The sequence below is a fragment of the Flaviflexus huanghaiensis genome, from assembly GCF_014118685.1.
Lineage (GTDB): Bacteria > Actinomycetota > Actinomycetes > Actinomycetales > Actinomycetaceae > Flaviflexus > Flaviflexus huanghaiensis.
The window spans coordinates 1-115,343 of sequence record NZ_JACFAK010000008.1 but is presented as its reverse complement, the minus strand read 5'-3'; the positions used below and the strand labels follow the sequence as shown (position 1 = coordinate 115,343).

The window sequence follows — 115,343 nt, the reverse complement described above, 5'->3', positions numbered from 1 at the left end:
CTGGCATGTCGCCGGCCTCGGTAGCGTGCTCGCTTCATGCACTTCACACCGGCCCTCGTCCCAGAGCGCCTCTGAAACGACGCGGTCCTCAACAGTTTCAGCCACGACGCTGCCTCACAAGTAGGAACACAAAGACGACGGCGCCGAGGACGCCAAGGATGAGGGAGACGGGAACTTCAAATGGCATGATAATCGTCCGCCCGATGATGTCTGAGATCGTCACGACCCAAATACCGACGAGCGCAACCCACGGAAGGTTGGTCCGCAGGTTATCTCCTCTGGAGAGCGAGACGACATTCGGCACAATGAGGCCGAGGAACGGGAGGGCGCCGATGACGACCGTGACGACTCCCGTCACGGCTGCGACGATACTGATGCCGGTGAAGATGATGGCGTCGTAGTTGAGTCCGACATTCGTGGCCACGTCCTTACCGAGTCCAGCCACGGTGAACCGGTCAGCGATGAGGAAAACGATGACGAGCAGGACAATGACGACCCATAGAAGTTCGTAACGGCCACGTACGACCGTCGTGAAAGAACCCGCGAACCAGATACCGAGGTTCTGGAGCATGTCCGTCTGGAGCGCGAGGAACGTGGAGAACGCGCCAACGACAGCCCCGAGCATAATCCCGACGATCGGGACGATAAGGGAGGACTTGAACGTCACCCTGCGCAGAAACATGAAGAACACGATCGTGCCAACGAAGGCAAAGACAATCGCGCCAATCATTCTCACGATGATGGGAGATCCTGGAAAGAGGATCATTGTTGTCAGGAGGCCCAGTCCCGCCCATTCCGTCGTCCCCGTCGTCGACGGCTCGACAAACCTGTTTTGGGTCATGAGTTGCATGACCAAGCCCGCAATCGACATTGCGGCACCCGCGAGGACAAGGGCAATCGTGCGTGGCACGCGGGTGATGAAGAACATCTCCGCCCCGCCCTCGCCCGAGATGTCGAAGACTCCGACGAAGAGAGACGCCGTGACGAGTCCGATCGTCAGAACGCTGCCGATGGCGAGCGACCGCTTCGACGCGGTTGCGCGGCCCCGCACGTCATTTTGGATCTTCACATCAGTCATCGTGGTGTCACTCTCTCAGCGACGGGCTGGGCGGCACCGGCCGCCCAGCCAACGCATCATTTCGCCTGGAAGGCGTCCGCCATCTGGTTGAACAGCCCCGTGTAGTGCTGAATATCTTCTGCGACGTAGAAGTTCGGGTCGAGGTAGATGATGTTGCCCTCCTTGACCGCAGTCACACCGGCAAGCGCCTCCGACTCGGCGATGATTTCTTTCGCGCTCGCGGCACCCTCCGTTCCTGCGCCTGCATCGCGGTCAAGAACGACGATCCAGTCCGGATTCGCATCGGCGATGGCCTCAACTGAGATGTCATCGCCCTGATGGTTGGATGAGCCAGCGCGGTCCAGTGCTGGGGTGAGTCCCAGGACATCGAAGACGGGGCCGATGGTCCGACCTGTCGACGGCGCCACGTAGTTGATCGAGCCGCCCGTCGTCATAAGGCCGACGACCGTCTGGTCGGAGTCATAGGACTCTGCGGCACGTTCAATCGATTCATCGAAGTCGGAAATCAGTTGCTCCGCGTCGGCCTGCCTGCCAAAGATGTCGCCGAGAAGGGAGGTGAGCTCACGCAGACCATCGTCGATCGGCACGTTCTCGACGTCGACGTCAGTGCTGACGAACGCGGCATCTCCAACGAGGTCGCGAATATCCTGCTCGTATTGAGCGAAGCGCTGTCCATTGAGGATGAGATCGGGCTGAACGGTAATGAACGCTTCCATATTCGGTTCGCGATGGTTGCCGAGATTCTCGAGCTCGTCACTTTCGGTGTAGACAGAGAGCGACTCATCCGCGACGGGCATGATGTCGATCGGCGCGGCCGAGAGCTCAATGCCCCAATCTGCGAGTGTGCCGAAGATCCGATTGTCCGTCGCGATGATCGACTGAGGATCGGCTGGCAACTCAACCGTATTGCCCGCCATGTCCGTCACCGTCGAGGCTGCGCTATCCGCCGGGTCTGTCGTCTCTTCAGACGTACTCGCCCCGCGCGTTGCTTCTGCCTCCGCGTCGGCTGTGTCCTCACCGCAAGCGCTGAGTGTCAGCGCCGCTGCTGCCGCGACAGCGACGAGGCTGAGGGATCGGGAGTGAATGCTCATCCATACTTCTTTCTGACAAATCGTCGAACGGTCCCTCCGTTCAGAGGTAAGGCTAACCTAAATTATTTACGAAACAACAATCGTTCGTAATTGATTCCTCAATGTGGTCAAGCACCGCCTGGGAACCCCCAGGGATATCCTGCAAAAACAGCGTGAGCGGTGCTCAACCCTTCCTCTGACGATGATGGAGATCACGCGATCTCGGGGCTCGACGCGCCTCATATCAGCCGCGCGTGACCGCCTCTTCGGTCCGCACTTTCTGCTCGGATACGCCCCTCGTGGTCGGCGAGATGGTCGCGGGTTTGCAGCGACCGTCAACCCCTCTGCGAGCCTGCGCCAAAACACGTGAAGATTCGTCCAATCCATCTTGGCCACCGCTCCGAACCATAGGCACCGGCAGCCGAGATCTGGCTACCGATGAAGCACCGAAAACTCTAGGAGAGACCATGACCCGCTCAATTCGCACACGAACCTCCGCAGCCCTCAGCGCCGCTGTGCTGACAGTGCTCACGCTGGCCGCCTGCTCCGACGACACGACAGAAGATGCCGAGCCGACAATGGAGGAGACGACCGCCCAAGAAGAGACGACCATGGCCGAAGAGGAGATGGACGAGGAAACCGAGTCCGAGTCGCCGGACGAGATGGAAACCGTTGATGGTCCGTTCGGTCCGGGTTGCGCCGCCTATGTTGAAGCCAACCCGAGTGGCCCTGCGTCGGTTGGGGGCATGGCTGAAGGTAACGTCGTCGACGCCGTCATCGCCAACCCCGAACTGCAGACCCTTAAAGCGGCTGTCGCCGGAGAGCTCAACCCTGACGTCAACCTGGTCGACACCCTCGCGGGTGGAGAGTTCACGGTGCTAGCACCGATCAACGACGCCTTCGCTGCCCTCCCTGAGGAGGACCTCAACGCTGTCGTTTCCGACGCTGACACGCTGACAAGTGTGCTGACCTACCATGTGATTCCTGGACGTCTTGGCCCCGATGAGATCGTCGGAGAGCATGAGACAGTCAACGGTGCCACTGTCACCATCGAAGGGTCGGGAGATGACCTCCAGTTCGATGGAGCGGGACTTGTCTGCGGCAACGTCGATACGACGAACGCGACGGTCTACATGATCGACTCGGTGCTTCTGCCCTCGGCGACGAGGCCGGGCTTCTTATCAAGAAGATCGCCGACAGGGACCGGGACGCATTCGCGAGCCTGTATGAATTGTCAGGCGGGATGCTCCTCGCTACGATCGTTCGCGTTGTCCGAGACCGGGACCTTGCCGAAGAGGTGCTCCACGAGTGCTTCACCTACATCTGGACTTCTGCGCAGAGCTTTAACCCCGCACGCGGTTCAGGAACCGGCTGGCTGGTCACGCTGGCCCGGAGTCGAGCGATCGACTGCGTAAGGTCCACTGCGTCACAGAGGAAGCGCGACACTGTCCAAGGAATTCGTGAGATCAACGTGACCTCCAGGAGTGTCGCAGACGAGGTTGAGACCCGGATCGAATCGGCGCGCGCTGCCACAGCTCTGCGTTTGCTACCTCCGGAGCAGGGGCGAATGATCGCCCTCGTCTATTACGAAGGGCTCACGCATCAGCAGGTCGCGGATCGCACTGGCGTTCCGCTCGGGACTGTTAAGACACGTGTGAGGGACGGATTGAAAAAGCTACGAGACGAGATGGAAAGAGTCCGATGATCGACAGGGAGTATTTGGCCGCCGGGCTCATATTCGGCGGACTATCTCGCGATGACGAAGAGCTCGCTCTCAGCCTCGAGCAGGACGATCCCGACTTCGCTCACCTCGTCGCCGATTTCGCTGAAGCCGAATCGGCACTCGCACTGAGCGACTCGTCAGAACAGCCCTCAGCCGAGATAACAGCCCGTATCCTCGCGATACCGCAAGGTACGGCATCGCCCGCGCACGTTGGCGACAATGACTCTTCCCCGAACGGCGTTGTCTCGCTCGATACTTTCCGCCGCGAATCGCGCTGGAAGCGGACCTCGCTTGCCCTCGCCGGAGTTGGCGCAGCCGCCTCGCTGGCATTCGGCGTTGTCGTCTTCAACCTCGCGAGTGAGCTGGGTGAGTTGCGGGAGGAGATGGAGGCCGTACAGTCTGAGCGCGGCGACTTGGAGCGGCTCATGCAGGCAGATGATCTCTCGATCGCCGACGCATCCTTGCCCGGTGATGAGTCTGCCAAGATCACTGTCATGGCCTCCGTCAACGAAGGCCTCGTGCGAGTCCAGACTGCGAACATCACAATCCCTGAGGGACAGGACATGCAGATGTGGCTCATCAGTAGCGACGGTGCCACTCCCATGGGGCTTATCGACACGTCACATCCTGGCGTCGAGTCCCTTCCGATCCCCTCTAACGCAGAACTCGGCTTCACCATGGAGCCGGCGGGCGGCACCGACACTCTCGACGGCCCGCCCGTTGTGTCCATCAAGCTTTAGGACGTCATGACAGAATCACCGTGGATTGAACGATCAAGGACAGCCGTCCGGCTGGCACTGGGTGCTGGCATGACATTTGCCGGGCTCGCCCATCTCACCGTCGCTCGGCAAGAGTTCCAGGCGCAGGTGCCGAGCTGGGTCCCTGTCGATGAGGACCTTGTCGTCATCGGATCCGGCGCAGTCGAGATCGGCCTCGGCCTTGCGCTCCTTCTCCTGCCGAACCATAGGCGATGGACGGGCATCGCCCTCGCGCTCTTTTACATCGCGATCTTCCCTGGCAACATCGGCCAATATGTTGAAGGTATCGACGGCTTCGGTCTCGACACTGACACCAAGAGGTTCGCGCGACTCTTCTTCCAGCCGGTGCTCGTCCTGCTCGCTCTGTGGGCCGCAGGCTTTCCACGGCTCAAAGAGCGCAACCATTCGTCGTCTACCTGAGCGCACCAGAAGAGGGAAACAACAGAGGCCCGGTTCCGAAGAACCGGGCCTCTGCCAATGGTGGCGGGGGCAGTGTCCTGGTGCAGGACATAGGAATAGGGTGTCGCGGGACATCGGAATAGCATGTCGCACGTCATCGGAATGCTGCACGGGTCAGGCTCTGACCATGAGCAGACAACGACTCGTGATCACCGCTGTGCTGTCGGGCATGTCCCAGTCCGAGGCCGCCCGGCGCTACGGCGTCTCGCAGGGCTGGGTCTCCAAACTCATGGCCCGCTATCACGGCGAAGGTCAGGCCGCGTTCGAGCCGCGATCAAGACGACCCCACACCTCCCCTGCGGCCACTCCCGCTCATGTCACCGACCTGATCCTGCAGCTACGTCACAGCCTGTCCCAGGCCGGCCACGACGCGGGAGCCGACACCATCTGCTGGCACCTGCACCACGACCACCACATCACGATCCACCGCACCACCGTCCATCGCATCCTCACCCCTCACGGCTTGGTCACCGCACAACCGGTAAAGCGACCCAAATCCTCCTACATCCGCTTCGAAGCTGACCAGCCCAACGAATGCTGGCAATCCGACTTCACCCACTACCGTCTGACCAACCCCGACGACACACCCGGTGCCGACTGCGAGATCATCACCTGGCTCGATGACCACTCACGCACAGCCCTGCACGTCAGCGCTCACTCTCGCATCACGGCCGCCATCGTCACCGCCACCTTCCGCACCACCGCAGACCTGCACGGATATCCCGCCTCCACCCTGACCGACAACGGTATGGTCTACACCGTCCGCCTGGCCGGCACCGGCCGACGCGGCGGACGCACCTCCTTCGAAGCCGTCCTCCACCAGCACGGCATCATCCAGAAGAACGGCACCCCCAACCATCCCCAGACCCAAGGCAAAGTCGAACGTTTCCAACAGACCATGAAGCACTGGCTGACCGCACAGCCGAACCAACCCACCAGCCTGACCGACCTGCAGGCCCTGCTCGACACCTTCGTCGGCTACTACAACACCCAGCGCCCCCACCGGTCCCTTCCCCACCACGCAACCCCTGCAGCGGCCTACCAGTCCCGGATCAAAGCCACCCCCAGCGGACCCGACCCCGCACACGCACACGACCGCGTCCGCCACGACATCATCGACACCACCGGCGCCGTCTCCCTGCGCGTCCACGGCAAACTCCACCACATCGGCATCGGACGAACCCACGCCCGAACCCACGTCACCATGCTCATCCACGACCTCGACGTCACCATCATCAACACCGCCACCGGAGAAATCCTGCGCGAGCTCACCATCGACCCCACACGCAACTACCAACCCCGCACCAAACAGAAATAGGGTGAACCCACGAATCGTGGGTTCACCCTATTCCGATGTCTCGCGACATCACATGGTGGCGGGGGCAGGATTTGAACCTACGACCTCCGGGTTATGAGCCCGGCGAGCTACCGAACTGCTCCACCCCGCGGCGACATGTCTACTCTAGTGGCTTCTCACGCTGAAACTCAAGGTGGGCCATAGTTAGGACTCTCACATGGTGATGGCACCGAGGTGCCATCACCATGTTGACCTTAGTTACCGGCGGTGTCGAGCTCTACCTGTGCGGCAATGGCGTCCTCGATGGCGTCGGTCAGCTCGTCCTGGGCCCGGCCGTAGGCCGCCCAGGCGCCGTCCTCGAGTGCCGTCGACGACGCCTCCATGGCCTGCTGTGCCCTGTTGAGCGCGTTATCGAGACGGTCCCTCGGGGATCCAATGACTGGCTCCGAGGTGGCGTCATCGGTCGGCTCCTGAGTGGGCTCCGCCGTCGCGTCGTCGGTCGGTTCTTCCGTTGCGCCTTCACGCGCCTCTTCTGCGCGCGCCTCCCGTTCCTCAGCGTCGATATCTGAGTCACCCGCTTCAACGCCCGAGTCACCGTCGAAGACCTGATCAAGGGCCTCATCCAGTGTTGGCGCGAAACCGATCTGGTCACCGAACGCGACAAGGACGTACTGCAGCAACGGGTACGAGGTGCCCTGTGACGCCTGAACGTAGACGGGCTGCACGTAGAGCAGGCCGCCACCAACGGGCAGGGTCAGGAGGTTACCGGATAGGACAGTCGAGCCGCCCTGGCGGAGCAGGTTGAGCTCTGTCGAGACCTCGGCGTTGGAGTTGAATCGGTTTTGAACTTGGCCGGGGCCGGGGACCGTGAGGTCGCGCGGGAGCTCAAGCAATCGGAGTTGGCCGTAGTCATCCGCTGGCTCCCCAGGCTCACCCCCCGCATCCGCGTTCACCGCGAGGAAGCCCGTGAGGACGTTCCTGTCGGTGTTGCCGCCAGGGATGAAGGATGTCGACAGCGAGAAGCTCGCGCCCTCGGTTCCCGGCATCTTCAGCGTCTGGTAGTACGGGGGCTGCGCCGTGGCCGGGCCACCATCGCCTACCGTCGGGTCCGGCGGGACGTTCCAGAAGTCGCCGCCAGAGTAGAACGAGGCCGCATCGGTCACGTGATAGCGGGTGAGCAGCTGCCGCTGGACCTTGAAGAGGTCCTCCGGGTAGCGCACGTGGCTCATGAGATCGCCCGACATTTCCGATCGTGGCGTGAGCTGACCGGGGAAGATACTGCTCCAGGCGTTGAGGATCGGATCCTCATCATCCCACTGGTAGAGGGTGACCGAGCCGTCGTAGGCATTGACAACAGCCTTGACGGAGTTGCGGATGTAGTTCACCTCTTCTGGAATGTAGCCGACGATCTGGCCCGTCAGATCAGTTGTCGTCGTCGCGTCCTCAAGCGACTCGCGTGCCGAATACGGGTACTGATTCGTCGTCGTGTATCCGTCGATGATCCACACGAGATCCTTCGCGGTGTCCCCGTTTCCGTCCATGTCGACAACCGCAGGGTAGGCCTTCGAGTCGAGGGTCAGGTAGGGCGCAACTTTTTCGATGCGGGCGTGCGGGTCGCGATCGTAGAGAATCTGCGAGTTGTCGTTGACGCGGTCTGAGAAGAAGATTTCCTGGTCGCGGAACTTCGTTGCATAGAGAAGCTTGACCCAGAAGTTGTTGATCTTCGGACCACCATCACCCGTGAATGTGTTGTTCACCTGGCCGGTCGGCGCATCATCGTTCGGATAGTCGAGCTCCCACGGCTCAGCACCCTCCGGGACCCCCACGATCGAATAGGTGGGCGAGTTCTGCCCGAAGTAAATGCGCGGCTGGTATTCGCCGAGCTCGCCAGTGGACGGGATGCCCTGCTGGAAGAACGCGGGCCTGCCGTCGCTCTGGGCGGTATTGCCGTATGCCGCGACGACACCAAAGCCGTGCGTGTAGACCGTATGATCGTTCACCCACGTCCGCTGATCATCGCCGAGACCGTTGAGGTTGAGCTCTCGCATAGCGATGACGGTGTCGCGTTCCTCGTCGTCGATCGCGTACTTGTCAACAGCGAGTTGAGGGGGGAACCCGTAGTACTGGCGGTTCTGCTGCAGCTGGTTGAACGTCGGCGACACGATGTTCGGGTCGAGAAGTCGGATCTGCGCAGTCGACTGGGAGTCCTCGCGGAGCTGACCGGCGGTCGCCTCCGTCTCTGCGTTATATGTCGTCATCTCAATGTCGTCTAGACCGTAAGCAGTCAGCGTCGCATCGATGTTGCGCTGGATGTAGGGCGATTCGAGCTCGACCGCGTTCGGCTGCACCTGGAACTGCTGAATGATCGCCGGGTACGCCGTGCCGACCGTGATTTGAGCGATGAGGGCAACAGCGAGGCCGGCGATAGCGATACGCATGCGGCCCTTGAATGCGACATAGACGAAGATGCCAGCGATGATGAGGCTGACTCCGGCCATGATCTCTCGGGCAGGTAGCGACGCCTGAACATCCGTGTACGAGGCACCGGAGTAGCGGTCATTCTCGCCGATGAGCAGCTCGTAACGGGACAGCCAGAACCAGACCGCGGCAGCGAGCGCTGAGATCGCGCCGAGCACGGCGAGGTGAATGCGGGCCTTCGGGGAGAAGTACATGGGCTTCTGAGTTGGGTCGAAGCCGCCATACAGATAATGCATGACAAGTGCGACGATCCACGAGGCGACGAGAAGTCTGATGACGAAGGACAGGATCATCGACAGCATCGGGAGCGTGAAAACAAAGAAACCGATGTCGAGACCGAACTCAGGGTCGACATCGCCGAACGATCCCCGGTTGAAGAACATCATGACGGTCCGCCACTGGGCGCCAAGACCGGCACCAAAGATGAGCCCGAAAATAAGCGGTAGGCCGTAGAACGACAGCTTGCGGTACTTGCTTATGCCATCCCGATACGGGTCGAGGTTGCGATTGCGGATCGCTCCCAATTCTGGAATTCCGCCAGACGGGTAGGCCATCCGCATGTTGAGCCAGATAACGGCCGCAAGGAGGAGCACCCCAACGGCGCCAACGCCGATCTGCGCTCCCCACTGGGTCCAGAAGACGCGAACGGCGCCGAGCTGGTCATACCAGAGCACCTCGGTCCACACATTCGCGGTCATGACGAAGAGGAAGAGAAGAGCTCCGAGCACGATGACGGTCGGGATAAAGGCGCCGCCGCCGCCCGGCCTCGTCGTCGTTCCAGAACCACCGCCCGGATTCCACGGGCGGTTCGGGAAAGAGGAAGTGGTCACAGGATTCTCCATAATGAGGACGGTGTACCCGTCTACCGTATCGCACGCGGGATAGGCGCTCCCAGCCCATGACCAAACTTCGGATGTGGCACCATGTGCCCATGAACATTGACCCGAAGCTAGCGGCACTCAAAGACGCTGTGACTGAGATTGAAAAGTTCGTGGCAGGTGATGGCTGGGATGCTCCGATCCGAGTGTTCGCCATCGTCCGTGCCGTGCCAGCCCTTGAGTCCACGCCGGAGTTGGCCGCGGAGCTTCCGGCGGACGTCGCGGTCGACGCGATCACCGACCCGAACACACTCTTCTCAGTCGAGCAGGAGGGCCTGCCACGCGCGAACACGCTCGAAGAGCTACTCGCCCAACTGGCCTGGCCAGACGAGGTCGACGGCGCCGCGATCGTCGCGGAACGCATCATCGTCCCACCGTCCGCCGAGAAGGACCTTCCGAAGGATCCCCAGCGCGCTCTCATCGCACTGTCCGAACATCCGCAACGCGAGGATGTCCGCATGGCGGTCGGTTACATGCGGGACGGACAGAGCTGGTGCTGTGTCCGGACGCGCTCCAACGACTCTGATGACATGGTCGCAAGCAGTCCCGACGCCGTTCCCGGCCTCGTTGCCGCCCTCAAAGCCACGTTCGAGTAAATCGCGGCCCCCGCGTTCTCAAGCCGTTTGACGCTCAGTCACAAGAGGGAAGTCCGTCAGTCTCCCCATCTTTGATGCTCTCGAGTGCTGCCACCGAGTCGTCGAGCGATCCAACGGCGATGACCTGCAATCCTGCAACGCCATTGCCGACAACGTCAGTGCAATTGCTGACCGGTGCGAGGAAGTACTCCGCGCCAGCTCGCCGCGCACCGACAAGCTTGTGCTCGATACCGCCGATTGGACCGACCGTCCCATCGGCAGCCACCGTGCCCGTGCCAGCGACGACAGCGTCGCCGCCAATCGAATCCTCCGTCAGGAGATCGTAGATTCGCAGAGCGAAGATGTGACCTGCACTCGGCCCGCCGACGTTTTCCAGGCTGACGTTGGCACCGGGGGCTCCGGGGGCCGGTCGGGACATGACGGTAATCCCGAGTAGCGATCCCTCCCCCTCGGGCGACGGCAGAGTTGCGAACGTCGTCTCGCGCTCTTGTCCGCCTCTCATCACCGTGACCGTGAGCTCAGTGCCCGGCTCAATTTCGGCGAGGTAGTCCCGAAGCTCCCGGAAGGTCGCTGGTTCGCTACGATCGGCGCCGGATCTGCTGAGGGCCACGAGTTCGTCGCCCGGTTCGAGCCTGCCGATCGCGTAGGAGTCCTCGGCGAAGCCCGCGACAGTCAACGTCACCGGGATTTCGATACCAGCCTGCCCATAGCCGGCAAGGACGGCATCGATCTGCGACGCCTCCATCATCGCCGCGCTCGACGTGCGGACCTCATCGTTCGTCACATCCGGCCCATAGACGGCTCTGACCGGAAGGAGGTTCTTGTCGTTATCGAGGAGAGCCTGGACGGCCGCAGCACCGATGACCGACTCGTCCGGGTTGCCGAACGTCGACACGGTCGTCATGAGAAGACTCGTCTCACTCGGATACGTCTCGCCGTCGAAGTTCGTGAGCTCAACGACCGGCTCGCCATTCAACTCGACGACGGACAGGGCGGGCCCGGGAGACTGGTAGAGGTAGGTCGTTGGCATGAACGTCTGCCACAGGAGCAGCGCGCCGAACGCGACAGCTACGACACCGCCGAGAAGTACTCTTGGGGGCGTGGGGGCGACGTGGTCGAGGAACCTGCTCACGCCACCATCATGCACCCATGCCCCCATCGCGCGGCAGCGGGAAACGATTTTTCGCCATCAGCTGGCATGCTGGCTTCCGCACTGCGCCCTCCACTAGCCTGAAGTTTAGGACAACCGAGGAGGACGACGTGAGTGAACCGAATCCGCGCGACGATCAGTGGAAAGATATGTTGCGCGCCGTCCTCGGCGACCAGGCAGCCGATGAGGTCATCGCTTCGATGGAGGCGCAGGGCTTCGACCCCGCAGCACTCTCACGCATGAACCTGTCCGGCCCCGACTTCTCTGCTCTCATGGGCCAGCTTCGCTCGATGCTGGCCGGCGCCCCCGGCGGGCCGGTCAACTGGCAGATTGCTGAACAGGTCGCCCGCCAATCTTTGACGAGGGACGGGGTTGCCACACTGACGAACAGCGATGTCGCAAGCGCACAATCCCACCTCGAACTGGCCAACATGTGGCTCAATGAGGTGACCGCTTTCGACCCGACGTACGGCCCGGCGCAAGCATGGACACGGCTCGATTGGATCGCGCACGCCCAGTCGACGTTCCGTCGCATGACTGAGCCGGTGGCGAAGAACCTGACCGCCGCGTTCACGCGGGCGATGCCGGAGCAGATGCCGGAAGAGATGAAGGGCATGCTCGGCGATCAGGCCGGGGTCTTCATGGAGCAGATGATGGCAACGATGACCGGCATGCAGTTCGGTGCGGCACTCGCGGAGCTTGCCCGGCAGTCTTTCGGATCGACCGACACCGGCCTGCCGTTTGTCGAGGGCCACACGACCGCACTCGTGCCCGCCAACATCGCCGCCTTCGCCGAAGACCTCGAGGCTCCTCTCGATGAGGTCGTTCTCTACGTCGCCGTGCGCGAACAGGCGCATGCGCGGCTCTTCGCCTCGTCGGCCTGGTTACGCGCTTATTTGCTCGACACGATCGAGGCGTGGGCACGCGATATCAACATCGACATGGCGGCGGTCGAGGAGCAGCTTCGTAGCGTCGACATGTCGAACCCGCAGGACATGCCGGAGATCGACCTCACGGACGTGTTCAATCCGGCTCCGACCGAATCCCAAGAGGCGACTCTCACGCAGCTTGAAACGATCCTCGCCCTTATCGAGGGGTGGGTTTCCGAGGTCACCTCACTCGCAACCGTCGGCCACCTCCCCCATGCGGCCGCTCTTCAGGAGATGTTCACTCGCCGCCGTGCCACGGGCGGACCTGCCGAGGTCACATTCGGCAACCTCGTCGGCCTCGAGATGCGACCGAAAAAGGTGCGCGAGGCCGCGGAGTTCTGGAAGATGGCGCTGGAGAAGGGCAACCAGGACTCGCGCGAGTACCTGTGGTCACATCCGGATCTGTTGCCGGATTCTGACGACCTAGACAAGCCGGAACGGTTCCTCGGCGATGACACATCCGACCTCGGTGCGGAAATCGATGATCTCCTGGCCGATATCTTTGCGGACGACGAGGCAGGCGAGGATCCGGCCGGCCCAGAGGAGCCTCTCCCTCCCACCCAGTGACCTGTGGATAACAGGAGCTACGGTATGTGCCGGGCTCTAGTGTGGTCCCATGCACATTCCCGAGGGCCTCGGACTCTACTGGCGCACCAATGACACGGTCCAGCTCGGCCTGTCCCCGGAGCGCAACTCTGTCTTCGAAGGCCTTTACCCCCGCGAGATCCCCATGCTCAGCCTCCTGCGCAACCCGTGCACGCTCGAGGACATTGACCAGTGGGCGCGCTCGAATCAGGTCGACGCAGATCGGGCACGGAAGCTCTGGACAGAAGTGAGCGAATCGGGTCTTGCCCAGGAGCGCCCCGACGACGGTACTTTGGCCCCGACCGAGCAGGCCGCTGCAGCACGGGCTGGAATTGAAGAACTGGACAAGCTCAGCTCAGTCGCCGTCGAGATCCATGGCGCAGGGCTTATCGGCGCTCGGCTCGCTCTCACGGCAGATCTGTACGGTTTCTCCTCCATCCGCGTCGCGGACCCGAATCCGGTGTCCGAACCCGTCGCCCGCGTGCTCGGCCTGTCCGCCCTGGGCAAGCCGCTCGAGAGCGTCATACGCCCGATGTTGAGCCCCGCGAAGGGCCGTGCCGAGCGGACGTTCGTCGTCTCCGTCAGTTCCCGGGTTTACCCTCTTCACATTGCTCGCACATGCCTGGCAGAAGACATTCCCTACCTCCCCGTCGTCATCGCAGAGACAGACATTCAGGTCGGCCCGTTCGTCGCCGGGTCCCCCTGCATCGAATGCGTGGAATCGGCGCGCACCGACAGGGACGAGGCATGGCCGCTCCTGTCCGCACAGGCCGGCCGTCTGCCCATGCTCGAAGCGGATGCCGCGAGCGCCCTCCAAGTGTGCTCACTTGTTGTCAATGAACTCATCGAGCATGCGATCAACGGTGATATGGAGCCGAGGCTGTCGTCATCAATTCTTCACATCCCACCGCCGCCGTTGTGGCCCTTCATCGACCAAATCGGACAGCACGCGAGCTGCGGGTGCGGAGCCGACGCCGTCCGACCATGATTCGAGCCTGCTAGGCATGCCTGTCGACGACGGCAAGGATTGCGGCCCCGTAGCGGTCAAGCTTCGTCATCCCGATTCCTTTGACCCTGCCCAATTCGCTGACGGTGACGGGTTTGGCCGCGGCAATCGACATGAGGACTGAGTCGACAAGGATCATGTAGGCGGGTCTGCGTTCGTCCTCAGCCTGGATCCTTCGCCACGCCTTGAGGTCATCCAACAGTGCAACGTCCTGGGGGTGGTTGAGCTCAAAGTCGAGGGCGGCCTCCTTTGAACGCCGACGGTTCTTCGTCGCGCGGGAGACCTTCTCTTCCTCGGGCCAGATACCGTCAAGGAACCGAGTGCGGCGGCGATTGCCGCGACCGGCCGCGCTTCTGGCGCGAGCGTAGGAGATGTGGAGGTGTTCTCGTGCGCGGGTTATTCCGACGTAGAGCAACCTCCGCTCTTCATCGACCGCTGCAGGTGTCTCGGCGAGGGAGATGGGCATGAGACCCTCGCTCATCCCGATGAGGAACACCGCATCCCATTCCAGGCCCTTCGCGGCGTGCAGGGTCGAGATCGTCACGCCCTCAACGGTGGGAGCGTTCTGTGTGGAGGCCCGCTCTTCCAGCTCGGAGACAAAGCCGGCGAGGTCCGCGCCCCGAGCCTTATCGACATCGTCGGCGAGGGTGACGAGGGCGTTGAGTGCCTCCCACCGCTCGCGCTGAGCACCGGCTGCCTTTGGCGCCTCCGCGGACCATCCGAGCCTGCTCACGACTTCCCTAACCGCGTCGGACATGCCGGCGTCGACTCCGCTGCGGGCGAGCGTTTTCATCATGACCATCGCCTCACGCACGTCCTTGCGCGAGAAGTAGCGCTCCCCTCCCCGGATCGTAAATCCGATGCCAGCGGCCGAGAGGGCAGATTCGACAGCCTGACTCTGTGCGTTGGTGCGGATAAGGATCGCGGTTTCTGACAGGAGGACGTCCCGCTCCCTCAGTGCTACGATCCGTGCGGCAACATCCTTCGCCTCAGCGTCATCATCGTCGTAGTCGCGGAACGTCACTGCCGGTCCGGAGGGACGCTGGGCGACGAGCGTGACCGATCCTGCGAGACGCCCAGGGGTGATGACCCTGTTGGCTATGTCGACAATCTGAGGGGTCGACCTATAGTCGCGGACGAGCTCGATTTCGGCCGCGTCCTTGAAGCGTCGACGGAAGTCGCGCAAGTAGCTTGGCGTCGCGCCGGTGAAGGAGTAGATGGTCTGGGACACGTCACCAACGACGCACAGGTCGTGTCGATCGCCGAGCCAGTGGTCAAGAAGCCGTTGCTGGAGCGGTGACACGTCCTGATATTCGTCAACAACGAAATGCCGGTACTGGTGGCGGATTTGGCGGGCGATATCGTCGCGCTCGGCCATGATGCCGATGAGGATGAGGATAATGTCTTCGAAATCAATGACGCCGCGGGCGGCTTTCACCTCTTCATAGGCGAGGATGAGTCGCCCGATCGCCTCGTGGCTCATCCCCGCCACGGGCTCTCGCGCTGCACTCTGAGCTCGCTCGACGTAGTGTTCGGGGCCAGCAAGAGTCACCTTGGACCATTCGATCTCGGACGCGAGGTCCCGCACGGTCGTCCTGTCCACGCTCATCCCGAGCTGGCCTGCGGCTTGCGCGACGAGTCCGGCTTTGTGCTCCTGCAATTGCGGCACGGGGCCCCCGACAGCGTGCGGCCAGAAGTACGATAACTGCCGTAATGCGGCCGCGTGGAATGTCTGCGCCTGGACGCCGCGAGCGCCGAGGTCTCGCAACCTGCTTCTCATCTCCCCCGCCGCGCGTGCCGTGAACGTCACGGCAAGAACATTGGTCGGCTCGTACGCTCCAACAAGGACCCCGTGAGCAATCCGGTACGTGATGGCGCGGGTCTTGCCCGTTCCGGCACCAGCCCTCACAACGAGTGGCCCCTTGAGGTGTTCGGCCACCGTCCTCTGGTCCGGGTCAAGTGCAGACAAGAGTTGTTCAACGTCCATGTATCCTCCTCGGTCAGTGTGCCACGACCGGCTGACATTCCCGGGCGCCCGTGGGTAGCAGGGCAGGTTTCAAGGTTCGGTACGCGCCCGTGTCGTTCCGGCAGCGAGGCGCCAACGGGCGTCGCACATGTGCGTCAACTGACGAGGACTATCCCTATCCGTCTGTCCCGCACGCGGGCGTGCGAGCACTCGACGAGGCGACCCTCGTTCATGAAGCGACGGTCTGTCCCGCACGCGGGCGTGCGAGCAGGCGCCCCGATCCGACGCGGCTCAGTCGCCGCCGGGCGGCACGGGTAGCGGGCCCCCGTACCAGTCTTCGATGAGATAGCGAGCGACGGATGAGGCCATTGGAACCGTGAGACGGTTCGACTCGATCTCGTCTCTCAGATCGTCTCGGGTGAAAAAGCGGGCGTTCGTAATTTCTTCGCCGTCGACCTCGACGAGCTCGCTGTCCGTCCAGGCTCTGAAGGCGGCCATGAGGGAACGCGGGAAGGGCCACGGCTGGGATCCGAAGTATTCGACTCTCGTGATCTCAACGCCGGCCTCTTCGAACGATTCGCGGACAACCGCGTGCTCGAGAGATTCGCCGGCCTCAACGAAGCCCGCGAGACACGAGTAGCGGGTTGGTTCCCAGTTCGAGGCGTGGCCAAGGAGCAACCGGTCCCGGCTGTCGCGGATCGCCATGATGACGCTCGGATCGGTGCGCGGATAGAGGACGAGGTCGCAGTCGCGGCACTCGCCCTCCCATCCCGCGGCACGCGGGCTCAGCACACCGCCGCAGCTGGGGCAGTGCGTGCGATAGTCCCGCCATGCGCCGAGCGCGGTTGCCGCCGTCGCCAAACCCGCCTCGAGACCCGACAGCTCGTGGCCGATCTTGCGAAGCGACACGAACTCTCGATAGTGGAGGGCGGTAACCCGCCGGTCGCCGTACGGCATCCCTTCGGGGTCGAGTTTGAACTCGGTTGCATCGAGGTGGAGCGCTGCCCAATGCTCGCCGTCGTTGCGACCCAGGTATGACAGATGGTCCCAGGACAAAAGCTCGCCTGGCACGTCACGGGGCGTGACAGACACAAGCGCACCTGATTCGATCGCGACCTGGCCGTCGCGGACGAGGATGAATCTGCTGAGCCGGCCCAGCAGTTCTGGATCATGGCGCGACAGGGCGTCGGTGTCGTGTTCAATCCGCGCCAGCGGCATCTGACTCATGCTGTTTCCTCTACCGTGGCCTGGCCGAGCACCCGGCTACCCGAATAAACGACGGCCGACTGGCCTGCGGCGAGGCCGCGTAACGGCTCGTCGAGGTCGATGATGAGGCGATCGTCGTCGCGTCGAACGGTCGCCGGAATCTCCCGACCGTGGGCGCGCACCTGGACACCGGCTCGCAGGGGCGTCGCGGGGTCGATGTCGGGGGCGAGCCACACGGTGTCGCCACCGATAATCCGGCCGACGTCGAGAGCCTCGGCGGGACCGACGTGCACGCGGTTTGTCTCAATATCGACTTTCGTGACGAACCTCGGCTGACCGTCCTTCGCGGGAATACCGAGGCCAAGGCCGCGGCGCTGGCCGACCGTGTACGCGAATGCGCCAAGATGTTCGCCAATAACAGCACCCGTCTCGTCGACAATCTCACCTGGGTTCTCGCCAAGCCGCTGCCGGAGAAAGCCCCTCGTATCGCCGTCGGCGATAAAGCAAATGTCGTAGGAGTCAGGTTTGAGCGAGACCCCGAGCCCGCGGGCGGCAGCCTCGATCCGCACCTGCTCCTTCGTTGGCACGTCACCGAGCGGAAAGAGAACGTTACCGAGAACCTGCTTGCCCATAACGGCGAGGACGTACGACTGGTCCTTCGGGTGATTCGCTGCCCTGTGGAGTTCGTGCCGCACCCCGGAGCCATCGTCGATGTCGCGTAGGTCCGCGTAGTGGCCTGTGCACACGGCGTCGAAGCCCATTGCCAGCCCCCGCTCGAGCAGGGCTGCGAACTTCACGTGTTCATTGCATCGAACGCACGGGTTGGGTGTGCGACCAGCAGCGTATTCGGAAAGGAAGTCGGCAACGACCGTGTCCTCAAAATCATCCGACAGGTCCCACACGTAATAGGGGATGCCGAGCTTGTCTGCCGCCCTGCGCGCATCGTAGCCATCCTCGACGGAACAGCAGCCGCGGCTGCCACTGCGGTGCTCGGCTCGAGACTTCGACAGTGCCATGTGGACTCCGACGACGTCATGGCCGGCATCGACCGCACGCGCCGCCGCCACGGCTGAATCGACGCCGCCCGACATTGCGGCCAGGACCCTCATGCCCGCACCGCCGCTTGGGCCATCTTGATCGCAGGCGCGAGTGCGCGCTCAACGGCTTCGACATCGGCCTCGGTCGTACCGTCTCCCATGGAGAAGCGGAGCGGGGTCTCAGAGTCGTCGACCCCCATCGCCGCCAACACTTTCGAGTGCCGATAGACGCCCGCCGAGCAAGCCGACCCGGTTGAACAGACGATCCCAACCATGTCCAGCCCCAACAGGAGAGCTTCCGGATCTGCGCCCGGGAAGAGCGCGTGGACGATGTGGGGAAGGCGCGGCACAGTGCCGCCGCTGAGACGGCCACCGGCACTGACGCAGGCCGCGGCGATCCGCTCGCCAAACGCCCGTAGCTTCCGCTCGCGTTCAGATCTCTCGTCCACGGCGGCTGACAGTGCGGCCGCGAGCGCGGCCGCCCCCTGGACGTTGAGCGTGCCGGAACGGACCCGACGCTCCTGCCCGCCGCCGCCCTCTAGCGGCCTCAGCGGGTAGTCGCGAGCGGCGATGAGTGCTCCGACACCGACCGGAGCACCGAGCTTGTGACCGGAGATTGACAGTGCATACGCCCTCGGGATATCGAGGCTTGCGACCGCCTGGATGGCGTCGGTGTGAATGCGGGCGCGCGGCGCCCGCGCCCGGACGAGGTCGGCGATCTGGTCGAGCGGCTGGATGATGCCGGTCTCGTTGTTGGCCGCCATGACCGACACGAGGCTGACGTCATCTGTCAGAAGAGTGTCGAGTGCCTCGAGGTCGATGACCCCGTCCTCGGTCACCGGAATGACGTCATGCTGCGGGGCATGAAGTTCGGCCGCTTCTCGGATGGCGGGGTGTTCGATTGCGGAGAAGAGTACCCTGCCCCGGGTGGCCGGTCCTGCGATCGCGAGGTTGTCGGCCTCGGTGCCTCCCGAGGTCAAGATGACTTCTGGCGGGTCGACGCCGAGGACTTCGGCGATCTTCTCCCGAGCATCTTCAAGAATCGAGCGGGCTGCCCGGCCCGCCGCGTGAGTCGCGGAGGCGTTGCCGGTCACGGCCGCAGCGTCGAGCCAGGCCTGCTGTGCTGTTTGCGACAGGGGCGCCGTCGCTGCCCAGTCCAGGTAGATCACCTAGAGCTCTGCCTCCTTGAGCGCTGCGATGGCCTGAGGCACAACGTCCTTGATGTCACCAACGATGCCGAAGTCGGCGAACTCAAAGATCGGCGCCTCGGAGTCATCACACACGGCAACGATGTGTTCAGATGCGAGCATGCCGGATGTGTGGTGGACAGCTCCGGAGACACCGAGACCAATGTAGAGGCGTGGTGCAACGGTCTCGCCGGTCTGACCAATCTGGGCCGACTGGTCGATCCATCCCTCATCGCATGCGACGCGGGTCGCGCCGACGGCGCCGCCGAGCAAGTCCGCGAGCTCACGAACGATGCCAAAGTCGCCATCAACACCCCGGCCACCGACGACGACAACCTGGGATTCGGCAAGGTTTGGACCGACATGGTCGCGCTTCTCGCGCGAGAGGAGGCGGGTACGCTTCGCACGCTCGGGAACTGTGATCTCGAGGGGGGCCACCGTCGCGTCCGTTGTGTTCCGCGGTGACGCTTCGACGGCGGTGGGGCGTAGGGCGACAACGGCGACGCCGCGAATGACCTCATCGTTTGTGGCCCACGTGCCCGAGAAGACGGCTTTCGTGATTGAGAGCTGACCATTGCGTGCTGAAATGGCGTCCGCATCGACGACGACACCGGAATCGAAATGGACTGCGGCCTGGGCGGCGATTTCCTTGCCGAGGTAGGAGGACGCCATGAGGACCGCGCGCGGATCGACCTTCTCAGCCGCAGAAAGAGCGAGCGCCGCCCAGACTGCTGGATGGTTAAGGTCGGCTCCCGTCGATGTGACAGTTTCTGGGTCGACAACAAGGATCTCGTCCGCACCGTAGCGCGCGAGTTCTTCGACGGGCGGCTGACCAAAGGTGGCGGAGACGACCCGGTCGGCGACCGAGCGAGCAGCGGTCAGAACTTCCCGCGACGAATCAGACAGGGCTGCGCCGTCATGGCGGGAGATAACGAGGACGGTATCGAGTTTCACTTCATCACTCCAAGGATGTAGTCGGCGAGCTTCCTGCCGCCGTCACCAGAATCATTGTGAACTTCGCCAGCATCCCGTGGCGGCCGCTCTGTCGCGTTCGTCACGCGGGTGCCAGCACCGGCCGCTCCGACGAGACCATCGCCAAGCCCAAGGTCGTCAAGGTCGATCTGATTGATCGGCTTCTTCTTCGCCGCCATGATTGCCTTGAAGTTCGGGTACGTGACCTCGTTCGCCTGGTCTGTGACCGAGAGGATCGCCGGCAGGTCAGCCTCGAGAACCTCGTCGTTGAATCCCATCGTTCGCGTAATCCGCAGAACGTTCCCGGAGAGCTCGACCGTCCTCGCGAGCGTGAGCGCGGGCAGATCGAGGTGGGCGGCGAGTGCGGAGGGTATGGTCGCCGTCATTCCGTCGAGGGCTGCCATGCCCGTCACAATGAGGTCGATCGGTTCCTCGTCGCCAAGCTGCGTGATCGCGGCAGCGAGAACGCGGGCCGTGCCGAGCACATCCGAACCTGCTGCTCGACTGTCACAGACGTGAACAGCCCGATCGGCACCGAGTGCTAGGGCTCTTCGTAGCCCGTCGGCGGCATCCTCCGGACCCATGGTGAGCGCAATGACCTCGCCATCGTCTCCTGCAAGAGTGACGGCCTCCTGGACCGCGTTCTCGTCAAGCTCGTTCAGCACATCGTCGTCACCGCGGACAAGGAAACCCTCTTCGCCGAGAATTCGCTCGGCCTGCACGTCGGGCACGTGTTTTACACAGACAACAATCCTCATGGCACCTAGCGTGCCACCTTCGACCGATTTCTCCCAAGAGACGTGCGCCATGGGTGGAAGCGTGCACTCCCGTAGAGCGTGTCCGAATCGTTCGGTTAAAAGTGAGAGACTTGGCGCGTGACTCGAACTTCTCTACATTCGATCCCTGCCACCCGGTATGTGGCGCGGGCACCGGAGCCGACACTGCCACGCAAGATCCGTGCGAACCGCCTCGGGGTCACAGTCCTCCCAGACGGCATCGATGTCTCTGTCGTCGCCTCCCATGCGTCACTCGTCGAGTTCTGCGCAATCGACTTCGACCGTGCGGGCACGATGCGCGAGCGCCGGTTCGCGCTCAATGGTCCTGAGATCGGCGTATGGAGCGGTTTTATCCCCGGCATCAAGCCCGGCCAACATTACGGATTCCGGGCCCACGGCAGATGGGACCCGAACGCAGGGATGCGATACAACCCAGCGAAGCTCCTCTTCGACCCGTACGGCCTTGGCGTCGCCGGAGTTTACGATCTCGGCACAGCTGTGTTCTCCCACCAGGTCGATGACGAGCTACGTCCTCTTGCTGGTCCGAGGAAGATCTCCGAACTCGACTCAGCAGCACACGTACCGCATTCGGTCGTTGTCGACGAGCGCTATGACGGAAAGGTCGAGCACCTCGATCTGCCGTGGAGTACAACGGTCATCTACGAGGCACACGTGCGCGGTCTGACGATGAACATGCCGGGAGTTCCCAAGGAGCTTCGCGGCACGTATGCCGGCGCCGCCCATCCCGCCGCGATCGCGCACTACAAGCAGCTCGGTATCACGGCTCTCCAGCTCCTGCCCATCCACGCCAAGCTGCCCGAGCCGTTCCTCGTCGAGAAGGGGCTGGCCAACTACTGGGGCTACAACACGCTCGGCTTTTTCGCGCCCGAACCGTCATATGCGACGAAGGCGGCACGGGAGGCTGGCCCCTCGGAAGTGTTGCGCGAGGTCAAAGGCATGGTCTCTCTCCTTCACGAGGCTGGCATCGAGGTTATCCTCGACGTCGTCTACAACCACACGTGTGAGGCTGGCATTGACGGACCGACACTGTCGTGGCGAGGTCTGGGCGAGTCCACTTTCTATATGCAGTCGGGAACGAACCCCGTCGATTTCTGGGACGTGACGGGCACGGGTAACTCTCTCGACTTCCGCTTGCGCAGGGTCATTCAGATGACACTCGATTCGCTGCGCTACTGGGCGGCTGATGTCGGAGTCGACGGGTTCCGCTTCGACCTCGCCGTCACGCTCGGTCGGCAAGGCAGGGAGTTCCTCTCACACCATCCCCTCTATGTTGCTCTCACAACCGATCCCATTTTGCGCTCGCGCAAGCTCATCAACGAGCCGTGGGACCTCGGGCCGAACGGCTGGCAAACCGGCCAGTTCCTCTCACCGACAGCGGACTGGAACGATCGCTTCCGCAACGCGGTCAGATCGTTTTGGCTGACAGATCAGCACGTCCAGGTCGACGGACACCGGCCCCACGATTCCCGTGAGCTCGTCACCCGCCTGTCTGGCTCAGCTGACCTCTTTTCTCGTGGCCGCACCCCGGGCGGCCGCGGCACATTTGCGTCAATCAACTTTGTGACAGCTCACGATGGCTTCACCTTGCGGGATCTCGTGACATTCGACGAGAAACACAACGAAGCGAACCTCGAGGACAATCGCGACGGTTCAAACGACAACAGGTCATGGAACCATGGCGTCGAGGGGCACGATTCGACGCTCCGCGATGCTCGGCTGAAGTCGATGAGGAACCTCATCGGCACCCTCATCTTCTCCTCCGGAACGCCGATGCTCACGGCGGGCGATGAGATTGGCCGCACGCAGGACGGCAACAACAACCCGTACTGCCAGGACAACGAGCTCGCGTGGATCGACTGGAGGACGACCCCCTGGCAGGACGATTTCCACGCCACCGTCTCCCACCTCCTCCAGCTACGCAGAGAGCACGAAGTGTTCCGACCAGCTGGATTCTTCACGGGCACTCCCCGTGCGGGCGACAGCCTCCCCGATGTCACATGGATTGACCGCGACGGCACTGAGATGCCGGCGTGGCGGTGGTTCGAGCCGTCGTCCCGCACATTCCAGATGCTGAGGTCCGGCGGCGGCAGGGACGTCGATGCTCTCCTCATCATCAACGGGCTCCTTAAGGATGCGGAATTTACCATCCCGACCGGTCGGGGGCGACCGTTCGATCTCGTATGGGATTCGGCCAAAGCCAAACCGACGGGGTTCGACGAGCTTGTGCTACCCGGCGCATCGGTCATGGTTGAAGGGCAGTCGATTCGTCTCTACCTGTCGAATCCGTTCTAGAATGTCGCCTGTCCGTGAATCGCGGGCACCGGAAAGGATGATCCATGCACAGTGACGAGATTGTCGATCTCGAATCGACGGTTGACGAGGCCTCCCTGCGTCGATCGGAGAAGCTCAGTGACGAGCTGAAGGAGAAGATCCGCGAGGACGCCTCGCCCTTCAGGATGCTGACCGGAGATCGGCCCACTGGCCGACTTCACCTCGGCCACTACTTCGGTTCCCTGAAAAACCGGGTTGAGCTTCAGAACGCGGGAGTCGACAGTTGGCTCGTCATTGCTGACTACCAGGTCATCACCGATCGCGACGCCGTCGGCGAGATCAAGGAACGGGTCTACGGGCTCGTCACGGACTACCTTGCCGTCGGTATCGACCCCGAGCGTGCCGTCATCTTCCCCCACTCGCAGATCCCCGCGATCAACGAGCTCGTCCTCCCCTTCCTCTCCCTTGTCACCGACTCAGAGTTGCGCAGGAACCCGACGGTTAAGGCCGAACTTGACGCGAGCGGTAACCGGCCCATGTCCGGGCTGCTCCTCACCTACCCGGTCCACCAGGCGGCTGACATCCTCTTCTGCAAGGCCAACGTCGTGCCGGTGGGTAAGGATCAGCTCCCCCATCTTGAGCAGGCCCGCGTCATCGCCCAGCGCTTCGATAGGCGCTATGGCCGCGCAGCCGGTGCGACACACCCAATTTTCCCCCGCCCCCAGGCACTGCTGTCGGAAGCGCCCTCGGTTCTCGGTCTCGACGGACAGAAGATGTCGAAGTCGCGTGGCAACACGATCGAGCTCGGAATGACGGCCGATGAGACGGCGAAGCTTCTCAAGAAGGCTGTCACCGACTCCGAGCGCCGGATCACCTTTGATCCGGTGGGCCGTCCCGAGGTGTCGAACCTCGTCCAGCTCACCGCGCTCGCCACCGACCGCGACCCACACGATGTCGCTCAGGAGATCGGCGATGGCGGCGCGGGCGCGTTGAAGAAGGCCGCCACGGAGGCAATCAACGACATGATGGCGCCAATCCGTGCACGTCGCGAGGAGCTCGCGAACGACCAGGGCTATGTCGAACAGGTTCTGCGCGACGGCATCGCCCGCGCGACCGCCCAAGCGGAAGAAACGCTACGCGAGGTCCACGAGGCCCTCGACATGGTCTATCTGCCGTACGCCTGACTCTCGGCCGTCCATGCACCCATGTGCCACAAGCGAACACGTCACACAAGCTCTCCAGTTTCGTGACGGGCGTCACTGCTCTACGATCGGTTGACACCCACGAAAGGAGATGCCATGAAAACGTCGATCTGGAAACGCGCGGCAATTGGAGCAGGTCTCGCTCTTACTCTCCCCTTCGGTCTCGCCGCATGCGGTGACGATTCGGATACGGACGTTGAGACGGTCGAAGAGGAGGATGCCCCGACCCGCGGTGGCGGCGACAGCGAGGACCTCGATGACACAGAGGATGACATGGAAGACGACGGCTAGAATCTGATTCCGGCATGAACCCTGGGGCCCGCGGCACGATCCGCGGGCCCCAGTCCATTGCCCGATCGACGAGCCGACGGCTCGGTGCCGCCAGATTCTTCTCCTACCGGAGAGAGCGCACGGGTGAAGACCAATTTCATGGTCGGCTCAATCGCCCCCTAATGCCCTGCTCCCCGCGGGTGATTTGGATAGGGTTGACGTGTGAGTACTTCGAGCAATTCCCGGTCGAACCGGAAGCCTGCAGCCCAGGAGCGTCGTTCTGTCCCCGCGAAAGCCGGCTCAGGGTCCGCCCGGCCGCAGAGAGCCCCGTTTGCTCTCGTCGGTCGGATCCCGATCGTCGACGTATGGCCGGTCATTGAGGAGGGCCGTTGGCCCGCCAAGGCCACCGTCGGTGAAGCATTCCCCGTGCGTGCCACGGTCTTCCGAGAGGGCCACGACGCGTGGTCGGTCGAAGCTGTCTTGACTCGCCCGGACGGCACCGAAGCCCAGCGGGTTCGGATGGTCGACACAAAGCCAGGGCTCGATCGTTACGAGGGATGGCTTGTTCCCGATACACCGGGCCGCTGGACGTTCCATATTGAATCCTGGTCCGACCCTTATCGCACGTGGGAGCACGACGCGGTCCTCAAAATTGAGGCAGATGTTGACTCCCAACTCATGATCGATGAGGGCGTCAAGGTGCTCGAACGGGCCGCGGAGGGCATGCCACAGGGTTCGGAAGACCGGGCGGCCGTCGAGCGGGCCGCTGAGGCGATGAAGCTTGAGGGTGAACCCGCACAGCTCATCAGTCATGGAATCTCCGAGCCGGTTAAGTCGGCTCTCGAGCGGCACCCGCTTCGCGACATGCTGACGTTCTCAGCTGAATACGAGGTCAAGGTCGACCGAGAGCTGGCACTGTACGGCTCGTGGTACGAGTTCTTCCCTCGCTCGACGGGCGCCTTCCAGAACCCGGACGGAACGTGGGTGTCCGGCACGCTCAAGACCGCTGCGGATGAACTTGATCGAATCAAGGCGATGGGGTTCACGGTCGCGTACCTCACCCCGGTTCATCCAATCGGCACAACAAACCGCAAGGGCCGTAACAACGCACTAACGGCAGAGCCAGATGACCCGGGTTCTCCCTACGGCATCGGTTCGCACGAAGGCGGCCACGACGCCATCCACCCGGAGCTCGGCACATTCAAGGACTTCGACGCGTTCGTCGGCAAAGCCCGCTCGCTCGGCCTCGAGGTCGCGCTCGACATCGCGCTCCAGGCGTCGCCCGATCACCCGTGGGTGCGCGAGCATCCAGAATGGTTCACAACGCGCGCCGATGGCTCGATCGCATATGCGGAGAACCCACCGAAAAAGTACCAGGACATCTACCCGCTCAACTTCGACAATGATCCCGGAGGGATCTACGTCGCGATTCGCGACCTGCTCGAGCTGTGGGTCGAGCACGGTGTCACGCTGTTCCGAATCGACAACCCGCACACGAAGCCGTTGCCCTTCTGGCATCGCCTCATGCTCGAATTCGAGGAGAAGCACCCGGACGTCATCTTCCTGTCGGAGGCGTTCACGAAGCCGCCGATGCTGCAGACGCTCGGCGCGATCGGGTTCCACCAGTCGTACAACTACTTCGCCTGGCGCAATGAGCGCGAAGAAATCGAGGAATACCTCCTCGAGCTCGCGTACGAGACCGACCATCTTGTCCGCCCGGCGTTCTGGCCGACAACACACGACATCCTCACGCCGTACATGCAACGCGGCGGGGTACCCGCTTTTTCGATCCGAGCGATTCTCGCAGCGACAGGCGCACCGACGTGGGGTATCTACTCGGGCTATGAGCTCGCTGAGAACATCGCCCGCCCGGGCGCCGAAGAGCAGATTGACAATGAGAAGTACCAGTTCAAGTCGCGTGACTACTCGCTCGGACAGTCGACGGGGATCACGCCCTTGCTCACGAGACTCAACGCGATTAGGGCCGCACATCCATCGCTCCAGAGGTTGCGCAACGTCACGATCCACCCAACGTCGTCAGACAAGATCATCTGCTTCTCGAAACGGACAAACCCGGGAGAACCCGAGGATACTGTCATCGTCGTTCTCAACCTCGATCCGTTCATCACTCACGACGCGCTCATCACCCTCGACTTCGAAGCTCTCGGCGTCCCCGAGGAAATGGCAATCGTTGTCGATGACGAGCTGTCGGAGCAGACCTTCGAATGGGGCCGTAGGCCGTTCGTCCGTCTCGACCCGCGCGGCACTGTCGCCCACATCCTGTCTGTGAGGGTGCCGTGACCTCAGTCCCATTCGGAGACCTTGGCCGGCCCGGTCTCAGCGATGATCCGAAGTGGTACGAGACAGCGGTCTTCTACGAGGCCCTTCTGCGCGCGATGGAGGACTCAAGCGGCTCCGGTATCGGCGACCTGCAGGGACTCATTAGGAGACTCGACTATCTCCAGTGGCTCGGTGTGGACTGCATCTGGATCCCCCCGTTCTATCCCTCCCCCATGAGAGACGGCGGCTACGACATCGCTGACTACACGGCGGTCAAGTCGGAGTACGGCACAATCGATGACTTCACCGAGCTCATGGATGAGGCGCATGCTCGCGGCATACGAGTCATTATCGACCTTGTCATCAACCACACGTCCGATCAGCATCCGTGGTTCCAGGCCTCACGCTCGAACCCCGACGGACCCTACGGGGACTTCTACGTGTGGTCCGATACCGATGAGCTGTATCAGGACGCCCGCATCATCTTCATCGACACCGAGACGTCGAACTGGACGTTCGATCCGGTGCGCAGACAGTACTTCTGGCATCGCTTCTTTTCCCACCAGCCCGACCTCAACTTCGAGAACCCGGCAGTCCAGGAGGCGATCTTCGACGTCGTCCGCTACTGGTGCCGGATCGGCGTCGACGGGTTCCGTCTCGACGCGATTCCCTACCTCTTCGAGGAGGAGGGGACGAACTGCGAGAACCTGCCGCAGACCCACGACTTCATCGCGAACCTGCGCACGCTTGTCGACACGGAATTCCCGGGCCGGATCCTTCTCGCTGAAGCTAACCAGTGGCCGGATGACGTCGTCGAATATTACGGGACGGAAGAAAACCCGGAATGCCACATGTGCTTCCACTTCCCCGTCATGCCCCGCATCTTCTACTCTCTACGCGAGCAGCGGGCCACCTCAATCAAGGACATCCTCGCCGCCACCCCCGACATTCCCGCCGGAGCCCAGTGGGGTACGTTCCTGCGTAACCATGACGAGCTGACACTCGAAATGGTGTCAACCGAAGAGCGTGCCGCGATGTACGGCTGGTACGCGGAGGATCCTCGAATGCGGGCAAACGTCGGCATCCGCCGGCGACTTGCGCCGCTACTCGGCAACTCCCGGCCCGAAATTGAGCTGGCAAACGCACTGCTCCTCTCCCTGCCTGGCTCTCCCTGCCTCTACTACGGGGACGAGATCGGGATGGGTGACAACATTTGGCTACCGGACAGGGACGGGGTGCGGACCCCGATGCAGTGGACTCCCGATCGGAACGCAGGCTTTTCGAACGCCGATCCGGGCAAGCTCTACCTGCCCCCCATCCAGTCGCTCGTCCACCACTACCAGGCGGTCAATGTCGAATCCCAGCTCGCGCAACCCGCTTCTCTTCTGCACTGGACCCGCGGCATGCTCGACATCCGGCGCCAGCATCCGGTGCTCGGCAAGGGAGCATTCGAGATCCTACCGACCGACAATGAAGCAGTACTTGCCTTTATCCGCTACGACGAGGACGACACCATCCTCTGCGTCATGAACATGGCGAACACGCCGCGCGCCGCAACGATCACGTTGCCGGAGCGGTACCGCGACTGGCATGTGAGCGACGTGTTCGGTGGGGCGGGCTTCCCTCCTATCGATAAGAACGGCCAGTATCTGTCGATGCTCGGTTCGCGCGACTTCTTTTGGCTCATCGTCTCGTCCCCGGACCGTGTCGTTCAGGCACCGGTCGACGGCATGCCTGCGGCGGTCGAGCCAAAGCACGAGCGCAACGAGGCAGCGGCAGTGCCCTCGCCGATCCGCCCCGACCCAAAGGAATGACCGTGCTCGAACAGGTGCTTGCAGACTGGCTTCCCACTCAGCGTTGGTTCGCCGCGTCGGACACGTCGGAACCGATTCGAATTCGGGGCCGTTGGCTACTTGCGCCCGGCGACCCGCTGGTGGAGATTGTCATCGTCCAGTCCGGGACGACGTCCTATGTCGTGCCACTCGTCTTCGCCGATACGGCGTTCAAGGCCGATGAGATTGGCATGGACCGCGGGCGACGTGTGTATGACGCGACGGATTTGGGCTACGGGCACAAGGTTCTGCTTAGCGCCGCGTCCTCGCTCCGGGCCGAAGGAAGCGGGGACTGCTCAACGTTGGCGGGCGAAGCCGAACATGAGATCGCAGGAATCACCTCGTCGAAGAAGTTCACCGGTGAACAGTCCAACACGTCGATCATGTACGAGCTGACCGACGGCTCTCAGCTCATTCTCAAGGTGTTCCGGGTTCTTGCCCCGGGCCTCAACCCCGATGTCATCCTCACGCGTGCCCTCGCCGAAGCAGCGTCACCCTATGTCGCCGCCCCAAGAGGGTCGGCGCTCGGAACGTGGCAGGAGAAGGGTCGCGAAGTGACGGGGCATGTTCTTGTCGCCCAGGATTTCCTCACCGGGTCGACAGATGCCTGGCAGGTCATGACCGACAGTGCCGCAGCCGGAGAGCTTGACACGAATTCGATCGAAGAGCTCGGCGACGCAACAAGGAGCATCCACACGACGCTCGCGTCCGTCATGCCGACTGTCGAGGCGGACGAAGATACTCGCCGCACTTTGGCAGCTGCGTGGCGGCGCAGAGCCAGTGACGCGCTGAGACGAGTTCCGCAGCTCCAGCAGCGCCAAACCGACATCGAGGCCCTCTACCGGGCGGCTGAGACGGATGCCGTGTGGCCGAATCTTCAGCGCATCCATGGCGACCTCCACTTAGGTCAAGTCCTCTACGCACCGGACCGCGGGTGGATCATCCTCGACTTCGAGGGAGAGCCGCTCCGTCCCCTCGAGGAGCGGACGACACCCGATCTGGCGTTGCGAGATGTCGCAGGTATGCTCCGTTCCTTCGATTACGTCGGAGGCCACATCATCCGCCACGGAGCCGACCCCGCCACCGCACGGGAGTGGGTGGACAATGCCCAGGAAGCATTCCTCAGAGGCTATGGGGATATCCCCGCCGGGTCCACCGATCTCCTGGCCGCCCTTGAACTCGACAAGGCACTGTATGAAGTCTCGTACGAGATCTCCCACCGTCCCGATTGGGTGGATGTTCCGCTTCGCGGCGTCGAAACTATCCTCGGCGACGATCGGACGGACGGTGGAGATGCGGTTATTGCCTCCTCCACACCAGATCATTCCCGCTCCGACGAGAGCGGCACAGTATTAGCATCGGATACAACGAGGAAAGGGGCCATCATGAAGTATGACCCGCTAGAAGTTTCAATGGACAATCTGGCCGCGGTGGCGTACGGGGATTACCACGCCCCGCACGACATTCTCGGCCCGCATCTATCCGATGACACCGTGACAATCCGCGTCGTCCGCCACCTGGCGATCGGCGTAACCATTGTGACGGCGGACGGCGAGCACGAAGCCGAGCACGAATACAACGGTGTGTGGGTCGCCGCGTTCCCGGCCGACAAGATTCCCGATTACCGAGTGCGTACGACGTACTCTGACGAACTCATCATGACAGGCGACGACCCGTACCGGTTCTTGCCCACCATTGGTGAACTTGACCTTTACCTCTTCGGCGAGGGCCGCCACGAGGAGCTCTGGCGCGTGCTCGGCTCGCACGTGAAGGAGTACGAATCTCCCCTGGGGACGACTCGTGGCACCGCGTTCGTCGTGTGGGCCCCGAATGCTCGGGCCATTCGTGTTGTCGGCGACTTTAACCATTGGAGCGGCCGCTCACACGCGATGAGAAGTCTCGGCGTCTCGGGCGTCTGGGAGCTCTTTATTCCCGAGGCTCGTGTCGGCCAGGGCTACAAGTACGAGATCCAGCACGCGGATGGCACGTGGCACCAGAAGGCCGATCCGATGGCTCGGCGCACGGAGAAACCGCCGCTCACCGCCTCCGTTATTACCGAGTCGGAGTTCGAGTGGGACGATGACGCGTGGTTGGAGAAGAGGAAGGCGACGAACCCGCTGACGGGCCCCGTCTCGGTCTACGAGGTTCACCTCGGCTCTTGGCGCCCGGATCTCAGCTTTGAAGATCTCGCCAAGCAGCTCATCGGCCACGTCAAGTACCTCGGTTTCACTCACGTCGAGCTCATGCCTGTGTCCGAGCACCCGTATGGTCCGTCGTGGGGTTATCAGGTGACGTCCTACTACGCTCCGACGGCTCGGTTCGGTACGCCCGACCAGTTCCGCCACCTCGTCAATGAGCTCCATAAGGCCGGCATCGGCGTCATCATGGACTGGGTGCCCGCTCACTTCCCGAAGGACGCATGGGCGCTCGCACGATTCGATGGGACACCGCTGTACGAGGATCCGGACCCGACCCGAGGAGAGCACCCGGACTGGGGCACGTACGTCTTCAACTATGGTCGCCACGAGGTTCGAAACTTCCTTGTCGCCAACGCCCTCTACTGGATGGACGAGTTCCACATTGACGGCATCCGAGTCGATGCTGTCGCCTCGCTGCTCTACCTGGATTATTCGCGAGAGGACGGTCAGTGGCGTCCTAACGTGTACGGCGGCCGGGAGAATCTCGAAGCGATCTCCTTCCTCCAGGAGACAAACGCGACGGCGTACCGGCATCACCCCGGCATCATGATGATTGCCGAGGAGTCGACCTCGTGGCCGGGCGTGACTGGCCTGACCGAAACCGGCGGGCTCGGATTTGGTCTCAAATGGAATATGGGGTGGATGAACGACACACTTCGCTACCTCTCGGAAGAGCCGATCAACCGCCGCTACCACCATGGCGAGATCACCTTCTCGCTCGTGTATGCGTTCTCCGAGCAGTTCCTCCTTCCGATTTCGCACGATGAAGTCGTCCATGGGAAGGGATCTCTCTACTCGAAGATGCCGGGCGATGACTGGCAGAAGCGCGCGGGTGTTCGCGCCCTCTTCGCGTATCAGTGGGCGCACCCGGGTAAGCAGCTCATTTTCATGGGCCAGGAGTTCGCCCAGATTGATGAGTGGAACGAGGGCAAGGGCCTTGACTGGTGGCTACTTGACAACAAGAACCACGACCAGGTCATGAGGCTCGTCAAAGACCTCAATGCGGTCTACCTTGATAGCCCGGCCCTCTGGTCGGATGATTTCACGAACCACGGGTTCGAGTGGATCGACGTCTCCGACGGCGACCACAACACCCTCTCGTTCGTCCGTAAGTCAGCCGATGAGAAGGACTGGCTCGTCGCCGTCGTCAACTTCGCCGGTGTTCCGCACGAGAACTACCGGGTCGGGCTGCCCTTCCCTGGCGACTGGGACGAGGTTCTCAACACCGATGATCCAAAATACGGCGGATCGGGCGTACTCAACACGTCTATCAATGTTGAGAAGGTCGGATGGAACGGCAGGACGCAGTCCGCTCTCCTCCGTATTCCTCCGCTTGGCGCCGTTTACCTGCGCCCGAGGTCGAGGAAAAGGCCGCCACTGATCTAATCAGTTGGATGGATGCATAGACTTGCTCCCCAGAGACCGGTACTGAAATCTCAGTCCAACCTCTGGGGAGCAGTCCAACTGGCGCACCCACCGTCTTTGAATGACCGGTTCCAGATGTACGGGCGGGGCCGATTTATGCAGCGACGCGAGCGATGTTGAACAGCTCCGCAGGCATCGGACGCTCCAGGTGCCACGTCACGTGCATGGGCTGAGACCCCTCATGGCGGACGTACTGTACAGGTCCGAGGAACGTGTACGGCTCTGTCGCACCCGGGATGGTTTGACTTGGTTTGCTTCGACGGACGAACAGGAGCGGCATCCGCTGCTCCCCGAGGCCCTGATACATCAGGCCAAGCGGGCTGTCGGGGGTCGTGGCATTCTGCGAGTCCCACGCGAACTCCCGCTCTGTCACCGCGTAATCCTTGTACATCGTCTGGGGCGAGTAATGCTTCTCGGTCTTTTCCAGCGTGACAAGGAGGGCGATCGCGTCGAGCACGCGCGACTCGATGACTCCTTCGACCGCGGACCCAGGAGCGCGGCCCGAGGTTTCATGAAGCGCAAGGCCGGCGAACAACTCCTCACGCGAGTACGTCCCGTGAGTGAGGAGCGGCGACCGGCCTTCCAGCTGTGGCACTGGCTTAACGACCCTCCGGTCGCGGTCTGCGACAATCTGCCACACCTGTTCCAGCTCATCAGTGATAGCCGGGTATCGCCGGAGCCTATGAAGGGCCTCATCTAACGTGAACTTCTGCGAAGCCCCGGAGAACTTCCCCGTCAACCAGACCGAGTAGGCGAGCATCCAGGCGAGGCGCCGCTCGACGTCAGTCATGTCAGCTTCTTGCGCGGTGCCCCTCAGAAGCTGGAGATAGCCGCGCTGGCGCGCACGGTCATTCACGTGGAGCAGGGCCACGATTCGATTGTTCATCTCGACAAACTGATCGTCTTGGAAGAGGTGGAGGAGATCGTTCTCGATCGTGGAGTGAGCAAGCAGGTACTTCCATGTCACGAACGCTTGTCGAGGACTCGCGCCGACGCCCCTCTGGACTCGTCTGCCGTAAATATGGCCGAAGTCGCGCCCTGTCGCGTCAAGGAATTCGACAAGCTTCGGGCGAAGCCGGCCGATAGCAAAGTCTCTCACTTCGTCAACCAGTGCGTTCGTTCTCACCTGAAGCGACTGTTTGATGCCGGCGACGATCTGCTCGCATGTGAACTGGTCGAGCTCAATGTTGCACCCAGGAGGGAGGTCCGGGAAGCCCTCCTCGACAACAGCTGTTGAGAGCCGCTCCCCACGCGCGAACGCTCCGTACTTGCGCTCAAATCGATAAAGGTCGGATTGATTTCCGACGAAGTCGAGGACGGTGAGGACACTCTTTCGGGGAGCTCGCCGAAGGCCGCGGCCGAGCTGTTGCTGGAATAACGTCGGTGACTGGGTAGGCCGAAGCATGAGAAGCGTGTCAACCTCGGGGATGTCGATGCCCTCGTTGAAGATGTCGACTGTGAAGATGACGGCGAGAGGATCATCTGGGTTGAGTAACTTGGTGACCGCCGACTCTCGGACGGGCTCAGGATCATCCCCGACCAGGCTGACTGCGCCGATTCCTGCCCGGTTGAACACCTCCGCCATGAAGCGAGCATGCTTCTTCGAAACGCAAAACCCGAGCGCCTTCATCCGCTGAGGGTCGGCGATCTTCTCATTGAGTTCTTCAAAAATGACCCGCAGGCGGGTCCGGCCCTGACCACCTTCCGAGTCGTCCATGTAGAGATCATCAAGATCGGCAGGATCGTAGGCGCCCTGACGGACTCTCACGGTCCTCAGGTCCGTTCCATCTGAGATTCCGAAGTAATGGAACGGAACGAGAAGGTCGGCATCGAGTGCGTCCCACAGCCGCAACTCGGTGGCAACCCTTCCATCGAAGAACTCCTCGGCGACATCGACTCCGTCGGCACGTTCCGGCGTGGCCGTGAGACCGACCAATTCCTTTGGCTCTAGGTAATCGAGGACAGCCCTGTAGGTTGATGCTTCTGCGTGATGGAACTCGTCAATAATGACGAAATCGAAATGATCAGGCCTGAATTCCCGCAGCCAGCCGCGGCTGAGAGACTGGACGGAGGCGAACACGTAGCGGCCGTCTTCGGGCTGCTGGCCACCGACGAGCATCTCTCCAAATTCCCGCCTCCGAAGGACGGCTCTAAAAGCGTTCCGCGCCTGATTCAAAATGCTGTGCCGATGGGCGACGAACAGGAGCGTCGGCCTGTCGAGAACCTCGGTCAGGTTGCGGTAGTCGAGCGCCGACAGGATTGCTTTGCCCGTGCCCGTGGCAGCGACGACGAGGTTGTCGTGGCGCCCGTGGCTACGTTCCGAAGCCAGATGGTCGAGCATGAGCGACTGGTGTGGCCTCGGAAACACCTCGAGGAAGGACGTGTCGACGGCCGCGAGCTGACGCCTTTCTCCCGCGCTTGACCCCGCGTGCCGAAGAGCGTTTTCCAATTCGCCGTACTGCTCTGGCGAATACGTGACAAACTCCGGATCGTTCCAATAACCGTCAAATGCCGCTCTGAATTGAGCGAGCACCCCGGGAGTTAAGACAGTAGATACCCGGACGTTCCACTCCAGCCCATCTGTCATAGCGGCGGCAGACAGGTTCGAGGATCCGACATAACCGGTACTGAATCCGGAGTCCCTCTCGAAAAGCCACGCCTTCGCGTGGAGCCGTGTCGAGGCGTTCTGGTAGCTAATCTTGACTTCCGCTCCGAGTTCATGGAGCTCATGAACGGCTTTCGCATCGGTTGCGCCCATGTAGGTTGTCGCGATTACTCGCAGTGGCACTGCCCTGCGGCGTGCATCTTCGAGCGCTTTCCGCACGACGTTGATGCCACTGAGCTTGAGGAAGGAGCACAGAAGGTCGACCCGGTCGGCGCTCGCCATCTCCTGGGAGATTTCTTTGTTGAACGACGGCTGATTCGGACCGTTCGTGAGGAGTGAGACGTCCGATAACGGCCTGACCGGCTGGGAAAGTGGGCGCGCGCCCTCCGGCCGGAGCGACGTCAGCTGACGGAACCTGCCCGTGGCCGCATCGGTCCACAGAATCTCGTCACGCGGCGTGAACTGCGACAGCAGACTGTTGATGATTGACACCCGGTCTGTCTTGTCGGCGGCTCTGAGCTGGTGTTCGAGCCTCTGCGCTACATAAGTTGAGAGGACTTTGATCCGTTCGGCCTCCTCGACGTCGTTCCATTCGGCAAGGGCATCGGGTGGGAAGTAGTCAACTGGAAGCGCCCGCGATTCAACAAGTTCGTAAAGACCGTACGGCATCGTTGCCCTATCAATGTCGTTCATAGGCGCAGCGTAACAATGAGGGCTGCAAGAAACTCGCGTATCTGCGGCTGTTTGGCATGACAAGACGCTGTCCAAAGTTAAGATAGTCGGTGCAGGGCACAAGACAGCAAGGGAGTGTCGCGGAGTTTGCGGATCACAGAGCAGTGCGGCAATGACCAAGCCCGAGGAGGGTCAAAAGCAGACCGCAGGCGCTCGTCGGGCCTACCATTTCCTTGCCTCGTGGCGATGCCGCCCGCCGTTTTGTGTAGCGGGAGGACAACTACCCTCCGGCTCTCACCTTGGCCGCCCGCCCGGGAATTCGCCGCCGTTCTCACGCCTTTTGGCCGGTATCCGCCAGTGTGGTCACGATGTGCCTGCGATGTGGGAGAGCTCGGTTTGAATCCTGCAGGTCAGGAGCATAGGCTTTCGCGTCGGGTCACACCCGCCTCCAACGTCGCGCATGCTCGTTAAGCCCGTGGGAAACCCCGCAGAAGCCCCAGACAAGCACAAAATTCTTTACCCGTAATCATTCGGGTGACGCACAAGTAAGGAGATACACGTGGATCACTGGTCGCGCTCAGCCGTTATCTATCAGGTCTACCCCCGCTCGTACAAGGCGACCTCGGGCTCGGTGGGTGATCTGCCTGGTATCACCGCCAAGCTCGACTACATCGCTCAACTCGGAGTCGACGCACTATGGCTCTCCCCCTTCTATCGCTCGCCGCAAAAGGATGCGGGATATGACGTCGCTGACTTTAGGGATGTCGACCCGCTGTTCGGGACGCTTGAGGACATGGACGCCCTTATCGCCCGCGCCGACAAGCTGGGCCTCAAGGTCATCATCGACATTGTCCCCAACCACACCTCCGATCAGCATGTGTGGTTCCAGGAGGCCCTCAACTCCGAGCCGGGTTCGCGGGCCCGCGAGCGCTACTGGTTCAGGGACGGTCGAGGCGACGGCGGTGAGTTGCCGCCCACGGACTGGGAGAGCGTGTTCGGCGGGCCTGCGTGGACAAGGGTGCCGGATGGTCAGTGGTACCTTCACCTATTCGATGCCAGCCAGCCGGACCTCAATTGGGAAAATCCCGAGGTGCGTGAGGAGTTCGAGTCGATCCTGCGATTCTGGTTGGATCGTGGCGTCTCGGGCTTCCGCGTCGACGTGGCTCACGGGCTCATGAAGGACCCTGATCTGCCGGATTGGCACCACAAGTCGTGGATGGTGTCCGGCCAGGACGAGACCGAGGCTCCGCCTGCCCCGATGTGGGATCTCGATACTGTCCACGACATCTACCGGGACTGGCGAAAGGTGCTCGACGAATACGATGCGATGATGTGCGCAGAAGCGTGGGTCATGGATGACGAGCGACGTTCTCTCTATGTCCGGGCGGACGAATTCGACCAGTGCTTCAACTTCTCGTTCCTCTCCAGCCCGTGGACGGCAAGCGACATGCAGGCAACAATCCGCTCCTCATATGAAGCGAACGCGCGTGTCTCAGCGACGACGTCATGGGTCCTGTCCAACCATGATGTTGTGCGGTTGCCATCTCGAATGGGGCTGGCAAAGACCGGCAAGGGACCGAACGGGATCTACGCACATGATCCGCAGCCGGATCACGACCTTGGTCTGCGGCGCTCCCGCGCCGCCCACCTTCTCATGCTCGCGCTCCCCGGCTCCGCTTATCTTTACAACGGCGAGGAGCTCGGCCTACCCGAGCACACAACCCTGCCGGACAAGGCCCGTCAAGACCCTACGTTCTACCGTACGAAGGGCGGCGAGGGCGGCCGCGACGGGTGCCGGATCCCACTGCCCTGGGTATCGGATAAGCCGTATGCGGGATTCTCCCCCGACGGCTCATGGTTGCCGCAACCAGATGGTTGGGCCGATTTTGCAGTCGACCGTCAGGAGAATGACCCGAATTCGTACCTCAACTTCACCCGCACCGCACTCGCCTATCGTGCGAAGTACGACCTCGGGCGACAGGAGATCCGCGATGAGTCAGGCGACGGAGTGCTCGACTATAGGGTCGGCCCGCTCCGAATGATCGTGAGCTTCGACGAGGAGACGGTCGTGCCCGAGGGCTGGCGGGTACTTCTCGCATCGTCTCCCGTTGACGACGTCATAGGAACGGATACAACCGTCTGGCTCACCGCTGAACCGCAGGCATGAGCCTTCCTCGGCAGGCAGCCTCGGCATGAGCAGACTCTGACTGAGGACGCTCGGCATGAGCAGACTCTGACTGAGAACGCTCAGAGGAGAACGCACTGTCGGCGGGCACATGCCCGCCGACAGTGTGGCTTATTGCCCGCAGTTACATGAGGGCGCTTGCGAGTTCCCTGCGTGCTTCGCTGACGACGGGGTCGTGGATGCCGACGATGGCGAAGAGGTCAATGAGCCGGAGGCGGGCGCGTTCACGCTCGTCGCCGCGGACAGTTCGAATGACATCGAGGAGACGCGCGAATGCTGACTCTGGCATGCGAGCCATGACCTCGACATCCGCAGCGAGCAAATGAGAATCGACATCTGTCAGCGGAGCGGACTTGGCTTCGCGGAGAATTTCCTGCGGATCTTTACCATTGATCCTCTGGAATAGCTCGACCTGGCTGAGCGCGAGCTTCGACTCGTTATCTCCAGGGTTCTGCTTAAGCGCCTTCGTGTAGGCAGCGTGAGCGGCCTCGAGATCTCCCCTGTCGAGGGCGTCGCGACCTTCTTTGACATGAGGCGGCAGCTCCGGCTCGGGGAGCTTACCGTTCTCGTCACCGTCTAGCCTGCCAAGCACACCGAGCTGTTGGGAGGCTTGGAGGACAGAGTCAAGGGCGCGCGAGATGTCTTCTGCTGCAGCGGTGCCCTGGAAGAGTGGGACAGGGTTGCCTCCAAGAACTGCAACGGTCGATGGGAGAGCCTGGATCTGGAAGGCCTGAGTGATCTCGGGCGCGGTGTCGGCGTCAACGATGCCAAGGCCGATCTCGCCACGCAGCTTGCGTACGAGGTCCTCGAGGGCCGTCGCCAGGTCAAGCGATCCCTGGGCACGCTCTGAGCGGAAGACAATGACGAGGGGAACGTGCAGGGAGAGCTCGAGGAACTCCTGCAGTGTCTCAACCGTGACCGTCCGAACGAACGGGCCCGGGATGATCTGGACGCCGTCCTCGTTCGTCGTCTGCTCCTTGAGTTGCTCCTGCTGCTTGGCTGGGGCGAGGGCGGACAGGTCGACTGCCCCTCGGATGTTGAGCGGTGACTGAGTCAATCTAAATCCTCTCGTTTGTGCTGCCGGGTGAGCAGCGGTCAGCTGTCGGGGTTGGTCGACCCGTCATCGGCAACGTTGATGAGCGTGGGGCTCGACGTGGCGATCACTCGAACGTTCCCTTCGCCCTTGGCCGGGATGTAAAAGGCAACCGTCACCTGGTACGTCGACGTCAGGGTCCCCTCAACATCGTAGGTCGAATCCGCCTCCCCGGTCATCCACCGAGCCAGCTCATCGCCCACCGAGACTGTTGAACCGGGCTCAGTGCGGGCGATGGAAATGTCGTACTCGAACGCTCCCATCGTCACCGCTCCCCCGTCTTCTGTTGCCATCGACAGAGGACCGTGGTTGAGAACGCGGGCGGCGACGGACACCTCGCCCGTGTCACCGAGCGACTCCGCAATCGAATCGCGCTGGCTGTACAGGGATGACGTCAGTTGGTCATCTTCATACGTCACATCGGTTTCGCTATCCGCGAGCCGCATGGCGTACTCGTCGACGCCCTGGCGTGGGCTTGTCGCAAGCGTCTCGGTTTCGTCGGCCGGGACCGCCTCAGTGTCGGTCGCGAAGGTGATATCAACTTCAGCAGGAACCAAATCCGCAAACCCCCAGAGGCGATAGTTCTCCCGACCATCCGACTGCGACAACACAAGTAGCTGGTCGTTCGATCCGGTCTCGGGGTTCTCTGTGAAGACCATCGCGACGCGGGGGAAGTCGCTCGACGAGCTCCACGTCGAAGCCGCATCGGACGTCGATACGACGGGCTCCAGCTCGTCAACGTCGAACCGCTCCGCGTTTGCAAAGATTGCTTCAAGGGTGAGCTGTGCGGGACCGCCGATGCGGTCGATGACGGGGAGTGTCGACCGCTCCTCGTACGCCTTGTCGAGCGCCCCGGCGATGCCGTCAAGCACCTGGTCGGCACGCTGGGATTGTCCAGCGCCGCTGTCGGTCTCGCCCTCCCCGGTTTCCTCCTCGGCCCCCGTCTCGCCTTCCGCGGTCGGGGTCTCGACAACGGGTGTCGGCACGTCATCGGACTCGGTTGAACATGCTGACAGGACGAGCCCTCCTGCAATGGCAAGTGCCCAGAACTTCCTGTTCGTCTTCATTCTTACTCCTTCGGGCCGAAGCCCCACAGCGACCGCCATGCAGCGGAGCTGGCTCGCTCGGCCTCAGCGGAACCGTCCTCATCATGCTCAGACGATTCTCCCACGGGCTCGCTCGTGCTCCCGTCGGCGGCTGGATGTGCGTTCAGAGAATCCTCAGCGTGGGAAGTCTCGGGTTCGGTCGATTCCGGAACCTCAGCCTCCTCACCAGAGTCGTCCTCCGGGGTGGGCTCCTCACGTGGGTCAGTCTCCGACGTGGTCTCATCGTTAGCGTCGTCGAGGTTCTGCTCACCTAGGGCTGTCGTCGCCACCGAGTCTTCCGAGCCTGCCTCATCCTGTGCAGATTCGGCCGAAACGACGTCTGTCGTCTCGTCCTCGACGGGAATTCTGGCGGGGAAGATGCCGGCCCCGTAGCTTCCTCCGGTCTCCTTGCGCACAGCATGACGCACGTCCTCCGACACAGTGTCGTTCCCGCGGGTCTTTCGGGTGCTTCGCACCGCTGACATAACCGTTGTATCCGTCGAGTCAGCGGCCTTGTGGCGGGCTGCGCGCTCACGGCTCGCCGCCCTCCGCTCGACCGACGCCCGCTGCTGATAGTCGTAGAGGAAAAGTGCGCTTCCCGCGGCGAGAACGACAACGCCGAGTATGAGGAGCGGGATGGTCCACGGGGTGGTCACCTCACGCTCCCATGCCATCGTCAGCTGAGGCGTCGTACCATCCTTCCCGACGGCAATGAGGGTCCAGTCGCCCGGGGGAACGTCAAAGTACAACTCGGCAGAGTTCGCGGCAGCGACGAGGTTTTCCGGATGGAAAAGGTCTGAGCCCTGAAGGCTGAGTTCTCCCTCGGGCGGGTCGAAGCCGGCTGGTTCCTCCGTCGACAGAGTCGTCCAGTCCGTCAAACCTGTCACCCGCACGTGCGGCTCGTTGCCGAGCCAGATCGCAGCGATGTCACTCGACGCGACAACCATTTCCACCTCGGTTCCCGGAGCACGCGCCGTCACTCGAACCGTGTCGTCGACCAGCTCAAGCACACCGGGATCGGTCGCGATGACGCCAGATTCAGACGTCACGGCGGCCGACGCCTCAACGATTGGACTTTCTTTCCACCACGTGGCCGACCCGATGCCGACAACGACCAGCGCCATCCCGGCAACGAGCATAAGTGCCGCAACGAGTCGTCTCATGTCGCTCCTCCTCTACAATCAGTGATTGAGTCTATTTGTATAACAATTCTATAAAGAAGACTTCCGCGTAGAGCGGACGAAGCCTCGCATGACTCTAGGCTAGCGCCGCTCGGGGCGGCGTAGGCTATGAGGAGTCGAGAAAGGATTGGTATGGAGGAGTCACAGCAGTTCCCGATCGTCATGCGGGGCTACGATCGCGCGCAGGTCGACCAGAAGATCCATTCTTTATCAGCGGCACTCAAGGAGACACGGAGCCAAGTCGCCCGGCTCGATGATGAGGTGCTCACCATCTCCGGTCAGCTCGCCGAGGCGCGCCGGGAACTGGCCGAACATGATCGCCCCTCGTATTCGGGACTGGGAGCCCGGGTCGAGCGCCTTCTCCGTTCCACCGAGGAACAGTCGCTCGATATCGTCACCCGCGCCAATGCCGATGCGGAGAAGACGCTCAACCGTGCCGCCGCACAAGCGGCCGCGATGACCGAGAACGCCGAGCGGCAAGCGGCTCAGCTTCTCGCTAACGCCAGGCGCGATGCCGAAGATGAGCGTAAAGCCGCAGCGGCTGCGGCCACTGCGGAGCTCGACAATGCCCGCATCACAGCCGAGGAGCTCGTCTCATCGGCTGAGCGCGAAGCGCACCGACTCAATACCGAAGCGCACAGCTACACAGCTGAGTTACGCAGCCGGGTCGAGACCGAGATGGGAACCCTGCGAGCGGAAACCGAGGACGAGCTGGCAAGAACCCGGTCGGACCAAGAACGGGCCCTTGCCGAGGAGCTTTCCGCTCACCGAGCTCGGATCGCCGAGGAGAGCTCCGCGCACGAGCGGAGAATCACGGAGGAGCGTACAGCTCACGAGAAGCTCATCGCCGACGAGCGTGCCGCTCACGATCAGCGGATCTCCGAGGAGACCGCCTCTCATCGCGAGAGTCTCGCGACGGCAGCGAAGGAATCGGCTGCGCGGCGTGCGGACGATGAAGAGAAGCAGCGGACGCTGGTGGGGAAGATGGTGTCCGAGGCTGAAGCGAAGGCGGCCGATGCGGAGAGGCGCCTGTCAGAGGCTGTCAGCCGCGCCGAGAAGCTCCGCACCACCTCCCAGTCGGATGCATCCCAGCGGGTCGCGCAGGCCACCTCTGAGGCGGAGGAGATCCTGGCCGATGCGCGCTCCCAGGCGGGTGCGATCCTGACAGAAGCTCGCGAATCGGCTCGCACGGAGCAGGAGTCGATTCAGGAGCGTGTCGAGCAACTGACTGCCCAGCGGGATTCACTCACGTCCTATCTCACCGATATGAGGGCGCTCCTCGCCTCCGATCAGCAGAAGCACCTCACGGACCTCACCGACGGGTGAACTCGACGAGGAGGCGCCCGAGTTCCTCAGGCTTTTCCAGAGCCGTGAAATGTCCCGCACCGCGGATTGTCTCTCTGCCAGCCGTGCCCGGATACCGCTGCGCAAGGTCGTCCATCATGTCCGCTGTACAGGACGCGTCGTCCTCGCCACGAATGAGCAGCAGTGGAACGTCAAGGGTATCGATGAGGTGGCGCCGGTCCGGCCGCGCCGCCATGGCGCGCTGAATCCACGCGAGTGAAGGCGGCCGGACCTCTCTCAGCCGCCTCGTGATGTCCTCATAGACCTCTGGCCTGCGTTCCTTCGTCACGGCTGACGTCATTGCGTCCGCCATCGGCAAAACAGTCGACACGTCCCCACGATCGGCCTTCTCGGCGGCGGCGAGGCGCTTCTGCCTCGCCTCCTCTGTATCCGCCCCAATATTCGTATCCATGAGGACGAGCCCTGCGACGAGCTCTGGGGCCTGCTGGTATATGGACATTGCGACCGCGCCGCCCATGGACAAGCCGCCCAGCTGACACTGCTCAACGCCAAGCGACCGGAGGTCGGCAATGACGGCACGTGCATATGTATCGAGACTGGGGATGGCAGCACCGAGGGCGTCATCGACCTCTCGCGCGGGCGGCGACTGGCCGAAGCCGGGCGCGTCGAAGGTCATGACCGAATCGATATGCTGTCGCACATTGTCGAACATGGTCGAGTCAAGCGGCATGGCGTGAAGGAGGACAAGCGGAGTCCCCTCGCCGGTCTGGCGATATGAGAGGTAGGTCATAGACCCACTCTAGCTAGAAGGAGTATCCCCTGGTATCCCATGCTCGCCAGCACGAGGTGTGCCAGTGCCTGCGGTTCTCAAGGCCAGCCTTCTCACCCCAGATTGTCTCCTCGGTCCAGGCAACGACGTGGGCGACGCCGATCTGAATGATCTGCTGACAGCCCGGACACCGGTACTCCTTTGTCGCCGAGGGGATGTGGCGGACATTGAAGACATGGCCACCGGGGCCGGTCTCTCGCCGCACTCCCCCGGTCACTCGGTCAATATTGAGCGGGACATGACCAGCGTGATAGGGCCGCTTGCGCGACTTTCTTCCCATCAGAACAACCGATCGTCCACGTTGTCGGTGCCCTTCATCGCGCCATAATCAAGGACGAGGCAGCGGATGCCACGATCCTCGGCGAGCACCCTCGCCTGCGGCTTGATCTCCTGGGCGGCGAAGACTCCGGTCACAGGAGCAAGTAGCGGGTCCCGGTTGAGGAGCTCGAGGTAGCGGGAAAGTTGCTCAACACCGTCGATTTCGCCGCGGCGCTTAACCTCAATAGCGACGTGCTGGCCATCGGCGTCCTTGACCATGAGATCAACAGGGCCAATAGCGGTGGGGAACTCGCGCCGGACGAGCCTCGAACCGGGACCCAGAAGGTTGACCTGCTCGGCGAGCAGCTCTTGCAGGTGGGCCTCGACACCGTCCTTCACAAGCCCGGGATCCTGGCCGAGCGGTTGCTCCATCTCGTCGATGATCTCGTAGATCTTAATGTTGAGGGCATCGTTTGTTTTGGCATTGGCGACAAGCCACACGGCCGTGACGCCAGCTTCTGCTTCGTCGGGCTGGACCTCTGCCTCCGTGAACGTACACGGCGCGCTCATCCAGTTGAGGGGCTTATAGGAGCCGCCGTCGGAATGAACAAGGACGGAGCCGTCCGCCTTCATCATGATGAGGCGGGGTGCCTTCGGCAGGTAGGCGTCGAGGCGACCCGAGTAATCGACGGAGCATTCGGCAAAGACAACACGCACGCCCCCAAGTCTACATACCGGTCGGTTCCTCAGAGGGGCGGGCCCCGTCCATCCACCCGACCAGCCCCGCCATTGACGACATCGACATCGCCCACAGGAGTTCCTCGCCATTGCATTCGAGGTGGACGACAATCGTCCCCTCAACCTCGTCGCGCTGATGGTAGTCAACGACGCGCAGGCGGTGCCTTGAGAAGGAGTAGGCCGGCTTACGGGACAGCGACGCTATCCGAAACCACGTGATATATTCCGCTCCGAAGATCGCGACTCCCGATCGCCATGTTTCGGAATTGGGCACGCTCACCGCGCATGGGAAGGAACCAACTCGCCGGTAGAGGGCACGGGTGCGGAGGACTGCCCAGAGGATGAAAACCCCGGCGATGAGGAGCAGGACGATGAGGACGCCGCTCACAATTGCCGGGGTGTTCATGGGTGCACCTGCCTAGTTGCCGAACTCCTCAAGGTTCAGGTAGGCGTCGGCCGAGTCATCGACGACGATCGTGACGACGTTCGAGTCGACGACTACGAATCCCTGCGGGATATCGAAAGTCTTCTCTTCTGCCCCCGATCCTACTCGAACAGTGCCCGGTCGGAGTACGGCAAGGAGCGGCTCCCGACCGTCAAGAATTCCGAGCTCGCCGTCGTAGGCCGGGATGACGACAGAGTCGGACTCCCCGTGCCATTCCTCGCCGCTGCGGGCGACGATTGCGACCTTCATCGATTCTCGTCCTCAAGCTCCTGAGCGCGACGCTCGAGGTCCTCAATGCCGCCAATGTTGAAGAACGCCTGCTCGGGGACGTGGTCGTAATCGCCTTCGGTGATTCGACGGAACGCCTCAACAGTCTCGTCAACGGGAACGGTCGAGCCTTCGACACCCGTGAACTTGAGCGCCGTGTACGTGTTCTGGGACAGGTACTGCTCGATGCGGCGGGCGCGCGCAACGGTCACCTTGTCTTCTTCGCCAAGTTCGTCGACGCCAAGGATCGCGATGATGTCCTGCAGTTCCTTATTCTTCTGCAGAATCGACTTCACACGGGTCGCGACATCGTAGTGTGCCTGACCGACGTACTGGGGGTCGAGGATGCGGGAGGTCGACGCGAGCGGATCGACGGCTGGATAGAGTCCGCGAGAGGCGATGTCACGCGAGAGCTCTGTCGTCGCGTCAAGGTGCGCGAACGTCGTTGCCGGCGCCGGGTCCGTGTAGTCATCGGCGGGCACGTAGATCGCCTGCAGGGACGTAATCGAATGTCCGCGAACGGAGGTGATGCGCTCCTGCAGCTGGCCCATCTCGTCCGCGAGGGTCGGCTGGTAACCCACGGCGGACGGCATGCGACCGAGCAGGGTCGACACCTCGGAGCCTGCCTGGGTGAAGCGGAAGATGTTGTCGATGAAGAGCAGCACCTCCTGGTTCTGGACGTCACGGAAGTACTCCGCCATCGTCAGAGCCGACAGTGCGACGCGCAGACGGGTGCCTGGAGGCTCATCCATCTGGCCGAACACGAGCGCGGTCTTATCAAAGACGCCCGCCTCTTCCATCTCAACGATGAGATCGTTGCCCTCGCGGGTGCGCTCGCCGACGCCGGCAAACACTGACACACCGCCGTGGTCCTGCGCCACACGCTGGATCATCTCCTGGATGAGGACCGTCTTACCGACACCCGCGCCGCCAAACAGGCCAATCTTGCCGCCGAGCACGTAGGGAGTGAGGAGGTCGATGACCTTGATGCCAGTCTCGAACATCTCCGTTTTCGCCTCGAGTTCGTCGAAGCGCGGGGGGTTGCGGTGAATCGGCCAGCGCTCTTTGATCTCGAGAGTCTCGCCCTCGGCCAGGTTGAGGCAGTCGCCCGTCACGTTGAACACGCGACCGAGCGTCACATCACCGACTGGCACCGAGATCGGACCACCGGTGTCGATGACCTTCGAGCCTCGGACAAGACCGTCCGTCGGCTTGAGGGCGATCGTCCGGACGATGTTGTCACCCAGGTGCTGGGCAACCTCGAGTGTCAGCGTAGTCGTCGAGCCGCCCTCGCCCTGCGCAGCGAGGTCAAGCGTCGTCGTGAGCGCATTGTTGAGGGGCGGCAGCTGGTCTGCGGAGAATTCGACGTCGACGATCGCGCCGATGACACGGACGATCCGGCCAAAGGCCTGCTCCGTCGTGGTCTCGGTAGTGGCAGTCATTCTTTCTTCCTTCACTTGGCCAGTGGCCGGGGGTTCTAACTGGCGTTCTCCAGCGCATCCGCGCCGGAGATGAGCTCAGTGATTTCTGTCGTGATCTCGGCCTGACGAGCGTTGTTGGCCAGTCTTGTGTAGTCCTCGATAAGTTCATTCGCGTTGTCTGTCGCCGCGTGCATCGCCTGCTGGCGTGCGGCAAGCTCGGACGCAGCCGCCATGAGGAGGACAGCTTGAATGCGTTGCGTGACATACATCGGCAGCATCGCGTCAAACACTTCCTCGGGCGAGGGCTCGAAATCGTAGAGTGGGACCTCTTCGGTCGGCGCACCGTTTTCCGCGTCGACGACCTCAAGCGGCAGCATGCGGCGCACCTGAACGTTCTGCTGGACCATGTTGATGAATCGGGTGAAGACAACATGGAGCTCGGCTACGCCACCATCCGCCTCCTCTGCGAGGAAGCGATTGAGCATCTCCTCTGCGATCTCCTGGGACACCTTGGGGCTCGGGTTGTCGGACGACCCGGTCCACACGCGCTCCATCGGAACCTTGCGGAACTTGAAGTACGACTCGCCGCGGCGGCCGTAGACGTACAGGAGGGGTTCCTTTCCCTCATCCTGCAACAGCTGGATCCGGGACTCAGCCGCGCGCAACACGGAAGACGAGTAGGCCCCCGCCATGCCACGATCCGATGTCACAACAAGGATCGCGACACGGTTCGTGTCAGTCCGAGGCGTGATGAGGGGGTGCTGAAGGTCGTTGACACTCCCCGCGACCGTGGCGATCGAGGAGATGAGCGCGCGAGTGTACGGATCCTGACCGAGCGCGCGATCGCGCGCCCTGCCGATCCGCGAGGAGGCGATGAGCTCCATCGCGTGGAAGACCTTCTCGAGCGTCTTTGTCGCTCGGATCTTCTGCTTATATACCCGCTGCGAACCTGCCACTGTTAGCCCCTCTTCGAGCGGACGATCCGCTCGGTCTCTTCTTCAGCTTCAGCCTCGGGGACCTCTTCCGTCTCGACGTCCTTCGCGGCGATGAACTCCTGCTGGAAGGCTTCAACGCCCCGGCGGAGCTCTTCTTCCGTGTCCTCTTCGAGCTTGCCGCTCTCCCGAATCTTCGTCAGCGCATCAGAGTTGTGCCGGAGGTAGTCGAGCAAGCCTGCCTCAAAGGCGTGAACCTGATCAACCGGGATGATGTCGAGATAACCGTTCGTGCCAGCCCACACGGACGCCACCTGGTCCTCGACCGCGAAGGGCGTGTACTGGGGCTGCTTGAGAAGCTCCATGAGCCGCTCGCCACGGGTGAGCTGACGTCTCGTCGTCGCATCGAGATCGGAAGCGAACATCGCGAACGCCTCCTGTGCCCGGTACTGCGCGAGCGTGATCTTCAGCGTGCCCGACACCTTTTTCATGGCTTTAATCTGAGCATCACCGCCGACGCGGGACACGGAAATGCCGACATCGACCGCAGGACGCTGGTTGGCGTTGAACAGGTCGGACTGGAGGAAGATCTGTCCGTCCGTGATCGAGATGACGTTGGTCGGGATGTATGCCGACACATCATTTGCCTTCGTCTCGATGATCGGCAGGCCCGTCATCGACCCTGCACCGAGCTCGTCCGAGAGCTTCGCGCAACGCTCGAGAAGCCGGGAGTGCAGATAAAACACGTCACCCGGGTAAGCTTCGCGGCCCGGTGGGCGACGTAGCAGGAGGGAAACGGAGCGGTAGGCCTCGGCCTGTTTCGACAGGTCGTCGAAGATGATGAGGACGTGCTTGCCGCCATACATCCAGTGCTGGCCGATGGCGGAGCCCGTGTAGGGGGCGAGGTACTTGAAGCCGGCCGGGTCCGAGGCGGGCGAGGCAACAATTGTCGTGTACTCGAGAGCACCTGCACGTTCGAGGGTGCCGCGCACCGATGCGATCGTCGAGCCCTTCTGTCCAACGGCGACGTAGATGCAGCGGACCTGCTTGTTCGGGTCGCCCGTATCCCAGTTCTCCTTCTGGGAGAGGATCGTGTCGATCGCGAGCGCGGTCTTGCCGGTCTGGCGGTCACCGATAATGAGCTGGCGCTGGCCGCGACCGATCGGGATCATCGCGTCGATTGCTTTGATGCCGGTCTGGAGGGGCTCGTGGACCGACTTCCTCATCATGACGCCCGGAGCCTGAAGCTCGAGTGCGCGCCGATCGTCGATGTCCGTGATCTCGCCCTTGCCGTCGATCGGCTGGCCGAGCGGGTCAACGACGCGTCCGAGGTAGCCGTCACCAACCGGAACGGAGAGCACCTCTCCCGTGCGGCGGACTTCCTGGCCTTCTTCGATACCGGCGAAGTCGCCGAGGACGACGCAACCGATCTCTCGGTCCTCAAGGTTCATGGCCAGGCCCTCGGTACCATCTTCGAAGCGGAGCAGCTCATTCGCCATCGCGCCGGGAAGGCCTTCTACGCGGGCAATCCCGTCCGCCGTCATGGTGACGTGACCGACCTCTTCCGTGAGCGCGGCTGCAGGTTCGTACGAGTTCACGAAACTGTCGAGCGCTGCCCGGATGTCCTCGGGCTGGATTGTCAGCTCAGCCATTGATATTCCTTTTCTCTGCGGGTTACCGCTGTAGTCTGTCAGTCCGCGAAAACGGACTTCACGTTGTTGATGCGGGAGGCGAGCGAACCGTCGATGACGTCCGCACCGATGACGATCCGCAGGCCGCCGACGATCTCGGGGTCAACGCCCACGTGGATTTCGACTGGCTTGTCGTAACGTCGCGTGAGGATGTCTGTCAGCCGCCGCTCCTGGTCCGCCTCGAGCGGCTGTGCCACTGTCACGATGGCAACAAGATGCTTGCTTCGATTGCCCGCGTCAGTCACCCAGCGCCTCATCTGCGGGATGAGAGCAACGTCGGATACGACGGCGTGGCCGATAAGAGCAATCGTCTCAGCTGTCCACCCACCGAACACGCGCTCAGCGAGTTCTCGACGCCTCGACGAGTCGACGCCACGGTCCTCGAGGGTGCGGCGCAGTGCGCGCTCATCACCCAGGACACGTGCGCCCCGGTAAAGCTCTTCCTCGACCTGGTCGAGCCGGCCGTGGTACTGCGCCGACATGAGAACGGTCTGGACGCCCGCGAGATCAATGGCCTCGGACAGGTCGTCCGCAACCGGAAAGCGCTCGCGCGCGAGTCCAATGACGAAGTCGAGCACCTCACCGGACACCTTGCCGTCGAAGACACTGCGCGTGATTTCGGCACGATCGTCGGCTGACCGTGCCGGGTCGGTTGCCGCCCGGATCAGGGTGGACGAACCATCGAGGACATCGGCGACAGCGAAAAGATCGTCCGCCCAGCGGATCGCCTCGGACGGGCGGTTGGCAACCACCCCTTCCCAGGACTGGAGCATCCGCTCGAGAGCCTGTTCGCTTGTCTGCCTCATCATGCCTCCGTGTTCGCGGGGGTAGTCGCTTCGAGCTCGTCGAGGAAGCGGTCGACAACCTGACGGGAGATGTCACGGTCGGCGACGTTGGCTTCGACAATGCGTCCGGCAAGGACGGTCGCGAGCGTGCCCACCTCGGTGCGCAGGGTTGCCTCCGCGGAGTCACGATCGGCTTCGATCTGGCGATGTGCCTGATCGATGATTCGCTGAGCTTCGGCGTTGGCCTTGGAGCGAGCATCCGACACAATCGCCTTCGCGCTTTCTTGCGCGTCCTCACGGATACGAGCTGCGTCCTTGCGTGCCGCAGTCATCTCTTCGGCAAGCTGTTCGCGCTCTGCCTTAATTTCTTCTCGCGCCCGTTCGGCTGCCAGCAGCCCATCTTCGATCTTCACGCGACGCTCGTCGAGCGTTGCGATGAAGGTGGGCCATGCCTTCTTGTAGATGACCCACGCGACAATGAGGAACGAGACTGTTCCCCACAGCAGGTCGTAGAAGGCCGGAACGAGCAGCGAGGGTTCCCAGTTGAACCACTCGGAGCTGATGGACATGATCAGAAAACGAACCCAGCCGCGAAGCCGATCAGGCCGAGCGCCTCGACGAACGCCATACCGAGGAACATGTTAACGCGGAGGAACGCCTTAATCTCCGGCTGCCTCGCGGACGCCTCCTGCGTCTTGGCGACGAGCATACCGATGCCGATACCGGGCCCGGTCGCGGCGAGGCCGTAACCGATGGTCGCGATATTACCGACGACAGAATCCATAGTGATGTTTCCTTTGTTGTTGGAGTGGTTGGTCGGGTCAGTGCTCTTCGATGGACAGCGCCAGGTAGACGGCTGCGAGAAGAGCAAACACGTAGGCCTGCAGCCCCGCGACGAGGATCTCGAAGACGACCACTGCCACGCCTGCGGCGAGGGTGACGGTACCGCCGAGGAGGCCGCCGAGGCCGCCCACCGAGAAGTAGAGCGCGTGCGTTGCTGCGAAGGTCAGCACGAGCAGAAGGTGGCCCACCACCATGTTGGCGAGCAGACGGATGACGAGCGTGGCCGGACGGACGATGAAGTTCGACAGGAACTCGATCGGCGTCATAAGGATGTAAATCGGCCACGGGACGCCTGCGGGCATGAGCTGGCTCTTGAAGTAGCCGCCCACGCCGTGGATGCGAATGCCGGCGGCGATGAACATGACATACGCGAACAGCGCATAGACGATCGGCATGCCAACAAGCGACGTCGAGGCGATGTGAAGCCCCGGGACGATGCCCGTGATGTTCATGAAGAAGACGCCGAGGAAGAGGGTGGCGAGCGCGGGCAAATATCGAGCGGCCTTCTCTTCACCAATGACTTCGTGGCCGATCGACTGGCGGATGAAGTCAAGAACAAACTCGAAGGCGGCCTGGGATCGGCCCGGGACGAGCTTGGCGCGCCGGGCGTAGAGGATACCGATCGTCGCGAGAACAGCGACCGCAATAAGCCGCGCCATGATGATCCGGTTGATAGCGAACGGCGTTCCCTCGAACAGGTAGGGCTCCGGGAAGAACTCGTCCAACGTGGGCGCGTGGAAGCCGGATTCCTCTGCGGCAGCGGCAAGGCGCCCGAACTGGGCGGCAAGCTCAAACGAGGCGTTTGCGAACAGAATGGCCCCCAGGAGAACGTGAGTGGTGGATGGGCGATAGCCATACTCGGCACAGAGCGGTCTCGCCCAAGCGGACGGCACTTATCGTAACTTATTTGCCCACAGAATGCTGGCAGATCCACATCGGCTACGGGACCTCAGTCCTATGCTCGCGTACGAGCGATTGTCCAGAGGTCGACGGACAGCGACACAATGATGGCAGCGACAAATCCTAGCAACACCGCGGTTCCGTCAAAGAAGTCCGATCTTCTGAGTCCGACAAAGGCGACGAATAGGATGATCATTTTGACGATATAGCTGCCGAGCAACGCCGCCATGTCGCTGACACCAGAGCGCTTCTCTGTGAACATCATCACGACCACTGTGAGACCCATGGCTGCACCCGCGATACCGACCCCGAGCAGGAAGCCCCACACGACCCCGCGACCAGCGGAAAAGGTTGCAATGGTGGCTCCGACGGCGGCGAGGATGGCGTACCCGACCAGGGTCCGTTTCGCGATGGTCGTGAACGTCTCCGCAAGGCTCGGGACGTGACCGGGCTCCCTCTCCTTCTTTTTCATCATCGAGGTACCCCCCTCATCTCATATCTCGTATAGATGAGAGCCGCGAGAGTGCCGGCCACCCCGGCAACCAGGACCGGTGCCGGTGGGAAAACGGCGAGCCCGACGGCGACAAAAGTAAAAACAGCAGACCAGGCATAAATGACCTGAACGGCGCCGCGGTGAGAGTTACCGGCACGCAGGAGTCTGTGGTGCAGATGGCCGGAGTCGGCCGCAAACGGCGATAGTCCCTTAGACATGCGACGGAGCACCGCAAACGCGAAGTCGAGCAAGGGGATGACGAGAATACCGATGGGAACAAGGATGGGCATGAACGCCGGGATCTGGCGCGATGTCGTGATGCCGGGGTCGATCTGCCCGGTCACGACGATGCCAGCCGCCGCGCAAATGAGCCCGAGCATGAGGGCACCCGAGTCACCCATGAAGATGGTTGCGGGGTTGTAGTTGTGCGGGAGGAAGCCCAGACATATGCCGACCAGCGCTGCGACGACAATAACGGCCACGGATGAGTAGTCACCGGGCGACGTCTCTCTCGTCAGCATGTACGTGTAGACAAAGAAGCCCGCACCAGCGATGCCGACGACGCCTGCCGCGAGACCGTCGAGCCCGTCGACGAAATTAATGGCGTTCGCGACGATGACGACAACAACAATGGTGAGGAATAGCGTCAGTCTGGTCGAGCCGACGGTCAGGCCCCAGATAGGGACGGACACGAATTGGACTCCCTGCCAGGCCATGACTCCGGCGGCGAGAACCTCGCCCGCCAGCTTCGCATACCAATCGAGCTCCCACACGTCGTCGATGACGCCGATGAGGCACATGAGAGACGCGCCCATGAGGATCCCCCATGCTGGCGAGCCCGCCGCAAATTCCTGTTCGAGGAAGGGGATCTGGCTTGCCACCGCGAAGGAGGAGGCGAGCCCGATGAGCATGGCAACCCCTCCCAGCCGCGGGACCGGCACCGTGTGCACGTCGCGGTCTCTCACCTGGGTAATCGCTCCTGTCGCCAATGCGACCCTTCGGACGACAGGCACCATGATGTAGGTGACGGCCGCGGCGATCAGCATGACGAGGAGATAGACCCTCACGGCTCGCCGGGATCCTCGAGATCGATGACGGCCGCAATGTCCTCCCGGGGGATGGCTCCCTGACGGACGATCCGGTACGGAGTGGCGGTAAGGTCGACGATTGTCGAGGCCACTCCACCGCCCGCCTTGCCTGCGTCGAGGTACAGCGACACCGCGTCTCCGAGCATGTCAGCCGCCTCATCGATCGTGAGCGCTGCCGGCTGTCCCGTCTTGTTCGCCGACGAGACCGCAAGTGGTCCGGTGCGCTGGAGAAGATCAAGCGCGGGCTTCGAATCAGGCATTCGCAATGCGACTGTTCCTGCCGTCTCCCCCAAGTCCCAGGAGAGTGACGGCTGCGCCATGACAATAATGGTGAGGGCGCCCGGCCAGAACGTGTCGATGAGGGTGCGTGCCGCGTCGGGGAATTCCTCCGCGAGTGCCTCTGCAGTCTCCTTCGTTCCAACGAGCACCGGCGGCGGCATCTGCCTGCCGCGGCCCTTCGCAGCGAGAAGGTTTGCCACCGCTGCGGGATTGAAGGAGTCTGCTCCGATCCCGTAGACGGTGTCGGTCGGAAGGACGATGAGTCGGCCGTTCGAGATGGCGACCGAGGCCGCATCGAGCGCCCCGCTGTCTGTTATGCAGTCTCGGATATCCACGGGTCCTAGCTTCTCACATCGCGTGCAGATACCGGGGCCTGCCACCGAGGTCAGTCCCTGTTGTCGCTGTCATACCGAGCGCCCTCGCACATGCAACGAGGGCCGGGCCCTGGGATTCGTCGTGCTCCATGATGAGCACTCCTCCCGGCTTGAGTAGATGGCGTGCGCGGGTGACGAGAGCGCCCGGCAGGTCGAGACCATCGTCTCCGCCTCCCCATAGCGCCGCGTGCGGGTCCGCCAGAACTTCTGCCGGCACGGTGGACGGCGGGACATAGGGCGGGTTGGATACGACGACGTCGACCGTTCCGAGCAGATCTTCGCATGCGGTTCGGGCGTCACCCTGCCGAACGTCGATACCGTACGGGGCCGCGTTCGTGCTCGCTGCCGCGTAAGCGTTGTCCTCCAGTTCGACGGCAACGATCCGCGCCCCTGGAACCTCATCAGCGACTGCGATCGCGATGGCGCCAGAGCCCGTGCAGAGGTCGACGACGAGCGGAGCCGGTCCTGCCGCACGCGCCGCGTCGATCGCCGCCCCGGCGACGATCTCCGTCTCGGGCCGAACGATGAAGACTCCCGGCTCGGCAGGCAATTCAATGTTGCGGAAGTGCATGACTCCGGTCAGGTGTTGAAGAGGCACTCGCTGCTTGCGCTGGTCGATGAGGCGAAGATACTCGTGAGCCTGAGCGTCCGTCGGGTCGGGTGCGAGGATCGGGTGGCTTCCGGCGACGTGCTCTGCAAGCAGTCGCGCGTCCGCCTCGGGCGAGTCGACGCCAGCGTCAGTGAGGATCCGGGCGGCTTCTCGCTGTAACTCTCGCCAGGTCACTCCCCCGCGTGCTCCATGCGCTCGCGCTCGTCCAGTTCGCGTGCGGAGTCGATGACGGGGCCGAGTTCCCCGCCGAGGACCGTGTCAAGGTTGTACGCCTTGAAACCCGTCCGATGATCGGAGACCCGGTTCTCGGGGAAGTTGTACGTGCGGATCCGCTCCGACCGGTCGACAGTGCGGACCTGGGTGCGGCGGTGCGCCGCCTCCTCGGCGGCGGCCTCCTCTTGCTTAGCAGCGAGTAGCCTGGCGCGAAGCACCCGCATGGCGGCGTCCCGGTTCTTGTGTTGGGACTTCTCGTCCTGCATGGAGACAACGATGCCGGTCGGGACGTGGGTGATGCGGACGGCAGAGTCGGTCGTGTTAACGGACTGTCCGCCGGGACCGGAGGAGCGGTAGACATCGATGCGCAGGTCGTTTGGGTCGATCTCGACCTCGCCCGGGTCGTCAACCTCGGGGAACACAAGCACACCGGCAGCCGACGTATGGATGCGGCCCTGGGACTCGGTGACGGGCACTCGCTGAACGCGATGGACGCCAGCTTCATACTTGAGGTGCGCCCACACGCCGTCCGCCGGGTCCTCGGGCGGCTGGGGACTCTTGATAGCGATCTGGACAACCTTGTAGCCGCCCAGATCAGATTCTGTCGCGGACAGGACCTGCGTCTGCCAGCCCTTGGTCTCCGCAAAGCGCATGTACATGCGTAAGAGATCGCCTGCGAACAGCGCCGATTCCTCACCGCCCTCCCCTGCCTTGACCTCGAGGATCACGTCGCGGGAATCGTCCGGGTCGCGCGGGATGAGAACGTCCTTGAGTTCCTCATCGAGTTCGTCGAACCTCTTCTCTAACCCGGGTACCTCGGCGGCGAACAGTTCACCGTCCTCCCCTCCGAGGTCAACGATCTCCTTCGCCTCCGCCAGATCGTCTCGGGCAGTCAACCATTCGCGGTAGACCCGAACAACGCGCCCGAGCTCCGCATAGCGCCTGCCGAGTGAACGAAGCTTATCTGGGCTGGACAGCACCTCGGGCGACGCCATCTGCCCTTCGATCTTCAAGAACTCAGCGAGCATCTGCTCGGGGACTGACTGGCTCATGGGGGTTCCTCACCTCGGTTTGGACGATACGGGAGGGCGCCGGCGAGATACTCGCCGGCGCCCTATCGCAAAGCTACTTCTTCCGCTTGCCGTAGCGTGCCTCGAAGCGGGCAACGCGGCCACCGGTGTCGAGAATCTTCTGCTTTCCGGTGTAGAACGGGTGGCAGGCCGAGCACACATCGGCGCGGATCTCGCCGGACTTAACGGTCGAGCGCGTCGTGAACTTGTTGCCACAGGTGCAGGTGACCTCGGTGACAAAGTATTCGGGGTGGATTCCCTGCTTCATGAGATTTCTCCTTGGATCGTTGTCGCCCCGGGTCCTGTCCAGGCGAGTGAATCGTCACGCGCCGCTGCTCAGACCGGTGAACCGGAAGCCGTCAGGTAATTATCGTGCTGTGCGGACCCGCCCCGCAAGGGGCGGGTCTGTGAGGCTACTCTCCAGCCTGCTGCATGTTCTTGGCGATCATCATAAGGAACTCGCCATTTGATTCGGTCTTGCGAAGCCTGCCGAGGAGGAAATCGGATGCCTCCTGGACCTCGAGTGTGCCGAGCGCGCGGCGAAGCTGCCAGACAATCTTGAGCTCCTCCGGGCTAAACAGCAGTTCTTCGCGGCGCGTGCCGGAGGCGTTAACGTCGACGGCAGGGAAGATCCTGCGGTCAGCGAGCTGCCTGGACAAACGCAACTCCATGTTGCCGGTGCCCTTAAATTCTTCGAAGATGACCTCATCCATTTTCGAACCCGTTTCGACAAGCGCCGATGCGAGAATCGTCAGGGATCCGCCTTCTTCAACATTGCGGGCAGCACCGAAGAACCGCTTCGGCGGGTAGAGCGCACCAGCGTCAACACCGCCGGATAGGATCCTGCCCGACGCGGGAGCCGCGAGGTTGTAGGCGCGACCGAGGCGGGTGATGGAGTCGAGGAGGACGACGACATCCTGGCCAAGCTCAACGAGCCGCTTGGCGCGTTCAATGGCGAGCTCAGCGACGACCGTATGTTCGGAGGCGGGCCGGTCGAAGGTCGAGGCGATGACCTCACCCTTGACCATGCGCTGCATGTCGGTGACCTCTTCGGGACGCTCATCGACGAGGACAACCATGAGGTGAACATCGGGGTTGTTGATTGCGATCGCGTTCGCCATCTGTTGCATGATCATCGTCTTGCCAGCCTTCGGCGGCGACACGATGAGGCCGCGCTGGCCCTTACCGATCGGGGCGACGAGGTCGATAACCCTGGGGGTGATCGCCTTCGGCGACGTCTCCATGCGGAGCATCTCGTTCGGGTAGAGCGGGGTCAGCTTCCCGAACTCGGGACGCTGTGCCAGCTGGTCAAGGTTAAGACCGTTGACTGAATCGATCTGAACAAGCGGGTTGTACTTGTGACGCTGGCGCGAACCACCGCGGCCCCCGCCACCGCCACCGCCCGAGGATTCACCCAGATCACGTACAGCCCCGACGATGGCGTCGCCGCGGCGCAACTTGTTGCGCTTAATAAGGGCTTGGGAGACGTAGGCATCGTTCGCACCCGGCAGGTAGCCGGCGGTGCGGAGGTAGGCATTGTTTCCGTCGATGTCGAGAATGCCGGCGACTTTGAGCAGGACGTCGCCGTCCTTCACCTGATCGTTGAAGTCAGATTCGCTGTCGCTCTGGCGCTGGCGGTCCTGCCGGTTATCGCTGCGATCGCCACGATTGTCGCGCTGGCGGCTGTCGCGACGACCGGTGCGCTCTCTGCGCCCGCGCCTGCGGCGGTTATCGCCTTCGTCTTCGCTAGAATCCGTGTCCTGTCGGCGAGCATCGCCGTTCTCGCTGTCGTCCGGGCGGGAACCATGATCGCCACGACGCGATTCACCCTCCCCGCGACGCCCACGTTCGCGACGATGGGATTCCTCAGCTCTGCGTGACGCTGCTTCGCCGAGCGCTTCGAGTGCTGCGAGTTTCTGCTCTGGCAGCTCGTGCTCCTCGTCGGTCTCCTCGGACGTCGCCGGCATTGGCAGATCGAGCTCGACTTTCGGGCCGCGGCCGGTTGTCTCCCGGCGGCTCCCCGAGCGGCGGTTCTCGCCATTCGCGGACCCCGCGGGCGTATCCTTCGCGCGCTCCTTCGGCTCGGCTGTGTCTTTCACGGTTTCGCGCTTGTCGGATTCGGGCTTCTCAGATTCGGCCTTCGCGGGTTCAGCCGCCTCAGATTCGGCCTTCGGAGAACCCGACGTACGGGCTTCACGGATGGCGGTGATGTAGTCATTACGGCGGGCCTTGGAATCAAGGGTGAGACCCATGTCGGAGGCGAGCTCTTGAAGCTCACCGAGACGCATTGCTGTCAAAGCTTTGCGGGGAGCGGTTGAAGTTTCGCTCACGAGGTTCCTTCCTCAGTACCCGCATAGAAGCGGGGCGGAATGTCAAATGGTTCGTCAGCGCAGAATTAGGGAGAGAAAATTTTGATCTGTCGCCCAAGCTGAAGCGCTTAGAAATCACCGCGCATGGGCAGAGCCACATGTCACTGAAAACCGGTGATGGCCTCACCCTACCAGGTAAAACCACTCACCTGCATCCTCAATCAACAATGTGTGCGCCGCGACCCAATCCGGGGGTTGTCACCGCAAATCCGCGTGACTCGAGAATCCGGCACGTGTGGGGATCAAGTTCGTCGAGCACAAGAATTGAAGGACCCGCGCCCGAGACAACCGCAGGCCATCCCGCCGCCCGCAATGCATCGAGAACCTCGGCTGTCGCAGGCATCGAAGCCGATCGATACTCCTGATGCAGGCGATCGCGAGTCGCCTCATAGAGCAGGTCGACATCCTTGGCGAGCGCGTGAACGAGGAGCGCTGTCCGAGCGGCGTTGAACGCCGCATCGACATGCGGGACGGAGACAGGGAGGGCCGCCCGGGCCGTCGCTGTCGACAGTACCTCGCGGGGCACAAGCAGTGTCGTGCGAAGCTCCGGGTGGATGTCGAGGCTCGCCGCGTGCGCACGTCCGGACTCCGACCATGCGATGACAGCACCGCCGTAGACGGCTGGCGCCGCATTGTCAGGGTGTCCTTCGAACTCAGTAGCGAGTGTGAGCACCTCGGCTTTGCCGAACGCCTCTGGGCGCCCAGCGAAGCCCGCCGCAAGCGTGAGCCCAGCGACAACCGCCGCGGCCGACGAACCGAGGCCACGCGACTGGGAGATGCTATTCCTGCACGTCATCCGCACGCCCGCATTGGGCATCCCAGCGAACTCGAATCCGCGCTGCATGGCACGGACGATGAGATGGGAATCGTCCGTCGGTAGCTCGTCCTGACCCTCGCCGAGAATCTCGACTGTCGACGTGCCCGCAATGAGCGTTGCGTCGACTTCGTCGTAGATGCCGTGCGCCATGCCGAGGCAGTCAAAGCCCGGACCGAGATTACCGGACGTCGCGGGGACGCGTACGCGCAGGGTTTCGACGACCGGCCGCATTACAGCCCCAGGATCCGAACTGCGTCATCGAGAGAGGGTGCGATGACATCCGGGTCGACATCGCGTCCAGCGAGTGCGGTCGCCGTGTCCTTGAGTCCGTTACCGGTCACCGTGCAGACGACCGTCGCCCCTTCGGGGACGCCGCCTGCCGCGGCTGTCTTCATGAGTCCGGCAACGGAGGCTGCGGAGGCCGGTTCGACGAACACGCCAACTTCGGCCGCTAGGATCGCCTGGGCTTCAAGAATCTCTTCGTCTGTCACGCGGTCGATGAGGCCGCCGGACCGGTCCCGCGCCTCTTCGGCGTACATCCACGACGCTGGGTTGCCGATGCGGATGGCGGTCGCAATAGTCTCGGGATCCTCGACCGGCTGTCCAAGTACGAGCGGGGCAGAGTTCCATGCTTGGAACCCCCACATCTGCGGAACAGATTCGGACACGGGCTCCATGTGCAACGCCGAGTCGTCAAAGCTCGCCAGCGTTGTCCTGCCCGCATACTCGCAGTAGCCCATCCAGTACGCCGTGATGTTGCCAGCGTTCCCGACTGGGAGGACATGAATGTCAGGGGCGCGACCGAGGGCGTCAACGATCTCGAATGCCGCTGTCTTTTGTCCCTGGAGACGGTAGGGATTGACGGAGTTGACGAGATCGACCGGGTAGGCCTCCGTCAACTCGCGAGTAATCCGCAGGCAATCATCGAAGTTCCCATCAACCGCGACAAGCTGGGCGCCATGAACGATCGCCTGGGCGAGCTTTCCCGCCGCGATCTTGCCCGCGGGGAGGATGACGGCGCACTGCAATCCTGCCGCGACCGCATAAGCGGCAGCGGACGCCGACGTATTACCGGTCGAGGCGCACGCGATGATTTCCGTTTCGTCCGCCTTCACCTTCGACACTGCCGACGTCATTCCGCGGTCCTTGAAGGAGCCCGTCGGGTTCATACCCTCGACCTTGACGTGAACGTCAGCGCCCACACGTTCCGACAGGCGCGGGGCTGGCACGAGCGGTGTTCCACCCTCGTAGAGCGTGACAACCGGATCCTCGTCACCGAACGGGAGTCGATCGCGGTACTCCCGGATGATGCCCTGCCATTGATGTGCCATCTAGTTGCCCTCAACCCTCATAACCTGGAGAACTTCCTTGACATAGTCACCCGACGTGATCGCCGCCAGGGCGGCCGTGACGTCAGCAGTGCGAGCCTCGTGGGTCGTGACGGTCAGGCGCGCGCCATCATCTTCCTGCGTCTGCCGGACTGCAGCGATCGACACGCCGCTGTCGGCAAATGCCCCCGACAGCTGAGTGAGGACACCCGTGCGATCCTCAACTGCAAAATCAATGCGATAGGACGAGATGGACTCCTCGGGCGCAAGGATCGGCAAGTCGGCGTACGTCAGCTCCCTGGGCGCCCTCCCGCCGTAGACGCGGTGGGCGGCACCTGCGACAACGTCGGATAGAACTGCGGATGCGGTCGGGGCCCCGCCAGCGCCGCGCCCGTAGAACATGAGGCGACCCGCGCCAGTTGCTTCGATGACGACAGAGTTAAATGAGCCGTGCACTGCGGCAAGCGGGTGGTCGTGTGGGACCAGTGTCGGCTCGACCGAAAGCTCAATGCCGGAGTCCCGGCGGCGAGCGATCGCGAGAAGCTTGATCGCATAGCCATCGCGCTTGGCGGCGGCGATGTCCTCGGAGGTAATGGCCCGGATGCCGGTGGTTGGCACGTCGTCGATGGAGACGCGGGTGTGGAAGGCGAGCGAGGCGAGAATCGCGATCTTCGCAGCCGCATCGTGTCCGTCAACGTCCGCGGTGGGGTCGGCCTCAGCAAATCCGAGATCCTGGGCTTTCTTCAGCGCGTCATCGAACGACAGCCCAGCCGTCTCCATCTCATCGAGAATGAAGTTCGTTGTCCCGTTGACGATACCGAGAACGCTTTCGACACGGTCACCCGCGAGCGATTCGCGAAGCCCGTAGACGACAGGCACCGCACCTGCGACCGATGCTTCGTAATAGACGTCAACATCGGCCTCTGCGGCCGCCTCGTAGATCTCAGGGCCATGGGCGGCGAGTAGCGCCTTATTGCCGGTGACAACCGTGGCTCCGCCTCTGATCGCGTCGAGGACGTACGTGCGGGCAGGCTCGATGCCGCCGATAAGCTCGATGACGATGTCGGCGCCTGCCATGAGTCCGTCGACGTCGTCGGTGAGGAGGGATCGGTCGATCGCCGGGTCTCGAGGCGCGTGACGATCGCGAACGGCGATCCCGATCAGCTCGAGCGTGTCACCGGCACGTTCAGCGAAGTCGCCGTTCCGCTCCTGAAGCATCTTCGCCACGGCGGTGCCCACTGTCCCGCATCCAAGCAGGGCGATCTTAACTGACATTGTTCCTCCAGCACGTTGTTCCGGATCAGCAATCCGGGAAGATTCCAAGCACATCGTCCCAGGTTTCCGGGCGCACGAGCCACGATGTCCCATCTTCGGACACAGCGAGCACCCCCGGCCTGCGGACCATGTTGTAGTTCGACGCCATCGACCTGCCATAGGCGCCGGTGGCCGCGACAAGAAGCAGGTCTCCACGCGACACGTCGGCCGCGAGCGCGACATCCCGAACGACGATGTCGCCCGATTCGCAATGCATGCCGACGACGCGCGACGGCACAAGATCCGCGTCGGATTCCCGCACGAGAAGGGCGGTGTAATCCGCCCCGTAGAGAGCCGGCCGAATATTGTCGCTCATTCCGCCGTCCACCGAGACGTACCTGCGCACGCCATCGTCCGTCATGACGTCCTTCGTTGCGCCGACTCGGTACAGGGTCATACCGGCGGGACCCGAGATGGATCTGCCGGGCTCAATCGACAGTCTCGGGACGGGGATGCCCGTGCGCTGGCAGGCGGCGTCGATGGCGGACCGGATGCCAGCAATCATGTCGATTTCTATCGCGGGCTTCGGGTCGAGTCCGGTGTACTGAATGCCGTAGCCGCCACCCAGGTCAACCTCGGGAACGTCGATTCCCATGCCGATGAGCTCAGCGGCGAAGTCCATAACGGCCGCCGCCGCGGCCGCGAAGCCCTCGGAATCGAGAATTTGGCTACCGATGTGGGAATGAAGTCCGAGGAACTCTAGGTGAGGGTTAGCGCTAATCGCGGTGACAACGCGCTGTGCGGCACCGGTGGCGAGCGACAAACCGAACTTCTGATCCTCGTGAGCGGTTGCAATGAAGTCGTGGCCACCGGCATGGACGCCGGTCGTCACCCGGACGAAGCACGGAGCAACTACTCCCATCTCCGCAGCAATGCCCGCCAGCTGGTCGACCTCGCCTGGCGAGTCAATAACGATCCGGCCCACGCCCGACTCGAGAGCCAAGCGAAGAGTCGCATCGGACTTGGAGTTGCCGTGGAGCCCGATCCGCTCCCCCGGCACTCCGCCCGCCAGAGCGGTGCGAAGTTCGCCCTCGGACGCGGTGTCAATGCACAGTCCTTCTGACATCATCCAGCGAGCGACCCCGGGGGTGAGAAAGGACTTGCCAGCGTAGTAGACGTCACCGTCACCAATGGCGTGCACCCACGCGCGCGCCCGATCCCGCATGTCATTCTCGTCCACGAGATAGAGGGGAGTTCCTTCGTCTGCGAGATCGCTGATCTTGTGGCCAGCGAGGACGAGCTCGCCGTCCACGCGTTCGAGGTTGACAGGCCAGGGTCCAAAACCGGGCTCCGGGGCAGGGACGGCGGCGAGAGGAGCGAAAGCCATCTACATCTTCTCCGGGGCGGACACACCCAGCAAGTTGAGGCCATTCGCGAGGACACGAGTCGTCGCGTCGTTGAGCCACAGGCGGGCGCGGTGACCGTCGGTTGCTTCCTCATCGGACCGTGGCGTCACACGAGTCTGGCCGTACCACGTGTGATAGGACGCCGCGAGCTCCTCAAGGTAGCGGGCCACGCGGTGCGGCTCGCGAAGGCCTGCCGCCTGTGCCACCGTGTCCGGGAACTCGGCGAGGACACCGAGGAGGGCAGAATCGGCCGGGTGATCAAGTGCCGCGGGGTTGAAATCGTCCCTCGTGACGCCGTGCTCTGCTGCATTGCGGGCGACGGAACACGTACGCGCGTGCGCATACTGGACGTAGTACACCGGGTTCTCGTTGGTCCGAGACGCGAGGAGGTCGAGATCCAACTCGAGAGTCGTGTCGACCGACGAGCGAACGAGTGCGTACCTGGCAGCGTCAACGCCAACGGCGTCCACGAGATCCTCGAGCGTAATGATGTTGCCCGCGCGCTTCGACATGCGGACGGGCTCGCCGTCCTTGACGAGGTTCACCATCTGCCCGATGAGTAGCTCCATGTTCTCGCCCGGGCCGGCGGTGTCGCCGAAAGCTCGCGCCATCGCATACATTCGGCCCATGTAGCCGTGATGGTCGGCGCCAAGCATGATGATGACGTGGTCCGCCCCGCGCTCACGCTTGTCGAGGTAGTACGCAACGTCACCGGCGAAATAGGCGGCCTCACCATCGGATTTGTAGACAACGCGGTCCTTGTCATCACCGAAATCGGACGTACGGATCCAGACCGCACCGTCCTCGTCATAGACGTGGCCGCGCTCGCGGAGAATGTCGACCGCGCGCGCGACGGCGCCGGTCTTATGGAGGGTGTCCTCGTGGTAGTAGACGTCAAATTCGACTCCGAAATCGGCAAGGGCGCTCTTGATCTCGGAAAACATGATGTCGACGCCGCGGGACCGGAAGACTTCCTGCGCCTCCGGCTCTGTCAGGGTGAGCGGGTTCGGTTCGCCCGCCGTTTCACAGTCCTTTATGACCTGCGTTGCCACGTCGGTGATGTAATCCCCGCCGTATCCATTGTCCGGCACAGGCTCGCCCTTAGCACGGGCAAGGAGAGATTCAGAGAACCGATCGATCTGTGCACCCGCATCGTTGAAGTAGTACTCCCTCGTGACGGTCGATCCAGTGGCCTCAAGCAAGCGTGCAAGCGAGTCGCCGACGGCGGCCCAGCGCACGCCGCCAAGGTGGATCGGGCCTGTCGGGTTCGCAGAGACGAACTCGAGGTTGACGGCACCGGGGTGAGTGGTGCTTCGACCGTACTCAGCTCCCTCCGTGAGAATCGTCCGGGCGAGTTCGCCCGCGGCACCTGCAGCGAGGCGGATATTGACGAAGCCCGGGCCCGCTACGGTGGCGGATTCGATGCCGTCCCTGTGGGCGAGACGATCGGCGAGGATTGTGCCGAGATCGCGCGGGTTGGTGCCCGCCTTCTTCGCCAGTTGCATGGCGACGTTCGTGGCCCAGTCGCCGTGGTCTCGGTTTCGCGGACGCTCGACCTTGACGGTGGGGAGCTCGTCCGCGGATAGTGCCACAGCACCATCCGCCGCTGCTTCCCGCAGGACGGAATCGATGAGAGCGCTGAGTTCTTCAGGAGTCATGCCATCAGTCTAGCGATCGCGACCGTACCTCACCGTTTCGCGGCGAAACTGTGGGACACTACGCCCTGCATCGAGGCTCACAGTCACTCGATTCCATGACCGGGAGCCACTCCTGCTAAAGTTACTAATCGCGCCCCGGTAGCTCAGGGGATAGAGCGTCTGCCTCCGGAGCAGAAGGTCGCAGGTTCGAATCCTGTCCGGGGCACCAGCCCCACGTAGGCCCGACTCCAGTCGGGCCTACGGCGCATCTCCGTCACACGTCCGGCCTGTCGACTTCCCCCACTCAGCGCACCACAATAGCGCTACGCTCAGGCGCGCAACGCAATGACTTCTCGTGCCAGTGACGGCCTGTCGGTCACAAGCCCGTCCACTCCGAGGTCCAACAGTCGCGCCATATCCAGCGCTTCATTCACAGTCCATACGTGAAGAGCCACTCCCATGCCGTGGATGAGGGCAACGAGCCGAGAATCAAGGATGGTAACTCCGCGATATGTCTCTGGCATCTGAACGCACTGCAGACCGGTCGCGGCGACCCTCGCTGCCAGTGCCTGGCTCGCGCGATGCGGTAAGCGAGCAGCGGCGAGAAGGGCGGCAACGGCGGACGTGCCGATGCTGGTCGCCACCCCCGGAATCGCGCGGCGAAGTACTTTCAGGCGCCTCTCCTCGAAGGAGGCGATAAGCACCCGATCGCGATACTCTCCGCTTCGCATGAGCTCGATCATTGGCTCCACCGTCGCGTCGGACTTGAGGTCGACGTTGAAGTCGAGGTCCGGGAACAAATCGAGCGCCTCGCGCAGAAGCATCGGCCGCCGTCCGGACCGGTCGGTGAGCATTTCGACCTCTGCCCACGTCTTCTCGCGGATCGGCCCGCAGCCATCCGTCGTCCGTTCAAGATTCGGGTCGTGGCTGATGACTAGCTCTCCGTCGGCGGTCGCATGCGTGTCCGTCTCGATATAGGTGAAACCGAGCTCTCTCATCTTCTCGAACGATTCGAGGGAATTCTCCGGATACTCGTCGGCTCCTCCCCTGTGGGCGAGGATGACCGGTGTGCTCGTGCGCTCCCAAGATCTCATTCGCCCATCGTCTCACCGATCGGCCTGAGGCGCTTCACCTGCGGGGACATGGGCGCATGCCAGCGCCCATCAATGCCGTTCAACCGTCACCGGTCACGAGCAGAGGTCAGATACCTCGCGTGCGCCACGATCGACGAGGAAAGTCATGGGGTCGACTGTCGTGCCGTCCTCATCCGTGTGGATTTCCAGGTGAAGGTGCGGTCCCGTGGAGCGTCCATTGTTACCCACATCGGCAACGTGCTGACCGACCTCGACCTCGTCGCCCTCTGCGACGTGAATGCCGTCGTCGTACATGTGGACGTACCAGGACCAGAAGACATCTCCGCCGATGTCGTGCCTGATGATGACAAGGTTGCTTGAGCGCCCGTCCTTGCCAGGACCGACGTACTCCACTGTCCCGTCGGCGATGGCATGGATCGGTGTGCCGAGCTCGGCCGCGAAGTCCAGTCCGAGATGGAACTGATAGCCGCCCGCGATCGGGTTCCACCGGTTGCCGTAGCCGGAGGAGATACGATAGCTTCCCTCCCGCACCGGCATCGCGACAACCGCGATTGACGACTCAGTCATTGCCGGGGTGAGGCCATTGGCTGCCTCATTAGTACAGACGGCTGGCATCGCAGGCGCTGACTCCGCGAGCTCCCTGGCGCCGCGCACCCGGTCGATGTCGGCCGCTTCCGCGTTCTTCACGAACGCAACCGGAACCGTCGCATCGACAGTCACATCTTGGCCGAGAGAGGAGACAACAGGGGAACCGGTCACGGCGGCCGCGGACTGTCCGGCACCGGCGATAACGCCAGCTGCGCCGAAACCGACGACGATCGATGTTGCAACAGCCATCGAAGCTCGCGCCTGCATCCGCACGCGAGATAGCGTCTGTGCACCGTGAATCGCACGCGGTGACATGGCCGGCAGGGCCTCGATACGCTCTGTCAGGGCATCCTGGATAGGAGCGTTGTCAGCTTCCTCCGCGGCTGTGTCAACCAGTGTCGACGTGGCGGTCGCCGGAGTCTCCGCTGTCACGGGACGGAGTGTCAACTGTGGCGGTTCGGCCGGAGCTTCGGTGACGATAAGCGACAGCCCATGACCTCCGGCAGTGAAGGTCGCATGGGAAGCCGGGACTTCAGCGGCGACAGGAGACGCTACCGGGGTCTCAACCTGCGGAGCGCGCTCTTCACCGTTCGGAGTACCCGTTGCATCGTTCGGAGTATCCATGACTGCGACGATCGGGGCAGACGTGATCGACGCGGTGACCGCCTGGGACGCGGCTGGGACATCGCGGTCCTGCACATCACCTGCGAACGACACCTGGGCCTCGAGCCGACGTGCTCGGCGTCGCCCACTTATAACCGGGCTGGCGATGACGGCCGCTTCTTCTGCGGCTTTGCGAGCTTCGCGGAGCTCGCGGCGGGACGGAAGCGAGGCAGGCGCGGCCTGCTCCGTGGCATGACGTCTTGCTGCGCGAAGCTCTCTGCGGGACGGAAGCGCGGTCGCTTGAGACACAGCTCCGCCCACGTGCTGGGCAGGCTTCAGGCCGGTATGACGTCCCACAAACTCACTTTCGTAATTGTAACGGCGGGTAACAACTCGATAACGCTACCTCACGATGATAGCGGCTCGCCGTCGGGAGCGCACCCCACTTTTCGTCGTGTGCGCAACATTTTTAATGAGTCATGCGTCACGCTGCATGGAGTCGCGCACCTCGCCGACAAGTTCCTCGAGGACATCCTCGAGAAACAGAACTCCGACGGACGCGCCGTCACTATTCCGAACCTCAACGAGATGAATGCCGTCGCGCTTCATGATGGCGAGCGCGCTCTCCACCTCGTCGTCTCCTGGCATGGACGACATCGTGCGAATTTTGAAAGCGGGTAGCGGCCGATGGCGGGCAGCGCCAACAGAGCCGATGACATCTTTTAGGTGGAGGTAGCCGATGAAGTGACCGGTCTCGTCAGCGACAACAAACCGCGAGAAGCCCGTCTTCGCTACCCGTTCCTCGAGCTCAGCAGGGGTGACATCCGGCCCGACGGTCGCGACATCATCGCGCGGAACCATGACCTCGGCAACCGTAAGATCCGAGAATTCCAACGCTCCGGCGATGAGACCAATCTCGTCCTCCAGCACACCCGCACGCTGAGACGTCTCGACGATCGACGCGACCTCGTCCGCCGTGAATCCGGATGCGACCTCGTCCTTCGGCTCGAAGCCGGCAAGGCGCACAAACTGGTTCGCGAGCTTGTTGAGTCCGACAACGATCGGCTTGAAGATCCGGGCAATGATGACGAGCGGCGGGGCGAGAATGAGGGCGGCCTTCTCGGGCGCGGTGACAGCGAGGTTCTTCGGCACCATTTCGCCGACGACAACGTGGAGGTAGACAACGACGATGAGGGCAACTGCGAAGGCGACGGCATGCGAGGCGGCCGAGGGCAGTCCGACAGCGGTAAACGGTCCCATGAGAAGCTGTGCAATCGCTGGCTCCGCGACAGCGCCAAGCGATGTCGAGCAGAGCGTGATGCCGAGTTGGCAGGCGGCCAGCATGAGGGTGACGTTCTCCAGCGCCCACAGCACGGTCTGCGCCGGCTTCGACCCGGCGTCGGCGAGCGGCTCAATGCGGGAGCGGCGGGCGGACATGATCGCAAACTCCGCCCCAACGAAAAAGGCGTTGAGAGCGAGAAGGATAGCGCCGATCGTCAGCGCAACGGCGGCGCTCACTGATCACCCTCCGGGGTCACGGCGCGGGCTCTGACCCAGGCGACCCTGCGTCCGTCGAGCCTTTCGACGGTGAGGATGACGTCCTCACCGCACACCTCGTCGCCAACCTCTGGCATCCTGCCCAACTCCGTCATGATGTATCCGGCGAGCGTCTCGTACGGTCCATCGTCAGGGACGGTCAGGCCAGCCTCGCGGGCGAGCTCGTCTGGCCTCATGTCACCAGGAATGACCCATCCATCGGCGGAGAAGCGCGCTCTCATCCGGCGGGGATCATGCTCGTCGGCCACCTCGCCGACAATCTCCTCGACGCAGTCCTCAAGAGTGACGATTCCGGACGTACCGCCGTATTCGTCGAGCACGACCGCCAGCTGGCCCGTGTCACGCAATTGAACGAGAAGGGGCGCGAGCGCGATTGTTTCGGGAACTCTCTCGATGGGTTGCAAGATAGACGATGACGTGACGGGAACGTCGGCGCGCCGCTCGTGCGGAATCTTGATAGCACTGCGGAGATTGACGAAGCCACGAATGTCGTCAAGATCATCACCCGCCACTGGAAAGCGGGAATGGCCGGTCATCCGCGCGATCTTGACGATGTCGGCGGCAGTCGCATCCTTCTCGATCCAGTTGACCCTCCCCCGGTCCGTCATAACGTCAACTGCCGTGAGTCTGCCGATGCCGATCGAACGAGTGAGCAGACGTGCGGTCGAGATGTCAAGAGTTCCCAGAGAAGCGCTTCTCCTCACAAGAGCGACGAGCTCGGTGGCTGACCGCGCGCCTGACAATTCTTCGGCCGGTTCAACGCCGAACCGCCGGATGATCCAGTTGGCGGATGAGTTGAGTCCGACAATGACCGGCTTGAGAAGAGTGGTGAAGGCGCCCTGGAGTGGGGCAACGACTCCTGCGGTCCCGAGCGGCTCCGCGAGCGCGAAATTCTTCGGTACGAGCTCGCCGAACAGCATAGAAAACAGGTTGATGATGATGAGGGACAGGGCCACGGCGACCCCGGTGGCGGCGGCCTGGGCAAGGCCCGCGGATTGAAATGGGCCTTCGAGGAGGTTCGCCACCGCCTGCTGGGTCGTGTAGCCGAGAAGGATCGTCGTCAGCGTGATCCCGACCTGAGCGGATGACAGTTCGAGCGACAGTTTTTTCAGGGCCTTAAGGGCGGCGGCGGCTCGAACATCTCCGTCTCGTGCCTTCCGTTCGATCGTCCCCGGGTCGAGGGCAACGAGGGAGAACTCTGCCGCCACGAAGATCGCGGTGCCTGCGGTGAGGAGGACGCCAAACAGGATGAGGAGGATGTCCATGATGACAGTGATGCTACCTCGGACTAAAGGATGTTTATGGCAGATGCTGGTGGCGCGGGTGACACAATCGTGACCCGCTCTTGAAACTGCCTCGTCAACTCATCGCCAGCGGCGCAAAATTGTCCGAGTTTCGAGGGCAGAGGCGGCGCTTGTCACGTGCGTCACCTAAAATGATTGTGTTCCGCAACTCACAGAAAGTAGGGCGACCGCAAGTGTCCGACACAAACACGCGTTCCGACGAGAATTTCGGCGCTAACCAGTGGTTCATCGACGAGCTGTACGCGAAATATCTCGAGGATCGTGGCGCCGTACAGCCGCAATGGCGCGAGCTGTTTATGAGGTGGGAGTCTGAGGGCCGTGAGGCGCCGGATGGTCCCGCCGAAGAGGAGAGCGCATCGTCCCGGCGAGCGCAGCATGATCCTGACAACAGGCAATCAGCGTCTGCGCAATCCCAGGTTCGCTCCGACCTGCCCCCCGCTCCTCCTGTCGTCGCCGCACCTGCGACGACGCCGTACGTCGAGAAGTTCGAGCTCGCTCCCTCGGACGATGACGGGTCCGCATCGACGACGAAACTGCGCGGCGCGGCTGCCCGCACTGTCAAGAACATGGAGTCTTCGCTCGAGATCCCGGTGGCAACGTCCGTCCGCGCGCTACCGGCGAAGGTCATGTTTGAGAACCGCATGGTCATCAACACTCACCTGCGGCGTACTCGCGGCGGCAAGGTCTCGTTCACCCACCTCATCGGCTACGCCATGGTCGAGGCGCTCGTCAAGGTGCCGGATATGAACAGGTCGTACTCGCTGACCGAGGACGGCAAGCCAGCTGTGTTCGAGCCCGCTCACGTCAACTTTGGTCTTGCTATCGACCTGCCGAAACCGGATGGCAGCCGCACGCTCGTCGTGCCCTCCGTCAAAGAGGCCGAAACAATGGACTTCGTCCAGTTCTGGCGCGCCTACGAGGACCTCGTCGAACGCGCGAGGACGAACAGCCTCACGGTGGAAGACTTCCAGGGCACGACGGCGACACTGACGAACCCGGGCGGCATCGGCACCGTCCACTCGATCCCGCGTCTCATGAACGGCCAGGGAACGATCGTCGGCGTTGGTTCCATGAACTTCCCCGCTGAATTTGCGGGTACCTCAGACCAGGCTCTGGCGCGCATGGGAGTCTCCCGCGTCCTCACGCTCACGTCGACCTATGATCACCGCATCATCCAGGGTGCTGCGTCGGGCGAGTTCCTGCGCGAGCTCGAGGAGAAGCTGACGGGCCGGGATGGTTTCTATGACCGGGTGTTCACGGCGCTCCACGTACCGTACGAACCGGTCCGCTGGCAGAAAGACATTGAGTACGACGCGAAGCGGGAGATGGGCAAACCCGCCCGCATCGCCGAACTCATCCACGCCTACCGCTCCCGCGGCCACCTCATTGCGGACACCGATCCGCTGGCCTTCCGCAACAGGCGTCATCCCGACCTCGATATCACCCGCTACGGCCTGACGCTGTGGGATCTCGACAGGTCGTTCCCAACGGGTGGTTTTGCTGGAACGTCGCATCTTCTTCTTCGGGAGATCATCGAGCAGCTTCGCGAATCGTACTGCCGCAATGTCGGCATCGAGTACATGCACATTCAGGACCCCGCCCAGCGCGAATGGTTCCAGGCCCGTCTCGAACGCCCACATATCGAGTTGACCGCCGAGGACCGTCTCCAAATTCTCCGCAAGCTTAATGAGGCCGAAGCTTTCGAGACGTTCCTGCAGACAAAGTATGTCGGTCAGAAGCGCTTCTCGCTCGAGGGCGGAGAGTCCCTTATCCCACTCCTCGACGCGATCCTCGACTCGGCGGCAGACTCCGGACTCGAAGAGGTCGGTATCGCGATGGCGCACCGCGGCCGCCTCAACGTGCTGACGAACATCGCTGGCAAGTCCTACAAGCAGGTCTTCACCGAGTTCGATGGAACCCAGGATCCCCGCTCCGTCCAAGGCACTGGCGACGTCAAATACCACCTCGGCACTGAGGGAACGTACACGGCTCGTTCCGGATCAACGGCGGATGTATACCTGGCCGCCAACCCCTCCCACCTCGAAGCCGTCAACGGTGTCCTCGAGGGTGTCGTGCGAGCGAAGCAGGACAGGATTGACCTGGGTGAAGAGGGCTTCTCCGTCCTCCCAATCCTCATCCACGGTGACGCCGCCTTCGCCGGTCAGGGAGTTGTGACGGAAGCGCTCAACTACAGCCAGTTGCGGGGCTACCGCACGGGCGGCACCATCCACGTCATCGTCAACAACCAGATTGGCTTTACGACCTCCCCCGCCTCCGGGCGGTCCTCGTTCTACCCAACAGACATCGCAAAGGGCCTTCAGCTGCCGATCTTCCATGTCAACGGAGACGACCCCGAGGCGGTGACGGAGGTTGCTCGGCTCGCCTTCGAGTATCGGGAGACATTCCATAAGGATGTCATCATCGATATGGTCTGCTACCGCAAACGCGGCCACAACGAGGGCGACGATCCGTCGATGACACAGCCTGTCATGTACGGCCTCATTGAATCGAAGCGCACGCCGCGCCAGCTCTACACCGAGTCCCTCCTCGGCCGCGGTGCCCTGACGGATGAGCAGGTTAAGGAGCTTGAGACGGAGTTCCACAATATTTTGTCGAATGCTTTCGACGAGGTGCGCGAGTCGGAAAAGGAGACCGGTTACGGCTTCCCACATGTCGACTCCGTCGCTGGCCTCGAGCTACCTCAAGCCCAGCAGGAGGACGCTGGTGTCATCGTCGGCTGGACCTCGGCGACAACTCCGGAGATCATCTCCCGCATCGGAGAAGCACACGTGCGAGCCCCGGAAGGGTTCAACGTCCACCCGAAGATCGAGCAACTGTTCGAGCGGCGCAACAAGATGGCGCGGGAGGGTGACGTCGACTGGGGCTTTGCAGAGCTCATCGCGTTCGGCTCGCTCCTCATCGAGCAGACCCCGGTCCGCATGTCGGGCCAAGATTCGAGGCGTGGCACGTTTGTCCAGCGCCACGCGACCGCTCACGATGTCGTCACGGGCGCTGAATGGACGCCATTGCGCCACCTGACGGAAGATCAGGCGAAGCTGTGGATCTATGATTCCTCCCTGTCGGAGTATGCTGTCCTCGCGTTCGAGTATGGCTATTCCGTTGAGCGTCCAGACGCGCTCGTCCTGTGGGAGGCTCAGTTCGGCGACTTCGCGAACGGTGCCCAGACAGTCATCGACGAGTTCATCTCCTCCGCGGAGCAAAAGTGGAACCAGCGCTCATCGCTCGTCATGCTCCTGCCACACGGATACGAAGGGCAAGGCCCCGATCATTCCTCCGCCCGCATCGAGCGTTTCCTCCAGCTGTGCGCGGATGACAACATGGTCGTCGCCCAACCTTCGACACCCGCGAACTACTTCCACATGTTGCGCACACAGGCGTACCGCCGGCCGCGCAAGCCACTCATTGTCGCAACTCCGAAGCAACTGCTACGTCGCAGGGCAGCCCAGTCGCCGATCGAGGACTTCACCGGTGGGGAATTCAAACCCGTCATCGGTGAGGTTAATCAGAACCTTGACCCCGCGAGCATCACCCGCGTCGTCATGTGCTCTGGTCGCATCTACTACGACGCCGTCGAAGCTCGTGAGAAGCGTGGCGACACGACAACCGCAATCATCCGTCTCGAACAGCTCTACCCGGAACCGCTCGAGCAGGTGACGGAGGCTCTCGCGGCTTACGAGAACGCCGACCTTGTCTGGCTACAGGACGAGCCGCAGAACCAGGGTGCGTGGCCGCATCTCGCACTCAACATGTTCCCCAAGATCGGCTCAGTATCCGTTGTCTCCAGGCCCGCGGCGGCCTCGCCCGCGACCGGCCTCGCGTCGCGCCACGCGGCGGAGAACAAGGAGCTCATGGACCGCATATTCGACCGCTAACAACACGCTGCGGGCGCCCACGGGCGCCCGCAGCCCTCTGTGAGAGACTAAGGCGATGAGCAGGGAAGAATTTCGCATCATGGTCGTCGGCGACGAACTCGTTGCTGGCCGGGGCGATGCACGGGCGATGGGATGGACGGGCCGAGTCATTGCCCGAACCGAATCCCCTATCTCTCTCACCGCTATGGTCCTGCCCATCCCCGGCGAGGACACGCACAGGCTCGCCGAACGCTGGGAATCAGAAGTTGTTCCACGCATGAGTTCCGAGGCGGACAATCGTCTCGTCATCGGTCTCGGCTCGCGCGACATTGACAGCAGCATCTCTCTCGTCCGCTCCCGCCTCAACCTCGCCAATATCCTCGATCAGGCCGCGCGACTGCAGATGCCCGCGTTCGTCGTCGGCCCGCCCCCACGTAGCGATGTTGCGGCCGACAAACTGAGCGACCTATCGAAAGCCTTCCACGATGTCGCGCAACGCCGCGGCGTCCCGTTCGTCGATACGTACCACCCTCTCGCGCACCACGACCAGTGGCAGACGGACATGGCGGATCCCCAGGCATACACACCCCAGCAGGCCGGCTATGGTCTGCTCGCTTGGCTCGTTCTCCACAACGGATGGCACCACTGGCTCGGCCTCGCGTCATAACGGCAGTCACGGCCTAGGAACGACACGTGGGGGACAGCAACTGTCCACCACGTTCCTGTCTGTGCCTATGCCTCGCCAGCAAGATTGAGTGATGACTGATGGCCTGTTTCAGTCGCGATGAAAACGAGGACAATTCGAGAGAGAGTCCGCCACACGTGGGACTGGGCGCGCGTCACATTTGCCGTGAACAGCTCAACGAGGTTCTTCTCCAGGCCGCCATCGAGGTGGAGGAACTCGTCCTTGCGGGCGTCCCTGCCAGCCTTGTGATCGCCAGCAGCCCACGCGCGCGACTCCAAGCGGCACAGCTCGACCATCTTCTCGATCTCGGCGCGGTGCGGTTGATCCCCGATCAGCTCCTCATGGTCGGCGAGGAAGGCCTCGCGGTCCGCTTCGAGCGTGCGCCGCCGTGAACCGCGGGAGTAGACGTCGAGGCTCATGAGAGGACCGTGCGCGAGCGACTCCTGGCCGATCTCCTGAAAGTGCTCCCTCATTTCCTCACCGAACGAGCCGTCCCGAACACCGACGATAAAGTCGTCGGAGCCGTCCCATAGGTCGAGTATGGAACCCCACGCCTTCGAACGCCGTTGGGCGATGCGGGATATCCGAGCCGCATATTCGGGAACTGACACGTCGATCTCCTTGACTTACACGTATGGCCGCACCCCTAAGGCGCGGCCATACAGCAGGCATTTCAGGCGTTGGGACGCTTACCGTGATTGGCTGGGTTCTTCTTACGCGCTTTGCGCTTACGACCACGACGCGACATGGTACCTCCTCAGATAAACAACACGTGCCATGTTAGCACGCCGAACCGGCCACCTAAGCCGCGTGCCACTCAATGCCGTGTCAGATGCGTGACAACTCGAACGCGAAGAGAATCCGGTGCTGGCTCATGGCAGGACCTGCGGATAATTTGCCGCATGTGTTGCTCAGCTTGAGTTGCTTCGGTGCACTCGGGGCACGACTCGGCATGCGCACGTAGCCTGCCCATCTCGGCGTCCTCCATCTCCCGGTCAAGTAGCTCGAACAGGTGGTTGCGGACTTCCGCGCACGTGCAGGGCGCGATTTCTGCCCCCAGTTCCCGTGCAACGTCATCGATACTCTTCATACCTTCGCCTCCGTAGCGTAGCCTCGGTCAGCAGCGTATTGAGCCAGAAGCTCCCGAAGCTGTGAGCGCCCCCGATGAAGGCGGGACATAACGGTGCCGAGCGGGATCTCGAGAATGGTGGCAATTTCCTTGTACGCAAACCCCTCGACATCGGCGAGATAGACCGCCATGCGCCGGTCCTCCGGCAGTGCCGCCATCGCCTCTCGAATTTCCGCGTCGGGAAGGGCGCTGAGCGCCTCGGTCTCCGCGCTACGCATACCCTTCGAATCGTGGGTTGAAGCTGCGTACTCTTGCCAATCCTCAAGCTCACCGGCATCGTACTTCTTCGGCTCACGCTGCTTCTTGCGGTAGGAGGAAATGAATGTGTTGTTGAGGATCCGGTACATCCACGCCTTGAGGTTCGTTCCGTCCTTGAACTGGTGGAACGAACTAAACGCCTTCGCGTACGTCTCCTGGACGAGATCCTCCGCGTCCGCAGGGTTACGCGTCAATCTCATAGCGGCACCGTAGAGCTGGTCGAGGAACGGGAGTGCTTCCCGTTCGAAGCGCTCACGGCGCTCATCGTCCGTCTCATCCGCCGGAGCCCGGCTCAGATCCTCTGTCATTGTCCCCATACTACCTTGATCGTGATATGGGGTGAACGACGGTCAGTCGCTAATCATTCCCCACGGGTGCTCCATCACGCCACACGCGGAAACCCGCCGCGTCCATGAGCACTCCGGTGAGGGGCTGGCCTATGGCGGGGCTCGGCGGCGGTTCGATGCCGATTACTGCACTGGGGGTCCGACACGCGGCTCTTGCCAGCACTGGCGCAGGCACGCCGTGTCCGAGAAGAAGAGCGACCTGGCGTGCCAGGGTAGACGTGCCGCCCGCCAGGGTATGTGTGCCTGCCAGGCGCGCCACGCTGCTGGTGATTGATACGTCGAGCCCGCCAAGCTCATACTGCCCGTCGGGCATGCCAGCACCTGCCATCGCGTCACTCACGAGCGCTACGCCAGCCACATCGTCGAGGTGGATGAGAATATCGGCAACAAGATCGGGATGGACGTGAAGACCGTCGCCAATGAGTTCAACGATCATCTCGCTCCGCCGCGCCGAGGCGAGTAGCTCCCGGACCGGTCCCGGGGCCCGATGGAGAAGGGGCGGCATCGCATTGAACAGATGGGTCGCAATCTGCGCTGGCTTTCCCTGCGACCACGCGGCGACGGCGGAGATGACCGGCCGCACCTCGTCGGCGGTGGCGTTCGTATGACCCCACGACGGTAACGCCCCGTAGTCCGCGAGGAGTTCGGCCGCGTCCATCGCCCCGTCCAACTCGGGCGCGATCGTCACCGTCTTTATCCATCCGCCGCCGGCATCCAGCCACTTCTGCAACTCCCCCAGGTCGATCGGCCGGATCGCAGCAGGGTTTTGCGCGCCCGCCCGGGCGGGGCTGATGAAAGGGCCTTCGAGATGGATGCCGGCGAGGCTGCCGCGATCACACGCGGCCGCGATTGCCTCGATAGCAGGGAGCGGTTCTAAGAGCGAGACGAGTGAACCTATGAGATGAACCGTGCCAGCGCCACGGTGAGTAGCTACCGCGCGCTCGATCGATTCCTCGTCGATGTCGTCCGAGAAGGACGCTCCTCCGCCGCCGTGGCAATGGATGTCGACGAAGCCGGGGAAGAACCATGCGGACGCGCACTCGCTCGCCGGCGGTAGGATGTCGGTGACAATGCCATCATCGAGGACGATGCCCGAGCCAATGACGTCGCCTTCTGAGCTGAGAATCTCCGCGTCAATCCGCATTCGCCGGTGTCAGCTGTGGAACTTCTTGAAGCTGTCGATGAACTCAAGCTGAGATGCGGCGCTTTCGTCGAGATAGACGGTCACATCATCGTGGAGTTGGAGGATCGAACCTGGCCAACGCTGGGACACGGCTCCTTCGACGATGTGCGCGACTGGCTCCGCCTTACGCTCACCGAAGGCGAGGAGCACCACTGACTTCGCGGTCATGATTGTCGCGAGCCCCTGCGTGACGCAATACTCGGGTACCTGTTCGATGTCACCGTCAAAGAATCGCGCGTTGTCCTGCCGTGTCGTGCCCGTCAGGAGACCGACATGCGTGCGAGAGGTAAGCGAGTCGAACGGCTCGTTAAAACCAATATGCCCGTTGCTGCCAAGGCCGAGAATCTGGATGTCGACACCCGGGCCGATGAGCTCGTCGTAGATCCTCGCCGCTTTAACAGGATCTTCCGCCTTCCCGTCCGGTGTCTTGAGGTCGTCCGCGGCAAGCCCCGTCCCGCCGTTGCCGACCAGCTCGTGAAGGAGGACATTGCGGTATCGCTCCGGATGCTCTTCGTCGATGCCAACGTACTCGTCGAGCGCCCACGCGGTACTACCGTGAAGGGTGAACTCACCACGGGCGTACGCTTCGCGCAGGTACCGGTACACCGGTAGCGGCGTCGACCCTGTCGCGACGCCGAGGCGTCCCGGAGGGGTGAAGCCGTCGATGATTTGCTGGGCGGCGAGACGAGACGCCTCGTCAGCCGTATCGCGAATGATGACTCGCATGCTGCTCCTTGCCTATGAGCGGTATCGGCGGTGGACCGACCGTAGCAATGTTCGACTACAGTCGTTATCTCTCCGGTTTATCAGAATGTCGCCACCTCCGGGACCAGATGTGGCGAGGAACGACAAGATTGTCATGGCGCCGAATAGGCTGCTCCAGCCCGGACTCTTCCCGGATAGTGTCTGAGTGCTCGCTGAAGCCGAGATTGTGCGCCATCGCCCGTCATGACGCCTGCGGACCGCCGAAATCGCGGAATGCTGAGCAATCACGCATGCTACCGCCCTGTAAACCCATGACGATCCGCCCGCTGTTCACCATCATCGGTTTCATTTCGGATGACTCTGATATTGAATGTAGACATGAGCATTATCACAGGCCTCGCACGGCCTCTCCTCGCTGTCCCATTCGTCCTCTCCGGTGTCGATGCAGTTCGGCACCCCGACAAGCACGTCGATGCCGTTGAGCGCATCAACCCAACTCTTGAACAGATGGGAGTCGGACCGCTGTCGGAGGGCACCGTCACCAAGGCCACCCGTGCCCTCGGCGGAGTCCGCATTGTCGCCGGTGTCTGCATGGCTCTTGGCAAGAAGCCCCGGCTATCGGCGCTCGTGCTCGCCAAGACAGAAATGGCTCTTGCCGCTGTCCGAAACCCCGTGTGGCTCAGTAGTGGCGAGGAGCGGAAAAAGCACATGGCCGGCCTCGCAGCGTCCGCGGGCCTCGTTGGTGGAGCGCTCGTCGCTGCCGGCGACCGCCGAGGAAAGCCGTCCCTCGGATGGCGTCTCCAGCACCATCGCTCCCACAAGGAGGACCTGAGCGTCCTCGCCGACCGCTACGAAGCCGAACTCGAGGCTCAAAAGGCTAAACTGTCGGAGAAGATCGCTAAAGCCAAAGAAAAGGCAAAGTCCTGACACATAAGTTTCCCGACCCCTGGCCGGCGCCGCATGCAAGCGCGCCGGTCGTTGGTCGTGTCAATGTTCCAAGTTCGAAATCTCTCACCGCCCGACATCTCATCATCGCTGCACTTGCCGACGAACCGTCACGGCTCGTGGGCGCACTGCGCTCACGAGACACGGACCTCATGATGTCGGCACTGCGCTCGATGGGCGTGCGCATCGACAACGATGAGGACGACCTCGTCATCACACCTGGGCGACTCAGCGCTGCACACATTGATGTCGGCCTCGCTGGCACCGTTTTCAGGTTCCTCGCCGCTATCGCTTCCCTGGCAGACGGACCTGTGAGCTTTGATGGTGACGACGCGATGTATCGGCGTCCTATCGGGCCTCTGCTTGACGCACTCGAACAACTCGGGGTCGCGATTGAAGCTGGCGATGGTCCTATGGGACGCACGCTACCGCTGACGGTGCGGGGACCTGCAACGGGCAACTCGGTCACGGTCGATGCCTCCGGCTCGTCGCAGTTTATTTCAGCGCTCCTGCTTCTCGCGCCTCATCTGCCTGAGGGGCTGACGATCACCCACGAGGGCGGCCCTGTCCCGTCCCTCCCCCATGTGACGATGACGGCCGAAGCTCTGCGGGCCGCTGGTGCCGACATTGACGAGAGCCTCGGCCATCGGCCGACGTGGCGCGTCGCTCCGCGCCCGCTGCGACCCGGCACGGTCACCGTCGAGCCCGACTTGTCGAACGCGACGGCATTCCTCGCCGCCGCTGTCGCGACCTCGGGGAAGGTGGAGATCCCTCGATGGCCGTCGACCACGACCCAGGCTGGCGCCCACATCATTCCAATTCTCGAGGCGATGGGGGCGAGGACCGAGCTTCGCGACGGCGTCCTAACGGTGACGGGCCCCGAGACGATCACGGGAATTGACATCAGTCTGCACGAGGCGGGCGAGTTGACGCCGACCGTTGCGGCACTGGCTGCGCTGGCAGATTCTCCCTCACGACTGTCGGGGATTGCCCACCTGCGAGGGCACGAAACGGACCGGCTCGCGGCGATCGCCTCGGAGATCACAAAACTAGGGGGAGCATGCGTCGAGACCCGTGACGGTCTGCTGATCGAGCCGGCACCGCTCCGTGGCGGGATCATCGACTCCTACGAAGACCACAGGATGGCGACGTTCGGGGCGATCATCGGTCTCGCAGTGCCAGGTGTTTCGGTCCTTGATATCGGATGCACGTCGAAAACGATGCCTGATTTCCCTCTCATGTGGGAAGCTCTCGTGCGATGAGGGACACGGGAACTGATGATCCTCGGGTGCGGGTCCGGCCCGGAAGGCGCGGCTCCCGCCCCCGAACGAAGATTCGTCCCGACTATGAGGATGCCCTGACCGCCCGCGTCTATCGCGTCGACAGGGGCCGCTACCATCTCGTCATGGACGACGCTGACGCAAGCGTTGTTGCCATCAAAGCCAGGGAGCTGGGTCGCGGGTCGATCGTCGTCGGTGACCACGTCAAGGTCGTCGGCGACACGTCCGGCCGCAAGGACACTCTTGCCCGTATCGTCGAGGTTCTCGAACGATCTTCAGCACTGCGGAGGACCGCCGAGGAGGGCGAGGCAGCAGGTACGGAGCGCGTCATCGTCGCCAATGCCGATCAGCTCCTCATCATCACCGCGCTCTCTCATCCCGAGCCGCGCACCGGTATGATTGACCGTTGCCTCGTCGCCGCTTATGACGCGAAAATGGAGCCGATTCTCGTCCTCACGAAGGCAGACCTGGCGGACCCTAGCCCCCTGCTCAGCCAGTACTCGGATCTTGACCTGCGCGTCATCATCACGACAATCGATGAGGAAACGGGCGATACACGAGGAGTTGACGACGTCGCACGCGACGTTGCCGGGCACATTTCCGTCCTTATCGGACATTCGGGGGTCGGCAAATCTACCCTCATAAACGCCCTCGTCCCCCACGCTGACCGCGCCACGGGAGAAGTCAATGCCGTGACCGGCCGCGGCAGACACACGTCGTCCTCCGCCATTGCCTTCGACCTACCGGGAGGCGGAATCATCATCGACACTCCTGGCGTGCGCTCGTTTGGTCTCGCTCACGTCGCGCCCGACACGCTCCTCGAGGCATTCCCCGACCTTCTCGAACTCGCTCGCGATTGTCCACGCGGATGCACGCACGCGGCCAGTGAGCCTGAGTGCGGGCTCGATCAGGCAACCGGCCCCACGGCCGCCCGAGTGGAGTCGTTTCGCCGGCTCCTCGAAGCTCGCCACAGCGCTGAACAGTTCTGAGCACCGCGCCGGGCCCGCTTCGTCGTGGCCTAAGCTTGGGGCATGCAGTCTCTTACACGCCTCGGCGACGATCTCAACTTCGCCTCCTCGATCATCGACCAGGTTGACGCGATCACGCTCCCACGCTTCCAGGCACAGGATTTGCAGGTGCGCACAAAACGGGACAACACGGAGGTTACCGACGCTGACGTCGCTGCCGAGCAACGGATCCGTTCGATGCTGTCCAGGTCCCGTTCCCGCGACGCAATCCTCGGCGAAGAGGAAGGCGAGACTGGCTCCGCCTCCCGCCGATGGATCATTGACCCGATCGATGGAACAAGAAACTTCATGCGCGGCGTGCCGGTGTGGGCAACCCTGCTCGCGCTGGAAGAGGACGGCGAGATCGTCATGGGAATCGTCTCCGCTCCTGCCCTTCACAGGCGCTGGTGGGCGGGCAAGGGCCTCGGGGCTTTCACTGGACGAAGCTGGGCCAACGCGAAGCAGATTCGTGTCTCCGACGTCGAACGCGTTTCCGATGCGTCGCTGTCGTACTCGTCGATGGATGGGTGGGCGGCGCGCGGCCAGCTACGCGGATTTCTCCGCCTCGCACAAGAAGCGTGGCGGACTCGCGCCTATGGCGACTTCTGGTCCTACATGCTACTTGCTGAAGGCGCGGTCGACATCGCCTGCGAACCCGAGCTGGAGCTGTATGACATGGCTGCTCTTGTCCCCATCGTCACCGAAGCCGGCGGCATGTTCACATCCGTCACGGGTGACCCGGGACCGTGGGACGGAAACGCCTTCGCCACGAACGGTCCGCTACACGAGGAGGCTCTCGCTATCCTCAATTCGGTCTCAGACGGGCCAGAAACTCTCTAGCAGGCCCGGCACACCATCAGAGGCGGCCGCGTAGCTCCTTGGCGAGTTGTGCTCGCTCGCTCGGGTCATACCAGAGCAAATCCCACTCAGCACATCTGTCGAATGCCTCCGCATCGCCTCGTCGCGCGGCGAGAACATCCTCGGCCGCGGACTCTTCGTCGACAAAAATCGCGGCAATATCCTCCCACGTGATGGGATGGTGTGGCCTGACGAGTGACGGGTAGGCGTCGGTACCGACGTAGGTCGCCTCCGCGTCCGCCGCAGCGACAATGCGGAACGGTTCGTGACCAATGACTGCGATGCTATCGTCGGCCGCAGCGAGCTGGGCGATCATGTCCAGCTCCTCTTCGTCTTCGTCCGGGAACGCCGCACGCAACTGATCTGTCACCGCGTGGGCGAGCGGAACATCGAGAATGTCCTCGTTCAGCCCACTATGTGACATTGTGAAGAAAATCCGCACAGCTCTCTCCATCGCCCTCATCCGCCCCATAAGGCCATCGCACCTTGGTGTACGGCGCCGAGGAGGCTTGAATCTACCTGAAAGCGGTATGCCGTACAATGTACTCCGATAGTAACAAGATGTACTGTTGGGCCTGCGACTGTCGACTGGTAAGTCGCCCGATTCACCAGCGTCGCAGACCATCATGACTCCGTACTCAGTACGGGGTCCCGAAGCGGAGATCGCATATTATGGCCACAAAATTTATGACGATTGCCGATGTCGCTGAAACCCTCAACGTTTCGACGGCTCAGGTCCGATCCCTTATCCACTCTGGCACGTTGCCCGCCATCCAGGTTGGTGGGCGCGGGCAGTGGCGCATCGAGCAGACCGTCCTAGAAAAGTATATTGAGGAAGGCTACGAGGCGACCAGGAGACGCGTGCAAGGTCAGGAGTAGTTGACAATCGACAGATGGGGTCACCGGCGGTGACCCCATCCTGTTTTCCACCATTCCGGTTATAACCGGAATGGGTCCCATGAGTGTCATGGTAGTAGTTAGGTCTCAGATCGTGCACTGACGCACGATTTCACGCGATATCGTACGCAGGAGGCGGGGCCTTGCCAGACACACTTTCAGCAACCGAAGCTCGGGCAGATTTCGTTCACGCGCCCACGCGACGCGTCAAAGTCGCACCGGGCGGTCCGCCAGACCCGACCCCGATTGTCCGCGCCATCGCCGCCGCCGCAGTCGAGGTTCTCAACGGCCACAGGTCCGTGCGACAGCTTCAGCGCTGGCTCGCCCCGCACATCTACATGGCCCTCGCGCAGCGGGCAGGCATCGCCTCCCGCTGCGGCAAGCGAATTAGCCTGCCCGCACGCGTCATTTCATCGCGCACGTGTTTTCCCACACCACTCGTGTGCGAGGCCGCGGTCGTCGTCTGGGACGTCAATCGACCGCGGGCGTGCACGGTGAGGTTGGAGATACACCGAGGGCGATGGCGGGCCAACGCCCTCGACGTCATCTAGCGCCTACGCTTCTTCGCCGCGCGGCGCTGGGCCCGGTTTCCACCCGCACCGACCGCCGTAGGCTTTGGCTCGCCGTCGCTTTCCTTATTCGTCCGCATGAGAGACTTGGGCCGTTCAAGGGATAGCACCTTGTCGGCTGCCTCCTGGCGGCGCGCCATCGCCGTCGTGTCATCCTCGGCTTCCACCGCCGTCATGACGTCCTGCTCGGCCTCCTGCTCAGATGGCATCTTGATGCCGAACAGGTAGCGGACGGTCTCTTCCTTGATCGCGACGGACATGGCCTGGAACATGTCATAGCCTTCCCGCTTGTACTCGACCAGCGGGTTCCTCTGGGCCATCGCCCGCAGGCCAATGCCCTCCTTGAGGTAGTCCATTTCGTACAGGTGCTCGCGCCACTTGCGGTCGAGGACGGACAGGAGGACGCGGCGCTCGATCTCCCGCATCTGCTCCTCACCCAACTCGGCCTCTCGTTCTTCGTACTGGGCGTGGATGTCCTCATCGAACTCGGTGACGAGGCGTTCAACCGTGAGCCGGTTCTTTGCCCCCACATCCTCCATGAGTTCTTCCGGTGTGAAGGAGGGACGGTAGATCGACTTCATGTCGGTCCACAGCGCGTGCAGGTCCCAATCGTTAGGGTCGCCGACAGCGTGACCCGCGACAACGTCGGCCACAACCTGAGTCATGTACGACTGGATCGAGTCGGCGAGGTCTTCACCCTCGAGGATTTCGCGACGCTCAGTGTAAACGGCGGAGCGCTGGTCCGACATGACATCGTCATACTTGAGGACATTCTTGCGAATGTCGGCATTGCGCGCCTCGATCGCGGTTTGAGCCGATTCGATGGACTTCGCGAGGATCTTGAACTCCAGCGGTTCATCTGCCGGGTACGACTCAGGGTTGAGCATCCGCGACGCAAGACCAGTGGAGAACAACCTCATGAGGTCATCCTCCAGCGAGAGATAGAAGCGCGATTCACCCGGGTCACCCTGACGGCCGGAGCGACCGCGTAGCTGGTTGTCGATGCGGCGAGACTCATGGCGCTCGGAGCCGAGGACGTAGAGTCCGCCAAGCTCCTTGACCTCGTCGTGTTCGCGGGCGACGGCTTCCTTCGCGGCCTCGAGAACCGCAGGCCAGGCCTCTTCGTAAGCTTCCGGGTTCTCGGCCGGGTCGAGACCCTTCTCGTGCATCTGCTCGACAGCGATGAACTCGGCGTTACCGCCAAGCATGATGTCGGTGCCTCGTCCGGCCATGTTCGTCGCAACCGTGACGGCGCCCTTACGGCCCGCCATGGCGACGACCGCGGCCTCACGCTTGTGATGCTTTGCGTTAAGCACCTCGTGCTTAACCTTGCGCTTTGTGAGCATGGTCGACAAGAGTTCGGACTTCTCCACCGATGTCGTGCCGACGAGAACTGGCTGGCCCTTCGCGTTGCGCTCCGCGATATCGTTGACGATCGCAGTGAACTTCGCCTTCTCCGTCGGGTAGACGACGTCGGTCTGGTCGATGCGAATCATCGGCATGTTCGTCGGAATGGGAACGACGCCGATATCGTACGTCGAAGCGAACTCCTCGGCTTCGGTCTCCGCCGTTCCAGTCATGCCCGAGATTTTGTCGTACAGGCGGAAGTAGTTCTGGAGGGTGATCGTGGCGAGAGTCTGGTTCTCCGCTTTGATCTTGACACCCTCCTTCGCTTCGATTGCCTGGTGCATGCCTTCGTTGTAACGCCTGCCCGGCAGGACGCGACCCGTGTGCTCGTCAACAATGAGGACCTCACCGTCGAGGACGATGTAGTCCTTGTCCTTCTTGAACAGCTCTTTGGCCTTGATCGCGTTATTGACGTACCCAATAAGAGGGGTATTGGCGGACTCGTAGAGATTCTCGATGCCGAGCTGATCCTCGATCTTGTCGATGCCGGGCTCGAGGATTCCGACGTTACGCTTCTTCTCATCGACTTCGTAGTCGATGTCTTTGCGTAGCTTCGTCATGATGCGGGCGAACTCCTCGTACCACTTGTTCGCGTCGCCTTCAGCGGGGCCAGAGATGATGAGAGGGGTGCGAGCCTCGTCGATAAGGATCGAGTCGACCTCGTCGATGATGGCGAAGCTGTGGTCACGCTGAACGAGCTCGTCAACTTTCCAGGCCATGTTGTCGCGCAGGTAGTCGAAGCCGAACTCGTTGTTCGTGCCGTACGTGATATCGGCTGCGTACTGCTCGCGCCTTTGCGCGGGCGTCATTCCCGACGTGATGCAACCCGTTGTCATACCGAGGAAGCGGAACACGCGGCCCATGAGCTCTGACTGGTAGCTGGCGAGGTAGTCGTTGACGGTGACAACATGGACGCCCTTGCCGGAAAGGGCGTTGAGATAGGCGGGCAGGGTCGCGACGAGCGTCTTACCTTCACCCGTCTTCATCTCGGCGATGTTTCCCAGGTGAAGGGCCGCACCACCCATGATCTGCACGGAGTAGTGCCGCTGGCCGAGAGTGCGGCTCGCAGCCTCACGCACAACCGAGAAGGCTTCGGGTAGGAGACCGTCAAGCGTCTCGCCATCCTCAAGCCGCTCGCGGAACTCATCGGTCATCGCCCTCAGCTCCTCATCGGAGAGGTCGACGTACGAGTCTTCGAGCGCGTCCACCTGTTTAGCGATGGTCTGAAGCTTCTTCAGGATGCGACCTTCGCCGGCGCGAAGAATCTTATTGAGGATCTTTGACACGTGCTCTCCTGGGGTCCGACAACTGTCAATTATTGTACGTGCTAGACGACGACCCGCCCGAGTCCGTGCGGAACCCGGGCGGATATTCACCGCTCAGCTGAGCGGTCAGCTGATGCGGTCAACCATGAGTCTCGCGAACGCAGTGAGACCGTTCTTGACATCTCCATCGGGAATAGGGTCGAGGACCTCAATGGCGGAGTCTGACCACTCGCGGGCGAGGTCCCGCACGTCGTCCATGACGTCATGGCCACGCAGCAGAGCAACAGATTCGTCGACTGTGTCATCTCTGATATCTCCCGCGAGAAGGTCGAGGATCTGCTGTCCGACCTCGTCGATCTCGCCAGCGGCAGCGCGCTCCCTGAGCAAGAGGATCGGCATTGTCTCGACACCCTCGCGCAAGTCCGTGCCCGGCGTCTTGCCGGTGACATCTCCGTCCGACATGATGTCGATGACATCATCGGCGAGCTGGAAAGCGACTCCGACCCGTTCTCCGAACTCTGCGACCGCATCCGCATGCTCGCGGCTCCCGTTTGAGGAGAGCACCCCGTACCGCGCCGAAGCGGCAATGAGAGAACCGGTTTTCTCCGCGAGGACGTGAATATAGTTGTCGCGCGCACTCACGTCGTGCGGCGCGCCGAGGGTTTCTCGGAGCTGGCCGAAGCACAGACGCTCGAAAGTCACCGCGTGCAACTTCACCGCCTCAGGCCCAAGTTCAGCGACGAGGGCCGACGCCTTCGCGAAGAGAACATCGCCCGCGAGGATGGCAGCCGAGTTCCCGGCGAGCTGTTGCGCCGAGACCACTCCCCTCCTCATCGGAGCATCATCCATGACGTCATCGTGGTAGAGCGTCGCCAAATGGGTCAGCTCGACCACCGTCGCGGAGATCTCCGTCGCCTCGTTCGCCGAGTCGGGGCCGAGGAATGACGTGAGGCCACACAGGGCCGGGCGCAAGCGCTTGCCACCTGCCGATGCCAGATGCTTCGTCAGCTCGTCGATATCCGGCTCGGGCGAGCGCACGACCTCCTGGAGGCGTGTTTCCACATTCTCCAGAAGCGCCGTCAGGCGGTCGTTGAGACGACCGGTCGCGCTGGCGAGTTCCGTGATCACGGGAGCAGTACCGCCGCTTCCCCGAAGAACTCCAAGACCGGCCCGGGCACGACACCGAGGGCAATCGTCGCGACCGCTGCAAGCGCAATAGCAACAAGCGTCATGCCTTCGGATGCGATGACCGTCGTTCTGTCGTCAGGCTCGGTGAAGAACATAAGAACGACGAGCCTGAAGTAGAAGTACGCGGTTGCTGCTGAGGCGAGGACAGCAATGAGGACGAGCGGCCATGCCCCGCCCTCAATACCAGCGACGAAGGCAGTGAACTTCCCGACGAAGCCGCCCGTGAGCGGTATGCCGGCGAAGGACAGGAGGAAGATGAGCATCGCGACAGCCAGGGCGGGCTTCCGTTTCGCGAGTCCCGCGTAAGACTCGAGCGACGTCGCCTCGCCCGTGATATTCCCTGCCGAGTCCTTCTCCCGCACGAGAGTGACGACGCCGAAGGCGCCGACCGTGGCCACGCCGTAGGCGAGCAGGTAGAAGAGCGTCGCGCTGAGACCGGACTCCTGGAACGAGGTGACCGCGATGAGGACAAAGCCCGCGTGCGCGATCGAGGAGTACGCAAGCATACGCTTGATGTCTTTTTGGACGATACCGAGAACCGTACCGACAATCATCGTCGCGATGATGACGGTCCATAGGAGGATCTCCAGGTCCGCCTCCATACCAGGAGCGATGACGTAGAGGAACCGGACCATCGCCCCGAAGGCTGCGACCTTGGTTCCCGCCGCCATGAAACCGGTTATCGGGGTGGGTGCGCCCTGGTAGACGTCTGGTGTCCACGAATGGAACGGCACAGCGCCCACCTTGAACAGCAGTCCGATGAGGACGAGCGCAATACCGACGATGAGCATCCAGTCCATGCCGACAGCCACGGTCGTCGCAGCTGCGACCTCGGAGTAGCGGATCGAGCCGGAGAAGCCGTAGAGCAGAGAAATGCCCATGAGGAAGAACGCTGACGAGAAGGCCCCGAGCAGGAAGTATTTGAGTGCCGCTTCCTGGGAAATGAGCCTCTTCCTGCGCGCCATGGCTGACAGAACATAGAGCGGTAGCGAGAGCACCTCGAGTGCGATGAACAGCGTCAGCAGGTCACCCGCTGCGGGGAACACCATCATGCCCGTGACGGCGAAGAGGACGAGCGGGTACACCTCGGTCTGTTCGACGCCCGCCCGAGTCAATTCACGTTCCTCGGGTGAGCCCGGACGGGCTGCGGCTGACGCCGCGAAGGCGCCCTCCCTCGTCTGGGTCCGGTCCGCGATGATGAACGCGGCGACCAAGCTCGAGATGAGGACAACACCCTGGGCTGCGAGAGTGAAGGGATCTTCGATGAGCTGCCCACCAACGACGGTCTGCGCACCACTGGCCTCAACCTCGGTCCACCGCCATACGACTGCGACAAGGGCCGCAGAAAGGGCGGCAAACGTGATCGTCACCTGGATCGGTCGGCGCGAACCGCGAGGCGCGAACGCCTCGATGATCACTCCGAGGACCGCGGCCCCCATGACGATGATGACTGGCGCGAGAGCGGCCCAGTCGATGACTGGGGTCACAAAGCTATTCACTTGAGATTCCCTTCGGTGAGCGCGGACGCGGTCGACGAGTCATCGAGGTGTGCGACCGACTGTTCGGCGACAGGCTGGACCAGGTCAATGACCGGGCCCGGCAGGAAGCCGAGCGCGAGCATACCGGCCGTGAGCACGCCAACGACCGTCTTCTCCGCCGCGCCGAGGTCCCTAGCCTCGACATCCGGGCGTGGTCCCGTGAACACGCGCTGGTAGGGCAGGAGGATGTAGAGGGCTGCGAGGATGACGCCGAGGACAGCGAGCCCGCCGATGATCTTCGAGACGGAGAACGTTCCGACAAGGACCATGAACTCGGGCACAAAACCCGACAGTCCGGGTAGCGACAGCGTCGCGAGGCCTGCGACGAGGAAGCCGCCCGCAAGAACCGGGGTGACGCGCTGCCAACCGCCGTAGTCCTCGATGCGCTGCGAACCGCCCCGCTTCGCCATGTAGCCGACGATGAGGAACAACGCCGCCGTGCCGACGCCGTGCGCGACCATATAGAGGATCGCGCCGGTCATTGCCGTCTCGGAGCCGGAGAAAATGCCCATGACCATGAAACCAAAGTGCGACACCGACGTGAACGCAATGAGGCGCATGAGGTCACGAGAGTAGATGGCGACGAAGCCGCCCCACAGGATGGAGATGAGGGCAAGGACCATGATGATCATTGCCGCATCCGAGGACGCGCCCGGGAAGAGCGGGAGGCAAAGCGCGATCATCCCATAGGTGCCGACCTTGTCGAGGACGCCAACAAGGAGTGCCGACGTGCCGGCCGGTGCCTCTTCCGTCGCGTCCGCGAGCCACGTGTGGACCGGGAACATCGGCGCCTTCACCGCGAATGCGATGAAGAAGGAGAGGAACATGAGCATCTGCGCGGTCTGAGATCCGGTGACCGCGCCCGCGAGGTTGGCGATAAGGAAACCCTCGGGGCCGCCCGGGCCCGCCACGTAAACCGCGACGACGCCGACGAGCATGATGAGACCACCCGCGAGGGAGTACAGCAGGAACTTCAGCGCTGCCGCCTTCCTCTTCGGGCCGCCATAGGAGCCGATGAGGAAGTAAACCGGGATGAGCAACGCCTCGAACAGCACGTAGAACAGGAAGACGTCCTGAGCCGCAAAGATGCCGATCATGACTGCTTCGAGGGCGAGAACCCAGGCGATGTAGCCTGCATCTCGACGCCCTGCCGCCTCCTCCGCGGGCCGCAGGAAGCGATCCGATTCGGCGGTGAGAATGACGAGTGGGACGAGGAGAACGGACAGAGCGATCATGACCGCCCCCATGCCGTTGACGCCCCACGCGATCGAGACCCCGATGGACGGCATCCACGAATATGTCTCGGCGACCTGGACTGTGCCGGCGTTACCGGTGTCGAACTCCGTGACGAAGGCAATGATGGCGCCGAGTGCGACGAGAACTGACACGACCAGCCCGTAGGCCTTGGCGTGCCGGTGCAGTGACTTCGTGAACGCAAGAACGATCGCCGCCGCCAGAGGCACGAGGATCAGGACAGTCAGCCAGGGAAAGGCTGCCGCTTGTGAGGTATTCATTTACTCTCTATTCCTCCAGTCCTGGTCAGATCCGCGCCAGCAGCGCAAGGGCGATGACGACGACAACACCGAGGGCCATGAGCCCGGCGTAGGTTCGTGCGTAACCATTTTGGATCTTTCCGACGCTACGGCCGACAGAGCCGAAGCTCCGAGCGACCGCCATGACAATGCCGTCAATGACTCCCCTATCGGCCGCACCCGTGCCGCGTGTGAGCCACTGGCCCGGGAGCATGACAAGCGATTCGTTGACGGTGTCCTGATACAGGTCGTTCCGCGCCGCGACGACGACAGCGTTCGCGGCAGGTGCCGTCACCGGAACGTCGCGACGCACGTACATGACGTAGGCGACGGCAACTCCGATGGCGACAAGGGTGAGCGTCAGACCGATGATGACCGCGATCGGGATGACAGGGTCTTGGTGATCCACGACGCCGGTGACGGGCTCGAGGAAGGTGACGAAGCGATCGCCCGCGTCGAGGAACCAGCCAAGTCCGACTGAGCCGACCGCGAGAATGATCATCGGAATCGTCATGAGGGCCGATGACTCGTGCGGATGCCGTGCATCCGGACCCTGCGACGACCAGCGGGGTTTGCCGTGGAACACCATAAAGAAGAGCCGCGACATGTAGAACGCTGTCAGCCCTGCGACGAGGAGCGTCGCCGTGCCGAACACCCAGGGGCGCCAGCCTTCGCCGACAAAGGCGGCCTCAATGATGTAATCCTTCGAGTAGAAGCCCGATAGGAACGGGAAGCCGATGATGGCAAGGTAGCCGAGCCCGAAGGTCGCCCATGTGATCTTCATGTGCTTCCACAAACCGCCGAAGCGTCTCATGTCGACGTCGTCGTCCATGGCGTGCATGACCGATCCTGCCCCGAGGAACAGGCCAGCCTTGAAGAAGCCGTGGGTCACAAGGTGGAAGATGGCGAACGCCGCACCGATCGGACCGAGGCCCGCAGCCAGCATCGTGTAACCGATCTGCGACATGGTCGAGGCCGCGAGGACCTTCTTCATGTCGTCCTTCGCGGCGCCAACAATGGCTCCGAAGATCAGCGTGATGACGCCGACAATCGCGACGAGCACCTGAGCGGTCTCAGCACCCGCGTAGATGAAGTTCGAGCGAACCATGAGGTAGACACCGGCGGTGACCATCGTCGCCGCGTGGATGAGGGCGGAGACGGGGGTTGGGCCCGCCATCGCATCCCCCAGCCAGGCTTGGAGCGGGAACTGCGCGGATTTGCCGGTTGCGCCGATGAGGAGGAAGATCCCGATCGCGGTGAGTGTCGCCTCACTTGCGCCACCCACCTCACCTGCGACGCCATCAAAGGTGACGGTGCCGAAGGACGCGAACATCGTCATCATCGCGAGCAACATACCCATGTCACCGACACGGTTCATGATGAACGCCTTCTTGCCTGCGGTCGCATATTCCGGAACCTGGTTCCAGAATCCGATGAGCAGGTAGGAGGCAAGGCCGACGCCTTCCCATCCAACGAAGAGGACGAGATAGGAGTTGCCGAGGACGAGCAGGAGCATCGCCGCGACGAACAGGTTGAGGTACGCGAAGAACCGCGTCTTGTCCCGGTCGTGCGCCATGTAGGCAACTGAATAGATGTGGATGAGGGTACCGACGAAGGTGACGAGGAGGAGGAAGGTGATCGACAGCGGATCAACCCTCATGCCTAGCTCGACGTCGAGCTCAGAGCCCGGGAGCCACTGGTAGAGCGTGACATTTTGAACTCGCTCCGATGCGTCCCGACCGAATAGTTCTAGCGCCGCCATCGTCCCGACAACAAGCGCGCCACCCGAGGCTCCAACACCGAACCAGTGACCCCAGGACCGCGCCCTGCGGCCGAGCACGAGCAGAACCCCCGCTGACACCAGCGGGATGGCCACTGCGAGCCAGATGAGCGACACGTTGCCGGTCGCCTCGATTGCGTTGACGTTCACAATCTACCCCCGTCAGTTCTTCAGCAGGTTGGGAGCGTCAAGGGACGCCGACCTGCGGGTTCGGAATATTGACACAACGATCGCGAGGCCGATAACGACCTCAGCCGCGGCGACGACCATGACGAAGAACGCCAGAGTCTGCCCCGTGATGTCGCCATGCATGCGGGCGAAGGTCACGAGCGATAGGTTCGCCGAGTTGAGCATGAGCTCAACCCCCATGAGGGCAATGATCGCGTTACGCCTCGTCAGCACCGCGGCTGCACCGATCGCAAACAGAATAAACGCCAGGATGACGTAGTTCATGAGGCTCATTGCTGGTTCTCTTCCTTCGCAGAGTCCGGCTTGATCTCTTCAGCTTCCTGATGCTCTCGAGCCGTGGGGACGTCGTCGGACTGCGCCTCATCAAAGAACGCGGGCTCGGAGCCTTCCAGCTCCGTCGACTGCGTGGGGGCGGAGACGGCACGCTCGCCGGGCATACCAGGCAAGCCGACCTGTCCGATCGCGCCAAACGTCGTCGGACCGTCCACCGAGGGGCGCGTGTCCGATGCGCGGGCGATGCGCTCGACCGTTGCCGGCGAGATCTCGCCAACTGTGCGAGCCTGGCCGCGGATCCGGAGGATTCGAGAGACCGACTCCTCGACCGGTTTACCTCCCGCTGTGAGTGCCGGGTTCGCAGACGAGTTCGACTCGGCAAAGACGCCCGCGTTGGGTAGCTGGCCCGGGTGGATGCCCTGCTCCGCGTAGACCTTCATCTTCTCGTTTGCGACATCGAGCTGCGTCTTGCGGGGAGCGAGCCTCTCGCGGTGCGTCAGCGTCATGGCGCCGAGTGCTGCAGTGATGAGAAGCGCGCCCGTCAGCTGCATCGGAACGACGTGATCGCCGAAGATGTTGACGGCAACCGCGACCGGGTTCGACTCGGCATTAGCTTCCTCAAGGCCAAAGGGTTGAGGAGTATCGGAGCTCGCAACCGCGGCGACAAGGAGGACAATGATGCCGATCGCACCAAGTCCTGCAATCCACCGCTGCCCGCGCAGAGACTCGACGATCGAGTCGGATGAATCGACGCCGATGAGCATGAGCACGAAGAGGAACAGCATCATGATCGCGCCCGTGTACACGATCACCTGGACAACGCCGAGGAACGGTGCCTCGAGCGCCGTGTAGAAGATCGCAAGAAGAACCATGACGAAAATGACCGAGACGGTCGCGTACACTGCCTTTTTCGCGAAAAGTAGCCCGAGACCAAGGAGGACCATGACGGGGGCGATGACCCAGAAGAGGATCGTCTCGCCCGTGGAGACAGCACCGGTTTGATCGATCGCGGTGCTCAGAAAAGGATTCACTTCGCTGCCTCCTCAACGGGGCGCGCTGTCTTCAGCGTCGGATCGTCGGGTCGCCTCTGCGCGACCCAATCGATCTGAGCCTGGGTCGGACCCGTGATCTCATTGCGGTAGTAATCGTCATCGTCAGTGCCCTCGACCATCGGGTGGGGAGGTGCAAGCATGCCGTCCAGCATTGGCGCAAGCAGATCCTGCTTATCGAAGATGAGCGACTCGCGGCTTTCCCCAACAAGGTCATCGAACCCGTTCGTCATCGTCAGGGCCCGGGTTGGGCACGCCTGGATGCAAAGGCCGCAGAGGATACAGCGCAGGTAATTGATCTGGTACACAATGCCGTACCGCTCCCCTGGCGAATACTGGCCGTCCGGGGTGTTGGTGCCCGCTTCGACATAGATCGCGTCCGCTGGACACGCCCACGCACACAGTTCGCAACCAATGCAGCGCTCCAAACCATCCGCATACCGGTTGAGCTGGTGGCGGCCATGGAAGCGCGGTTGCGTCGGAGTCCTCTTAAACGGGTACTCTTCCGTCACCACTGGTCGGAACATCGACGAGATCGTCACGCCGAAGCCAGCCACAGGCGCGAAGAATTTCCCAATCGGACCCTTCTTCGACGGGCTATACAGTGCCGGATCAATCGGGCGGCGCTCCGGCTTCGAGTTTTGGTCACTCATCGGAACCTGCCTCCTTTGCTGTTGACGTGTAGGCGGGTGCGCGCTTCGCTCGCGGCGACGGCGGGAGCGACTGTCCAGGCATCGGCGGTGCCGGGAATCCTCCTGCGAACGCATCGAACTCTGTCTGGTCCTCGTCCGGCTGCTGAGTCTCGTCGTCCTTCTTGCCACCATCGACGAACCACAGGACTGCGAAGAGCACGAGGAAGATCGCCGCAAGAACGATGAGGATCGTTCGCGTATCGAGGTCCGTGAACGAACCGACTCCCTGAATGATCGCAACCGCGACCAGCCAACCGAGAGCGACAGGGATGAGGACCTTCCATCCGAGCTTCATGAAGTGGTCGTAACGCATCCTCAGGAGAGTGCCGCGGATCCACACAAGGAGGAACATGAAGAACCAGATCTTGATGATGAACCACAGCATGGGCCACCAGCCCTCGTTGAACATGCCGTCGTTGATCGCTGACAGCGGCCACGGCGCGCGCCATCCGCCAAGGAAGACGACGGTCGCAACTGCGGACACGTTGATCATGTTGATGTACTCGGACAGGTAGAACCACGCGAACTTCATCGACGAATATTCCGTCGTGTGACCAGCAACTAGCTCGCCCTCGGCCTCGGGGAGGTCGAATGGCAACCGGTTGACTTCGCCCACCATGGAGATGAAATACGTGATGAAGGCCGGTAGCGCGATGAACGCGTTCCACAGGCTGACCTGGCTCTCGACCAGCGACGACGTCGACATCGTGCCGGAGATGAGGAAGACCGAGGCGAGCGAGATACCCATGCCGAGCTCGTACGAAATGACCTGGGCGGCGCTACGGACGGCGCCGAGGAGCGGGTAGGTCGAGTTCGCTGACCAGCCGCCGAGAACGAGTCCGTAGACACCGAGTGCAGCGATTGCGAGGACGTACAGCATCGCGACCGATGAGTCGGCGAGCTGTAGCGGCGTCTCAATGCCGAACATCGACACCTGTGGGCCGAATGGCATGACCGCGAAGATCGAGAACGCACACGTGGCCGCGATGATCGGAGCGAGGAAATAAATGACCCGGTCTGCGCCCTTGAGCCAGAAATCCTCCTTGATCATGAGCTTGATCGCGTCGGCGAAGGCCTGGCCGAAGCCCATGAAGCCCGTGACATTCGGGCCGAGACGTGTCTGCATGCGGCCGAGCCCGCGTCGCTCAACCCAGAGGGCGAGAATGACGGACATGATGAGGAACAGGACGATGAAGACTGCCTTAATGAGCCAAATCCACCAGGTGTCCTGGGAGAAATCGGCCACCGGCTGTGCCATTTCCGTGGGAAGCATAAACATTATTTGACCTCCGCCGTCAGAGACACGATGCCGCCCGGCTGGGCGCCCAGGTCAGCCACGTGGCAACCCGGGGACTTCTTTGGAAGCCACACAACCCTGTCTGGCATGTGCGACAGGACGACCGGTAGCGTGACGGAACCCTTCGGCCCCGTGACCGTCACACGATCGCTGATCCCAAGAGATTCGGCTGTACCCGGCGAGAGCCGAGCAACCGACCGATGAGCGGTGCCCGCGAGGTGCGGTTCGAATGCCTGCAACCTGCCATCGTCGATCATGAGGCTCCACGTCGCAAGGACAGCCTCGCCCTCAGCGGGAGCGGGGGCCGAATCAGCGCCAACACGTGGGCGCTCGATGCGCTGACCATCCCAATCGGCGAGCTCACGGTACTCGGCGTGGACATCCTTGAGGTTGAGCAGGCCGAGATCCTTATCCATTTCATGCGCGAGCTCGACAAGGACCTGGCGGTCGGTGAGTGCAGTCGACGTGAGTACCTGGCCGAAGGGCCGCTCGCGCCCCTCCCAGTTGATGAACGTTCCGCCCTTCTCGACCGGAGGTGCGACCGGGAAAACGACGTCCGCCTTCGCGGTGATCTCCGACCGGCGTACCTCGAACGAGATAACGAACGGAGCCGCGTCGAGGGACTGCGCTGCCCCTGCGGGCAGGTCGGCGAGTTCGACACCGGCAGAGATGAGGGCGAGCTTTCCGGACTTTGCCGCCTCCAGCATCCCCTCCGTGTTGAGACCAGCATCGCCCGGGACACTCGCGTCCCACGTGACGCCAGCATCGACCCGTGCCTGGCTGTCAGCGACCGGACGGCCACCGGGAAGCATGAGCGGTACGGCGCCAGCTTCGACCGCAGCGCGGTCACCCGCACGGCGCGGAACCCACTGGACTCGCGCGCCGGTGCGATCGGCGAGGTCAAGAACCGCGGACAGGGTGCCCGGGGTTTCAGCGGCGCGTTCACCGACGAGAATGACGCCGCCCTTGAGCCGACCGTGAAGCGCCTTCAGGTGCTCCTGCGATGAGTCCGCTGTCACGGCAGACATAACCGTCGGTTCGGTGCCGGGGGCGGAAGTGATGAGCGTCGCCGCCATCTTCAACGAGCTACGGGTGGCGTAGGGCGCGAGGACCGAGACCGACGTCGTGCCGGCGAGGACACCCTTGCGCAGGCGAAGGAAGATCGAGCCGCACTCCTCTTCTGGTTCAAGACCAACGAGGAAAACATGCCGGGCAGTTTCGATGTCGGCGTAGGTAACACCCAGTCCACTACCGACAACGGTTGATGCGAGGAATGCATCCTCTTCAGCGGTAGAAACCCGAGTGCGGAAATCGATGTTGTTCGTGCCAAGGACTGTGCGGGCGAACTTCGAGTACGCGTAAACATCCTCGAGCGGTAGACGGCCGCCGGTCAAAACACCGACCTGCTCCGCGTTCTCAAGCCCGCGAGCTGCGACATCCATCGCGTCAGCCCACGATGTCGGGACGAGACTGCCGTCTTCGTCGCGGACGAGCGGCACGGTGAGGCGATCCTCGCCCTGCTGCCAACGGAAGGCGAACCGGTCCTTATCGGTGATCCACTCCTCGTTAACTTCGGGATCGTTGCCAGCGAGGCGGCGGACAACCGTTCCGCGTCGGAAGTCGACGCGGATTTCGGAACCCGATGCGTCGTGCTCGGTTACCGAGGGAACAGACACGAGGTCGAAGGGGCGAGCCCGGAAGCGGTACGCCGCCGAGGTCAGGGCACCGACAGGGCAGATCTGGATTGTGTTACCCGAGAAATAGGAGGAGAAGGGCCTGCCCGACTCGTCCATCTCTCCCGGATCGATTGGCCCCGGCTTCATGCCGACCATGAGCGCGGCGTCACCCATGGGGCCAACCGTCTCGAACGTGCCTACCGGCTCTTCGACCTCGTTGCCATCGGAGAAGCCGAGAATGCCGGCATCGAAGTTGCCGATCTGAGAGCCGTGCAGTCCATGCACCTCGTAGGACGGGCTACCCCCGGAGCGTCCCTGCAGCTGAATGAACGGATCGCCAGCAATCTCCGACTGGAACCGGGTGCAACGCTGGCAAAGGATGCAACGGTCACGGTCGAGCAGGATCTGGGACGAGAGCTTGATCGGCTTCGGGAAGGTTCGCTTGACATCGGTGAAGCGGGACGTCCCACGCCCGTCCGACATTGCCTGATTCTGGAGCGGGCATTCACCGCCCTTGTCACAGACGGGGCAGTCCAGCGGATGGTTGATAAGGAGGAACTCCATGATCCCGGTCTGAGCCTTGTCGGCCACGTCGGAGGACTTCTGGGTATAGACCTCCATGCCCTGGCTGACCGCCTCCGCGCAGGATGCGACGGGCTTCGGCCCCTTCGCGAGCGTGCCATCCCGGCCCGGGCGGGCAACCTCGACGAGGCACTGTCGGCAGGCGCCTGCTGGCTTGAGGAGGGGATGATCGCAGAACCTCGGAATACGAATACCGAGCTGCTCGGCTGCGCGAATGATGAGCGTGCCCTGCGGCACGGCAACGTCCTGGCCGTCGACCTTGATGGAGACGAGGTCGGTTTCAGTCGCTGTCATGAGACACCTACTTCGGTGAAGAGTGCGGACTTTTCGTACGGGAAGAGTTCCCAGGCAGGCGTGTGGACGCCCTGCTCAAACTCCTCGCGGAAGAGAGCGATGCCCGACTGGATCGGAACTGCAGAGGCGTCGCCGAGCGCGCAGAATGAACGGCCCGCAATGTTGCCGGCGATCTCATTCAGCATGTCGATGTCGGTCGGTAGTCCCTTGCCAACCTCCAGGCGGTGCATGACCTGGCGCATCCAGAATGTGCCCTCGCGGCACGGTGTGCACTTGCCGCACGATTCGTGCTGGTAGAAGTCAGTCCAGGCGCGGACGACACGGACGACCGACGTCGTCTCGTCGAACACCTGCAGTGCGCGGGTGGCGAGCATGGAACCCGCGCCGACGACCTCCTCGTACCCGAGCGGCACGTCCAGGGCATCGGGGCCGAGAATTGCGGTCGACGATCCGCCGGGCGTCCAGAACTTGAGTTCATGGCCCTCACGGATACCGCCTGCCATCTCGAGCAGTTCGCGCATCGTAATGCCGAATGGAGCTTCGTACTGACCTGGGTTCTTGACATGGCCAGACAGGGAGAAGAAGCCGTGGCCCTTCGATCGCTCCGTGCCCATTCCGGCGAACCAGTCGGCGCCATTCTTGATGATGCCGGGGACAGACGCGATGGTCTCAACATTGTTGACGACCGTCGGGCGAGCCAGGTAGCCCTTGACCGCAGGGAACGGCGGTTTGAGGCGGGGCTGACCGCGCAGTCCCTCGAGAGAATCGAGAAGCGCGGTTTCCTCACCGCAGATGTAGGCACCCGCACCAGCGTGGACCGTGATGTCGATGTCGTAGTCACCGTTCGGACCAAGGCCCTTGCCGATGAGGCCAGCCTCGTAGGCTTCACGTACCGCAGCCATGAGCCGGCGATACACGTGAACAACCTCGCCGCGCAGGTAAACGAACCCGTGGTGACCGCCGATCGCCCTGAGACAGATGGCCATGCCCTCGATGAGGGAGTGCGGATTCGCCATGAGGACGGGAATGTCCTTGCATGTACCCGGCTCGGACTCATCGGCGTTGACAACGAGGTAGCGCGGGCCGCCGTCCGGCGGCGGGAGGAAGGACCATTTCAGGCCGGTCGGGAAGCCCGCACCGCCGCGGCCACGCAGGCCGGATTCCTTGACGATATTTGTCAGCTCGCCATCGGCATAGCCCCATGCCTTGTCGAGTGCGTCGTAACCGCCGCTCTTCCGGTAGGTCTCGAGCTTCCAGGGCTGCGGAGCATCCCACGTGTTCGAGATAACCGGGGTCAGCGCGGTCAATTCAGATGAAGCCATCTTTACTCCTCCCCAACAGCCTGAGGTGCGGTCCAGCCGCGCTCACGCGCGTACCGCAGGCCAACGAGTGAGGCTGGCCCGGCGGCAGGTCCCTCATCGACGTGGCCGTCTTCGAAGCCCGCGAGGACTCGCGAAATCTCCTTGAATGTGTGGACCTTATCGGCGCCGCGGGTCGGATGAAGATCCTCGCCCGCAGCGATCTTGTCGACGAGTTCAATCGCCGACGTCGGTGTCTGGTTATCGAAAAACTCCCAGTTGACCATGATGACTGGTGCGTAATCGCAGGCCGCGTTGCACTCGAGCTGCTCGAGGGTGATTCGACCGTCAGCCGTCGTCTGATCATGACCAATGCCGAGGTACTCGGACAGGCGGTCCCAGATGATCTCCCCACCCATGACGCCGCAGAGCGCGTTCGTGCATACGCCGACGTTGTACTCGCCATTGGGGCGGCGGCGATACTGCGAGTAGAAGGTGGCCACTGCCGAGACCTCGGCTCGGGTCAGGTTGAGTACGTCAGCGCACAGGGCGATTCCGCGGGGCGAGACGTAGCCGTCCTCCGCTTGGATGAGATGCAGGAGCGGCATGAGAGCAGATCGAGAACCGGGGTACCTCGCAATGATCTCAGCCATGTCTTCGCGGAGCCGTGCCTCGGCCTCCGCTGTGTAGTTGTCGGACATCAGCGATCAACGCCTCCCATCACGGGGTCAATAGAAGCCAGAGCGATGATGACGTCCGAGAGCATGCCGCCCTCGCTCATCATTCCGAGTGTCTGCAGGTTAGAGAAGCTCGGGTCGCGGAAGTGCGCCCGGTACGGACGAGTGCCGCCGGAGGAGACGAGGTGAATGCCGAGCGTGCCCTTTGCATGCTCAACAAGTTGGTAAACCTGCCCCGCGGGAACGGGGAAGCCCTCGGTCACGAGCTTGAAATGGTGGATGAGCGACTCCATCGAGTCGTTCATGATCGTCTTAATGTGCTCGTAAGACTGGCCCTGGCCGTCGTTGCCGATCGTCATCTTCGACGGCCACGCAATCTTCGGATCCTCGATCATGACAGGCTCACCCTCGGATGCTTCGAGGTCTTCCAGTACCTGGTAGACGATGTGCATCGACTCGTAGCACTCCTGGAAGCGAATGACCGCGCGGTTGTACGCATCCGACTTGTCCATGACAGGAACATTGAACTCGTAGTTCTCGTAACCGCAGTATGGCTTTGTCTTGCGCAGATCGAAGGGCAGACCCGCAGCTCTTAGGTTCGGGCCCGTCATTCCGAGGGCCAGCATCGCAGGCACTGTCAGCGTGGCGATGTCGACGTGGCGGGCCTTGAAGATCGGGTTCTGAACGACAACGTCCTGCATCTCCGAGATGGTCGCTCGGACATTCGGCAAAAGCTCGCGAATGTAGTCGATCGTGCCCTCGGGAAGATCGTCGGGCAGGCCACCCGGGCGCACGTACGAGTGGTTCATCCGCAAACCCGTGATCCGTTCAAAGATGCGGAGGATGTCCTCGCGCCCACGGAAAGCCAGCGTCATCATTGTTGTCGCGCCGAGCTCGTTATTGGCCGAGCCGATGGCAACGAGGTGGGATGCAATCCGGTTGAGCTCCATGAGGAGCACGCGGATCTGGCTGGCGCGACGCGGGATCTGATCGGTGATGCCGAGCAGCTTCTCAATCGCGAGCGCATATCCGACCTCTTGGAAGAACGGTGCGACGTAGTCCATGCGCGTACAGAACGCGACGCCCTGGACCCAGTTGCGGTACTCCATGTTCTTCTCAATGCCGGTGTGGAGGTAACCCGTCGAGGACCGCAGCTCCCGCACGTATTCGCCGTCGAGCTCGAGCAGCAGGCGGAAGACACCGTGCGTCGAGGGATGGACTGGACCCATGTTGACGAGGATCCGTTCCTCGCCGAGGCGCTCCGCCTCGGCGCTCAAGTCGGACCAGTCGCCGCCGGAAGCGTGATGCTGCGGAGCCGAGTTCATCTCTTCTTCGGTCGCGCCCGGGGTGGCGTAGAACCGGGAATCTGTCGTTGACATCAGTTGTAGCTCCTCCGAGTATCCGGCGGCGGAATGACCGCGCCCTTGTATTCGACAGGGATGCCGCCGAGCGGGTAGTCCTTGCGCTGGGGATGACCCACCCAGTCATCGGGCATGGCGCTACGGGTCAAACCCGGATGACCGTCGAAAACGATGCCCATGAGGTCCCATGCCTCACGTTCGTGCCAGTCGTTACCCGGGTAGACCCCGACGAGGGTCGGCATGTGCGGATCGGAGTCGGGTGCGACAACCTCCATCGCGATCTGACGGTTGTGAGTGATCGAGAAGAGCGCCGTGTACGCGTGTAGCTCACGGCCCTTGTCCGCGGGATAGTGCACGGCCGAGACACCAAGGCACAGCTCGAAGCGGAGGTCCTGATCATCGCGCAGCATCTTCGCAACCATGGGCGAATGCTCGCGAACGACGAAGATGATGAGCTCGCCGCGGTCGATGACAACCTTCTCGATGACCTCATCGGGGACAAGGCCTTCGGCGGTGATGAGCTCGATGAGAACGTCGACCGCTTCGTCGAACCAGGAGCCGTAAGGCCGCACCGCGGGCGGTGCAACGGTCACGGTCCGCCGGAATGTGTCGAAGCCGGACGTGTCGCCGGAGCCTTCAACGCCCCACATCGCATGATCTTCATTAATGATGTCGAGCTTGGGGCGGGAGCCCCGGGCGAGCTCGCTGTTGTCGGTCACGGGAGCAGTCCCTTCATCTCGTGAGTCGGAGTCGCCGCAAGCGCGGCCTGCTCGGCGCGGCGGGCGATGGCCTTCCTGTGGCCGAAGAACTTCTCGTCCTTGATGAGCTTGCGTAGCTCGAGAACGGAGTTGATGAGCATCTCGGGCCGGGGCGGGCAACCGGGGAGGTAGATATCGACGGGCACGATGTGGTCGACGCCCTGAACGATTGCGTAGTTGTTGAACATGCCACCGGAGGACGCGCACACACCCATGGAGATGACCCACTTGGGATCGGCCATCTGGTCATAGATGGTGCGGACGACCGGGGCCATGCGCTGGCTGACGCGGCCGGAGACGATCATGAGGTCAGCGTGGCGGGGCGAGGCGCGGAACACCTCGAGGCCGAAGCGGGCCATGTCGAAGCGGGGGGTGCCCGCCGCCATCATCTCGATGGCGCAGCAGGCGAGACCCATCGTGACGGGCCACTGGGAGTTCGAGCGGCCCCAGCCAGCGATCGCCTCGATGGTGGTGAGCATGATGCCCGGGGATGCATCGTCGTCATGTGCCATGGTCTATCTCCTCAGTCCCATTCCAGGCCGCCGCGCCGCCATTCGTAGACGAAGGGCACGGTGATCAGGAAAACAAATGAAAGTACGGCGATAAGCCCGAAAGCTCCGAGTCTCTCGAACGACACCGCCCAGGGGTACAGGAACACCACTTCGATGTCGAAGATGATGAACGTCATCGCGGTCAGGTAATACTTGATCGGAAAGCGACCGGCCGTGCCCGCATTCGGAGTGGCCTCGACGCCGCACTCATAGTTCTCCAGCTTGACCCGGTTGTATCTCTTTGGGCCGAGGAAGCCGGTCCCGACGAGACCGAGCACGGCCACGACGGCCGCAACCGCGATCATGAGGAGTAGCGGTGTATAGGGGTTCATTTCGCCTCCATCGAGCAGATAACCCGCAGGCATCCGCATGCAAAAGTCACAGTTCCAGCGTAGTCGTATTTTGGTACGTGCGAGGCGCACCTGAGAGTCTGAGCGGTCACGCTGACGGCACCGCCTTCGTGAGGGCAGTGATGAGCCTGTCCATCCAGTCCCCGTCTCTACGGTCGTACCCGTCCGAGAGCAACTTCATGACAAGGCGCATGAGGGTGGGGCGGGGCAGCCCGTAGTGAACGCAGAGGTGCATGATCTCCGGTTTCTCGATGAGAGAGGCGAAGATTCGGCCGAGCGTGTAGTAGCCACCGAGTTCTGCTCGCAACTCCTGCTCGTACTGCCGGAGCACGCGGTCCTGCTGGCCGAGGGTGCGACGGGCGAGAGCTTGGGCGATAAAGTCGGCGGCAAGGCGTCCGGACTGCATGGCGTAGGCGATGCCTTCACCGTTAAACGGTGAGACCATGCCGCCAGCGTCGCCGACGAGCAGGAGGCCGTTGTCGTAGTGCGGCTTTCGGTTGAATGCCATGGGAAGGGCAGCGCCCCGTACGTTCCCAACCTGGTTCTCGGGCGTGAATCCCCAGTCGTCCGGAACGTTCTTCATCCATGTATCGAAAAGCCCTCGGTAGTCGATGCCGGTCGGCTTCGCGGTGGATGACAGTGAGCCGAGGCCGACGTTGACAAGGCCGTCACCGAGGGGGAACACCCAGCCGTAACCCGGCATGAGATTCGACTTTCCGGGTTCACCATCCCAGAGCTCGAGGTGCGATTCCATGATCGCCTCGTCCGCGCGAGGAGACTTAAAGTACGTACGTGTCGCCACGCCCATGGGACGATTAAAGATCTTCTCCCGGCCGACAGCGGTTGAGAGCCTTGCAGAGACACCCCCCGCATCAACGACAACGGGAGCGCGGAAGCGCAGCAGCGGGGCCTTGCGGTCGGCACCCTTGGGGCGCGCCTCAACGCCGATGATTCTGCCCGATCGCTCGTGCAGGATCGGCCCGGTCACTGTCATGCCCTCGCGCAGTTCGGCACCCGATTCAACGGCCCTCTTAGCAAGGTCGTGATCGAACTGGCCGCGGGCACGAGCCATGCCGTAGCTCGGCATGGAACTGAGTTCTGGCCACGGCACTTCGATCCGGTGCCCGCCGCCATGGGCAACGAGAGAATAGTTGCGGATCCAGCCCTCGGTGTTGATGCCCATCCGAATAATTTCCGCCACCGCGCGGGGCGTGAGACCGTCACCGCAAATCTTGTCGCGTGGGAAGGTGCCCTTCTCAAGGACAATGACCTTGAGCCCTGTCTGGGCGAGATAGTGAGCGGTGGCTGAGCCGCCTGGACCGGCGCCTACGACGATGACATCTGCCATCTCGTCAAGCTTCATATGATCCACTCTTGTCCTTTCACCACCCGCGTCATCCTATCAGCGGAATTTTGCTGGCAAACATTGATGTGTGTGGTCCTTTACAAAAGCCGAACGTTGTTTAATTCGTGTTCTCAGACGCCTTCGGCTTGGTGGCCCGGTGGACGGCGACGATGCCGCCGCTAAGGTTCCGGTACTCGACCTGGCGCCAGCCAGCTCGCTGGATCCTCGCCCCGAATTCTGTCTGGTTCGGCCAGTCAAGGATCGACTCCATGAGATAACTGTAAGCCTCGGCGTCGGAGGAGACGACAGAGGAAACGGCGGGCATGACGGTGCCGAGATAAAAGTTGTACACCTGGCGGAACGGCTTCCAGGTCGGGGTGGAGAACTCGCAGACGACGAGGCTACCGCCCGGACGAACAACCCGAAGCATTTCCCGCAGGGCAAGGTCGGGATCGTTGACATTGCGTAGCCCGTACGAAATCGTCGCCGCATCGAACGTGTCATCCGCGAACGGCAGTGCGGTCGCGTCGCCGGCGATGAACTCCATGTTCGGCAGACGTTCTTTACCAACGCTGACCATGCCGATCGAGAAATCAAGTGCGATAACATCCGCACCTGCCTCGGCATATGAAGCGGACGACGTCCCTGTTCCGGCGGCAATGTCGAGGACCTTCATACCGGGGGTGATGCGGAGGGCCTCGCGCACGGCGGCCCTCCAAACGTAAACCTGTCCAAGGCTGAGGACGGTGTTCGTCACGTCATACCGCTTGGCGACGTCGTCAAACATACCGGCAACATCGCGCGGGTCTTTCTTTAGGGTGGCTCGACTCATGTGACCATTATGGACCTATACGCAGTAAGCTTTTTACTCGTGCCCGTCATAACCTCACTTCGCGCCGTCACGCGGCCAAGCGCCCGCCGCCCGCAACCAGGCGATGTGCCGCAGCCCCGAGGCAACGTTATCTGGGTCGGCCAGAACAGCGGCATGGCAGGCTGGGGGAAGGCGGCCGTCCACACGTTCTCCGGCCCAGATCGATTTCGTCACGCGCAGGAGTGGTTCGACTCCATCGCGAAGGCATCGACGATCGACGATACGGTACGTCGGCCGGGCACAGGCCTGACAGCCTTCGGCACGTTTTCTTTCTCCGACGAGTCAGCCGACGTCTCAACCGTCATCGTCCCCGCAGTGATCCGTGGTTGGGACGCCGACGGCGCGTGGGAGACGACGATTTCCCAGACGGCGGGAAGCGCTGCGACGAGTGAACCCGCCACCCCGATTGGTGACCTCGGGCGCGTCACATGGGGACCGGGTGAGCTGGATGAGGATCGCTTTGTCGAAGCGGTTGCCGAGACGGTCGACATTCTCGCTACGGGCGAGGTGAAGAAGGTTGTTATCGCTCGCGACATCTCCATCGTGTCGGAGAAGCCTATGGACGAGCGGCTACTGACCGCACGGCTCGCGAGAGCGTTCCCCTCGTGCTGGACGTTCTGTATTGAAGGATTGACCGGTGCGACGCCGGAGATGCTCGCGTCAGTGCGCGGCGGACATCTGAAAACCAGGGTGCTCGCTGGCTCCTGGCCCACGAGCGGCGGGCACGAAGCTGCCGAATATGCTCTTCGTTCCTCGGCGAAAGACATTGCCGAACACCGTTATGCCTCTGACTCCGTCCTCCATGCGATCGACCTGCAGGCCTCGGGTCCCGTACGCACGAACGGACCAACGATCCTTCGACTGCCTAACGTCGTCCATCTCTCGACCGACTTCGAAGCGGACCTTGCCCCCGGGTGGACCGGCCTGACGGCCGCTGGCGCCATGCATCCGACAGCAGCCGTTGGCGGCACTCCAACCGACCGTGCCCTTGAGGTCATCGCTCGGATCGAGGGGCTTGACCGGGGCCGCTACGCCGCGCCGGTCGGCTGGATGGACGCGGCGGGCAACGCCGACTGGGCGCTAGCTCTGCGATGCGCACAGCTAGATGCTGACAACCCACATCAGGCCCGCGCCTTTGCGGGCGGCGGCGTCATGGACCGTTCGGTACCGCAGCAGGAGCTTGCCGAGACGGAGGCGAAGTTCTCTGCCGTGCTGCGCGCCTTCGAGCCTCCCTCCGCTTAACGGACGAGAACGACGAAGAAGGCGGGGCTCCCATCCGGGAGCCCCGCCCTGTATCCGGATGTCGCGGCTGACGTGAGGTGACGGCACGTCAGCCGCGACATCGAGCTATTCGCGTTGCCCGAGGACGAGCTCGATCTCGGTGACATCGCCGTCGCGAGCAACTTCGAGAATGACCGTTTCGTTCGGCGCGTACTGCCGCACGTAGCCCGTGAGCGCAGTATTTGAGGCAAGGCGGTCGCCGTTGATCGAGAGGATCGCGTCCCCGGATTGGAGACCGTACTGCTCCGCGGGCGATCCCGGGGAGACCTCGACGACCCGCGCAGCGACCTGGTTACTGCCACCCGCGGACACGATCTCGGATGTTGTTGTCACGCCGATAAAGGCATGGTCGACCGAACCGTCGTCGAGAAGGTCGACCGCTACTCGGTTCGCAAGATCAATAGGGATCGCGAACCCGAGGCCGATCGAACCGGCGGTGCCGCCATCCGCACTGGACAGAGACGCGATCGAGGAATTGATGCCGATGACCTCGCCGGAAGCGTTGAAGAGCGGCCCGCCAGAGTTACCGGGGTTGATCGCTGCGTCGATCTGGATCGCGTTCGTCACGACCGCATCCGATGTCGAGTCTTCACGTGTCACGACAGGCCGGTCGAGGGCGGAAATGATTCCGGTCGTGACCGTCGAGGACAGCCCGAGGGGGTTCCCGATCGCGACGACGGGCTCGCCGACGACAAGGTTCTCCGACGTTCCCAGGGTCGCTGGCGACATGCTGTCGGGGACGCTCCGTAACTGGATGACGGCGATATCGGTCGACGCATCAGAACCGATGACGTCGGCTTCGATGATTGTCCCGTTCGAGAGGGTGACAAGAATTTGCCGGGAACCAGCGATGACGTGGTGGTTCGTGATGATGTGGCCGTCAGCGTCGATGACGACTCCGGATCCGGTCGAACCTGCTGTGTCTGTCATCGACTCGATGGCGACAACCGAGGGTCGTACTTCGTCAGCGACGACAGCCCAGTTCACCGCCCCATCCGACGCAACCGTGCGCGCCTCGATCGGCTGTTGGACACTCGTCTCATCGCCGGTCGGCTCAATGAGCCCGTACATAATGCCAGCACCGCCAGCACCGCCGATGAGTGCGGCGACGAGAGCAACTGCCGCAATGGTGCCTGCGCCGGACCTCCGCTCACGCTGAGAGTGGGCGGGAGGCGGAGCCGGGTACGAGCTGAACTGCTCGCCCGGACGAGCTGCGTACCGATAGGCCTGCTGGTGGGACAGAGGATGCCCGTCACCGGGGGCCGGGGCGGGCCTTCCAGCTGGAGGTGTCAAGCGGGGCCCTGGTGCGTCAAAGCGTGCTGTCTGTCCAGAATCTATGGCGTGCTCGCTCGTCTCATCGCCCGTTCCTTGCGGCCCAGAGCTCGGATCGTGAGGGCCACCGGGGCTCCCCGCCGTACGAGCACTCTCCCCCGGTCCACTGGCGGGCGGCGCGAAGCGATGATCCTGCGAGGCTTCGTTGGGAGCGTGGGGGGAAGACGCTGAGTCTCGCATGTCGGAGTCGCCATGGTCTTGACTCCCCTGCCCTTCGACGTTCCGCCCGCCTGGTCCGCTGTTCGTCACTCGTGGTCCTTTCGTTGATTGGTCCAGTTAACTCCGCAGGTCTGCTAAATCGCTACAGAGAATCTGGGCGAAGTCTGGAATCACCGCTGGCCGCGTCACGCACAGCGGCTGCCATAGCTCGCGCAACGTGCTTTCGGCGGCGCCGCACCTCATCGACCGGTCGCTCACACGCGACTCGAATCACGCGCCCGGCTGCCGGTTGGCCGAGGGCATTCTTCAGCTCGTTGACAGAGCCGACATTGATACCGGTCCACCCGAGAGCATCCGCAGCCGCGACGATGTCGATCTTCTTCGCCGTACGGAAGACGCGGTCGAAATACCGTTCATACCTCTTCTCGCCGTGCTCGAGAGTGGCAAAGATCCCGCCGCCGCTGTCGTCAATGACGACGATGTCGAGCGGTGGCTCGTCTTGGCCTCTCGTCAGGACAAGACCGCCGAGATCGTGAATAAATGTGAGGTCGCCGACCGCCGCCTTCATGCCGCGGATCATGTGTGCCATGCCGCGGGCAGTGGAGATCGAACCGTCGATTCCGGCGAGGCCTCTGCTGGAGTGGAACCGAGCATTCGGGTACCCGGCGAGCAGGTCGACATCGCGAATGATGTTCGATGCGCCGAGAAACCACTCCGCGCCAGCGTCAGCGATGGCGGCACCCGCCGTTAACGCATCGAGACCATCTCCAAGAGCGAGCCGGCCGGCCCTGTGAGCTGCGGCGCCCGCCCGCTGCCAACGCGCCAGCCACTCATCCTGCCCGGCGATCCTCGGCATGACATCGAGAACGCGTGCGACGCGGCCCGGGTCGGTCGGCACGGGTTCCGTGCGAACCGACAGAACCTCTATGTCGGACCTCGACATGAGGCGGGTCATCGGTCGGGAGAGAGTCGGATGGCCGACGATGATGACGCGCTCGATTTCAGGGCTGAAGTGCTCGGTGACGACTCTCGCCGCCGGGATCGCGCGAGACAAGTTCCGCTGTGGAGTGGCAGGTTCCGCAAGGATCGGCACGCCCGGGTCCCCTGACCGGCCCAGTAGTTCATCGAAAGGAGCGCCGGGCCCGGCGACGATGACGGTCGGTCTGTCGTCGAGCCATTCCGGCTCCACCTCGTCGGCTGGCACGGTGAAGATCGACGCGTCGGGTGCCGTTGTGAATGACGGACCATCCGGAGTGAGGGGATCTTCGAACGAAAGATTGATGTGGATGGGACCGCACCGGACAGCGTCGAGCACAGAGTCCAAAAGGTGGGGCCGATCGGCCACGTCCTCGGCTGAAATATCGATCTCACCGACCAGTCCTGGCCCGAGCAGGCCGACCTGATCAGTTGTCTGGTTCGCGCCGCTTCCCCTCATCCTCGCCGGCCTGTCGGCGGTCACGGCAATGAGGGGGATGCCGGAATGGTAGGCCTCCGCGAGCGCCGGATGTAGGTTGGCGACTGCTGTGCCCGAGGTCGTGACGATGACGGTCGGCTCTCCCGAGGCCTTGCTGAGCCCGAGAGCGACGAATCCTCCAGACCTTTCATCCGTCTCCACGTGAAGACTGATCGCTCCAAGTATCTCGAGCTCCCGCAGGGCGTAGGCGAGTGGGGCGGAACGGGAACCGGGGCAGAGGACGAAGCGACGCACGCCAATACCAAGAAGCGTCCGCAGTGTGGCGGCTGCCCCCGCCTGGGAACTCACAGTGCTCCCCCGGTTAGCTCGCCCACATCCCGGGTCGCACGGACGTGATCCCACATGGCGGCGAGCCTCTCCCCCCAGCGCGACTCGAGGTCCTCGTCAGCCATCGGGATAGCGTCGGGATTGACTGCCCGGACGGGAAGGTGGCCGTCGGCGGGTACAAGACTGTCACTCGTCACGTCCTGCTCGAACAGCTGAACTGTCGCAAGCCCACAGGCGTGGTCAAGGGTGGGAAGGCTGGCCGCGAGCGCAACTCCCGCGGCGATTCCGACAGACGACTCGAGTGCGGAGGAGACAACGACCGGCATCCCGATCTCACTGGCGAGCTGAAGACAGGCCCGAACACCGCCGAGTGGCTGGACTTTGCACACGATGAGATCGGCCGCGTTGAGCTCCGCGACCCTGTACGGGTCGTCCGCCCGCCGGATCGATTCGTCCGCGGCGATGGGGACATTGACGGCCGTGCGTACTTTAGCCAGGCCCTCAACGGAAGCGACGGGCTGCTCCACATATTCCAGGCCCCGGGCGGCCTTATCGAGAAGCGGGATAGCGCGGATCGCGGACTCGTCGTCCCAGCCGCCATTCGCATCGATTCTGATCTTGCCATCGAATGAGTCCCGAACGGCGGCGACGCGGTCGAGGTCATCTGCGAGGGACTGTCCCTTTTCGGCGACCTTAACCTTGGCCGTTTCGCAGCCGCCGCGCCTGGCGATGATCGTTCGCGCTCCGTCCGGGGTCGTCGCGGGAACCGTGACGTTGACGGGGATCGCATGCCGCTCCGGGGTGGGATATCCCAGGTAGGCCGCTTCGAGGGCCGCGGCGAGCCATGCCGAGGACTCGGCGATGTCATAGTCCCAAAAAGGTGAGACCTCCGCCCACCCTGCCGGGCCCTCGAGAAGGACACCGTCGCGATGATCGAGCCCGCGGAAGCGGGTGGTTAGGCGAGTTCGATAGACCCGCCATGGCAGGGGGAGGCTTGCGGCACGCATGAGCTAAGACTAGCGAAGTGGCACAATAGCGCCATGACGCTTTCTCTTCCCGTGTCCGTATCCGAGACTTTCGATTCGAGGCGGTGGCGCGAAGTGGACGGCTTCGAGCTAACCGATGTCACCTACCATCGGGGGGTGCGACGCACGTTCGACGGCGACACGATCCTGTCCGAAACCGACCTACCGGTCGTCCGGATCGCCTTCAACCGGCCCGAAGTTCGCAACGCGTTCCGGCCCGAGACGGTCGATGAGTTGTTCAGCGCGCTCGACCATGCTCGGCTGACTCCGGACGTCGGGGCAATCATCCTCACCGGCAACGGACCCTCACCGAAGGATGGCGGGTGGGCGTTCTGCTCGGGCGGGGACCAGCGGATCCGCGGCAATGACGGCTACCGCTATGACGGTGGAGATACCGCCGACGAGCACGCGAAGACACGCGATACGATCAATCCCGCGAGGGCTGGCAGGCTCCACATCCTCGAGGTTCAGCGTCTTATCCGCACGATGCCGAAGGTTGTCATTGCTGCGGTGTCGGGATGGGCCGCCGGTGGCGGCCACTCGCTCAACGTCGTGTGCGACCTGTCGATCGCGTCAATAGAACACGGCCGCTTCAAGCAGACGGATGCAAATGTCGGCTCATTCGACGGCGGCTATGGCTCGGCCCTGCTCGCACGGCAGGTTGGCGACAAGCGTGCGCGGGAGATCTTCCTCCTCGCCCGAGAATACTCAGCCGAGGATGCGGCGACCTGGGGAGTTGTCAATGAGGCAGTTCCTCACGCCGAACTCGAAGAGCGTGCCTGGGAGTATGCCGAGATCGTCACGTCGAAATCGCCGCAGGCAATCCGGATGCTGAAATTCGCGTTCAACTTGGCTGATGACGGGCTTGCCGGTCAGCAGGTGTTCGCTGGCGAAGCGACCCGGCTTGCATACATGACCGCCGAGGCGGCCGAGGGTCGGGACTCGTTCCTCGAGAAGCGGGATCCCGACTGGTCGGCATTCCCCTATTACGCATGATCCTTGAAGGGGGAACCGACCCTGACAACATTCGGACGTTGGCCGATGCCGCTGCGCGTTCGCTTGCAGACCATCGCGCAGGACTCCTTCCCGAACCGATCCTCCTCGTGCCGCCGGGGCATCGAGACACTCCGCAGGTCGAGTCCCGCCCCGGCACAGCATTCCTCCTGAGAACGTCAGGTTCGTCAACCGGTACCGGTCGCCTTGTCGAGATTGGCTGGTCCTCGATCGTCGCGTCGGCTGAGGCCACCGCGGATGAGCTCGGTGGCCCCGGCCGCTGGCTCGCTTCTCTGCCTGTTCACCACATCGCAGGCCTGCAGACCATTCTCCGCTCGGTGCTGGCGGGGCTCGACCCGCTTCCCTACAAGCTCGGCGACCGAGTGCCCGAAGGCAGGACGTACCTTTCTCTTGTCCCCACCCAGCTTCGCCGGGTACTCCAGGATCCCGCACTGTGCGAGGAGCTAGCCGGTGTCGACCGGATCCTTGTCGGCGGGCAAGCGACACCTGCAGCTCTCCTTGCTGAGGGCCGTACCCGCGGTCTCAATCTCGTGACGACGTATGGGATGACGGAGACATGCGGCGGATGCGTCTACGACGGACGACCAATCGGTGACACGGCCGTCGCCCTTGACGATGGCAGGATCATCATCGAAGGTCCTGTCGTCGCGCTGGGGTATGCGGGCCTGGACGCCTTCAATGGGCGCTTCATCACCGATGATACGGGAGAGATCACGGACCGGCTCACCGTGCTCGGCCGCATGGATGAGGCGATCACGACCGGGGGTCTGACGATCATGCCAACCCTGCTCGAGGATCTTGTCGCCGAGCTCTTCGACGTCTCATCCGTCGGTGTCGGCGCCCCCGATGACGAGTGGGGAGAAAGGCTCGTCCTCGTGACCGAGGGGAGAGTCGACGCCCGCAAGATCCGCAAGCAGGCAAAGCAGCGGCTGGGAGTGGAGTACGCACCAAAGGACGTGATCTCCGCCGCGGAGCTCGGCCTGGAGGTACTGCCGCTACGGGACTCCGGTAAAGTCGATCGGCGTCTGGTCGCACAGCTCATTCGGAAGGGACCGTAGTGGCATCGTTTAAGGATTGGCTAGAGGGTGCCCGGCTACGGACCCTGCCCGCGGCTGTCGCTCCGGTCCTCATCGGCACGGGTGCCGCATACGCAGTGGGGAGCGGCTCTGTCCCGCGGGCGCTTCTCGCCGCCGGCGTGGCACTCTCCTTCCAAATCGGGGTGAACTTCGCGAACGACTACTCGGATGGGATGCGCGGCACCGACGACGTCCGCACGGGGCCTCCGCGTCTTACGGGCGGCGGCCTTGTCAAGCCCCGCACCGTCAAGCTCATGGCGTTCGCCAGCCTCGCACTCGGTGGCCTACTCGGTCTCATCCTCATCGTCGTCTCAGGCGCGTGGTGGCTACTCGCCGCCGGCATCCTCGCCGTCATTGCCGCCTGGTATTACACGGGCGGAACTCGTCCGTATGGATACATGGGGCTGGGCGAGGTCTTTGTCTTTGTCTTCTTCGGTTTGCTCGCGACGCTCGGTACGACGTGGACGCAGGCCAGCCAGCTACCCGACTCGGCGTGGCTGGGGGCGACGGGCGTTGGTCTCATCGCCTGCGCGCTTCTTATGGTCAACAACATTCGTGACATCCCGACCGACTCTCTCGTCGGCAAGAACACGCTCGCGGTGCGCATTGGCGATCGTCGGGCACGAATCACCTATGTCGCCATGCTTGTCATCCCGATGGTGCTCGCCGTCATCATGGCCGTGCGGTCGCCGTGGACGCTCCTCGCACTTGCCCTCGTTCCCGCGGTCGCCCTCCAGTCCAGGCGAGTGCTGTCCGGTGCAAAGGGCCACGACCTCATCGTCGTACTACGAGATACCGGTCTCATCGAGCTCGGCTACGGCATTCTCCTTCTCATCGGGCTCGCCGTCTAAGCGTGCCGTTAGCTCTCGTCGTCGCCCTCGACGATCGTGTCTTCAACATCCTCGTCAGCTTCCCTGGTCGCCATGGGTCTGCTCTTCGTTGCAAGCCGCTCAACAGTGCTGGCCGCCTCCTGGCCCTGTGTGGGGAAGAAGATGAAGCCAGCGAGGGCGCCGCAAATGATTGCGACGAAAGCAAGGAGGTACGATCGCATACCGAGCAAATAGAAGACTCCGGCGAAGGCGGCGATGAGTGCAAGCCGGATGAGGGTGTACTTAACGATGCTCACGCCACAAGCCTACAGTGACCGTGATCAGGTCAATCGCCTATGATGGAACAGTGCCTAGACTGATCGCCGTGATACTACTCGTCGCCATCGTGGTGTACGCCTTCATCGTCGCGCTCCAGATGGATCCGCGGCGGACTCCGGCTGGTATCAATAAATGGGTATGGGTCATTTTCACGATCCTGCCGCCTGTCGTAGGGTCGATCATCTTCCTTGTCGCCAACTACGTCATGAACTCGAAGGGCCGCCCTCCGGGCGGGCCGCGTCGCGGCCCCGTCGCACCGGGTCCCATGGCCCCCGACGATGACCCCGACTTTCTCCGTAGCCTGGAGGATGAGCTTCGTCGAGCGCAGTACGACAAGAGGCTGAGAGAACACGAGGATGAAAACGGGCCAGAGTCCAGCTGACAGTCTCGACGTCAAGGCAGTTGTGATTTCACCCATAGCTGCCTTTGCTGGTGTCTACGTCGCCGCCCTCATTGTCACCTCGGCTACCAGGCTGTTCGCCACTATTCAGGCTGAGACCGGCCACGCTGTTCCCGTCCCGTTCGGTTCCCTCATCGCGACCCTTAACTCGTTCGGCGGCTTCATCATCGCAGACGCGTCCCTGCCAGTCGGCACCCTAAGATTCACTCTCACCGCCGTGCCGTTTATCCTCACAGCACTCGCCGCCACCATCCTCTTCCACGCCAACAGAACATCTGAAACAAGGCGGCCGCACTGGGACCCAGCGGATCGGTTACTGGCCGGAGCCTGCTCTGGCATGGTTCTTCTCCTCACTTGCCTAGCTGTACTGTCCGGGGAGGTTGGTTAAGCGGGTGATTGGGGCGAGCCTGTCGCAGGCTGTGTGGGGTCGGTGATGATTATAGTGATGCAGCCATCCTGGTAGGGCGTCTCGTCGCTCGGTTTCTGAGGT

102 protein-coding genes, 2 tRNA genes and 2 pseudogenes (1 of these 106 running past the window's edge) are annotated in these 115,343 nt (G+C 62.6%); 32 read left to right on the top strand and 74 right to left on the bottom strand.

Features of this window, described 5'->3' with window-relative positions:
• The 3 genes from H7E91_RS07630 to H7E91_RS07620 form a co-directional block, all read right to left on the bottom strand.
• Nucleotides 1-7 carry the 5' end (the start) of an iron chelate uptake ABC transporter family permease subunit gene (locus H7E91_RS07630; RefSeq protein WP_241698461.1) on the bottom strand. 1,034 nt of this gene lie to the left of the window's left edge, so 7 of the gene's 1,041 nt are visible here — the first part of the coding sequence; the start codon lies at nt 5-7; its stop codon lies beyond the left edge, outside the window.
• Nucleotides 8-97: 90 nt separating this feature from the next.
• Complete coding sequence (locus H7E91_RS07625; RefSeq protein ID WP_182354493.1) at nt 98-1,078, bottom strand: ABC transporter permease; 981 nt, start codon at nt 1,076-1,078, stop codon at nt 98-100.
• A gap of 56 nt (nt 1,079-1,134) precedes the next feature.
• Nucleotides 1,135-2,169, bottom strand: coding sequence for a siderophore ABC transporter substrate-binding protein (locus H7E91_RS07620; RefSeq protein WP_182354492.1), 1,035 nt, complete (start codon nt 2,167-2,169; stop codon nt 1,135-1,137).
• Between the two features lie 290 nt (nt 2,170-2,459).
• Between H7E91_RS07620 and H7E91_RS12130 the strand changes: the two are divergent.
• From H7E91_RS12130 to H7E91_RS07595, 5 genes and pseudogenes are all read left to right on the top strand, one after another.
• A pseudogene (locus H7E91_RS12130) lies at nt 2,460-3,293 on the top strand (fasciclin domain-containing protein); the annotation flags it as partial.
• 98 nt (nt 3,294-3,391) lie between these two features.
• A complete protein-coding gene (locus H7E91_RS11770) occupies nt 3,392-3,853 on the top strand; it encodes a sigma-70 family RNA polymerase sigma factor (protein WP_182354491.1) in 462 nt (153 codons plus the stop codon).
• Nucleotides 3,850-4,611 (top strand): anti-sigma factor, encoded by a 762-nt coding sequence (locus tag H7E91_RS07605; protein ID WP_182354490.1) that lies wholly within the window; start codon nt 3,850-3,852, stop codon nt 4,609-4,611. Before H7E91_RS11770 ends, H7E91_RS07605 begins: the two co-directional genes overlap by 4 nt.
• A 6-nt stretch (nt 4,612-4,617) precedes the next feature.
• Nucleotides 4,618-5,049, top strand: a complete 432-nt coding sequence (locus tag H7E91_RS07600) for a DoxX family protein (RefSeq protein WP_182354489.1) — start codon at nt 4,618-4,620, stop codon at nt 5,047-5,049.
• Nucleotides 5,050-5,215: 166 nt separating this feature from the next.
• On the top strand, nt 5,216-6,406 hold the full coding sequence (locus H7E91_RS07595) for an IS481 family transposase (RefSeq protein WP_182354488.1): 1,191 nt from the start codon (nt 5,216-5,218) through the stop codon (nt 6,404-6,406).
• A 53-nt stretch (nt 6,407-6,459) separates the two neighbouring features.
• On the opposite strand, the gene H7E91_RS07590 is transcribed toward H7E91_RS07595, so the two are convergent.
• Both H7E91_RS07590 and H7E91_RS07585 read right to left on the bottom strand, forming a co-directional pair.
• Nucleotides 6,460-6,536, bottom strand: a tRNA-Met gene (locus H7E91_RS07590).
• 103 nt (nt 6,537-6,639) lie between these two features.
• Nucleotides 6,640-9,693 carry a UPF0182 family membrane protein gene (locus H7E91_RS07585; protein WP_338401767.1) on the bottom strand — a complete coding sequence of 1,018 codons (3,054 nt, stop codon included), beginning with the start codon at nt 9,691-9,693 and terminating at the stop codon, nt 6,640-6,642.
• A 101-nt stretch (nt 9,694-9,794) separates the two neighbouring features.
• Between H7E91_RS07585 and H7E91_RS07580 the strand changes: the two genes are divergently transcribed.
• Nucleotides 9,795-10,337 carry a PPA1309 family protein gene (locus H7E91_RS07580; RefSeq protein ID WP_241698460.1) on the top strand — a complete coding sequence of 181 codons (543 nt, stop codon included), beginning with the start codon at nt 9,795-9,797 and terminating at the stop codon, nt 10,335-10,337.
• 34 nt (nt 10,338-10,371) lie between these two features.
• Here H7E91_RS07580 and H7E91_RS12125 read toward each other — a convergent pair whose 3' ends face one another.
• Entirely contained in the window at nt 10,372-11,469 is a 1,098-nt protein-coding gene (locus H7E91_RS12125; RefSeq protein ID WP_182354486.1) for a S16 family serine protease, read from the bottom strand.
• 128 nt (nt 11,470-11,597) lie between these two features.
• Here H7E91_RS12125 and H7E91_RS07570 point away from each other — a divergent pair, with 128 nt between their 5' ends.
• Together H7E91_RS07570 and H7E91_RS07565 are read left to right on the top strand one after the other, a co-directional pair.
• Nucleotides 11,598-12,983 carry a zinc-dependent metalloprotease gene (locus tag H7E91_RS07570; RefSeq protein ID WP_182354485.1) on the top strand — a complete coding sequence of 462 codons (1,386 nt, stop codon included), beginning with the start codon at nt 11,598-11,600 and terminating at the stop codon, nt 12,981-12,983.
• Nucleotides 12,984-13,032: 49 nt separating this feature from the next.
• Nucleotides 13,033-13,989 carry a hypothetical protein gene (locus H7E91_RS07565; RefSeq protein WP_182354484.1) on the top strand — a complete coding sequence of 319 codons (957 nt, stop codon included), beginning with the start codon at nt 13,033-13,035 and terminating at the stop codon, nt 13,987-13,989.
• Nucleotides 13,990-13,999: 10 nt separating this feature from the next.
• Here H7E91_RS07565 and H7E91_RS07560 read toward each other — a convergent pair whose 3' ends face one another.
• The 6 genes from H7E91_RS07560 to H7E91_RS07535 all read right to left on the bottom strand — a co-directional run bounded on the left by H7E91_RS07560 (nt 14,000) and on the right by H7E91_RS07535 (nt 21,133).
• Nucleotides 14,000-15,994 carry an ATP-dependent DNA helicase UvrD2 gene (locus H7E91_RS07560; protein ID WP_182354483.1) on the bottom strand — a complete coding sequence of 665 codons (1,995 nt, stop codon included), beginning with the start codon at nt 15,992-15,994 and terminating at the stop codon, nt 14,000-14,002.
• Between the two features lie 270 nt (nt 15,995-16,264).
• Nucleotides 16,265-17,200 (bottom strand): NAD(+) diphosphatase, encoded by a 936-nt coding sequence (nudC, locus tag H7E91_RS07555; protein WP_182354482.1) that lies wholly within the window; start codon nt 17,198-17,200, stop codon nt 16,265-16,267.
• Entirely contained in the window at nt 17,197-18,288 is a 1,092-nt protein-coding gene (gene mnmA / locus H7E91_RS07550) for a tRNA 2-thiouridine(34) synthase MnmA (protein WP_182354481.1), read from the bottom strand. The genes nudC and mnmA overlap by 4 nt, the downstream gene beginning before the upstream one ends.
• Nucleotides 18,285-19,385 carry an aminotransferase class V-fold PLP-dependent enzyme gene (locus tag H7E91_RS07545; RefSeq protein ID WP_182354480.1) on the bottom strand — a complete coding sequence of 367 codons (1,101 nt, stop codon included), beginning with the start codon at nt 19,383-19,385 and terminating at the stop codon, nt 18,285-18,287. The genes mnmA and H7E91_RS07545 overlap by 4 nt, the downstream gene beginning before the upstream one ends.
• Complete coding sequence (locus H7E91_RS07540) at nt 19,386-20,357, bottom strand: FAD-binding protein (RefSeq protein ID WP_182354479.1); 972 nt, start codon at nt 20,355-20,357, stop codon at nt 19,386-19,388.
• Nucleotides 20,354-21,133: an electron transfer flavoprotein subunit beta/FixA family protein gene (locus H7E91_RS07535; protein ID WP_182354529.1), complete on the bottom strand. Its 780-nt coding sequence runs from the start codon at nt 21,131-21,133 to the stop codon at nt 20,354-20,356. Before H7E91_RS07535 ends, H7E91_RS07540 begins: the two co-directional genes overlap by 4 nt.
• Nucleotides 21,134-21,250: 117 nt before the next feature.
• Here H7E91_RS07535 and glgX point away from each other — a divergent pair, with 117 nt between their 5' ends.
• From glgX to glgB, 7 genes and pseudogenes are all read left to right on the top strand, one after another.
• Nucleotides 21,251-23,464 (top strand): glycogen debranching protein GlgX, encoded by a 2,214-nt coding sequence (gene glgX / locus H7E91_RS07530; protein ID WP_338401766.1) that lies wholly within the window; start codon nt 21,251-21,253, stop codon nt 23,462-23,464.
• 44 nt (nt 23,465-23,508) lie between these two features.
• Nucleotides 23,509-24,627, top strand: coding sequence for a tryptophan--tRNA ligase (trpS, locus tag H7E91_RS07525; RefSeq protein ID WP_182354478.1), 1,119 nt, complete (start codon nt 23,509-23,511; stop codon nt 24,625-24,627).
• 114 nt (nt 24,628-24,741) lie between these two features.
• The gene (locus H7E91_RS07520; RefSeq protein WP_182354477.1) at nt 24,742-24,936 is read left to right on the top strand and encodes a hypothetical protein; all 195 of its coding nucleotides are present in this window, start codon (nt 24,742-24,744) and stop codon (nt 24,934-24,936) included.
• Nucleotides 24,937-25,137: 201 nt separating this feature from the next.
• A complete protein-coding gene (locus H7E91_RS07515) occupies nt 25,138-27,216 on the top strand; it encodes a maltotransferase domain-containing protein (RefSeq protein ID WP_182354476.1) in 2,079 nt (692 codons plus the stop codon).
• Nucleotides 27,213-29,009, top strand: coding sequence for a maltose alpha-D-glucosyltransferase (gene treS / locus H7E91_RS07510; RefSeq protein WP_338401765.1), 1,797 nt, complete (start codon nt 27,213-27,215; stop codon nt 29,007-29,009). The genes H7E91_RS07515 and treS overlap by 4 nt, the downstream gene beginning before the upstream one ends.
• Nucleotides 29,006-29,239 (top strand): annotated as a pseudogene (locus H7E91_RS12120) (maltokinase N-terminal cap-like domain-containing protein); the annotation flags it as partial. The gene treS and the pseudogene H7E91_RS12120, both read left to right, overlap by 4 nt.
• Nucleotides 29,240-30,412: 1,173 nt before the next feature.
• Nucleotides 30,413-32,611 carry a 1,4-alpha-glucan branching protein GlgB gene (glgB, locus tag H7E91_RS11755; protein WP_241698473.1) on the top strand — a complete coding sequence of 733 codons (2,199 nt, stop codon included), beginning with the start codon at nt 30,413-30,415 and terminating at the stop codon, nt 32,609-32,611.
• Nucleotides 32,612-32,744: 133 nt separating this feature from the next.
• Here the strand turns inward: glgB and H7E91_RS07500 are convergent, their stop codons facing one another.
• Entirely contained in the window at nt 32,745-35,948 is a 3,204-nt protein-coding gene (locus H7E91_RS07500; RefSeq protein ID WP_182354474.1) for a DEAD/DEAH box helicase, read from the bottom strand.
• 538 nt (nt 35,949-36,486) lie between these two features.
• Between H7E91_RS07500 and H7E91_RS07495 the strand changes: the two genes are divergently transcribed.
• The gene (locus H7E91_RS07495) at nt 36,487-38,094 is read left to right on the top strand and encodes a glycoside hydrolase family 13 protein (protein ID WP_338401764.1); all 1,608 of its coding nucleotides are present in this window, start codon (nt 36,487-36,489) and stop codon (nt 38,092-38,094) included.
• Between the two features lie 142 nt (nt 38,095-38,236).
• On the opposite strand, the gene H7E91_RS07490 is transcribed toward H7E91_RS07495, so the two are convergent.
• Genes H7E91_RS07490 through H7E91_RS07480 form a run of 3 tightly spaced genes read right to left on the bottom strand, consistent with a single transcriptional unit; the run spans nt 38,237 to nt 41,453 of the window.
• On the bottom strand, nt 38,237-39,169 hold the full coding sequence (locus H7E91_RS07490; RefSeq protein ID WP_182354473.1) for a co-chaperone YbbN: 933 nt from the start codon (nt 39,167-39,169) through the stop codon (nt 38,237-38,239).
• A 38-nt stretch (nt 39,170-39,207) separates the two neighbouring features.
• Complete coding sequence (locus H7E91_RS07485; protein ID WP_182354472.1) at nt 39,208-40,272, bottom strand: DUF8094 domain-containing protein; 1,065 nt, start codon at nt 40,270-40,272, stop codon at nt 39,208-39,210.
• A 2-nt stretch (nt 40,273-40,274) separates the two neighbouring features.
• Entirely contained in the window at nt 40,275-41,453 is a 1,179-nt protein-coding gene (locus tag H7E91_RS07480; protein ID WP_182354471.1) for a prolipoprotein diacylglyceryl transferase, read from the bottom strand.
• A 150-nt stretch (nt 41,454-41,603) separates the two neighbouring features.
• Here H7E91_RS07480 and H7E91_RS07475 point away from each other — a divergent pair, with 150 nt between their 5' ends.
• Entirely contained in the window at nt 41,604-42,797 is a 1,194-nt protein-coding gene (locus H7E91_RS07475) for a coiled-coil domain-containing protein (RefSeq protein WP_182354470.1), read from the top strand.
• On the opposite strand, the gene H7E91_RS07470 is transcribed toward H7E91_RS07475, so the two are convergent.
• The 24 genes from H7E91_RS07470 to argS form a co-directional block, all read right to left on the bottom strand.
• Nucleotides 42,784-43,566: an alpha/beta fold hydrolase gene (locus tag H7E91_RS07470; protein ID WP_182354469.1), complete on the bottom strand. Its 783-nt coding sequence runs from the start codon at nt 43,564-43,566 to the stop codon at nt 42,784-42,786. The genes H7E91_RS07475 and H7E91_RS07470 overlap by 14 nt on opposite strands.
• Before the next feature lie 13 nt (nt 43,567-43,579).
• The gene (locus H7E91_RS07465; protein WP_182354468.1) at nt 43,580-43,885 is read right to left on the bottom strand and encodes a hypothetical protein; all 306 of its coding nucleotides are present in this window, start codon (nt 43,883-43,885) and stop codon (nt 43,580-43,582) included.
• Nucleotides 43,885-44,580 carry an endonuclease NucS gene (nucS, locus tag H7E91_RS07460; RefSeq protein ID WP_182354467.1) on the bottom strand — a complete coding sequence of 232 codons (696 nt, stop codon included), beginning with the start codon at nt 44,578-44,580 and terminating at the stop codon, nt 43,885-43,887. The genes H7E91_RS07465 and nucS overlap by 1 nt, the downstream gene beginning before the upstream one ends.
• A gap of 10 nt (nt 44,581-44,590) precedes the next feature.
• A complete protein-coding gene (locus H7E91_RS07455; RefSeq protein WP_182354466.1) occupies nt 44,591-45,007 on the bottom strand; it encodes a DUF2550 family protein in 417 nt (138 codons plus the stop codon).
• A gap of 12 nt (nt 45,008-45,019) precedes the next feature.
• Nucleotides 45,020-45,295: a hypothetical protein gene (locus H7E91_RS07450; RefSeq protein ID WP_182354465.1), complete on the bottom strand. Its 276-nt coding sequence runs from the start codon at nt 45,293-45,295 to the stop codon at nt 45,020-45,022.
• The gene (gene atpD / locus H7E91_RS07445) at nt 45,292-46,755 is read right to left on the bottom strand and encodes a F0F1 ATP synthase subunit beta (RefSeq protein ID WP_182354464.1); all 1,464 of its coding nucleotides are present in this window, start codon (nt 46,753-46,755) and stop codon (nt 45,292-45,294) included. Before atpD ends, H7E91_RS07450 begins: the two co-directional genes overlap by 4 nt.
• A gap of 35 nt (nt 46,756-46,790) precedes the next feature.
• A complete protein-coding gene (locus tag H7E91_RS07440) occupies nt 46,791-47,690 on the bottom strand; it encodes a F0F1 ATP synthase subunit gamma (protein WP_182354463.1) in 900 nt (299 codons plus the stop codon).
• Between the two features lie 2 nt (nt 47,691-47,692).
• Entirely contained in the window at nt 47,693-49,318 is a 1,626-nt protein-coding gene (atpA, locus tag H7E91_RS07435) for a F0F1 ATP synthase subunit alpha (protein WP_182354462.1), read from the bottom strand.
• 38 nt (nt 49,319-49,356) lie between these two features.
• Nucleotides 49,357-50,163, bottom strand: a complete 807-nt coding sequence (locus tag H7E91_RS07430; RefSeq protein ID WP_182354461.1) for a F0F1 ATP synthase subunit delta — start codon at nt 50,161-50,163, stop codon at nt 49,357-49,359.
• On the bottom strand, nt 50,163-50,711 hold the full coding sequence (locus H7E91_RS07425) for a F0F1 ATP synthase subunit B (RefSeq protein WP_182354460.1): 549 nt from the start codon (nt 50,709-50,711) through the stop codon (nt 50,163-50,165). The genes H7E91_RS07430 and H7E91_RS07425 overlap by 1 nt, the downstream gene beginning before the upstream one ends.
• Nucleotides 50,712-50,713: 2 nt before the next feature.
• Nucleotides 50,714-50,926 (bottom strand): ATP synthase F0 subunit C, encoded by a 213-nt coding sequence (gene atpE, locus H7E91_RS07420; RefSeq protein WP_126040186.1) that lies wholly within the window; start codon nt 50,924-50,926, stop codon nt 50,714-50,716.
• A 37-nt stretch (nt 50,927-50,963) separates the two neighbouring features.
• Nucleotides 50,964-51,878 (bottom strand): F0F1 ATP synthase subunit A, encoded by a 915-nt coding sequence (atpB, locus tag H7E91_RS07415; RefSeq protein WP_338401762.1) that lies wholly within the window; start codon nt 51,876-51,878, stop codon nt 50,964-50,966.
• Between the two features lie 62 nt (nt 51,879-51,940).
• Nucleotides 51,941-52,357 (bottom strand): Cg1360 family ATP-synthase-associated protein, encoded by a 417-nt coding sequence (locus tag H7E91_RS07410; RefSeq protein WP_182354459.1) that lies wholly within the window; start codon nt 52,355-52,357, stop codon nt 51,941-51,943.
• A complete protein-coding gene (locus tag H7E91_RS07405) occupies nt 52,357-53,445 on the bottom strand; it encodes an MraY family glycosyltransferase (protein ID WP_182354458.1) in 1,089 nt (362 codons plus the stop codon). Before H7E91_RS07405 ends, H7E91_RS07410 begins: the two co-directional genes overlap by 1 nt.
• On the bottom strand, nt 53,442-54,080 hold the full coding sequence (locus tag H7E91_RS07400) for an L-threonylcarbamoyladenylate synthase (RefSeq protein WP_182354457.1): 639 nt from the start codon (nt 54,078-54,080) through the stop codon (nt 53,442-53,444). Before H7E91_RS07400 ends, H7E91_RS07405 begins: the two co-directional genes overlap by 4 nt.
• Before the next feature lie 13 nt (nt 54,081-54,093).
• Complete coding sequence (locus H7E91_RS07395) at nt 54,094-54,903, bottom strand: HemK family protein methyltransferase (protein WP_182354456.1); 810 nt, start codon at nt 54,901-54,903, stop codon at nt 54,094-54,096.
• On the bottom strand, nt 54,900-55,994 hold the full coding sequence (prfA, locus tag H7E91_RS07390; RefSeq protein ID WP_182354455.1) for a peptide chain release factor 1: 1,095 nt from the start codon (nt 55,992-55,994) through the stop codon (nt 54,900-54,902). Before prfA ends, H7E91_RS07395 begins: the two co-directional genes overlap by 4 nt.
• Before the next feature lie 73 nt (nt 55,995-56,067).
• A complete protein-coding gene (rpmE, locus tag H7E91_RS07385; RefSeq protein WP_182354454.1) occupies nt 56,068-56,280 on the bottom strand; it encodes a 50S ribosomal protein L31 in 213 nt (70 codons plus the stop codon).
• Nucleotides 56,281-56,425: 145 nt separating this feature from the next.
• On the bottom strand, nt 56,426-58,300 hold the full coding sequence (gene rho, locus H7E91_RS07380) for a transcription termination factor Rho (protein ID WP_194309188.1): 1,875 nt from the start codon (nt 58,298-58,300) through the stop codon (nt 56,426-56,428).
• Between the two features lie 238 nt (nt 58,301-58,538).
• Nucleotides 58,539-59,429, bottom strand: coding sequence for a homoserine kinase (thrB, locus tag H7E91_RS07375; RefSeq protein ID WP_182354452.1), 891 nt, complete (start codon nt 59,427-59,429; stop codon nt 58,539-58,541).
• Nucleotides 59,429-60,529, bottom strand: coding sequence for a threonine synthase (gene thrC, locus H7E91_RS07370; protein WP_182354451.1), 1,101 nt, complete (start codon nt 60,527-60,529; stop codon nt 59,429-59,431). Before thrC ends, thrB begins: the two co-directional genes overlap by 1 nt.
• Entirely contained in the window at nt 60,530-61,801 is a 1,272-nt protein-coding gene (locus H7E91_RS07365; RefSeq protein WP_182354450.1) for a homoserine dehydrogenase, read from the bottom strand.
• Between the two features lie 25 nt (nt 61,802-61,826).
• Nucleotides 61,827-63,167 (bottom strand): diaminopimelate decarboxylase, encoded by a 1,341-nt coding sequence (lysA, locus tag H7E91_RS07360; protein ID WP_182354449.1) that lies wholly within the window; start codon nt 63,165-63,167, stop codon nt 61,827-61,829.
• On the bottom strand, nt 63,168-64,844 hold the full coding sequence (argS, locus tag H7E91_RS07355) for an arginine--tRNA ligase (RefSeq protein WP_182354448.1): 1,677 nt from the start codon (nt 64,842-64,844) through the stop codon (nt 63,168-63,170).
• 132 nt (nt 64,845-64,976) lie between these two features.
• Between argS and H7E91_RS07350 the strand changes: the two genes are divergently transcribed.
• Nucleotides 64,977-65,052: transfer RNA gene (locus H7E91_RS07350), tRNA-Arg, on the top strand.
• A 100-nt stretch (nt 65,053-65,152) separates the two neighbouring features.
• On the opposite strand, the gene H7E91_RS07345 is transcribed toward H7E91_RS07350, so the two are convergent.
• From H7E91_RS07345 to H7E91_RS07330, 4 genes are all read right to left on the bottom strand, one after another.
• Complete coding sequence (locus H7E91_RS07345; protein WP_182354447.1) at nt 65,153-65,917, bottom strand: glycerophosphodiester phosphodiesterase family protein; 765 nt, start codon at nt 65,915-65,917, stop codon at nt 65,153-65,155.
• Between the two features lie 93 nt (nt 65,918-66,010).
• On the bottom strand, nt 66,011-67,465 hold the full coding sequence (locus H7E91_RS12115) for a peptidoglycan DD-metalloendopeptidase family protein (protein WP_182354446.1): 1,455 nt from the start codon (nt 67,463-67,465) through the stop codon (nt 66,011-66,013).
• A 120-nt stretch (nt 67,466-67,585) separates the two neighbouring features.
• The gene (locus H7E91_RS07335; RefSeq protein WP_182354445.1) at nt 67,586-68,626 is read right to left on the bottom strand and encodes a CNNM domain-containing protein; all 1,041 of its coding nucleotides are present in this window, start codon (nt 68,624-68,626) and stop codon (nt 67,586-67,588) included.
• Nucleotides 68,623-69,933: a CNNM domain-containing protein gene (locus tag H7E91_RS07330; RefSeq protein WP_182354524.1), complete on the bottom strand. Its 1,311-nt coding sequence runs from the start codon at nt 69,931-69,933 to the stop codon at nt 68,623-68,625. Before H7E91_RS07330 ends, H7E91_RS07335 begins: the two co-directional genes overlap by 4 nt.
• A gap of 167 nt (nt 69,934-70,100) precedes the next feature.
• Between H7E91_RS07330 and H7E91_RS07325 the strand changes: the two genes are divergently transcribed.
• Both H7E91_RS07325 and H7E91_RS07320 read left to right on the top strand, forming a co-directional pair.
• Entirely contained in the window at nt 70,101-73,862 is a 3,762-nt protein-coding gene (locus tag H7E91_RS07325; RefSeq protein WP_182354444.1) for a multifunctional oxoglutarate decarboxylase/oxoglutarate dehydrogenase thiamine pyrophosphate-binding subunit/dihydrolipoyllysine-residue succinyltransferase subunit, read from the top strand.
• 55 nt (nt 73,863-73,917) lie between these two features.
• Entirely contained in the window at nt 73,918-74,508 is a 591-nt protein-coding gene (locus tag H7E91_RS07320; RefSeq protein WP_182354443.1) for a GDSL-type esterase/lipase family protein, read from the top strand.
• A gap of 65 nt (nt 74,509-74,573) precedes the next feature.
• Here the strand turns inward: H7E91_RS07320 and H7E91_RS07315 are convergent, their stop codons facing one another.
• From H7E91_RS07315 to H7E91_RS07295, 6 genes are all read right to left on the bottom strand, one after another.
• Nucleotides 74,574-75,137 carry a hypothetical protein gene (locus tag H7E91_RS07315; protein WP_182354442.1) on the bottom strand — a complete coding sequence of 188 codons (564 nt, stop codon included), beginning with the start codon at nt 75,135-75,137 and terminating at the stop codon, nt 74,574-74,576.
• Nucleotides 75,138-75,199: 62 nt separating this feature from the next.
• On the bottom strand, nt 75,200-75,274 hold the full coding sequence (locus tag H7E91_RS12235; protein WP_422111037.1) for a 50S ribosomal protein bL37: 75 nt from the start codon (nt 75,272-75,274) through the stop codon (nt 75,200-75,202).
• Between the two features lie 69 nt (nt 75,275-75,343).
• Nucleotides 75,344-75,616, bottom strand: coding sequence for a mycothiol system anti-sigma-R factor (gene rsrA / locus H7E91_RS07310; protein ID WP_182354441.1), 273 nt, complete (start codon nt 75,614-75,616; stop codon nt 75,344-75,346).
• The gene (locus H7E91_RS07305; RefSeq protein WP_182354440.1) at nt 75,613-76,221 is read right to left on the bottom strand and encodes a sigma-70 family RNA polymerase sigma factor; all 609 of its coding nucleotides are present in this window, start codon (nt 76,219-76,221) and stop codon (nt 75,613-75,615) included. The genes rsrA and H7E91_RS07305 overlap by 4 nt, the downstream gene beginning before the upstream one ends.
• Nucleotides 76,222-76,270: 49 nt before the next feature.
• Entirely contained in the window at nt 76,271-77,404 is a 1,134-nt protein-coding gene (locus H7E91_RS07300) for an N-acetylglucosamine-6-phosphate deacetylase (protein ID WP_182354439.1), read from the bottom strand.
• Between the two features lie 9 nt (nt 77,405-77,413).
• On the bottom strand, nt 77,414-78,169 hold the full coding sequence (locus H7E91_RS07295; RefSeq protein ID WP_182354438.1) for a glucosamine-6-phosphate deaminase: 756 nt from the start codon (nt 78,167-78,169) through the stop codon (nt 77,414-77,416).
• A gap of 357 nt (nt 78,170-78,526) precedes the next feature.
• Between H7E91_RS07295 and H7E91_RS07290 the strand changes: the two genes are divergently transcribed.
• Genes H7E91_RS07290 through hisN form a run of 4 tightly spaced genes read left to right on the top strand, consistent with a single transcriptional unit; the run spans nt 78,527 to nt 82,220 of the window.
• Nucleotides 78,527-79,075 (top strand): DoxX family protein, encoded by a 549-nt coding sequence (locus H7E91_RS07290; protein ID WP_182354437.1) that lies wholly within the window; start codon nt 78,527-78,529, stop codon nt 79,073-79,075.
• A complete protein-coding gene (gene aroA / locus H7E91_RS07285) occupies nt 79,072-80,355 on the top strand; it encodes a 3-phosphoshikimate 1-carboxyvinyltransferase (protein WP_182354523.1) in 1,284 nt (427 codons plus the stop codon). Before H7E91_RS07290 ends, aroA begins: the two co-directional genes overlap by 4 nt.
• Nucleotides 80,352-81,362, top strand: a complete 1,011-nt coding sequence (gene rsgA / locus H7E91_RS07280; protein ID WP_182354522.1) for a ribosome small subunit-dependent GTPase A — start codon at nt 80,352-80,354, stop codon at nt 81,360-81,362. Before aroA ends, rsgA begins: the two co-directional genes overlap by 4 nt.
• A gap of 42 nt (nt 81,363-81,404) precedes the next feature.
• Nucleotides 81,405-82,220 (top strand): histidinol-phosphatase, encoded by an 816-nt coding sequence (hisN, locus tag H7E91_RS07275; RefSeq protein ID WP_182354436.1) that lies wholly within the window; start codon nt 81,405-81,407, stop codon nt 82,218-82,220.
• Nucleotides 82,221-82,236: 16 nt separating this feature from the next.
• Here the strand turns inward: hisN and H7E91_RS07270 are convergent, their stop codons facing one another.
• Nucleotides 82,237-82,680: a DUF6912 family protein gene (locus tag H7E91_RS07270; RefSeq protein WP_182354435.1), complete on the bottom strand. Its 444-nt coding sequence runs from the start codon at nt 82,678-82,680 to the stop codon at nt 82,237-82,239.
• Nucleotides 82,681-82,910: 230 nt separating this feature from the next.
• Here H7E91_RS07270 and H7E91_RS07265 point away from each other — a divergent pair, with 230 nt between their 5' ends.
• Complete coding sequence (locus H7E91_RS07265; RefSeq protein WP_182354434.1) at nt 82,911-83,117, top strand: helix-turn-helix domain-containing protein; 207 nt, start codon at nt 82,911-82,913, stop codon at nt 83,115-83,117.
• Between the two features lie 161 nt (nt 83,118-83,278).
• Nucleotides 83,279-83,686, top strand: coding sequence for an Rv3235 family protein (locus tag H7E91_RS07260; RefSeq protein WP_182354433.1), 408 nt, complete (start codon nt 83,279-83,281; stop codon nt 83,684-83,686).
• On the opposite strand, the gene secA is transcribed toward H7E91_RS07260, so the two are convergent.
• The 18 genes from secA to H7E91_RS07170 form a co-directional block, all read right to left on the bottom strand.
• A complete protein-coding gene (secA, locus tag H7E91_RS07255; protein ID WP_182354432.1) occupies nt 83,683-86,397 on the bottom strand; it encodes a preprotein translocase subunit SecA in 2,715 nt (904 codons plus the stop codon). The two genes, H7E91_RS07260 and secA, sit on opposite strands and share 4 nt — an antisense overlap.
• A 105-nt stretch (nt 86,398-86,502) precedes the next feature.
• A complete protein-coding gene (locus H7E91_RS07250; RefSeq protein ID WP_338401760.1) occupies nt 86,503-87,504 on the bottom strand; it encodes a polyprenyl synthetase family protein in 1,002 nt (333 codons plus the stop codon).
• Nucleotides 87,501-89,063, bottom strand: a complete 1,563-nt coding sequence (nuoN, locus tag H7E91_RS07245) for an NADH-quinone oxidoreductase subunit NuoN (RefSeq protein WP_182354431.1) — start codon at nt 89,061-89,063, stop codon at nt 87,501-87,503. The genes H7E91_RS07250 and nuoN overlap by 4 nt, the downstream gene beginning before the upstream one ends.
• Entirely contained in the window at nt 89,060-90,616 is a 1,557-nt protein-coding gene (locus tag H7E91_RS07240) for an NADH-quinone oxidoreductase subunit M (protein ID WP_182354430.1), read from the bottom strand. Before H7E91_RS07240 ends, nuoN begins: the two co-directional genes overlap by 4 nt.
• A 25-nt stretch (nt 90,617-90,641) precedes the next feature.
• The gene (nuoL, locus tag H7E91_RS07235; RefSeq protein ID WP_338401759.1) at nt 90,642-92,564 is read right to left on the bottom strand and encodes an NADH-quinone oxidoreductase subunit L; all 1,923 of its coding nucleotides are present in this window, start codon (nt 92,562-92,564) and stop codon (nt 90,642-90,644) included.
• 12 nt (nt 92,565-92,576) lie between these two features.
• Nucleotides 92,577-92,876, bottom strand: coding sequence for an NADH-quinone oxidoreductase subunit NuoK (gene nuoK, locus H7E91_RS07230; RefSeq protein ID WP_182354429.1), 300 nt, complete (start codon nt 92,874-92,876; stop codon nt 92,577-92,579).
• Nucleotides 92,873-93,907 (bottom strand): NADH-quinone oxidoreductase subunit J, encoded by a 1,035-nt coding sequence (locus H7E91_RS07225; protein ID WP_182354428.1) that lies wholly within the window; start codon nt 93,905-93,907, stop codon nt 92,873-92,875. The genes nuoK and H7E91_RS07225 overlap by 4 nt, the downstream gene beginning before the upstream one ends.
• Entirely contained in the window at nt 93,904-94,578 is a 675-nt protein-coding gene (nuoI, locus tag H7E91_RS07220; protein ID WP_182354427.1) for an NADH-quinone oxidoreductase subunit NuoI, read from the bottom strand. The genes H7E91_RS07225 and nuoI overlap by 4 nt, the downstream gene beginning before the upstream one ends.
• Complete coding sequence (gene nuoH, locus H7E91_RS07215; RefSeq protein WP_241698459.1) at nt 94,571-95,890, bottom strand: NADH-quinone oxidoreductase subunit NuoH; 1,320 nt, start codon at nt 95,888-95,890, stop codon at nt 94,571-94,573. Before nuoH ends, nuoI begins: the two co-directional genes overlap by 8 nt.
• A gap of 5 nt (nt 95,891-95,895) precedes the next feature.
• Nucleotides 95,896-98,466, bottom strand: coding sequence for an NADH-quinone oxidoreductase subunit G (locus H7E91_RS07210; RefSeq protein WP_182354425.1), 2,571 nt, complete (start codon nt 98,464-98,466; stop codon nt 95,896-95,898).
• On the bottom strand, nt 98,463-99,788 hold the full coding sequence (gene nuoF, locus H7E91_RS07205) for an NADH-quinone oxidoreductase subunit NuoF (protein ID WP_182354424.1): 1,326 nt from the start codon (nt 99,786-99,788) through the stop codon (nt 98,463-98,465). Before nuoF ends, H7E91_RS07210 begins: the two co-directional genes overlap by 4 nt.
• 2 nt (nt 99,789-99,790) lie before the next feature.
• Entirely contained in the window at nt 99,791-100,465 is a 675-nt protein-coding gene (nuoE, locus tag H7E91_RS07200) for an NADH-quinone oxidoreductase subunit NuoE (protein ID WP_182354423.1), read from the bottom strand.
• Entirely contained in the window at nt 100,465-101,820 is a 1,356-nt protein-coding gene (locus H7E91_RS07195; RefSeq protein ID WP_182354422.1) for an NADH-quinone oxidoreductase subunit D, read from the bottom strand. The genes nuoE and H7E91_RS07195 overlap by 1 nt, the downstream gene beginning before the upstream one ends.
• The gene (locus H7E91_RS07190; protein WP_182354421.1) at nt 101,820-102,521 is read right to left on the bottom strand and encodes an NADH-quinone oxidoreductase subunit C; all 702 of its coding nucleotides are present in this window, start codon (nt 102,519-102,521) and stop codon (nt 101,820-101,822) included. Before H7E91_RS07190 ends, H7E91_RS07195 begins: the two co-directional genes overlap by 1 nt.
• A complete protein-coding gene (locus H7E91_RS07185) occupies nt 102,518-103,072 on the bottom strand; it encodes an NADH-quinone oxidoreductase subunit B (protein ID WP_182354420.1) in 555 nt (184 codons plus the stop codon). The genes H7E91_RS07190 and H7E91_RS07185 overlap by 4 nt, the downstream gene beginning before the upstream one ends.
• An 11-nt stretch (nt 103,073-103,083) precedes the next feature.
• Nucleotides 103,084-103,443 (bottom strand): NADH-quinone oxidoreductase subunit A, encoded by a 360-nt coding sequence (locus H7E91_RS07180; RefSeq protein ID WP_182354419.1) that lies wholly within the window; start codon nt 103,441-103,443, stop codon nt 103,084-103,086.
• A gap of 106 nt (nt 103,444-103,549) precedes the next feature.
• Nucleotides 103,550-104,824, bottom strand: a complete 1,275-nt coding sequence (locus H7E91_RS07175) for an NAD(P)/FAD-dependent oxidoreductase (RefSeq protein ID WP_182354519.1) — start codon at nt 104,822-104,824, stop codon at nt 103,550-103,552.
• A gap of 100 nt (nt 104,825-104,924) precedes the next feature.
• On the bottom strand, nt 104,925-105,638 hold the full coding sequence (locus H7E91_RS07170) for a demethylmenaquinone methyltransferase (protein ID WP_182354418.1): 714 nt from the start codon (nt 105,636-105,638) through the stop codon (nt 104,925-104,927).
• A gap of 105 nt (nt 105,639-105,743) precedes the next feature.
• Between H7E91_RS07170 and H7E91_RS07165 the strand changes: the two genes are divergently transcribed.
• Nucleotides 105,744-106,919, top strand: a complete 1,176-nt coding sequence (locus H7E91_RS07165; RefSeq protein ID WP_182354417.1) for a chorismate-binding protein — start codon at nt 105,744-105,746, stop codon at nt 106,917-106,919.
• 105 nt (nt 106,920-107,024) lie between these two features.
• On the opposite strand, the gene H7E91_RS07160 is transcribed toward H7E91_RS07165, so the two are convergent.
• The 3 genes from H7E91_RS07160 to H7E91_RS07150 form a co-directional block, all read right to left on the bottom strand.
• Entirely contained in the window at nt 107,025-108,251 is a 1,227-nt protein-coding gene (locus H7E91_RS07160) for a S1C family serine protease (RefSeq protein WP_182354416.1), read from the bottom strand.
• A gap of 340 nt (nt 108,252-108,591) precedes the next feature.
• The gene (gene menD / locus H7E91_RS07155) at nt 108,592-110,211 is read right to left on the bottom strand and encodes a 2-succinyl-5-enolpyruvyl-6-hydroxy-3-cyclohexene-1-carboxylic-acid synthase (protein ID WP_182354415.1); all 1,620 of its coding nucleotides are present in this window, start codon (nt 110,209-110,211) and stop codon (nt 108,592-108,594) included.
• A complete protein-coding gene (locus H7E91_RS07150; protein WP_182354414.1) occupies nt 110,208-111,197 on the bottom strand; it encodes an o-succinylbenzoate synthase in 990 nt (329 codons plus the stop codon). Before H7E91_RS07150 ends, menD begins: the two co-directional genes overlap by 4 nt.
• A 33-nt stretch (nt 111,198-111,230) precedes the next feature.
• Between H7E91_RS07150 and H7E91_RS07145 the strand changes: the two genes are divergently transcribed.
• Genes H7E91_RS07145 through H7E91_RS07135 form a run of 3 tightly spaced genes read left to right on the top strand, consistent with a single transcriptional unit; the run spans nt 111,231 to nt 114,156 of the window.
• Nucleotides 111,231-112,211 carry a 1,4-dihydroxy-2-naphthoyl-CoA synthase gene (locus tag H7E91_RS07145; protein ID WP_182354413.1) on the top strand — a complete coding sequence of 327 codons (981 nt, stop codon included), beginning with the start codon at nt 111,231-111,233 and terminating at the stop codon, nt 112,209-112,211.
• Nucleotides 112,208-113,287 carry an AMP-binding protein gene (locus H7E91_RS07140; protein ID WP_182354412.1) on the top strand — a complete coding sequence of 360 codons (1,080 nt, stop codon included), beginning with the start codon at nt 112,208-112,210 and terminating at the stop codon, nt 113,285-113,287. The genes H7E91_RS07145 and H7E91_RS07140 overlap by 4 nt, the downstream gene beginning before the upstream one ends.
• Nucleotides 113,287-114,156, top strand: a complete 870-nt coding sequence (locus tag H7E91_RS07135; RefSeq protein ID WP_182354411.1) for a 1,4-dihydroxy-2-naphthoate polyprenyltransferase — start codon at nt 113,287-113,289, stop codon at nt 114,154-114,156. Before H7E91_RS07140 ends, H7E91_RS07135 begins: the two co-directional genes overlap by 1 nt.
• An 8-nt stretch (nt 114,157-114,164) precedes the next feature.
• On the opposite strand, the gene H7E91_RS07130 is transcribed toward H7E91_RS07135, so the two are convergent.
• On the bottom strand, nt 114,165-114,431 hold the full coding sequence (locus tag H7E91_RS07130; protein WP_182354410.1) for a DUF4229 domain-containing protein: 267 nt from the start codon (nt 114,429-114,431) through the stop codon (nt 114,165-114,167).
• Nucleotides 114,432-114,481: 50 nt separating this feature from the next.
• Here H7E91_RS07130 and H7E91_RS07125 point away from each other — a divergent pair, with 50 nt between their 5' ends.
• A complete protein-coding gene (locus tag H7E91_RS07125) occupies nt 114,482-114,835 on the top strand; it encodes a PLDc N-terminal domain-containing protein (RefSeq protein ID WP_182354409.1) in 354 nt (117 codons plus the stop codon).
• Between the two features lie 22 nt (nt 114,836-114,857).
• The gene (locus H7E91_RS07120) at nt 114,858-115,241 is read left to right on the top strand and encodes a hypothetical protein (protein WP_182354408.1); all 384 of its coding nucleotides are present in this window, start codon (nt 114,858-114,860) and stop codon (nt 115,239-115,241) included.
• Here H7E91_RS07120 and H7E91_RS07115 read toward each other — a convergent pair.
• A partial coding sequence (locus H7E91_RS07115) for an integrase core domain-containing protein (protein WP_182354407.1) occupies nt 115,212-115,343 on the bottom strand: 132 nt, incomplete at its 5' end. The genes H7E91_RS07120 and H7E91_RS07115 overlap by 30 nt on opposite strands.

What these genes read in the sequence shown, in the direction of transcription:
- H7E91_RS07625 (WP_182354493.1), bottom strand. Translation starts at nt 1,078, where the DNA reads ATGACTGATGTGAAGATCCAAAATGACGTGCGGGGCCGCGCAACCGCG.
- H7E91_RS07620 (WP_182354492.1), bottom strand. Translation starts at nt 2,169, where the DNA reads ATGAGCATTCACTCCCGATCCCTCAGCCTCGTCGCTGTCGCGGCAGCA.
- H7E91_RS11770 (WP_182354491.1), top strand. Translation starts at nt 3,392, where the DNA reads ATGCTCCTCGCTACGATCGTTCGCGTTGTCCGAGACCGGGACCTTGCC.
- H7E91_RS07605 (WP_182354490.1), top strand. Translation starts at nt 3,850, where the DNA reads ATGATCGACAGGGAGTATTTGGCCGCCGGGCTCATATTCGGCGGACTA.
- H7E91_RS07600 (WP_182354489.1), top strand. Translation starts at nt 4,618, where the DNA reads ATGACAGAATCACCGTGGATTGAACGATCAAGGACAGCCGTCCGGCTG.
- H7E91_RS07595 (WP_182354488.1), top strand. Translation starts at nt 5,216, where the DNA reads ATGAGCAGACAACGACTCGTGATCACCGCTGTGCTGTCGGGCATGTCC.
- H7E91_RS07580 (WP_241698460.1), top strand. Translation starts at nt 9,795, where the DNA reads ATGAACATTGACCCGAAGCTAGCGGCACTCAAAGACGCTGTGACTGAG.
- H7E91_RS07565 (WP_182354484.1), top strand. Translation starts at nt 13,033, where the DNA reads ATGCACATTCCCGAGGGCCTCGGACTCTACTGGCGCACCAATGACACG.
- H7E91_RS07560 (WP_182354483.1), bottom strand. Translation starts at nt 15,994, where the DNA reads ATGGACGTTGAACAACTCTTGTCTGCACTTGACCCGGACCAGAGGACG.
- nudC (WP_182354482.1), bottom strand. Translation starts at nt 17,200, where the DNA reads ATGAGTCAGATGCCGCTGGCGCGGATTGAACACGACACCGACGCCCTG.
- mnmA (WP_182354481.1), bottom strand. Translation starts at nt 18,288, where the DNA reads ATGAGGGTCCTGGCCGCAATGTCGGGCGGCGTCGATTCAGCCGTGGCG.
- H7E91_RS07535 (WP_182354529.1), bottom strand. Translation starts at nt 21,133, where the DNA reads ATGAGGATTGTTGTCTGTGTAAAACACGTGCCCGACGTGCAGGCCGAG.
- trpS (WP_182354478.1), top strand. Translation starts at nt 23,509, where the DNA reads ATGCACAGTGACGAGATTGTCGATCTCGAATCGACGGTTGACGAGGCC.
- H7E91_RS07520 (WP_182354477.1), top strand. Translation starts at nt 24,742, where the DNA reads ATGAAAACGTCGATCTGGAAACGCGCGGCAATTGGAGCAGGTCTCGCT.
- glgB (WP_241698473.1), top strand. Translation starts at nt 30,413, where the DNA reads ATGAAGTATGACCCGCTAGAAGTTTCAATGGACAATCTGGCCGCGGTG.
- H7E91_RS07500 (WP_182354474.1), bottom strand. Translation starts at nt 35,948, where the DNA reads ATGAACGACATTGATAGGGCAACGATGCCGTACGGTCTTTACGAACTT.
- H7E91_RS07485 (WP_182354472.1), bottom strand. Translation starts at nt 40,272, where the DNA reads ATGAAGACGAACAGGAAGTTCTGGGCACTTGCCATTGCAGGAGGGCTC.
- H7E91_RS07480 (WP_182354471.1), bottom strand. Translation starts at nt 41,453, where the DNA reads ATGAGACGACTCGTTGCGGCACTTATGCTCGTTGCCGGGATGGCGCTG.
- H7E91_RS07475 (WP_182354470.1), top strand. Translation starts at nt 41,604, where the DNA reads ATGGAGGAGTCACAGCAGTTCCCGATCGTCATGCGGGGCTACGATCGC.
- H7E91_RS07470 (WP_182354469.1), bottom strand. Translation starts at nt 43,566, where the DNA reads ATGACCTACCTCTCATATCGCCAGACCGGCGAGGGGACTCCGCTTGTC.
- H7E91_RS07465 (WP_182354468.1), bottom strand. Translation starts at nt 43,885, where the DNA reads ATGGGAAGAAAGTCGCGCAAGCGGCCCTATCACGCTGGTCATGTCCCG.
- H7E91_RS07455 (WP_182354466.1), bottom strand. Translation starts at nt 45,007, where the DNA reads ATGAACACCCCGGCAATTGTGAGCGGCGTCCTCATCGTCCTGCTCCTC.
- H7E91_RS07450 (WP_182354465.1), bottom strand. Translation starts at nt 45,295, where the DNA reads ATGAAGGTCGCAATCGTCGCCCGCAGCGGCGAGGAATGGCACGGGGAG.
- atpD (WP_182354464.1), bottom strand. Translation starts at nt 46,755, where the DNA reads ATGACTGCCACTACCGAGACCACGACGGAGCAGGCCTTTGGCCGGATC.
- atpA (WP_182354462.1), bottom strand. Translation starts at nt 49,318, where the DNA reads ATGGCTGAGCTGACAATCCAGCCCGAGGACATCCGGGCAGCGCTCGAC.
- H7E91_RS07430 (WP_182354461.1), bottom strand. Translation starts at nt 50,163, where the DNA reads ATGAGGCAGACAAGCGAACAGGCTCTCGAGCGGATGCTCCAGTCCTGG.
- H7E91_RS07425 (WP_182354460.1), bottom strand. Translation starts at nt 50,711, where the DNA reads ATGTCCATCAGCTCCGAGTGGTTCAACTGGGAACCCTCGCTGCTCGTT.
- atpE (WP_126040186.1), bottom strand. Translation starts at nt 50,926, where the DNA reads ATGGATTCTGTCGTCGGTAATATCGCGACCATCGGTTACGGCCTCGCC.
- H7E91_RS07410 (WP_182354459.1), bottom strand. Translation starts at nt 52,357, where the DNA reads ATGAAAAAGAAGGAGAGGGAGCCCGGTCACGTCCCGAGCCTTGCGGAG.
- prfA (WP_182354455.1), bottom strand. Translation starts at nt 55,994, where the DNA reads ATGAGCCAGTCAGTCCCCGAGCAGATGCTCGCTGAGTTCTTGAAGATC.
- rpmE (WP_182354454.1), bottom strand. Translation starts at nt 56,280, where the DNA reads ATGAAGCAGGGAATCCACCCCGAATACTTTGTCACCGAGGTCACCTGC.
- rho (WP_194309188.1), bottom strand. Translation starts at nt 58,300, where the DNA reads ATGCGTCTCGGTGAGCTTCAAGAGCTCGCCTCCGACATGGGTCTCACC.
- thrB (WP_182354452.1), bottom strand. Translation starts at nt 59,429, where the DNA reads ATGCGGCCGGTCGTCGAAACCCTGCGCGTACGCGTCCCCGCGACGTCC.
- thrC (WP_182354451.1), bottom strand. Translation starts at nt 60,529, where the DNA reads ATGGCACATCAATGGCAGGGCATCATCCGGGAGTACCGCGATCGACTC.
- H7E91_RS07365 (WP_182354450.1), bottom strand. Translation starts at nt 61,801, where the DNA reads ATGTCAGTTAAGATCGCCCTGCTTGGATGCGGGACAGTGGGCACCGCC.
- lysA (WP_182354449.1), bottom strand. Translation starts at nt 63,167, where the DNA reads ATGGCTTTCGCTCCTCTCGCCGCCGTCCCTGCCCCGGAGCCCGGTTTT.
- argS (WP_182354448.1), bottom strand. Translation starts at nt 64,844, where the DNA reads ATGACTCCTGAAGAACTCAGCGCTCTCATCGATTCCGTCCTGCGGGAA.
- H7E91_RS07345 (WP_182354447.1), bottom strand. Translation starts at nt 65,917, where the DNA reads ATGAGATCTTGGGAGCGCACGAGCACACCGGTCATCCTCGCCCACAGG.
- H7E91_RS07325 (WP_182354444.1), top strand. Translation starts at nt 70,101, where the DNA reads ATGATTGTGTTCCGCAACTCACAGAAAGTAGGGCGACCGCAAGTGTCC.
- H7E91_RS07320 (WP_182354443.1), top strand. Translation starts at nt 73,918, where the DNA reads ATGAGCAGGGAAGAATTTCGCATCATGGTCGTCGGCGACGAACTCGTT.
- rsrA (WP_182354441.1), bottom strand. Translation starts at nt 75,616, where the DNA reads ATGAAGAGTATCGATGACGTTGCACGGGAACTGGGGGCAGAAATCGCG.
- H7E91_RS07305 (WP_182354440.1), bottom strand. Translation starts at nt 76,221, where the DNA reads ATGACAGAGGATCTGAGCCGGGCTCCGGCGGATGAGACGGACGATGAG.
- H7E91_RS07300 (WP_182354439.1), bottom strand. Translation starts at nt 77,404, where the DNA reads ATGCGGATTGACGCGGAGATTCTCAGCTCAGAAGGCGACGTCATTGGC.
- H7E91_RS07295 (WP_182354438.1), bottom strand. Translation starts at nt 78,169, where the DNA reads ATGCGAGTCATCATTCGCGATACGGCTGACGAGGCGTCTCGTCTCGCC.
- H7E91_RS07290 (WP_182354437.1), top strand. Translation starts at nt 78,527, where the DNA reads ATGAGCATTATCACAGGCCTCGCACGGCCTCTCCTCGCTGTCCCATTC.
- rsgA (WP_182354522.1), top strand. Translation starts at nt 80,352, where the DNA reads ATGAGGGACACGGGAACTGATGATCCTCGGGTGCGGGTCCGGCCCGGA.
- hisN (WP_182354436.1), top strand. Translation starts at nt 81,405, where the DNA reads ATGCAGTCTCTTACACGCCTCGGCGACGATCTCAACTTCGCCTCCTCG.
- H7E91_RS07265 (WP_182354434.1), top strand. Translation starts at nt 82,911, where the DNA reads ATGGCCACAAAATTTATGACGATTGCCGATGTCGCTGAAACCCTCAAC.
- H7E91_RS07240 (WP_182354430.1), bottom strand. Translation starts at nt 90,616, where the DNA reads ATGAATACCTCACAAGCGGCAGCCTTTCCCTGGCTGACTGTCCTGATC.
- nuoK (WP_182354429.1), bottom strand. Translation starts at nt 92,876, where the DNA reads ATGAGCCTCATGAACTACGTCATCCTGGCGTTTATTCTGTTTGCGATC.
- nuoI (WP_182354427.1), bottom strand. Translation starts at nt 94,578, where the DNA reads ATGAGTGACCAAAACTCGAAGCCGGAGCGCCGCCCGATTGATCCGGCA.
- nuoH (WP_241698459.1), bottom strand. Translation starts at nt 95,890, where the DNA reads ATGCTTCCCACGGAAATGGCACAGCCGGTGGCCGATTTCTCCCAGGAC.
- H7E91_RS07210 (WP_182354425.1), bottom strand. Translation starts at nt 98,466, where the DNA reads ATGACAGCGACTGAAACCGACCTCGTCTCCATCAAGGTCGACGGCCAG.
- nuoF (WP_182354424.1), bottom strand. Translation starts at nt 99,788, where the DNA reads ATGGCTTCATCTGAATTGACCGCGCTGACCCCGGTTATCTCGAACACG.
- nuoE (WP_182354423.1), bottom strand. Translation starts at nt 100,465, where the DNA reads ATGTCCGACAACTACACAGCGGAGGCCGAGGCACGGCTCCGCGAAGAC.
- H7E91_RS07195 (WP_182354422.1), bottom strand. Translation starts at nt 101,820, where the DNA reads ATGTCAACGACAGATTCCCGGTTCTACGCCACCCCGGGCGCGACCGAA.
- H7E91_RS07185 (WP_182354420.1), bottom strand. Translation starts at nt 103,072, where the DNA reads ATGGCACATGACGACGATGCATCCCCGGGCATCATGCTCACCACCATC.
- H7E91_RS07180 (WP_182354419.1), bottom strand. Translation starts at nt 103,443, where the DNA reads ATGAACCCCTATACACCGCTACTCCTCATGATCGCGGTTGCGGCCGTC.
- H7E91_RS07175 (WP_182354519.1), bottom strand. Translation starts at nt 104,824, where the DNA reads ATGAAGCTTGACGAGATGGCAGATGTCATCGTCGTAGGCGCCGGTCCA.
- H7E91_RS07170 (WP_182354418.1), bottom strand. Translation starts at nt 105,638, where the DNA reads ATGAGTCGAGCCACCCTAAAGAAAGACCCGCGCGATGTTGCCGGTATG.
- H7E91_RS07150 (WP_182354414.1), bottom strand. Translation starts at nt 111,197, where the DNA reads ATGCGTGCCGCAAGCCTCCCCCTGCCATGGCGGGTCTATCGAACTCGC.
- H7E91_RS07145 (WP_182354413.1), top strand. Translation starts at nt 111,231, where the DNA reads ATGACGCTTTCTCTTCCCGTGTCCGTATCCGAGACTTTCGATTCGAGG.
- H7E91_RS07140 (WP_182354412.1), top strand. Translation starts at nt 112,208, where the DNA reads ATGATCCTTGAAGGGGGAACCGACCCTGACAACATTCGGACGTTGGCC.